The following is a 115,343-nucleotide window of genomic DNA, read 5'->3' as shown; positions in this document are numbered from 1 at the left end:
TCCATTCGGCAATGCCCAGTGCTCGATCGTTCGCATAACGAGCGGTTATGCTTTGCGCATGGCCGACACCGTTCACCGTGCACTCGACGTAGATTCCCACGCGCTGCGCATCGTGCACCGCATCAACGAGCTCGGCTCGATCACCGCTGCCGCGCGATCCCTCGGCTACAGCCAACCGGCGGTGAGCCAGCACCTCAAACGCCTCGAGGCCCGGCTCGGGCTGCCCCTGGTGGCCAAGTCGGGTCGTGGCGTGCGACTCACCGAGGCCGGCCGCATCCTGGCCCGGCACGCGGCCACGGTGACCCAGGCGCTGGATGCCGCGGCGGGCGAACTCAGCGACCTGGCCGGCCTGCGCAGTGGCCGGGTGACCCTCGCAGCCTTCCCTTCCGCGTCGGCCACGGTCATCCCCACCCTGTTGCGCGGCCTGTCCCAGCGCCACCCCGGCGTGCAGCTGAGCTATCTCGAGGCCGAACCGCCCGAGGCCGTGCGCGCCGTGCGGGACCGCGCCGCCGACCTCGCGATCACCTTCAGCTATACCGGCGACCAGGCCGACCCGCACCGGCAGAGCGCCCAGGGGCTCACCGTGGCACCGCTCTGGCGCGACGAGATGCTCGTAGTGCTTCCTCGCGAGCACCCCCTGGCCGGGCACAGCCGCATCGACCTGGCCCGGCTGGCCGAGGACCAGTGGATCGGCGGCTGCCCCCGCTGCCGGGCGCACCTGCTCGACCTCGCCGCCCGCAGCGGCTTCACGCCGGGTATCTCCTACGAGACCGACAACGTCGTGGCCGTCTTCGGCATGGTCGCCGCCGGCCTCGGCGTGGCCCTGGTCCCAGCCCTCGCGATCGCAGCCTCCCCGCTGCCCACCGGCATCGTGGCCCGGCCCACCACGGCGGGGGACTTCCGCACGATCCACCTCGTCGGCGCCGAGGGGTCGGAGTCGGTTCCGGCCGTGGCCGCCACCATCCGCGCCATCGGGGAGATCGACGCGGCACCGTGGTCGTTGTTCGGCGCCGGGTCGGGGCCACATTCCGCACACGCCGGTGCGGGCCACCCTCGGTAGGATGAATGCCGTATGTCTACTACAACAGCGCACCCGTTCTCGACCGCAACCGGCACTGATGTGCGTGTGCGGTTCTGCCCCTCGCCCACCGGCACGCCGCACGTCGGCCTGATCCGCACGGCCCTGTTCAACTGGGCCTATGCCCGGCACACGGGAGGTAAGTTCATCTTCCGCGTGGAGGACACCGACGCCGCCCGCGACAGCGAGGAGAGCTTCACCCAGCTTCTCGAGGCCATGCGCTGGCTGCGCCTGGACTGGGACGAGGGCGTGGAGACCGGGGGACCGAACGAGCCGTACCGGCAGTCCCAGCGCTACGACATCTACCGCGACGTGATCGCGAAGCTTGTCGAGTCCGGCCACATCTACGAGAGCTTCGCCACCGGCGAGGAGATCGCCGAGCGCAACATCAAGCTCGGCCGCGACCCCAAGCTCGGCTACGACAACTACGAGCGCGACCTCACCGACGAGGAGAAGGACGCGTTCCGCGCCGAGGGCCGCCAGCCAGCGCTCCGCCTCAAGGTGCCCGACACCGAGCTCTCCTTCGACGACCTGGTGCGCGGCGAGATCACCTTCCCGGCCGGTTCGTTCAGCGACTTCGTCGTGGTGCGGCCCAATGGGCACCCGCTCTACCCGTTCGTGAACCCGGTCGACGACGCGCTCATGGGTGTCACCCACGTGCTGCGCGGCGAGGACCTGCTCTCCTCCACCCCGCGCCAGATCGCGCTGTACCACGCGCTGATCGACATCGGACTTACCACCTTCGTGCCCCGCTTCGGCCACTTGCCTTACGTCATGGGCGACAAGAACAAGAAGCTCTCCAAGCGCGACCCCGAATCGAACCTCTTCCTCCACCGCGAACGCGGCTTCATCCCCGAGGGTCTGGTCAACTACCTGTCCCTCCTGGGCTGGTCGCTCACGCACGACCGCGACGTGTTCTCCATCGAGGAGATGATCGCCGCGTTCGACGTCGTCGACGTGAACCCCAACCCGGCACGCTTCGACCTCAAGAAGGCCGAGTCGCTCAACGGCGACCACATCCGCCTGCTCGAGCCGGCCGACTTCGCCCAGCGAGTGGTGCCGTACCTCGCAGCCGCAGGCGTGCTATCCGAGCCGCTCAGCGAGAACCAGAAGGCCATCCTCACCGCCGCGGCCCCCCTCGTGCAGGAGCGTATCGCCCTGCTCGGTGAGACCCCGGCCATGCTCGGGTTCCTCTTCCAGCCGGCCGACAAGCTCGAGCACCAGGCGGATGCCCTCGCCTCACTCCCGCAGAACGCCGGCGAGATCCTCACGGCCGCCACTTTGGCCCTTCGGGACATTCCCGAAGCGGAATGGACCCACGAGCGTGTGCACACCACCCTCACCGAGACCCTGATCGACGGCCTCGGGCTCAAGCCCCGCGTGGCGTTCGGCCCATTGCGCGTCGCTGTCTCCGGACGCAAGATCTCGCCGCCCCTGTTCGAGTCGATGGAGATCCTCGGCAAGGCCGACTCGCTCGCCCGCCTGGATCGGCTCTCGGCGACCCTGGTGTCATGACGACCGACCGTACCGTTCCGGCCGGCTCCGGTAGCGACACCGCTGCCGGCGCCGGTGAGGCGCCCTACGACGTCGTCATCATCGGCGCCGGCCCCGCCGGCCTGGCCGCCGGGCTCAGCCTTGTGCGCGCCCGGCGCCGCACGCTGATGATCGACAGTAACCGGCCCCGGCACTCGGCCACCCTGCGCTCGCACGGGTTCATCACCCGCGACGGTGTGCCGCCGCTGGAGCTGCGTCGTATCGGCCGTGAGGAGTACGAGGCGTACCCGGCCGCCGAGTTCCACATGGGGCTCGTGCGTGCGATCGCGCAGCTGGACGCTCCGACTTCCGGCTCCGAGCTCGCTCCCGTGCGCTTCACAGTCTCCACCAAGGGCATGCGTGGCGAGAAGAACCGCACCGTCACGGCGCGCACGGTTCTGATTGCCTCGGGCCTGGCCGAGACCCTGCCGGCGCTGCCGAGCATCCGCGCCTGGTACGGCACCAATCTGCACAGCTGCATCGCTTGCGACGGCTATGAAGAGGCTGACCGTGCCCTCGCCCTGATCGGCGAGACCGACGACCTCGCCGAACACGCACTGCTCATCTCGCAGTGGACCGACGACCTGGTCGTCTTCACCAACGGCATCGGGCAGGTCACCGACGCCGACGAGTCGGCTTTGGCCGCCCGCGGCATCCGAGTCGATCGACGCGCCCTCACGGACGTTGTGGGGGAGCGCGGTGCCATGACCGGTATCCAGGTCGCCGACGGCGAGTTCGTGCCCCGGGCGGGCGGTTTTGTGCGTCCCAAGTATGAAGCGGCGGCCACCTTCGCGGGTGCACTGAACCCCGCCACGGATGCGTCCGGCCTGATCGTTGTCGACCCGCAGGGGCGCACGTCGGTGCCCGGACTCTTCGCCGCTGGCGACACCACCCCACCCGGACCGGAGCAGCTCCTGGTCTCCGCCGGCGAGGGTGCGCGCGCCGCCGTGGCCATCAACCGGGAGCTTCTGGGCCCGCTCACGACACACCCTCCGCTCAATTTGTCTGGTCGCACCGAAGTGGGCTAGAGTTACTTTTCGGCGCGGTTCTCGGACTTCGCCATTGGGGTATGGTGTAATTGGCAACACGGATGATTCTGGTTCATTTGTTCTTGGTTCGAGTCCAGGTACCCCAGCAGTAACTAAACCCCCGGTCATGCGGGGGTTTTTTTGTTTCGACTCTACTGTCGATTCATGTCCGAAAACCGCTGAAGCGCGACGCCGATTTAGCTTGCTCCTCATTTTTTATGCCGGTCAGTGGCTAATTCGTCATTATGATCCTATGAGAAGCGTTGCATTGCCCGGGTAGCGTTGAGCATTGGTTTGGCCCGCCCACGATTCCCGGTCTTCCCGGAGTCTGCGTGACCAGAAACGCACCACAATCAACTTCAGTTGCTGGTGTCACTCTCGGTGGCGGCTGTTGGCGCTTCGGGGTGCGTGTTCTGTGGTTATTGTTCGGCGCATCAGGCGAATTGCCTGCTGCGAACTGGTGGTTACCGCCAGTACATTCGCCACCCACTTGTGGATGTGTGCGCGTAGAATATGTTCCAGGAGTCATATTGGAAGGGAAGGTGACTACCGTGGCAGCGTCATCCACCCTCGTTAGGGCCGCCCGTCGGAGCCGTCGTATCACGCAGGCGAGACTTGCAGAGTTGACCGGCATCGATCAGGCCAGTGTCTCTCATCACGAACGGGGCAGAGACGCCGCCTACAGCACAGTTGATCGGCTCCTCGCTGGCACCGGACACCGCCTGTACGCCGCTCCCACACGACGGGACGACGCTGCGAGTTCGGCAGAGGCGATTCGTGAACATCTGCGTGCTCGTGACACAGACCGGGCCCTGCGGGCGCTCCTCCAATTGAATGACAACCTCACCGCCGAACACGGACTCGTCCGAGGAGTCCTGGGGCTGACGGAGCCGGAACGTACCGGGGATCGGGTGTGGGATGCGGCGATTGCGGCTCTTGTGGCGTGGAGGCTCAACCAGGAAGACATCCCGCTCCCTGGATGGGTCAACCACCCCGATCGCGCACTGACGGTACCCGTCGTCTTCCGGGTCGACCCAGCAGACCCGGCGCCCGAGCGTGAAGACGTGCCGGAAGAGTTCGCCGAACGCGGTGTCCTCGCTTGGGCGGATACCTTTGCGAGCGTTTGATGACCGGCACTCCGCTTGATCGTGGCGCGATCATCCTCGGCCTTCGAGATCTCGTCGCCGAGCTTCGCGATGCGGGCGAGGTCGCTGGCATCCGGCTCGTGGGCGGCGCGGCACTCGCTCTGCGCTACTTCGACCGAGGGACGACGCAGGACCTGGATGTCCTTCACGTCAACCCCGGCTCAGATGAGTCCGTCGCGGCCGCTGCCGAGAGGATCGCCTATCGGCGCGGGTGGGACGCGAAATGGCTGAACTTCGAGGTCACGAAGGTCGACGCCATTCCCACTCTCGGTCGTGCCGTTGAGTGGGAGACCATCCATGATGAGGATGGCATCGTCATTGAAGTGGCCTCCAAAGAGGCGATGCTGGTGATGAAGCTCCGAGCGAATCGCCCCGGGCGCGACACCCGCGATATCAGACTCCTCCTCGCTCTGTGCGACGTTCACACAGTCGAAGACGCGGGCGAACTCTATGAGCAGTTCTACCCCGGCGATATGCTCGCGCCACGTGCGGAGAAGATAGTGAACGCCATTCTCGATGGTGAGCCCACGGCGACGCCGGATTCGCCCGGGCCGATCAATATCTGATCCGTGCCAAATGCGACGTCGCCGAGGGGTCTCGACGTGAGCCGGCCGAAAGGGAGGCGCTACGTAGCCCTGGTCTCGGCCAAAGTTGCCCCGCCGGACAGCCAGAGTGCCGGCGGGAACCAATACTCGGATGTTCGTTGCGGGCGCGCCCCACTCTGCAGCTGCATCGTGGACACGACACATCAGATCGCCTTCTCGGGGCCTCGGATCAGGCCGTACACGCCGATCGTCATGAGGCCGGATTCCTGAACTGCGGGATCGTCAGTGTGACGTGGCAGGAGGGCACGTACTGGCCAGCACGGTCCACGCGTCCTGCGCACCCGCGGCCGGGGACATGTAACAACCCCGTATTCCGTCTGGAACCATAACGAAACACACGTCGCTTTGACTTAGGTCTACGGAAGCTCCACCGGTTTTCGAAGCCTACATCGCACAGGAGTCAACATGTCAGAACTCGACCAGCAGATCGCCGAAAACATCCAGAAGTCCCTGGGCGAAATCCCGCACCCGTCGTTGCCCAAGGGCAGCAACATCTACGGTTCCACCAAGATCTTCCCCGATTACAAGGCCGAGAACGGGGAGTCCTACTTCACCCTCGTGCACGGTATCGCCCACGAATCCTCAGTCAGCTTCGTCGCCATTCTGCAGGCCACGCGTGCGCTGCGTAAGGGCTTCGAATCTGCCATCTATTTCTACGGCCCCGGTGCGATCAACGCCGTCGCCAACCGCGGCTTTCCTACCACCGGAGATAGCGCCTTCCCCGGTGAGCAGAACATCAACGACGCCCTCGAGACTTTCATCAAGGAGGGCGGCACCGTCTTCGTCTGCCGCTTTGGCCTGTCGCTGCACGGCATCCGCGAAGAAGACCTCATCGCCGGCACCATCCCCGCGCACCCGCTTGACGTACAGGATGCGCTCATCCACTACGCCCGCAAGGGCGCCATCATCAACTCCACGTACAACTTCTAGGCGGCGACCATGAGCCTGACCACGAGAGTCGACATTGCCATTCGTGGCATCCGCGTCTCGGCTCCTGTGCACCGTGAAGCAGGTGCCGGACCGAGCGACGACGGCCACCTGCTCATCAACGGTGTGGGCTCCGCCATTCCCATCAACCCGAACAGCCCGTACCTGGTCAAGAACGGCAAACTGCTGCTTGACGGTGCGGACCTGGGACTGGACGTGAGCCCGGTCAACCGGCCCCGCTTCTACGACCTCAGCACGGCGGACGGTGTCTCCTACGAGAAGATCGCCCGCCTGCACGGCAAGGACGTTCTCGCCACCACCGCAGTGCAGACCTGTATGCGCTACGAGGAATCGCAGCGCTGCCGATTCTGCGCCATTGAGGCATCCCTCGAAGCCGGCGCCACCATCGCCGTCAAGACTCCGGCCCAGCTGGCCGAGGTCGCTGAGGCGGCCGTGCGGCTGGACGGTGTGAAGCAGATGGTGATGACTACCGGCACCTCCAAGGGTAAGGACCGCGGCGCTCGGCACCTCGAACGTTGCGTGCGCGCGATCAAGGCCGTCGTGCCCGACCTGCCCATCCAAGTGCAGATCGAACCGCCGGCCGACCTCGCCGTGCTCACCGACCTCTATAACGCGGGCGTCAGCTCCATCGGCATTCACATTGAGTCGATGGATGACAAGGTTCGCCAGCAGTGGACACCCGGCAAGGCTTCCGTATCAACCGACGAATACCGGGCGGCCTGGCGCGAAGCGGTACGCGTGTTCGGGCGCAACCAGGTCTCCACCTACCTGATCGTGGGAATGGGGGAGGACCCCGACGAGTTCGTCGAGTCCACCAAAGAACTCATCGAGATGGGCGTCTACCCCTTCGTCGTACCTTTCCGACCTCTCCGCGGCACCCTGGCCACGGATGTCGACAAGGTGCTGCCGCCCAGCGGCATCCTGCTCGAGAACCTGTCCCGCCGGGTCGCGGACCTGCTGATCGGCGCCAATATGCTCGCCTCCGGCCAAACCGCCGGATGCGCCGCCTGTGGAGCCTGCAGCGTGCTCAAGACCGCGGGAGCCTGACATGCAGGTCCCCGTGCTCGAGGGCGCACCGATCGGTACCGCGGCACCGCGTGGCCTCCTCATCGAAATAGCCCAGGCGGAGGCACTCGCGGCGTACCGCGCCCTGCGCACCGACGTCTTCGTGCAGGAACAGGGCCTGTTCCCCGGCTCCGATCTGGACGACATCGATGACGACCCGCGCACCGTAGTGCTCGTTGCCCGAAACGACGAAGGCTCGATCGTGGGCGGGGTCCGGATCGCACCCGCGGTGCCCGGTCGGGACCTCGGCTGGTGGACCGGTAGCCGACTAGCCGTGGCCCGCGGCGCCCGCGGCGTGGCCGGTATCGGCGGTGCGCTGATCCGCGCCGCCTGCGCCGAGGTGGAGAGCCGCGGCGTGCTGCGATTCGAAGCAACAGTGCAGAGCCAGAACGAAGTGCTCTTCCGCCGGCTCGGCTGGATCGCCCTGAGGCGCACCGAGCTGCTCGGGAAGGAACACACCGTGATGCGCTGGCCGATCACCCGGCTGGAACGGGCGGCGCAGGGAGCCAAAGCGCACCTTGCCACGCTGCTGCAGCCGTTCGGCGCTACCGCTGCTGGGCTGGGTGGGGCAGGCTTCGTCGGCGACGACGGCAGCCCGGTTCCGGGCAGCGACCTCATCGCCGTGTGCGACGCGATCGTGCCGTCCCTGGTGGAACGCGACCCGGAATGGGCTGGCTGGTGCGCAGTGCTCGTGAACGTGAACGACCTGACCGCCATGGGCGCCAACGCCGTCGGCATGCTCGACGCTGTCGCCGCCCGCGATGCCTCGTTCGCAGCCCGCATCCTGCGCGGACTGCAGAGCGGCGCTGAGGCGTGGGGGATACCCGTGCTCGGCGGCCATACCCAGCTGGGCGTGTCTGCGGCGCTCAGCGTCACGGCTCTCGGCCGCACGGATACACCGGTGCCCGGCGGTGGCGCCCGACCCGACCAGGCGCTCAGTCTCACTGTCGACATCAGTGGCGGCTGGCGTCCCGGCTACAGCGGCCTGCAGTGGGACTCGTCCTCCCACCGCACCGGCGCCGAACTGCGTGACCTCGCGCAGACGGTGGCGAGGGCCCGCCCCGCCGCGGCCAAGGACGTGAGTATGGCCGGGCTCGTCGGTACCGTCGGCATGCTCGCCGAGGCCAGCGGCGTCGGTGCCATCGTCGACGTGGCCGCCATTCCGCGGCCCCACGAGGCCACCATAGGCGACTGGCTCACCTGCTTCCCCGGCTTTGGCATGCTCACCGTCGACGACCGCGGCGGTGGGCGGATGGCCTCCGCCCACGCGGTCACCGCCGAAATCGGCGAGACCACGACGATCGGCGGCGTGCACCTGCGTTGGCCAGATGGCGAGATCACCCGAGCGATAGCCAGCGGCGTGACCGGCCTCGGCCCATCCGCCTGAACGCGCTCGACCCACACCTTCTCCTAACTCCACTCAGCTTCAGCATCCCCTTAAGGACACAAGATGACATTGACCGTTGCGGCCGTTGCCGCCAACTTCGGGCGGGACCTCGAAGAGAACTACGCCCAGATCGCCGACCTGGTCGCCCAGGCCCGCGCCCTGGGGGTGCGGCTCCTCGCCCTGCCGGAGGCCGCCATCGGCGGCTACCTGTCGTCGCTCGGCAGCCACGGCGACACGCTGAAGAACACCACCCGCTCGCTCCCGCCGGCGATCCGCCTCGACGGCCCTGAACTCAAACGCGTTGGCGAGATCGCCGGCGACATGGTCGTGGTCGTGGGGTTCTGCGAGCTCGCCGACGACGGCATCACCCGCTATAACGCATCCGCGGCGCTGGACAGCACCCAGATCTACGGCTCCTACCGCAAGGTGCACCAGCCGCTGGGCGAGAACATGTCGTACTCGGCCGGCGACCACTACGAAGCCTTCGACACCCCGGTCGGTCGCCTGGGCCTGCAGATCTGCTACGACAAGGCCTTCCCTGAGGCAGCCCGGTCGCTCGCCCTCGATGGCGCTGAGATCATCATCAGCATCTCAGCCTGGCCCGCCGCGCGCACCGCAACCGCAGAAGACCTGCAGCAGGATCGCTGGACCTACCGGCACAACCTCTTTGACATGTCCCGCGCCCTGGACAACCAGGTTTTCTGGTTGGCGTCCAACCAGGCCGGCACCTTCGGTTCGCTGCGCTACGTCGCCAACGCCAAGGTCGTCGACCCGGGTGGCAATGTCCTGGCCACCACCGGGCTGGATGCGGGCCTCGCGATCGCCGAGATCGACGTTGCCGAAACCTTCCGGGCCATGCGCGGCGGCATGTTCCACCTGCGCGACCGCCGTCCGGATGCGTACAGCATCGGTGTCGGGGAGCCCGCGCATGCCTGAGATGACCTTCACGGTGGCCTGGCCCGACGGCAGCGTCACTGACTGCTATTCGCCCAGCCTGGTCATGCACGACTACCTGAGGGCCAACGCCGACTACCCGTTGGCCGAGTTCGTTGAGCGCACGACCGCGGCCCTCGACCTGGCCAGCGACCGGGTGCGCGCCAAGTACGGATTCGCGTGCACGTCAGCGATGGCGCAGCGTGACGAGATCACGGCCACGGCGGAGGCTTTCCCCGCCACCACCAGCGTGCGCGTCCTGCGGATGCACCCACCACTTCCCTGACCCGACGAGAGCAGCAGATCATGACCACCACATCCCACGAACCCGAGCAGTTCTCTGTCGTCATCGTCGGCGCCGGCCAGGCCGGCCTGTCAGTGAGCTGGCACCTCACCCAGGCCGGCATCGACCACGTTCTCTTGGAACAGGCCGGAGTCGCCCACGAATGGCGCACCGGTCGCTGGGACAACTTCACCCTGGTGACGCCGAACTGGCAGTGCCGGCTGCCCGGCTACGACTACGCAGGGCCGGACCCGGATGGCTTCATGACCCGGGCCGAAGTGCAGGACTTCGTCAGCGGCTATGCAGCCTCCTTCAACGCCCCGGTGCGCTCCGGAGTAGAGGTCACCCGCCTCGCCGAGCGTGGTGACGGCGGCTACGACGTCACCACCTCCGCCGGCCACTTCATCGCCGAGCAGGTCGTCATCGCCACCGGGGGCTATCACGACCCGGTGCTGCCCGCCTTCGCCGCGGCGCTGCCGGCGTCGATCACGCAGCTGCACTCGTCGGAATACCGCAACGCAGGCGACCTGCCCGCAGGCGGCGTCTTCGTCGTGGGCACCGGCCAATCCGGAACCCAGATCGCCGAAGACCTCTTCCTCGAGGGCCGCGACGTGCACCTCGCCGTCGGCGGCGCACCGCGGGTGGCCCGGTTCTACCGGGGCCGCGACTGTGTCGCCTGGCTCAGCGACATGGGTGTCTATGACGTTCCGGTGCAGCAGCAGGCCGGTGGGCTATCGAAGCGCGAATCCACCAACCACTACGTCACCGGACGTGACGGCGGTCGCGACCTCGACCTGCGCGCCTTCGCCCGTGACGGCATGCATCTCTACGGCCGCGCCCACAGCCTCACCGGCGGGTCGGTGCTCTTCGATCCCACCCTGGGCGACTCGCTGGACTACGCCGACTCGGTCGCCGAGTCGATCAAGGACGACATCGACCGGTACATCGCCCGGGAGGGAATCGACGTCCCCACAGAGGACCGCTACACGCCCGTCTGGCAACCCACCGCGGAACCCACGGACCTCGACCTCGAGGCCGCCGGTATCTCCACCGTCATCTGGTCGATCGGCTACCGGGCCAACTACCGCTGGGTGAAGGTCGGCGTCTTCGACGGCGCTGGACACCCCACCCACCACCGCGGGGTGACCGACTCCAAAGGCCTCTACTTCGTGGGCCTGCCCTGGCTGAATTCCTGGGGGTCTGGCCGGTTCGAGGCCATCGCCCGCGACGCCGGCTACCTTGCCGAGCGGCTCATCGAACGCGTCTCCCTTGGACGCGCTCACGACGAGAGCAGGCACGGTCAGCTAGCCAGCTAGTCTCGTAATCACATCATCATCACCAGCAGATCGGTACGGTACGCCACATGGCTTCCATCAGAATGGCCGCAGCAGCGGCGCATTTCGGGCGGGACATCCAGCGCACCCTGGCCAAGCTCCCCGGGCTGATCGAACAGGCCCGGGAGCGGGAGATCCAACTATTGGTGCTGCCCGATGCCACCCTCGGCGGCTACCTGCTCGACATGAACCATCCCGAGAGCTCACCGCCGCCCAGCGTGGAGCTCGACGGACCGGAAGTCGCGGCGATCATCGAGATGGCCGGTGACATGGTCGTGGCGTTCGGCCTCACCGAACGCGTCGTCGAGGATGGCATCGAAAACCGGTACAACTCTGCCGTGTGCGTCGCCGAAGGGCAGATAATCGGTGTTCACCGCAAGGTGCACCTGCCCCTTGGCGAGGCCAACACGTACCGGGCCGGCCACGATTTTGTGCCGTTCGACACCCCGGTGGGCCGCCTCGGCATGCTCATCGACTTCGACAAGACCTTCCCGGAGTCCGCCCGCACCCTCGCGCTCGACGGCGCCACGATCCTGGCCTGCCTGTCGGCATGGCCGGCCAGCGTCACCGACCGGTCCGACCGGATGCGCAACGACCGGCAGGCGCACCTCTTCGACCTGTACGACTGTGCTCGTGCGGCCGAGAACCAGGTCTTTCTGGTGTCGTCCAACCAGACCGGGGTGCTCGGCGGGCTGCGGTTCCTGGGCCAGGCCAAAGTCGTCGACCCTGCGGGTGAGATCGTGTCAAAGACCTGGGCGAAGGGCGGCCTCGCCGTGGCCGACGCCGACGTCTCGGCCGTCGTCACCCGGGCCAGGCGGTCCCTGTTCCACCTGCAACAGCGCACGCCCGGCGCCTACCGGCTGGACCAGGCCGGGGCGCACGCGTAACCTCCCACCCGGCGTTTCGGCGCGAAAGGACTGCAATGCGCGTCGCCCTGATTACCTACTCCACCAAGCCGCGCGGCGGGGTGGTGCACACCCTCGCCCTCGCCGAAGCTCTCGCCGCGATCGGAGTGGACGTGAGCGTGTGGACTCTCGGCCGCGGCGGCGACCGGGCGTTCTTCCGCGACGTCGACCCGGCGGTCACCCTTGAGGTGGTGCCGTTCCATCCTCGCGACGGCGAGAGCGTGGGCGAACGGATCCTGCGCTCGATCGACACCATGGCGGCGGCATTCCGGCCCGCCGACTACGACGTCGTGCACGCGCAGGACTGCATCTCGGCGAACGCAGTGCCCGGCGGCATCCGCACCGTGCACCACCTGGACGCATTCACCACCCCCGAGCTGATTGCCTGCCATGACCGGGCGATCGCACAACCCGTTGCGCTGATCTGTGTGTCGGCAGCGGTCGCGGCCGAGGTGCGCACCGGCTGGGCCCGCACGCCCACCGTGATTCCCAACGGGGTGGATGCCGCCCGCTTCGTCCGCGCCGCCGGACCCGACGGCAGCGCCGACCGGGAATACTGGACCACGCGGTTGGGCGACTACATCCTCGCCCTTGGCGGCATCGAACCCCGCAAGGGCAGCATTGACCTGCTCGAGGCCTACGCGCTGCTGCGACGGGCCGGCGAGCACGACGGCGTGCGGTTGGTGTTCGGGGGAGGGGAGACCCTGTTCGACTACCGGCCCTACCGGGACGCCTTCGACGCCCGGGCCCGCGAGCTGGCCATTGAGCCGGTGTTCCTGGGCACCATCGACGACCCCCGTGTGCCCGGGCTCGTGGCCGGGAGCCGCGCCCTCGGCTTCGTCTCCACCAAGGAGGGCTTCGGCCTGGCGGCCATGGAAGCCCTCGCCGCCGGGGTCCCGGTCGTGGCCCGCGACCTGCCCGTGCTGCGGGAGGTCTTCGGCGAGGCGGTGCGATATGCCGACACGCCGCCGGCCATCGCCGCGCAGCTTGCGGCCGTGCTCAGCGGCGACGCGCCTGATCCGCACCGGGGGAGCGACCTGGCCGTCTCGCACAGTTGGCACACGGCCGCCCTCAGTCACCTCGAGCTGTACCGCTCGGTGCTGGCCGCGGAACCCGCATGAGCCGGGTCTCTTTTGCTCAGGTCTTCGCCGACCTCGCCCAGGTATCGCCGGACCGAGTTCTGGTCACCGCCGACGAGGGAACCCTCACCGCGGGGCAGCTCCACCGCGGCAGCAACCGGTGGGCCCGCGACCTTGCCGCGCACGGCGTCGGTCGAAACGACCTCGTCAGTGTGGCGCTTCCTAACGGTCTGCTCTTCATCGAGGTGTGCGTCGCGATCTGGAAGCTCGGTGCCACCCCGCAGCCGCTGTCGCCAAAGCTGCCGGCCGAGACCCGCTCCGCGATCATCGAGGTGGCCGGTTCAGTTCTGCTGGTCGACGCCGACTACCGCCCGGACCTGTCGTTCGGCGACGACGACCTGCCGGATGCCTGGGCCGACAGCTGGAAGGCCCCCACCTCATCGGGGAGCACCGGCACACCCAAGATCGTGCGGGCCGCAGCACCCGCGCTCATCGACCCGAGTCAACCCGTCGCCGCGTTCATTCCGCAGCAGGCAGTGCAACTGGTCAGCGGGCCGCTGTTCCACTCGGCCACGTTCACCTACGCCTTCCGCGGGTTGATGACCGGCCACACCCTGGTCGTTCTGCCGCGCTTCGACGAGCGCCGGGTGCTCGAGGCGATCACTGAGCACCGGGTCAGCTGGCTGTTGTTGGTGCCCACGATGATGCACCGCATCCGCCGACTCCCCGCGGTGGACCGTGACCGCGCCGACCTGAGATCGATCGAGACACTGCTGCACCTCGGCGCGCCGTGCGCGCCCGACCTCAAACGTTTCTTCTGCGACTGGCTGGGCGCCGAGAGGATCATCGAGGTCTACGCGGGCACCGAATCGAGCGGGCTCACGATGATCCGCGGCGACGAGTGGCTGGACCACCCGGGCAGTGTGGGCCGGCCGATCGGCGGCTCGCGGTTCGAGGTGCGCGACGTCGATGGTGCACCCTGTCCGCCTGACGTGGTCGGCGAGGTGTGGATGACCCGCTCTGGTGGACCCAGCTATCAGTACCTCGGAGCACCGGACCGTCGCGTGGATGGTTGGGATTCCCTTGGCGATCTCGGCTACCTGGACGCGGACGGCTATCTGTATGTGCTCGACCGCCGGGACGACCTGATCATCACCGGCGGCGAGAACGTGTACCCGGCGGAGGTGGAGCGTGTATTGGAACAGCATCCGCTGGTGCGCAGCGCCGTGGCCTACGGGGTGCCCGACGACGACCTCGGCCAGCGGGTCGAGGCCGTCGTCGACATCGGCGGGGCGACATTCAGTACAGCTCATGACGCCTCCACCGGCACTGAGCAGCTTGCGTCGGAGATGCTCGGCTGGTGCCGCGAACGGCTCGAGCCCACCAAGCGGCCCCGGGCCATTCGTGTCGCGACCGAGCCGCTCCGCAATGACGCCGGCAAGGCTAACCGATCCACCTTCGGTCCCTAAGCAGCCGGATTCCGCTCGGGCCTAGGGTGGGGCCGCGCTCTCGCAGCCCGGGGATCCAGCGTCGGCGCGGTCAGAGCAGCGCAGCACCAGCACGGCACCCGCCGCAAGGCGGCTGGGTGTGAACACCGGTGCACCGGTCGACACGATCCAGGCAGGTACCGGCAGTACCCGGCACAGCCGGCCCTGCCAGCCGCGCCAGAACGATGGTGGCATGGGTGTCAGGAAGGATATCCATGACCCCGACACCCTCAGCCGTCCGTCACAAGGGCGCAATTTTGACGATCATTCTTGTCAGCTACTTCATGATCCTGCTCGACAATTCAGTGATCTTCACCGCCCTGCCCAGTCTCGAATCGGACCTCGGCTTGTCCTCAGCGGAACTGGCTTGGGTGCAAGATGCCTACACGCTGGTGTTCGGCGGATTCCTGCTCCTCGGCGCTCGGGCTGGTGACATTCTCGGCCGGAGACGGGTGTTCGTCGTCGGGCTGGTCGTTTTCGCCGTGGCATCCCTTTTGATCTCGGTAGCCCCGACGGGATGGTGGGTGATTGCAGCGCGTGCTCTGCAGGGCATCGGTGCGGCCGTCGTAGCGCCGTCAGCGTTGTCGCTGCTGACGGCGAGCTTCGAGGGGCGCGAGCGCTCCCGCGCGGTTGCCTGGTACGCGGCCACGGCCGGAATCGGCGCCAGCGCCGGGATGCTGATCGGCGGTGCCGCGGCATCCTGGTTCTCCTGGCGAGCGGGATTCATCATCAACGTGCCGATCGGTCTCGCCATGATTCTCCTGGCCCCCCGGTTCCTCCCGGAAACCCCGAAGGCACCCGGAAGATTCGACGTCACAGGCGCAGTAACCTCGACCCTCGGCGTCGGTGCGCTCGTGTTCGCTCTTCTGCACGGTGCTGAAGCCGGCTGGGCCGCTGCCCTGACCATCGTCTCCGGCCTGCTCGCCGTCGTGCTGCTCGTGACCTTCGTGATCGCGGAATCACGCGCCGCCCAGCCGATCATGCCTTTGCGGCTGTTCCGCAGCTGGGAACGCAGCGGAGCCTACCTGGTTCGGCTGCTCTATCTCGGTGCCATGATCGGATTCTTCTTCTTCACCACCCAGTACCTGCAAGGCGTGCTCGGCTTCACTCCGCTGCAGGCCGGCATGGCGTTCCTGCCCATGACGCTGGTGAACTTCGCCGTCGCGTTGGCGATTCCGCGGCTCGTTGACCGGCTCGGCAACGTCTGGCCCCTTCTGGCGGGTCTGCTGCTCACCCTGGGCGGGATGATCTGGCTCGCCCAGTTGGGTCCGGCCACCGCGTACGTCAGCGGGATCGCATTCCCGATGGTGTTGATCGGCGCTGGGCAAGGACTGGCGTTCGCGCCGATGACCTCGATGGGAATCGCCGGGGCCGCTCCGTCGGATGCCGGCGCAGCATCCGGGATCGTCAACACTTTCCACCAGGTCGGCATGTCACTGGGACTGGGCATCCTCGTCGCGGTTGCCACCAGAGCTGGCACTACCGGTTCGGGTGAGGCCAGCGATCCTCTGGAACAGCAGGTCTCCGCCGCCCTCACGGCCGGAAGTGCGCTGCTCGCCCTCGCCGTGCTCGTGGCGGTCGTCGCCAGTGTGGCCGACCACAGGTCAGCCCATTGCGGGGCATCCGCAGCACCGCCGCGGGCCGCTGTCGCCCTGGACTCCAACGAAATCCCCGCGCTTGCAAACGAGCACTAGAGAAAGAGAAAGGTACGACCTATGCCCAGCACGCCACACACACCTCTAGATGTCGTCGAAGAAATCACCCGCGACTTCCTGGCTCAGCGTGAGGCGATGGTCGATGCGGATGTCAGCAGGCTCGGCTCGCTGCTGACCGAGGACTTCACCCTCACGCACATGACCGGTTACCAGCAGAGCAGGGCCGAATGGCTCGACGACATTGCCACCGGGCAGATGACGTACCACTCGATCCGCAATGTCGACATCACCCCTGTCGTCACGGCGGCGTCGGTGACGCTGACCGCGCGCTGTCACACCCACGCCACGATCTGGGGGACCGAAGGAACCTGGCCGCTTCAATTGCGCATCGACTTCGTGCGCACCTCCGTGGGATGGGCCGCCAAACGTACTGTCGCAAGCACCTGGTGAATCGCACCCTGTTCACGTGTGCCCCGCGATAAGGGGGTGCTGACAGGCCCTCCCAGCGCGAACGGCCTGCGGATACGGTCGAAATATGACCACTAACCACTCCGTCATCCCGACGTCTGTGCGTCCGGAGCGCATCGCAGAGAACTTCGCCGTCTGTGACTTCGAGCTCACCGACAAGGAAATGAGCGCCATCGGCGCCCTCGACACCGGAGTGCGCGGAGGCCCCGCCCCAGAGGCCACCACGCTCGAGGCCTTCGGACGAGAGATTCCGGAAGCATGAGCGGCACCGTACTCATCATCGGAGCGACCGGGAGCGTCGGCCGGCACGTCGTCGCCGAAGCGGTTCGCCAGGGCTATAACGTCCGGGCCCTCGTGCGCGACGCATCTCGGGCCGGCCGACTCGACCCCGCCGCCAGCATCGTGGTCGGCGAACTATCCCGGCCCGACACCCTCACGAACGCCGTTGCCGGTATCGACGCCGTTGTCTTCACCCACGGAAGCGCCTACGGTGATGCGGCAGCGGCCGAAGCCGTGGATTACGGCGCCGTGAAGAACGTGCTGCAGGCCCTCGGCGAGCGGCCGGTGCGGATCGCGCTGATGACGGCGATCGGTGTGACCCGGCGGGGAAAGACCCACGACTGGAAGCGGCGCAGCGAACGCTTGGTGCGCGCAAGCGGCCACGCGTACACGATCGTGCGGCCCGGCTGGTTCGACTACAACAACGAGGACCAGCTCGAGATCACGCTGCTCCAGGGAGACACCCGCCATGCCGGTAGCGCCGCAGACGGCGTCATCGCGCGCCACCAGATCGCCCGCGTTCTCGTCGCCAGCCTCTCCTCCGCTGCCGCCGACCACCTCACCTTCGAACTCGTGGCCGAACACGGACCCGCCCCAGCCTCCCTTGAACCGATCTTCCAGGCGCTGGACAAGGACCCCGACGGTTCCCTGGACGGGGTGAGGGACCAACCGAACCAGCCCCTCGACGCGGAGCCGGCCACAGTGCGCCGGGACCTGAGCGCGCCGGAATCCTGACCGAAGGTCACCGAGAGACAACCATGATCCCGCGGGAGGTGCTCCAGGCACCGGCTCGAGCCTCGGGGTCAGGCCCCGTCGCTCATTATCGCGTCTTGCGGTGTGGCACCTTGGATCTGGGTGGCATCCCAGCTGCTGAGCATGCTGAGGGCATCGTGGCTGGCTGAACCGGGCTCGGTACCGTAGACGATGAGGGCCAGGCCCGGGTCGGCGGGCAAATCCATCGACTCGAAGGTCAGTTGCAGGTCGCCCACGACCGGGTGGTGAATGCCCTTGGTGCCGCTGACGTGGTGGCGCACGTTGTGCTTGGCCCACAGGGTGCTGAACTCCTGACTGCGGGTGGACAGCTCGCCGATCAGGTCGGATAGTCCGCGGTCGTGTGGGTCCTTGCCGACTTCGCTGCGGAGGCTCGCGACCATGTCGGTCGCCGCGCCGGGCCAGTCCAGGAAGAATGTCTGTGCTCGCGGGTTGAGGAACAGGAACCGGGCGGTGTTCACCGGCTGCGCCCCGTCGGCGTAGACCTCGGAGTAGACGGCGAAGCCGAGCCGGTTAGCCGCCAAGAGGTCGCGCCGGTTGTTGCGCACGAAGGCCGGCACATCCGTCATGGCGTCGAGGATGCGCTGCACGGTGGGCCGCACCCGCTGCTGAGCGGGGCGCCGGCGGGCCGGTCGCAGGGAGAGATTGGCGCGGGCGAGGTCGAACAGGTGCTCGCGTTCGGCGTCGTCGAGTTGGAGCGCACGGGCGATGGCAGCGAGAACGCTCTCGGAGACGCCGCCGAAGTTGCCGCGTTCCAGCCGCGTGTAATAGTCCACGCTCACGCCGGCGAGCATGGCGACCTCTTCGCGGCGGAGGCCGCTGACCCGTCGGTTGTTGCCGCCGTAGGCCGGTAGCCCCGCCTGCTCCGGGGTGATCTTCGCGCGCCGACTGGCCAGAAATTCACGGATCTCATCCTGGTTGCTCACCTTCACCAACTTACGCGCAGGCCGGCACGCGATGAGAGGCTCTGCCAGGGCCTCCCTCCCTGCTCCGGGAGCAACCAGAGGCGCCCATGGACTTACGGACGCCCGGGAAATCCGCGCCAGGGATTCACGGGCGCTTGATTGCGCCGTGCTGGGCGGTCCGCAAGAGACGATGGCCTTCTCAACGCAGGGTGGACGTTTCCTGTTTTTAGGCCCGTGCGGCAGCGAGCTCCTCACGAATGATGTCCGCACCCGCAGCCAGCGCGCTCATCTTCTCGACTGCGACCTTCCTGGGCAGTGGCGCCATGCCGCAGTTCGTGCTCGGGAGGAGCTTGTCCGGATCGACGAAGGTGAGTGCCTTCCGGAGGGTGTCGGCGACCTCCTGGGGGGTCTCGATCGTCTCGCTCGCCACGTCGATGGCCCCGAGCATGACCTTCTTGCCACGGATGAGCTCGATGAGGTCCATCGGCACGCGGGAGTGATGGCACTCCAGCGAAACGATGTCGATGGTGGATTGTTGCAAGAGCGGGAACGATTTTTCATACTGGCGCCATTCCGGCCCGAGCGTCGCCTTCCAGTCGGTGTTGGCCTTGATCCCATAGCCGTAACAGATGTGCACCGCTGTTTCCGCGCGCAGGCCTTCCGTCGCCCTTTCCAGCGTGGCTACCCCCCAGTCCTGAACCTCGTCGTGGAAGACGTTGAATGCGGGCTCGTCGAACTGGATGATGTCGACCCCCGCCGCCTCGAGTTCCTTCGCCTCCTGGTTGAGGATCTTCGCGAACTCCCAGGCCAACTTCTCTCGGCTCTTGTAGTGGCGGTCGTAGAGCGTATCGATCATCGTCATCGGGCCGGGGAGCGCCCACTTGATCGGCTGATCGGTCTGCCGGCGGAGGAACTTGGCGTCCTCCACGAATACGGGCCTTTCGCGGCTCACGGCACCCACGACGGTCGGCACGCTCGCGTCATATCGATTGCGGATTCGAACGGTCTCGCGCTGCTCGAAATCAACCCCGGTGAGATGCTCGATGAACGTTGTGACAAAGTGCTGGCGGGACTGCTCTCCGTCGCTGACGATGTCCATGCCGTGTTGGCGCTGCTCCTGGACTGCGATGCGCAGGGCATCCTGCTTGCCCTCGACCAGCGCAGCACCCTGCATTTTCCACGGAGACCAGAGGGTTTCCGGCTCGGCGAGCCAGGACGGCTTCGGCAGGCTGCCGACGATTGAGGTGGGGAGGACAGCGTTCACGATCATCGATTCTCCGCCGGTCATCGGACCGGAGTGGGGTGGTTGGCGGCCCAGTGTTCCAGCACTGCCCTGTGCGGCGTCACGAAGTGTTCCTCCGTGTACTTTCCCTGCTTGAGCGCGAGCTCATTGCGCTCGACGCGATCGTAGGCGATCTGTGTCCGCGAATAGTCCTGGTGCTCCAGGCTCGGTCGGTAGACGCTCGCGGCGGCCGAGTTCGCGTTGTAGAGCTCCGGTCGATAGATCTTCTGGAACGTCTCCATCGTGCTGATCGTGCCGATCAGTTGCAGGTTGGAGTAGTCATTGAGCAGGTCGCCGCGGAAGTAGAACGCGAGCGGCGCGACAGCGCCGATCGGCATGAAGTATCGGACCGTCAATCCCATCCGTCCGAAGTACTCGTCGGTCAGCGAGAACTCCTCCTGCCGATACTCGACGCCGAGGACCGGGTGGAAGTTCTCGGTGCGACGATAGGTCTTGGTCGTCGACACACTGACGCAGATCACGGGCGCCGCCGGGAAACGTTCCTGGTACGCGGCGGAGTCGAGGAAATGTTGGAAGAGCAGGCCGTGCAGATTGCCGAAATCGTCGGGGACAGTGAATGTCGTCGCGTCCTTGTTGACCGCCGGGAGCAGCACGCTGAAGTCGAAGTCACGTAGATAGGACGAGAAGTTGTTCCCCGCAATACCGTGGCGACGTTCGGCGGTGCGCAGGTCGACAACCTGGATGTCGAGGATCTCAAGCAGCGGGAAGCGCTGATCCTCTCCTGCCGCGGCGAACTGCACCTCGACGGAGACGATGTCGAGTTCGACGGTATAGCGGTCCCGTGTCGGGTTGTCCCAATGCGCGAGGTCGTTGAACCGGCGGTCGATCATGGTCAGGGCGTTCCGCAGGTTCTGCTGACGGTGCTCGCCCCGGGCCAGATTGGCGAAGTTCGTGGTGGCTCGGGAACTGCTCGACGGCGCGTAGTCCTCGTCAAAGCGGGTGGTGGTGATGCTGAACGTGAATTCGTTCGCCATGAGCGGCCAATCCGGTAGCTGATCGGCCTGGATGGCCTTGCGGAAGTCAGTGCATCCATCGTGCGGGTGCCATTGGGTCATAGAGTAATTCGCGGCCACTATGAGTTTCTATAGACTCTCGCTATGACCAGGCGTTCGAGCGGCATTACGCTGCAGCAGCTCCACTACTTCATCGAGGTCGCCGCGGAGGGGTCGATCACCGCGGCAGCCGACATGCTCTATGTCGCCCAGCCGACCATGTCCGTAGCGATGAAAGACCTCGAGACCCGGGTGGGCCGCGCCCTCCTTGTCCGCTCCGCTCGCGGGATCACGCTCACCACCGATGGTGCGGAGTTCCTCGGGTACGCCAGGCAGGTCGTCGAGCAGGTAGCGCTGCTCGAACAGCGCTACCTCGGCCGGCCGCCGTCGCGGCGTCTGCTCGGTGTGTCGACGCAGCACTACTCGTTCGCGGTCGATGCGTTCGTCCGGATGGTCAAAGGCACCGAGGGGGCCGAATACGAGTTCTCGCTGCGTGAGACTCGCACGTGGGACATCATCGAGGATGTGCGCACGCTCCGCAGCGAGCTGGGCATCCTCTACCGCAACGACTTCAACCGGAACGTCATCGACAAACTGCTCCGGGACTCCGGGCTCGCATTCCGCCCGCTCTTCGTCGCCGAGCCGCACATCTTCATCTCCCGGAAGAACCCACTCGCGTCCCGAGGCCGCGTGACCCTCGCTGATCTCGCCGACCTGCCGAGGCTCACCTTCGACCAGGGGGCCAACAACTCGTTCTACCTCGCCGAGGAAATCCTTTCCACGTTGTCGAGCAAGCGGGAGATCCGCGTCTCCGACCGGGCGACGATCTTCAACCTCATGATCGGGCTCGACGGCTACACGATCTCGACGGGCATCATCAGCGACGACCTCGACCCGGAGATTGTCTCCGTCCCACTCGACGTTGACGAACGCATCGAGATCGGCTGGATCGGCCATTCCGCGATTCCCCTCACCGAACAAGCACAGCGATACCTCGCTGAGGTGCGGGCTGTGGTCGCCGGTTTCGGCGTGGCGCTACTGGGCTAGGGATGCGGCCCCCCGGGGCGTCGTGGCGGCACGGTGAGGCAGCTAGCCACCCGGAATCTGTGACGTTCTGTGACTGGGCAGAGCCGTGCTCGAGTGCGCTGGAGTTACCGTAAGACCGTGCCGGCGCCGTCGACAGCACAATCGCCGAATGCGCTGATTCATTGCGCCGTTCGGGATTGAGACGACGGTATCTGGCGCATCACAAGCCGCCTGCACCGGGCGGATGCACACAGCGATCGAAATGCGGAGAACCTCACGTGAAGAAGAACACACTCAGAAAATCCTTTTTGGCCACGCTGGCCGTGGGCGCAAGCCTGACGCTGCTCGCCGGTTGCGCCGGTAGTGCTGGTAGCGCCACTGACGACGGCGATGCCGCTGACGCGACCGTGAAGATCGGTGTCGTCGGCGCGAGTGATCCGTACTGGGCCGACTACACGGAGGCCGCAGCCGCCGAGGGCATCACTGTGGAGGTCGTGGACTTCGCCGAGTACAACCAGCCCAACCCGGCGCTGACCAACGGCGACATCGACATCAACCAGTTCCAGCACCTGGTCTATCTGGCCGACTACAACGTCTCGAGTGGCGAAGACCTCACGCCCATCGGCGCGACGGCGATCTACCCGCTCGGCCTCTACTCCACCAAGGTGACTAGCATCGATGACCTGAAGAAGGGTGACACCGTCGCGATCCCAAATGATGCGAGCAACTTGGCCCGCGCGTTGCTGGTGCTCGAGAGCGCCGACCTGGTCGTGCTCAAGGACGGCGGCTCTATCTTCACCACCCTGGACGACATAGACACCGAGAAGTCGAAGGTCACCGTCACGGCACTCGAGGCTTCTCTCACCCCGACGTCGCTACCGGACGTGGCCGCGGCGATCATCAACAACGACTTCGTCGAGAAGGCCGGGCTCAAGTTCGAGGATGCCCTCACCAAGGATGACCCCTCGGACGAATCCGCCTTGCCGTACGTGAACGTGTTCGCGGTGCGGGCCGAGGACAAGGACAACAAGACCTACGCCAAGCTCGTCGAGATCTTCCAGAACACGAAGGCCGTCACTGACGGAGTCCTCGAGGTCTCCGGCGGATCCGCAGAGCTTGCGACGACCTCGCCGGCCGACCTCCAGTCCACACTGGCCACGGTCGAGAAGGACACGGCCGCGCAGAAGTAGCCGCAATCGCAGGCCGGTCGGTATGCCCTCGGGCGTTCCGACCGGCTTTGGCGTTGGCTAGACACCCAGCGCAGCGTCGAGGTCAGCGATGAGGTCGTTGACGTCCTCGATGCCCACGGAGATTCGGATAAGCCCCGGGGTGATTCCGAGCCTGTCGCGCAGGTCTTGGGAGAACGACGTGTGGGTGGACGTCGCAGGGTGCAGCGCCATCGACCGGGTGTCGCCGATGTTCGTCATGTGGCTGATCACCCGCAGCCGGTCGAGGAACCTCCCGGCACCCGCCTCGCCGCCCCGCACCGTGAAGGAGAACACGGATCCGCTGCGCCCGACGTAGAGCGTTTGAGCGAGTTCGTAGGCGGGGTTGCCGGGCAGGCCCGCATAATCCACGCTCTCTACGCGCGCATGACCGGCGAGCCACCCGGCGATGGTCAGTGAGTTCGACAGGTGCCGCTCCATTCGCAGGGACAGCGTTTCGATGCCTTGGTGCAGCAGGAATGAGTTGAACGGTGACAGGGCCGGGCCGATGTCGTTGACGACGGCCTCCCGGGTGGCCCGCGCGTACGCCGTCTGACCGAACTTCTCAGCGATTGACGGCAGGCCGCCGGTCGACTGGGTGATCAGCGGGTACGGCCGGTCGGCGGCCGCCCAGTCGAAGCTGCCGCCGTCCACGATGGTTCCAGAAATCGCGGCGCCATGGCCGCTGAGGAACTTGGTCGACGAGTGCACGACCACATCCGCGCCATGTTCGAACGGCCGGATCAGGAACGGTGACGCAATCGTGTTGTCCACCACGAACGGGATGCCGTGCCGCTTGGCGACTGCGGCCACCCGGCCGATGTCGACGATGTCGTTCTTGGGGTTGGGGATCGTCTCGCTGAAGATGGCCTTGGTGTTCGGTTGGATGACGCGGTCCCATTCGTCATCATCGAATTCGTCCCAGACGTAGTCGACGGTGACCCCGAACCTGGCGAAGCTGCGGCCGAAGAGGATCCGGGTGCCGCTGTAGATGCTTGCTGTGGAGACTATGTGGTCGCCGTGCTGGGCGATGGAGAGAAGGGCTGCCGTGATGGCTGCCTGGCCCGAGGCGACCACAATGGCCTCGGTGCCGCCTTCGAGGGACGCGATCCGGCGCTCGGCCACGTTGCCGGAGGGGTTTCGCTGCCGGGAATAGATGAGGCCGTCGGCCTCGCCGGCGAAGCGGGCGCGGGCATCCTGGAAGGAGTTGAATCGGTAGCCGGCGGTCATATTGATGGGGGGAATGCGCGCTCCGCTGGTGCGGTCGTCGTATTCTCCGGCGTGGACCTGTCGGGTGTCGAAGGCGTAGCCGGCCCAGTCGTATTCGGGACCGAGGGCGTCAGGGGTAACGGCCGGGTTTTCGGAGAGAGGTGGACAGGTGTCGGTCATGAGGGCATGGTCGCTTTCAGTCGGTGCACGGCCGCTGCCATCTGCAGCACTGCCTGTGTGAGGATCGGGCGCGGCATGGCGAAGATCAGCCTGGCGTGTCCGGCGTAGCCTCGCCCACAGAGCGATCCGTCGGTCAGGGTCACTCCCGCTTCGGTGCGGAAGAAATCGGCAATGGAACCCTCAATGCCGAGCCTGGAACAGTCCAGCCAAGCAATGTAGGTGGCGTCCGGCGCCGTGTATCCCACCTCGGGCAGGTGCTCGGCCAGCAGGTCGCCGAGCAGCGCGCGGGTGCCGTCGAGGTAGTGGATGACCTCGGCCAGCCATCGGTCGCTCTCTGCGTAGGCCGCGGTCGCTGCAATAACCCCCAAGGTGGAGGCGCCGTGCACAACCGAGAAACCATAGACCTGATAGATCTCCTCGTCGGCCTGGTTGGTGGTGATGAACTGGGCGGTCTTCAGCCCCGGCAGGTTCCAGGCCTTCGACGCGGACGTTGCCGTGATGGTGTGCCGGGCGGTCTCCGGCGAGATCGACGCATAGGGGATGTGCCGCGTGTCGCCGTAGCGCAGGGGCGAGTGGATCTCGTCCGCGAAGACGCGTCCGTTGTGGCGTTCCACGATCTCGGCGATGTCTTCGAGCTCCGACCGGTTGAGGGCCGTTCCGGTGGGATTGTGCGGGTTGCAGAGCACGAGCGTGCGTGCGCCGGCGTGGAAGGCCGCGTCGATGCCGGCAAGGTCGTGACGCCACCGACCGTCCACTGTGATGCCCGGCACCTCGTGGATTTCCCGACCGAGGGTGGGCGTGAAGCTGAGGAAGGGCATATACGAGGGAGTGGGGATGATGACCCCGCTGCCGTCCGGCGAGAACCTGCGCACCGTCACGTCGAAGGCCGCCATGACATCGGACACCGGGTGGATGTTCTGCCACGGAACCTCCCAGCCGGAGTCTCGGCGGAGCCATTCGGCCGTTGCCTCCGCCATCAGCCGGGTGGTGGTGGGGGCGAGGTAGCCGAGGTCACCGGCAGCCACCGCCTGGCGGAGCGCAGCGGTGATGGCTGGAGACGTACCGAAGTCCATCTCCGCCACCCAGGCGCCGATGGTGCCGGGGTGCAGGCTCCATTTTCTACTGCTCGAGCGCGAGAGCGACTCAAGCGTGATCTCGTCGAAACGTGAGGTGGTCATCTGGGTTCTCCCGTGCTGGTGGGGGCTGGCCGCTTTCCAAGACCCTAGTTAGGCCGAGTGAAGTGGGCGAAACCCAGACGACGCACAGCGACATTTTTCGGCCGTCCGACTGCGCTCACGCATGCCCATCAGGTCTTTCTTTACGTTGTGTGTCACCGGGAGGCAGATTGTTGCGCATCGGCTGGGAACGGTCGGCAGTCCCGCTTACCGTCAAGGCATGAAGACTCGGACATCCCTCAACGCACCCGAGCACAGTGACCACCTTGTCCTCAGCGCCATGGTGCGCACTCTCGGTGCCTTTCCGTCCGGCTGGCGGTATCCAGGCGCGCACAAGGATCCGGCCAAGGACGCCGAGGCTCTCAAACGGGTGGCCAAGGCCGCCGAGAAGTCAGGATTTGACTTCCTTTTTCTGGGCGACTGGCTCTCCGCCGACATCGACTTGGAATTCTCCGACCCGCACCTGCTGTCTCGAGCGGACTCACTCAGCACTGCGTCCTATCTAGCCGCGTCGACTCGGCGGATCGGGATAGTGGGCACTGTGAACGTCGCGCATTCCGAGCCATATGCCACAGCCAGGTCTGCAGCCTCCATCGACCGGCTCAGCCACGGCAGGTTCGGGCTGAACCTCACTGTGGGCACGGATGCGCGTGGTGCGGCCAACTTCGGCAAGGCCGGCTATTCGCCGGAGTTCGACCGTTTTGAAGTAGCGGATGAATACGTGCAGGTCCTGCGCGGGCTGTGGGACGGATGGGACGACAGCGCGTTTGTGCACGACACCGAATCCGGGGCGTTGATCGACCGGTCACGGGTCACGGCACTCGACCATGTCGGCCGATCCTATGCCGTGGCGGGGCCTCTCAACGTGCAGCGACCGGTTCAGGGCCATGTGCCCCTGATGCACGCGGGCACCTCTCGCCGGGCGCTGGAGTTCGCGGCGGAGTTCGCCGACATCTACCTCGCCGCTTCCGCCACGCTCGACGAAGCCAGAAACCTGTACGCGGAGACCAAACTGCGCGTCGGAGCGTTAGGTCGTCCGTCCGAATCGTTGTCGATCATCGCCCCACTTCTGCCCGTGGTGGGGGAGACCCGGGCCGAGGCGTACGAGGTGTACGACACGCTGGTGGAACTCTTTCAGGTCGACGACGGCAGTGACAGGGCCGCGAAGCTGGACCTACCGGCGAACAGGAGTGCGCAGAGCCTGCGTCAGCTCGTGGGCCTGCCGCTGGCCGACCGCAGCATCGACGACGTGGTGACGGCGCCGACCGCCGCACGATTCAACAACACCGGGCACCGCCTCCTCGACGTGGTCGCCGACCGGTCCGGACGCCGTGTCGGTGGGGACCGGCCGGTCACGTATCGGCACCTGCTTGTGGCGCACCTCGTGCGATCGCCACTCGTGGTGGGGTCGCCGGCGGACATCGCCGATCATATGGAACGCTGGTTCCGGGCCGGCGCTGTGGACGGATTCGGCATCCTCAGCGCGTTTCTGCACGAGCAATTCGAATCGTTCACGCGGTTGGTCGTGCCCGAGCTTGCCCGCCGTGGCCTGGTGCGAGGGAACTACGCGGCCAGCACGCTACGCGGCCACCTCGGGGCCTCACTTCCCGGGCGCCGCTGATGTCGACGCCCAACCATCACTACCTCGACGCCTCGGCCGCCGAGACGAAGCGCAAGGCCGCCCTCGCCCTCCCCATCCGGTCAGCGCACGCCGGCGCACCCGCCGATGTGTCCACGACGATACGCGCCACACTCGCACAGCTGGGGCCCGAACTTGTGGCGTTGTCCCGGAGCATCTTCGATCATGCGGAGGAAGCCTTCCGGGAGACGGAGAGCGTCGCCGACATCCGTCGTCTGCTGAGCGCGCACGGCATCGAATCCCGAGGCGGCGCCTACGGGCTACCCACCGCGTTCGAAGCCGAGATCGGGGACCCAGCGGGGCCCACGGTGGCGATCCTCGCCGAGTACGACGCTCTGCCGGGCATCGGCCACGGCTGTGGACACAACATCATCGCCGCCGCGGCGGTCGGCGCCTTCTTGGCGTTGGCGACGGTGGCCGATCAGTTGCCCGGCCGGGTGGTGCTGCTCGGCACCCCGGCCGAGGAGGGCGGCAACGGCAAGGAACTGCTCGCCAGGGCTGGTGCGTTCGACCTGGTGGATGCGGCGATCATGGTGCACCCCTTCGGGTACGACGCTGCAGACCACCCGTTCATCGGCCGTCGGATCGTGCGAGTGCGTTACACCGGGGTGGCCGCGCACGCCTCGGCGAGTCCGTTCATGGGCCGCAATGCTCTCGACGCGGTGGCCCTGAATTACCAGGCCGTCGGGTTCTTGCGCCAGCACCTTCCCCCGGGGGATCGTATCCACGGGGTGGTGCTGGCAGGTGGGGACCGGCCCAACATCGTGCCTGCGTTCGCCGAGCTCGAGTACTACCTGCGCTCGCCGGCGGTGGAGACCCTCAAAGATCTCAGCGAACGGGTGGAGGACATCGCCCGGGGCAGCGCCCTGTCCACCGGTACCACCGTCGAGGTGCTCTGGGATCCGTCGCCATACTCGCTGCCGATCCGGTTCAACCAGCCGTTGACCGCGCGCTGGGCGGTGCGCCAGGCCGAGCTCGGTCGCACCGTGCTCACCACGGCCGTCGTGCCCAGCGAGCTCGCCGCATCCACCGACTTCGGCAATGTCTCCGCGCGGGTGCCCGCCATCCATCCGGTCATCCGGGTGAGCCCGCCGAGAATTTCACTGCACACGCTGGAGTTCGCCGACTACGCCCAGGGGCCCGACGGCGACCTGGCCGTGCGAGACGGTGCCGACGGTTTGGCGCTCACCGCGGCCGATTTCCTGTTCGACGAAGACCTGCGCAGGGCGGTCGCGGCCGACTTCGCCGCTGCCGGAGGAGTGCTCGATGTGGAAGGCTATTTCTCATGAGTCCGCGTGAATTCCCGATGATCCATGTCCTGCACGAGAACCCGGACTGGTTCGGTCCGTTCCAGGCAGCGTTCGAGGCGGCCGGGGTGCCGTATCGGGAATGGCTGCTCGTGGACGGGGTGCTCGACCTGGACGAGGCACCGCCGGCGGGGATCTTCTGGTCGCGTATCAGCGCATCCGCCCACACCCGCGGGCACGGCCTGTCGAAGGACTACACCCGCAGCGTGCTCAACTGGCTGGACGCTTACGGCGCCCGCACCGTGAACGGCCGGCGCACCATCGAGCTCGAGATGAGCAAGGTCGACCAGCTCACCCGGCTGCGCGCGCAGGGCTTCGACGTGCCGCGCACCCGTGTGGTTGTCGGCACCCACCTGCTCGTCGAGGCCGCGCAGGACTTCGCGACCCCGTTCATCACCAAGCACAATCAGGGCGGCAAGGGCCTGGGCGTGCAGAAGTTCGACAGCGCCGCCGAGCTGGCCGCGGCCATCGACGCCGGCCTGTACGAGGAGCCGGAGGACGGTATCTCGCTGTTGCAGGAGTTCGTGGTGGCGGCGACGCCCCAGGTGACCCGGGTGGAGATCGTGGGCGACGAGTTCGTCTACGCGATCACCGCCGATACCGCCCGCGGCGGCTACCAGCTCTGCCCTGCGGATGCCTGCGCCATCGACCCGAGCACCGGCGCGCTGCTGATGCCGCCCGGCGCCACCATCCTGCCCGAGGCCGGGCAGCAGATCTTCGCCCTGCGCGAGGGCTTTGAGAAGCACCCGATCATCGACCGGTACCGGGCGTTCCTCCGCGCGGAGGGCATCGAGATCGCCGGAATCGAGTTCATCGAAACCGCCGACGGCCGCCTGGTGACCTACGACGTGAACACCAACACCAACTACAACGCACAGATCGAGGCGGCTGCCCCGGAGAGCGGACCCGGCGCGATCGTGGCCTACCTGGCGGGTCTGCTCGCCGAGGCATACCCGGCGGTACCCGCCGTCGCCGGCGCATGAGCGGGCCGGTCGTGGGGGCAGTGCTCGTGCGAGCGGCCGCTCCACATGAGTTCGACCGGGTGGCCGACCTCGTCGAACTCGGCTTCCGCAACGGTCCGTACGGGCATTTCCCGGTTTCGGCGGCCCGCACCGCACTGGTGCGGGACTCCGCCGGCCGGGCGGCGGCGGGAGCCCTGCTGGTGGCTGTCGACGAGGGCAGTTCCGACGTAGGCAGTCCCGATCAGCGCGGTGCCGACGTCCCCGGGGTGTCGCTGCTCGGTACCGCCAGCCTGCTGCGCGCCGGCGAGGCCGGTAGCCGGCTGGCGCAAGCCGGCGAGGCCGAGTTGCGACTGATTGCCGTAGACCCAGGAGCCCGGGGACGCGGCATCGGCGAGACCCTCGTTCGCGCCGCCCTGGATGAGGCCACCCGGTGGGGCGTCGATGCCGTGGTTCTGGACACCGGCTCGCTGAACCTCCCGGCCCAGCGGCTCTACGAACGGGTCGGATTCCAGCGTCACTACGACCGCACTCCCGATGGTCTCGGCGGCCCGGGGACACCCGATGAGATTGCGCCCTTTGTGTACAGTTTCGCGCTGCACCCGCTGCCTACCGTGTAGCCAGAACGCAAGCATCGTTACGGTGTGTTGCGTGTGTGACGCTGAAGGGCACATCCGCAGCTGTCTGTGTTTGTGCCGACCGTAGCGTGCTGTCATGAGCACAGAGACGACACGCAACCCCAGGATCACGCCAGCGACGGATTCCGCGGCCACCGACCGGGCCGCCTTCGGCAGCGACTGGGAGGCCTGGCACGCCGGGCACGAGAAACAGCGCGCATCCGAGCACGGCTTCCTGGCCATCACCGGACTGCACTTCCTCACGGAGGAGCCGCAGCGATTCGAGGATGCGCCCGGCGCCTGGTCGGCCACCGCTGCCGGGCCTGTCGTCGACCTGGCAGAGGGAGAGGAGCTCGGTCTCGACGCCGGGCCGCTCACCGGACGCCACGCCTTCGGGCCGATCGCCGAACGAGCGGGCTTGAACGCCATCGCCGGTAACGCCGTGATCGAAGTCGCCAAGCGCGGTGGCCACATCGTGGTGCGTCCCAGGCATCCCGACACCGCCTTCCGGGCGGCGTACCAGGGCACTCCTACCTACCTGCCGAACCCGCGCTGGGTCGTTGACGCGCGATACCTGCCGTTCGAGACGCCGCGTGAGGTGACCGTGGGAGCCTCCGTCGAGGGCCTTCAGCACGTGTATGAGGCGCCCGGCGAGATCGAGTTCGAGTTGCGCGGTGAGACTTTCCGGCTCACGGTTTTCAACGGCTACGTGCCGGGCAGCTTCCTGGTGCTGTTCACCGACGCCACGAGCGGCATCACCACCTACGCAGCCAACCGCACGGTGTCCGTCGCTGCGCCGGACGCATCCGGCGTCACCAGCATCGACTTCAACCGGGCCGTGAACCTGCCCTGTGCCTACACCGACTACGCCACCTGCCCGCTACCGCCGGCAGAAAACCGGTTGCCGATCGGCATCGAGGCGGGCGAGAAGACGCCGCTGGACCGCATCACCGTGGAGCTCTGATCCGGCCGTGAAGTTCCAGGTCCTCGACATCATTCCGTACCTCACCAACCCGGTTACCGGACGGATCGTGTCGCCCAGCGACCGGTTCGCGCAGACCATCCAGGTGGCCCGCCGGGCCGAGGAACTCGGCTTCGACGCCTACTCGGTGGGGGAGCGGCACGCCGGCCGGTTCCTATCGTCCGCGCCGACGGTGCTGCTCGGCGCGATCGCGGCCACGACCTCACGCATCCGACTGCAGTCGGGCGTGACGGTGCTCTCGCTGCTCGACCCGATCCGGGTGGCCGAAGACTACGCCACCATCGACCAGATCTCCCGCGGACGGTTGGAGCTAACCATCGGCAAGGGCAACGAGGCCAAGCACTTCCCGCTCTTCGGTCTGCACGTGGAAGACCAGTGGGAACTCGTGGCTGAGAAGTACGAGCTGCTGCACCGGCTGTGGCGGGAGACTGGGGTGACCTGGTCGGGTGAGTTCCGGCCGCCCGTGAACGACATCACCACCCTGCCCCGCCCGTACGCCGGCGCCCCGCGGGTGTGGCACGGTTCGGCGACCACGCTGGCCTCCGCGGCGCTCGCCGCCAAGTGGGGCGACCCGCTCTTCACCGCCAACGCCATCCAGCCCCGGCAGAACTACTCGGTGCTGATCGAGCACTACCGCGACGAGTACGCACGGCACGGGCACGACCTTCGGTTCGCCTACGTGGGCTCCGGGTCCGGCAGTACCTTCATCGCCGATACCACCCAGCAGGCCAAGGAGCAGTACGGCCCGGTCTATGAGGCCATCGTCGCCGCGACGCATGTTCCGGGGAACAACACCCCGTTCCGCGATATCGACCACGCCGTCGCGGAGGGACCTGCGCTGGTGGGCAGTCCGCAGCAGGTGATCGACAAGATCCTCTCGTACCACCAGCTGTTCCGGCACGACCTCCAGTCGATCAGCCTGCCCACCACGGTGCCGTTCGAACAGCAGCTGGAGATCCTCGAACGGTTCGCCACCGAAGTGATCCCCACGGTGCGCCGTGAGGCTCCCACCACACTGTGGGGCGAGGACGACCCCTACGGCGCCCGGCCGGCCTTCGCCGGCGCCCAGGTGACGGATGCGGCGGGAGCGGTTTCGGCGACCTCGCGTCCCCGGCTGCACGCGGGCACCCCCGCCTGACCCTCGCCGGCCGGTCGGCTCGCCCGGTCGAGGGCCCGCGCGAGGTTCGCGCGTGCTGCGCCGTTTCGCGGGTGGCGTGCTACCCGCGAAACGGCGCGTTGCCCGCTCTTGGCGGAAGAGTCGCCATGGAGCCGGCTAACGTGGCGCCCGTGGCCGGTGGGTCGGCTCCAGCCAGAGCCGGCTCACGATGGTGGCCACGATGAGCAAGCTCAGACATACCAGCAGACCGGAGCGCAGGCCCACCTCTGTTGGCCGCGCGCCGGCCGTGCCCAGGAGGAGCCCGGTCGCCAGGGCCACGCAGAACGTGGCCGAGAGACGCTGGGTGAGCTGCAGGAATGAGGCGGCGACGCCCCGGACCGCATGCGCTGCGAAGCCCAGGGTGATCGCGCGCAGCGGCGGTTCCACCAGGCCGGCGGTGAGCCCGGCGGCGATCTCTGTCACCACGATCACCGTCAACAGTGTCGGGCCGGAGAGCCAGACCGTGGCCAGGCAGAGCACCGCAAGGGCCACCACCTGCACGGCCAGACCGATCGTCACGCTCGCCGGTCCGAGCCGGGCGAACAACCGGGAGCTGAAGGCGGAGGCGGCCAGTCGCGCGACCGCGCTCGGCACCAGTACCGCGGCGACGAGCAGCGGCGAGAGGCTCTGGCCCTGCAGTAGGAAGATCGTGACGATGCCGATGTGCGCGACGACGGCACCGAACCAGAGCAACGCGACGATGTTGCCGGCGACGAAACCGTTGGAACGCATCAGGGCGGGCACGAACAGCGGTGTCTTGCCGGTGCCGGCGTAGCGGCGTTCCCACAGCACAAGCGTGGCCAGGAGGAGCAGTACCGCGGCCACAACGGCGACGAGGACGCCGCCCGTGACTCCCGGGTCGATCACGGGCAGCGTGACGAGCACCACGATGGCCGCCAGCAGGGCGATGCCGGGCAGGTCCAGGTCGGGCCGGCGAGCCCTGCTCTGCTCCGCGGGCCGCAGGAACACCGCCAGGATGACGGTGACCAGAACCGGTGGAACGCTCAGCAGCACGACGGCCCTCCAGGCCAGAGCGTCCGGCAGTGCGGTCAGCACGATTCCGCTGGCCACTGGCCCGAGGATCGCCGCGGCGGCCCCGGCCATCGAGTACAGCGCCAGGGCCCGTACCCGGCCGGTCCCGGCGAACTCGTCCTGGATGATGCCGAGAACCTGGGCGCTGATCAGGCCCGCGCCGACGCCCTGCACCAGCTGGCCGGCGACGGCGATCCAGATCGTCGGTGCGAAGCCTGAGGCGACGGCGCCGAGCACGAACACGGCCAAGCCCAGCAGGAACAGGCCCCGGCGCCCGTAGGCGTCGCCGAGCCGTCCGCCGGGCACGAGCCCCAGCCCGAAGCTCAGCGAGTACGCGGCCAGGAACCACTGCACCCCGTTGGTCTCGGCCTGCAGCTCTGAGCCCAGGTAGGGCACCGTGTACGTGATCACGGAGGCATCCACCAGGGTGCCGAAGCCGGCGCCGAGGCAGCACAGCAGGGCGAGCCGCCGCCGTCGTTGGTTGCGGGTGTGGGTATCCGTCGTCATGGACTCTCCGTTCGTGATGGCGAGAATGGCAACGCAAAAGCGGCCGTATGGCTGCCTCGGCTGGGCCGAGGCCACCACACGGCCGCTCTTGCTAGGGGCGGGGTGCTAGCTGGCGCTCTTCCAGGCTCCAGTGAGCTGCTCGAGGCGGGAGTCCGCGCCCAGCGTCACACCGTTCACCGTGGGCTGGGTGCCCAGGATCGAGGTGAGCTCGTGCACCGGGATCTGGTAGTACTGCGAGGCGATCCGCTCCTGCGCATCGGCGAGCACGGTGGCGCGCGCGGACTGATCGCCGGTAGCCAGCTGCTCCTGCAGCAGAGCCTCAAGGGTGGGGTCGTCGACACGCAGGGTGTTGGCCGCCGCGCTGGAGAAGGTGGTGCGCAGCACGTCGCCGTCGGCGCGGGAGAGGTTCTGCCAGGAGATGTCGAAGTCCCCGCTGGTCTGCTTCTCGAGGAATGACGGTACGTCACCGCCCTGCAGGGTGAGCTTGATGCCCACGTCCTTGAGCTGCTGTTGCAGCAGCTCGAGCGAGGTCTGGTTCGGTCCGAAGTTGGTGATCCAGTTCACCACCAGGGAGAGTCGGGTGCCATCCTTTTCCCGGATGCCATCGGCACCGAGTTCCCAGCCGGCACCGTCGAGCAACTTGGCTGATTCGTCGGGGTCGAACTCGAAGTACGACGATTCGTCGGCGTACCCGGGCGTGGTGGCAGCGAGGATGCTGGTGCCCACGTTGAACTCGTCGTTCAGCGAGGTGTCGCGGATCTCGGCGGCGTTGGTGGCTCGGGCGATGGCCTCGCGCACGGCGATGTCGGAGACGATCGGCCGGGACAGGTTGAAGTACTCGCCGAAGCTGACGCCGGGATTGCCGCGGCTGACCAAGGGAAAGCTGCTCGCGGTGAGGGTGTCCACATCGACCGGCTGCACGCCGCCGATCACATCGACCTGCCCGGAGGTGAGGCTGCCGGTACGCACGGCGGGTTCCGGCACCACCTGGAAGGTGACGCTGTCGAGGTAGGCCTCACCGTCGAGCCCGCGGGAGGCAGGACTCCACGCGTAGCCGTCGCGGCGCTCGAGCACGGTCTCCACGTCTTTGGTGTAGTTGCCGAGTAGGAACGGCCCGGTGCCGACAACGGCGTCACCGGAGGCCCTGTCGTCGTAGGGCACGGCGAGGGTGGCGGCGCCGACGATGCCGAGCGGTACCGACGAGGTGGAGTTGGGGAAGGCGGCATTCGGGCTGCTGAAGGACACCTCGACGGTATGCTCGTCGATCACGGTGGTGGCCTGGTATCCCACGAAGGAGCTCACGGCCTGACTCTTGGGGCCTGCGGCGATGATGTCGTCGAAGGTGGCTTTCACGTCGGCGGCGGTGAACGGGGTGCCGTCGGAGAAGGTGACGTCGTCGCGGAGTGTGAAGGTGAAGACGGTGGCGTCGGCGTTGGCCTCCCAGCTGGTGGCGAGCCACGGCTCAAGTTCGTTGGTGTCGGGGTTCTGATACAGCAGTGAGTCGACCAGCTGGCGGGTGACGTACCAGGTGTCGTTGCCCGCTCCAGTGCCGGAGGGGTTGAGCGAGATGGGGTCGTTGGCGATGGCGAAGGTGAGGTCGCCGCCCACCACCGGGTCGGCATCCGTGCCCGCGGCGGGGTCGGATGCTGTGCTGGACGCCGAGCAGGCGCTGAGGACGATGGTGAGGGCGAACGCTGTGCCGAGAAGGGCGGTTCGCCCCCAGTTTTTGCTGGTCATGGAAGTACTCCTGGGTTGGGTTGGGTGTGGGTGCTGTGGAACGTTGGGTCGGACAGGTTAGGAGGTGGCCAGCGGCGTACGCCGGCCAGGGATCGCGTCGAGCAGTGCACGGGTGTACTCGTGCCGCGGAGACCGGAATACCTGTGCCACATCGCCGACCTCGACGAGTTCGCCGAGACGCATGACGCCGACTCGGTGGGCGATCTGGCGCACCACGGCGAGGTCGTGGGAGATAAAGAGGTAGCTCAGGCCCAACGACTGCTGCAGACTCGCGAGCAAGCCGAGGATCTGGGCCTGGATGGAGACGTCGAGCGCCGAGACCGGTTCGTCGAGCACCAGCAGTTCCGGGTTCACGGCCAGGGCCCGGGCGATCGCCACCCGTTGGCGCTGCCCGCCGGAGAGCTCCGCTGGGCGGCGGCCCAGTACCGTGGCCGGCAGTGCGACGACGTCCACGAGCTCGGCGGCGCGGGTCCGGCGTTCGGCCCCGCTGCCCAACCCGTGTGCGGTCAGCGGGTCGGTGATGATCTGGCCGATGGTCAGGCGCGGATTCAGTGATGCGTACGGGTTCTGGTGCACCAGCTGGATGCGCCGGCGCAGTTCGCGCAGGTCCCGGCCGCGGGAGGTGGTGATGTCGCGGCCGTCGAAGAGCACCTGACCGCTGGTGGCGTCGTCGAGGCGCAGGGCCAGGCGCGCGGTGGTGGTCTTACCCGACCCGGACTCGCCGACCAGGGCAAAGGTCTGCCCGCGGGGCACTGTGAAGCTCACCCGGTCCACCGCACGGTTGGCGGCTGCCCCGCGGGGACCAGGGAAGTCCTTGACCAGGTCGTTCAGGACGAGCACGTCGCCGGCGTGCTCGTCGAAACCGCTGGCCGCTGCGGGCCGGTCGCGCACCGTGAACGGGTCGCCGGGCGCGCCGCCGAAGACGCGGGCCCGGATGTCCTCGGCGAGCGGCTGGAGCTCACGGTCCACGTCGCCGGCCGCGTTCAGGCTGGGCGCCGCGGCGATCAATGCCTGCGTATACGGGTGACGGGGTGCACCGAGAACCTCGGCCGGGGTGCCCTGTTCCACCACGACACCCTCGCTCATCACCACGATGCGGTCGGCCCGGTCGGCGGCAATGCCGAGGTCGTGCGTGATCAGCAGCACACTCATGCCGGTCTCGGCGGCGAGCTCGTCGATGTGGTCGAGGATCTGACGCTGAACGGTCACGTCGAGGGCGCTGGTGGGTTCGTCGGCGATGATCAGGTCCGGGCCGCCGATGATCGCGATCGCGATCAGCACCCGCTGACGCATGCCGCCAGAGAGCTCGTGCGGGTACTGGGCCGCGCGCAGTTCGGGTTCGGGCAGGCCGGCCCGGCGGAGCGCTTCGACGGCGGCCGTCTCGGCGGTCTTGCGGTCGGCGAGGCCGTGGATGATCAGTACCTCGGCCACCTGGGTGCCGATTCGCTTCACCGGGTTCAGTGACACCGTCGGGTCCTGCGGCACCAGGCCGATACGGTGCCCACGCACGGCGCGCAGGTCCTTCTGGTCGGCACCGACCAGTTCCGTTCCGTTGAACCGGATGCTGCCGCGCACGATCTGCGCCTGCCGTGCGAGCAGCTGAACGATCGCGTGAGCCGTGGTGGACTTTCCCGAGCCTGACTCGCCGACGATCGCGACGCGCTCGCCGCGTTCGATGCGGAGACTCACGTCTCGCACGGCATCGACGGTGCCGGCAGCGGTGCGGTACTGAACGGCGAGGCTCTCGATGTCGAGCACCGGGACTTCCGGATGGGGAGAGGGAAGGGAGTGGCTCATCTGCTGCGCCTTTCGTCGGAGTCGAGCGCCCGGGAGATCGCGTTGGCGGCCAGCACGGTGAGGGCGATCACGATGCCGGGCAGGGTGGTGAGCCACCAGGCGGTGGTGAGGAAGTTGCGGCCGGTCGAAACCAACGAGCCCCACTCCGGCGCGGGAGGTTGGGCACCGTAGCCGAGGAAGCTCAGCGCCGAGATCGCAAGGATCGCCGTGCCGAACTCCAATGCGGCGAGCACCATCACCGGACCGGCCGAGTTCGGCAGCACATGCCGGAACAGCACCCGCGTCCAGCGGTTACCCGAGGCGAGGGCCGCCTCCACGTACACCGCGTTTCGCACCCGGATCACCTCGGAGCGCATGATGCGCGATACCGCCGCCACGCTGCCGAGGCCAACGGCGATGGCGACGTTCACGGTGCCGAAACCGAGCACCGTGATCAGTGCCAGCGAGAGCAGCAGGGCGGGAATCGAGAGCAGCACGTCGCTGATGCGCATGATCACGTCATCCACCCACCGGCCGATGAATCCGGCCAGCAGTCCGAGCAGCGAGCCGAGGAGCAGGCCGATACCAACCGCGATGAGCGCAGCCTGCAGGGTGAGGGCACTGCCGTAGACCACGCGAGTGAAAAGGTCGCGGCCGAGTTGGTCGGTGCCAAACCAGTGGTCGGTCGACGGACCGGTGAGCTTCTCGGCCGGTACTCCGTCGATCGGATCCTGGCCGGTGAACAGGCCCGGCGCCACGGTGGAAATCAGCACCAGGGCAAGCCAGACGACGGCGAGCACGGTGCCGGGGTGGCGGCGGATTCGCCGGAGCAGCCGGCCCAGGCGGCCGGCAGTGCCGCGGGCGGAGCCGCCGGGCGCGCGCCGACGGCTGGCGACGGCATCCGCGAACCTGTTGCCGGCCGTGGCGACGAAAGTGTCGGTGGTGGTGGCGTCGGCGCGGGTCATGCGGGCACTCCGGTCTGCACGCGGGCCACCCGCGGGCGGCCGATCACGATTCGGGGGTCGAGGATCGGGTAGATGAGGTCGACGAGCAGGTTGGTGACCACGAAGACCGCGGCGGCGAAAAGCACGATGCCCTGTACCAACGGGATGTCCTGCTGGGCGACAGCGGTCGCCGTCACGCGGCCGAGGCCTGGTCGGGAGAACACGGTCTCGGCCACGACGGTGCCCGAGAGGAGCTGGCCCACGATGAGGCCGGTCACGGTGAGAGCGGGGAGGGCCGCATTCCGCAATGCATGCCGGAAGTGCACCCGGGCGGGCCCGGCACCCTTGGCTCGCACGGTGTCGATATACGGCTCCCGGAGCGTATTGGCGAGGCTTTTAGAGAGCAGTTGTGCGATGGTCGCGCCGGTCGGCAGGGCCAGGGTGATGGCCGGCAACACGGTAGAGGCGAAGCCGACGTTACCCACGGCCGGGAACAACGGGAGGCCGAAGGAGAACCACTGGATGAGCAGCAGGGCGAACCAGAACCCCGGAATCGCCACGCCCAGCGGGGGCAGCGCCAGCAGCAGGCGGCTGAGCGCCCGGTTGCGGCTGAAAGTGGCGAGAATTGCGAGTCCGGCGCCGAAGACGATCGCGAGCAACAAGCCGAGAGCAGCGATTTGGATCGTGGACGGCAGTGCCTCGCCGATCAGCTCGGAGACCGGGCGGCCGGTGGGCAGCGACTGGCCCAGCTCGCCGCGCACCAGGCTCAGCAGCCGGTCGAAGTACTGCACGATCAGCGGCTTGTCGAGACCGAACTCGGCGCGCAGGGCATCCAATTGGGCCGGGGTGATGTCGGTGGCGTCGGGTCCGGCGATCAGCTTGGCCGGGTCGCCCGGCAGGGCGTAGAGCACGAGGAACGAGACGGTGTAGGCCGCCCACAGCACCCCGACTGCCTGAGCCAGGCGGCGTGTGATGTATCGGGTCAAGGTCGGCAACTTTCTCGTGAAGGAGCGGAAGGTGGGCTGGACACAGGCTAGGCAGCGAGGTCAATCCGGAGTCGGCATTGTTACCCGGCATTGCGCTCGTGACCTCGTGTTACCTGGCGGCAGCGGCCCGGCCCCGCGGCGTGCCTAGCGTGGGAAGCCCAAGCGCCCTAAGCACTCGAAAGGACAGCATCATGACCGCACGGTTCCACCTCGGCATCGCCCTCGACGGGGCAGGCTGGCACCCGGCCGCCTGGCGCGAACCGGATGCGCGCCCCGACGAGCTCTTTGACCTTGCCTACTGGGTGGACCTGGTGCAGATCGCCGAGTCAGCCGGCATCGACCTGGTGACCTTCGAGGACGCCTTCGGGCTGCAGAGCGCCGGATTCGGCGGCGTGGACGATCGCCGCGACGAGGTACGCGGCCGCCTTGACGCCCTGCTGCTGGCCACCGCGATCGCCCCGCACACCACGCGCATCGGCCTGGTGCCCACCGTGACGACCACGCACACCGAACCGTTCCATGTGGGAACGGCCACCGCGACCCTGGACTACGTGAGCGAGGGCTGGGGCGGCTGGCGCGTGCAGGTGTCCGGCCGGGCGCACGAGGCCGCGCACGTCGGTCGTCGTAGTTTTCTTGCGCTCGACCCCGCCGCGGTCGTTGCCGGCACCGACCCGGCTCAGACAGCGCTGATCGAGGAGCTCTTCGGAGAGGCCGCCGACACCGTGGAGGTGGCCCGACGGCTCTGGGACAGCTGGGAAGACCACGCCGTGATCCGAGACGTGCCGACCGGCCGGTTCCTCGACCGGGACAAGGTGCACTACATCGACTTCGCCGGCGACAGCTTCACTGTGAAGGGGCCGTCCATCACGCCGCGCCCGCCGCAGGGCCAGCCGGTGGTCTTCGCCCTCGCGCACCAGAAGGTGCCGTATGAGCTGGCCACCGCGGCTGCTGACATCGTGGGCATCACGCCAAAGGACGATGCGCACCTGGGCCGAATACTCGGTGAACTAGCGGATGCAGCGAAAGTCGTCATCCGCACCGCCCCCGAACCGCTGCGGGTCTGGTCGGAGGCCGTGGTCCTCATCGAAGACAGCCGGGAGGAGGCCCAGGCGGTGCTCGCCCGCCTCGATGCCGTGCACAAGGCGACGTACACCTCGGACACCGTGATCCTCGCCGACACCGCAGCGAATGTCGCGGCGCAACTGCTTGCCTGGCAGGCCGCAGGCCTCGACGGGGTGCGACTGCGGCCGGCCAGGCTGCCCGCCGACCTGGTGCGGATCAGCACGGAGGTGGTGCCCCTGCTCGCCGCCGCCGGGGTGCTTGACCGGCCCGCCGACGCCGCGACGTTACGCGCCCGGCTCGGCCTCGGCGTGCCGGAGAACAGATACGCCACACCGCAACCCACTGCAAACGACCTGATCGGAAGCGCGCGCTCATGACCCTCACCTCCGCGACCACCGCACCCACCCGCACCGAGCGCCCGATCAAGCAGGTTCACCTCGCCGCACACTTTCCCGGCGTCAACAACACCACGGTCTGGCGCGACAGCAACCAAGCCAGTCAGATCGCCTTCTCTTCGTTCCGGCACTTCGCCCAGAACGCCGAGCGCGGCAAGTTCGACTTCCTCTTCCTCGCAGAGGGCCTTCGGCTGCGCGAGCACAAGGGACTCATCCACGACCTCGACGTGGTGGGCCGTCCGAACACCCTCGCGGTGCTGGCCGGTATCGCCGCGGTCACCGAGCACATCGGCCTGGTCGGCACCTTGAGCACCACGTTCAACGAGCCCTACGAGCTCGCCCGGCAGCTGGCCAGTCTCGACCAGATCAGCCTGGGCCGGGCCGGCTGGAACATCGTGACCACCTCCGACGCCTTCCACGGCGAGAACTTCCGCCGGGGCGCCTACCTCGACCGGGGCGACCGGTACACCAGGGCCGAGGAGTTCGTTGAGGTCGCCCGTCGACTTTGGGATGCGTGGGCCCCGGATGCGATCACCGCCGACAAGGCTACCGGCGAGTTCCTCGCCGCCGACGCGCTCGGCCACGTCGACCACCACGGCCCGCAGTTCGACGTGACCGGGTTCGCCACGCTTCCGCGGTCCCCGCAGGGCAGCCCGGTGATCGTGCAGGCCGGCGACTCCGCCGATGGCCGTGACTTCGCCTCGCGCACCGCCGAGGTGATCTTCTCGTTGCACTCGGGGTTCGAAGACGGCCAGGCGTTCTACAGCGATGTGAAGGGCCGCCTGGCGGCCGTCGGGCGCCACCGGGATTCGCTCAAGATCCTGCCGGCGGCCACCTTCATCCTCGGCGACACCGAAGCGGATGCCAGGGAACGGTCCCGCGAGACTGCGCTGCTGCAGGTGAGCCCGCAGACCGCGATCGCATTCCTCGAACAGGTCTGGGGTACCGACCTGGGCGGCTACGATCCGGACGGTCCGCTCCCGGACATCGACCCGGTCACCAGCGACGAGGGCGTCACCCGCGGCCGGGTGAGACACGGCGCCGACCCGGCCGTCATCGCGAAGGGCTGGCGTGAGTTGGCCGAGGCCGAGGGTCTCAGCATCCGCGATCTGGTCATCCGCTTCGCTGCGAAGCACACCTTCGTGGGCACTCCAGTGCAGGTCGCGGAGACCATCAACCGCTACGTGCAGGAGGACGCCTCCGACGGCTTCGTGATCGTGGGCAGCACCAATCCCACCGGGCTCGACGAGTTCGTCGACCACGTGATCCCCGAGCTGCAGGAACGTGGCGTTTACCGCACCGACTACGAGCCCGGTGCGACCCTGCGCCAAACCCTCGGCCTGCCCGTCTGACCCGCAGCCACCCGCCGATACCCGCCTCACCCCGACCAAACCTGGAGAACCCGCATGACCGACATCACCAACACCACCACTGACACGACCGAGCCGAAGCTCGTGACCGCCGCGGAGGGAGCCGACTGGGTGCGGGACGGCGCCGTACTCATCGATGTGCGCAGCCAACCCACCCGAGAACGGGTCGGCGGAATCGCAGGCGCGATCGTGGTGGACCGGGAACGCCTGCCGGAGTTGTTCGGGGCGGACTCGCCCGAACGGCTCGCGCAGGTGCACTCCGAGGAAGACCCCATCGTGGTGGTCTGCGGCAGTGTGGTCGGCTCACAGCCCGTCGCTGATTGGCTGGTCGAGCACGGTCACACCGCTGTTGCCCACGTGGACGGCGGCTTCGACGCCTGGAAGGCCGCCGGGCAGACCGTGACGCCGGGAACCGAGTCGTAACCCACCGAAGTCAGGCATACGAAAAGCCCGACCGGAGCGCACGCTCCGGTCGGGCTCTTGTCGTGAGGTGGTGGCTCGACCTCAGCGCACCGCACCGGCGGCCGTGGCCGCCGGGACCTCGACGAGTCGCCCGGTCGCCACGTCGTAGATGAAGCCGTACACCGGGATGCCGGCCGGAACGAGCGGGTGTGCCTTGATGCGCTCGACGTCCTCGAGCACGCTCAAGGCCTGATCGGCGATCGTCAACCACGCGATGTTCTTCGCCTCTGCGGAGCCGGGGCCGGACCCGACTTCGTAGAACCCGTCTTCGCCCAGCGCTGCGGTCTCCAGGCTGTTGGCCAGGAGACCACGGATCACCTCGTCGGTGAAGAACTCCATGCCGCAGTTGGTGTGGTGGATGACGAACCACTCTTTGGTGCCCAACAGCTTGTAAGAGATGACCAACGAGCGAATAGCGTCGTCCGAGGCGCGCCCGCCGGCATTGCGAATAACGTGGGCATCGCCTTCGCTCAGCCCGGCATATTTGGCCGGGTCGAGTCGCGCGTCCATGCAAGTGAGGATCGCGAAGCCCCGGGCCGGCGGGAGTGCAAGTTCGGACTTGGCACCGAACGTGTCGGCGTAGGCGCCGTTGGCGGAGAGAACTTCTTCAAGCACTGTCATGGGGACGTCCTTCACAATCGGGTTATCCAGCCGGGGGTGGCGGGTTTGTGGTCAGGTGGTGATGGTTGAGTGCTCGCCCAGGTGGTGCCAGCTGCGATTGTGGTAGACGAGCGGGGCGGATGCCGCGGCATCTTCGGTGATCTCGGCGTCCAGGGCGTGTACGGCGACCACAGTAGAACTGCCGGCGGACATCCGGTTGATCACCCGCCCCCGGATCCACGCGTGAGCGCCCGGGAAATACGGTTCGCCCGTGTCCAGCCGGTCCCAGAGCGTCGTGTCAGCGAAGCGATCGATGCCGCTCGTGGCGCAGAGCTGGGCGATCCTCAGCTGATCGGAACCGAGCAGGTGCACCACGACGGTGTCCGCACGGTTGATGGTGGGCGCACTCGATGACAGGTCGGAAAGCGAGAAGACCAACAGGGGTGGTTCCGCGCTCACCGAGAAGACCGAGGTCGCGGTGAGGCCAACGGGACCGTCGCCGGCGTCGGCAGTGATGACCGCAACGCCGGCGGGGTGGTTTCGGAATGCGAGTTTGAAGTCGGCGGCGCTGAGGCCGCCGAACGGCTCGACGGCCGGGCTCACCTCGGTGTCTGTCGTGCTGTCAGGGAAAGCGAGTTTCTGAGTGCTCACGGGGTCCGTTCGGTTTCTGGATCGGGATTCCATCGTCTCGCCACACCACGATTGTGGTCGGGAGAGTTGCGGAATGTGACAGTGATTGCGGAATGTGACGGTGGGGGAATACCGGCGGGATGACGGGAAGGCCGGGGCGGGAGTGTCCCCGACCCGGCCTTCGCCGTTCTCACCAGCTGCGACGCCGGGAGCTATTCGCGCGGCAGGCCGGGCGGGTTGACCTCTGCCTTGGTCACGGCTTCGCTGGTCAAACCCCACCGGGCCAGGACCTCGCCGTACTCGCCGCCGTCGATCGCGGCGTTGAGCACCAGGTTGACGCCCTCGATCAGGCCGTTGCCCTTGAGGGTGCCGGCAGCGATGTTCGCGTGAGCCGGGTAACCGCCATTGAACGTGCCGACGAGCTTTGTCTCACCGGTCTGGGCGGCGGCGTATGCGGCGGTCGCGTTCGGTCCGAAGTTCGCGTCGGCCCGTCCGGACTGCAGCGCCAGGTTCGCCGCTGCAGTGTCGTCGAAGTACTGGTACTCCACAGGGTCGAGTCCGGCGGCGATGTTTTCCGCATCCCACGCCTGCAAGATCTTCTCCTGGTTGGTGCCGGAGCCCACGATGATCTTGAGGCCCGCGACATCCTCCGCTTCCTCGATGGAGTCGATCTCGGAGTCCGACTTCACGTAGAAACCGAGCAGGTCCTCGCGATAGCTGGCAAAGTCGTAGAGGTCCTTGCGCTCCTCGGTGACGGTGACGTTCGAGGTGATGAGGTCATACTTGCCCGACTGGATACCCAGCGGCCAGTCGGCCCACGCGGCCGGCTGCAGGTTGAGCTCGAGGCCCAGGCCATCGGCGATGAGCTGGGCGATATCGGTCTCGTTGCCGATCAGGGTGGTGTCGTCGTCGGCGTAGAGGCCGAGCGGGGCGACGTAGGGGCTCACCACGACGGTGAGCTTGCCGGTCTCGATGGGCTCGAACCCGCTGGCCTTGATGGCGGCGACGGCCTCGGGCACCTCGTCGAGACGGATGCGGTCCTGGTCAGGGCCGAGGTTGAATTCGACGGTGTCGCCGGCGCCGGCCGCCGCGGTGCTTTCCGACGTGCTGTCGGCGGGGGTGGCTTCCGCAGCGCTGTTGCCGCTCAGGACGGCCGCGGTGATTCCACCGGCGATGAGCGCGACGGCCGCGACTCCGCCGATCAGGACAGCTGTCTTCTTCTTGATTGCCATGGTGATGAACCTCTTTCGGGTGCTGTGGGTGTCGCTGTGTGGGATGAACGTTCGCCGGGGTGGCGAGCGTTGCGTTCTGCCCGGCGAGGTATCGTCGGGCAAGCTGTGGCCGGGAGGTCAGAGGACCTTGCCCAGGAATTCCTTGGTGCGCGGGTGGGTCGGCGAACCGAAGACCTGCGCGGGTGTACCGGTTTCGAGCACCTGCCCGCCGTCGATGAAGACGATGCGGTCGGCGACCTCGCGGGCGAATCCGATCTCGTGGGTAACGATGATGAGGGTCGTGCCGAGGGTGGCGAGGTCACGGATGACGTCGAGCACTTCGCCGACCAGCTCGGGGTCGAGCGCCGAGGTGGGTTCGTCGAACAGGAGCACCTTGGGGGCCAGGGCCAGCGCCCTGGCGATCGCGACCCGCTGCTGCTGCCCGCCGGAGAGCTGACGCGGGTACGCGTCGGCCTTGTCGCCGAGGCCTACCCTGGCCAGCAGCCCGAGGGCCAGTTCCCGACCGTCGGACTTGCTGACCCGTTTGAGGGCGACCGGGGCTTCGGCGATGTTCTCCGCGGCCGTGAGGTGCGGGAAGAGGTTGAAGTTCTGGAATACGACGCCCACCTGGGTGCGGCGTTTGAGGATCTCTTTTTCCTTCAACTCGAAGAGCCGCTCGCCGCGTTGTTCGTAACCGATGAGCTGCCCGTCGACCGTGACCCAGCCACGGTCGACGCTCTCGAGGTGGTTGATGGTGCGCAGCAGAGTGGACTTGCCCGAACCGGATGGGCCCAGGATCGCCACAACTTCGCCCGGCTGCACCGTGAGGTTCACGTCGTGCAGCACCTCGTGGCCGGAGTAGCTCTTGGAGACGCCCCGGATCTCGACCAGGCCCCGGGTGCTGGCATCCGGCGTCGTGCCGGTGGCTGCGGTGCCGGTGGCTGCGGTCTGGGTGGATGCGCTCATAGTCGGAAGCTCTCGGATTTGGCGTCGATACCGGTACCGACGGACGGTGTGGGGGCGGTGGGGGTGTCGTTGTCGTCGAGCCGGGCCCACTGGTCGGCCACCCAGCGCTTGGCCTTCTGGACCGGGGTGGGCGGCAGCACCCGTTCGGCTCCGCGGGCGAAGTGCCGCTCCACGTAGAACTGGCCGATGCTGAGCACCGTGGTGAGCACGATGTACCAGATCACGGCAACGAGCAGCAGCGGGATGACCTGCTGGTTGCGGTTGTAGATCACCTGGGCCACGTAGAACAGCTCGCCCAGCGCGATGACCGACACGATCGAGGTGCCCTTGAGTAGCCCGATGATCTCGTTGAAGGCGTTGGGCAGGATCGACCGGGCCGCCTGGGGCAGGATGATGCGCAGCACCCTGGTGTGCCGGGGGAGTCCCAGCGCTGCGGCGGCTTCGAGCTGGCCCTGGTCGACGGAGAGGATGCCGCCGCGGATGATCTCAGCGGAGTACGCCGCCTGGTGGAGCGACAGCCCGAGCACGGCGGCCGCGAATTGGCTGATCAAGGTGATGGTGTCAAAGCCGAGCAGGTAGGTGTCGGTGAACGGGATGCCCAGGCCCAGCTGGGGGTAGAGGTAGCCCAGGTTGTACCAGATGAGTACCTGCACGAGCAGTGGCACCGACCTGAAGAACCAGATGAACGACCAAGAGACCGAGTTAAGGATGGGCGACTTCGACAGTCGAGCCAGGGCCAGCAGGGTGCCGAGGAGGAACCCGATCGAGCCGGCCACGGCGGTCAGCGCCAGGGTCAGGCCCAGGCCGCGGAGGATGGCCGGTGCGAAGAAGTACTTCGCCACGATGTCCCAGCCGTAGCGGTCGTTCGTCGCCAGGCTCCAGAGGAACTGCAGCACGACGAACAGCACGAGGGCGCCGAAGATCCAGCGCACGTAGTGCCGGGTGTGCACGACCTTGAGGGCGCTGTAGTCGATGTCGGCGCGGTGGCTGCCACGGTTGACCACGGCGGGAGGTGCCTGTTGCACGGTGTCGGTCATGGTTTCAGTCGCTTTCGATCGGGGAGACTGTGGGGATCGCGAATCCGGGGTCGGCGGCCCGGTGTTCGGCCAACGCCGCCTCGTGGGCGGCCGTGATGCCGGGTACGTCGAGCGGAGAGGACTCCAGGCTCTTCGCGAACGCGTGGATGATGACCTCCTCCGGGCTTTTGGACGGATCGAACAACGGTGTGTAGCCCGTGCGCAGGTAGAGCTCCTTGGCCTCGGGCTGTCGCGGCCCGGTGGTGAGAAATACCCGGTCGTAGCCGCGGCGGCGGGATTCATCCTCTAGTTCGGCGACCACCCGCCGGGCCAGGCCCTGGCGGCGGTGCTCAGCCGAGGTCCAGATCCGCTTGAGCTCTGAGGTGCGCTCATCGAACCGTTTGAACGCACCGCCGGCGATCGGCACGCCATCTCTGAGCAGCACGACGAAGGCGCCGGATGGTGCGGCGAAGAGCTCGGCCGGGTACCGGTGGATCTCTACAGAGGCGCTCTCGCCGAAGAAGCTGCCATAGCGCTCGTCGTACTCCCGGGCCAGTTCGGTGAGCACGGGCTGGGCGAGAGGATCGTTCGCGCCGACGTAGACGAATGTGTCGTCGGTGGTGGCGGTATCGCCCCGGTCAAGCAGCGTCACGGGGGGCCTCCTTGGTAGCGGCAGCGGCAGCCGCGTCGCGCTTGGCGACCTCGGCGCGCACCAGCGGGATGACATAGCGGCCGAAGTCGATGGTGTCGTCGACGTAGTCGTAGCCGCGCGCCGAGATGATGTCCACGCCGAGATCGATGTAGTCCAGCAGCGCTTCGGCGACCTGCTCGGGTGTGCCGACGAGGGCGTTGGAGTTGCCCCGGCCGCCGGCGGCCTTGCCGGCCTTGGTCCAGAGCGCCTTGTCGAACCGGTCACCCTGCTCGGCGATCCGAAGCAGCCGCTGCGAGCCGGCGTTCTCCGGCGAAGCCAGGGCCAGGGCCTCGGCGGGGGTAGCCGTCGAGGCGACTCTTTGTTCGATCCTGCCCAGGATGTCCTCGGCCTTCTGCCAGGCGAGGGCCTCGGTGGCGGCGATGATGGGACGGAACGCCACCTGGATGCGAGGACGCTCGGTGCGGCCGGACGCGAGGGCGGCATCCGTGATGGTCTGAATCTGCTCGGCGGTGTCGGCCAGCGGTTCACCCCAGAGTGCGAAAATGTCGGCTTCGGCGGCGCCGATGCCATAGGCGGCGGGGGAGGAACCGCCGAAGGAGACCTGCGGGCGGGGACTCTGCGCGGGGAAGATGTCGCTGACGAAATCCTCGAACCGGTAATGGCTGCCGGCGAAGCTGAATCTTTCGGTGCTTGTCCACGCCTGCTTGAGAATGCGGATGTACTCGCCGGTGCGGGCGTAGCGTTCGTCCTTGCTGAGGTGGTCGCCTTCGGCGGCCTGGTCGGCGGTGGACCCGCCGGTGATGACGTGCAGGTTGACCCGGCCGGCACTGATCTGGTCGAGGGTGGCGACCACCTTCGCGGCGTAGGTGGGGTAGGAGACGTTGGGACGGTGCGCCAGGAGAATCTTGAGGGTGTCGAGCCGGGCGGCGACGAGCGCCGCGACCGACGCGGGGTCGGGGGAGCCGGAGTGATAGGCGAAGAGCACCCGGTCCCAGCCGTTGTCTTCGTGCGCTCGGGCCAGGCGCAGCGTGTAGTCCAGATCGAAACTGGAACCGCTGCGCGGTTGGCTCTCACTGCCGTTGTTGAGTGCTGCGATGCCGAGGAATTCGATGGGCATGGTGTGCGTCCTTTCTCTGCGGGGTCTCTCCGGTGCCGGTCTGGCGCTTCAGCCGAACGTAGGTGGCTCTGCCGGGGACCGGCAATCGATTCGCTTCACAATTCGTCACGGCGTCATGGCGGGTCATATTCGGCCCCGTTTGTGGGCGAACCGGGGAATGTTGTGTCATGAGCAGCGCGCAGACCGCCCCAGATTCCGCCGAAACACCCCTGTCAATCGCCGTGATCGGCGCCGGGCCCCGCGGTGCCGGCGTGCTCGAACGCCTGGCTGCCAATCTCGGCACCGAATGGCCCACCGACCGGTCACTCCTTCTCCATTTCATCGACCCGTTCCCCGCCGGCCCCGGAAGGATCTGGCGGTTCGACCAGTCACCGCTGCTCAAGCTCAACTCGATGGCTGCCGACGTGACCATGTACACCGACGAGACCTCGGTGATCGACGGCCCAGTGCGGCCGGGCCCATCGCTGATCGACTGGGTCGACCAGGTGCGTGCCGGCACCATCGAGCTCGCCCCAGTGGACGCGGCGCTCGCCGCGGAGATCGCTGTGCTGACCGGATCCAGCTTTCCCACCCGTCGGCTTCAGAGCCTCTACCTGGACTGGTTCTTCCGCACCGCCGTCGACGACCTGGCCGACTCCGTGACGGTTCAGGTGCACCCCGCCCGCGCGGCCCGGGTGGACGACCTCCCCGGCGGTGACCAGCTGGTGCTTCTCGACGACGGCAGCTCGATCGTGGCACACCTCGTGCTCTTTTCCCTCGGCCACAACGGCTCCCAGCCCGCACCCGAACACTCGGCGCTGGCCGGCTTCGCCGACCGAAACGAGCTGGTCTACCTGCCGCCGACGTTCACCGCGGATGCCAACCTGTCGGCCATCACGCCCGGTGAGAAGGTGATCGTGCGTGGTTTCGGCCTCGCCGCCGTCGACCTCACCGTGCTGCTGACCGAGGGTCGCGGCGGCCGGTTCGACCGCGACGACACCGGTCGGCTGGTCTACCTGCCCAGCGGCAGCGAGCCGCGCCTGTTCCTCGGCTCCCGCCGCGGGGTGCCGTACCGGTCAAAGATCAGCTCCACCCTGGTGGGCGACCGACCGGTGCCACGGTTCTTCACCACGGCCGCCGCGGCCCGGTTGGAAAACGAGAGCGAGAGCTTGGACTTCACCGCCCAGGTCTGGCCGCTGATCGCCCAGGAAAGCCTGTGGGGGTACTACCGGGAGCTGTTCACCGGCCACCCCGAGCGGGTGAGCCTGCCCTGGGCCGAATTCGCCGACCGGTTCGCCGCGATCGACCCGCGCGCCCTGCCAATCGCGGCCGGCAGCCATGTGTCGGCCGATGCGCGCCGGTCCAGCCATCCGCTGGTCGACTTCGGCGCGGATGCGCCCGATATCGAGCTAGACATCACCCGTTTTCGCGCCCTGGTCGCCGAGGCGGTGCCTGATCCCGTGGACCGGCTGTTTTTGCCCGAGTTCGACCGGCCGCTGCACGGCCTGCGCTTCGGTTCGGCCGAGGAGCTGCAGCAGGCGCTGCGGCAGCACATCCGCGCCGACCTCGACGTGCGCACCCTGCCGGAGCACTCCGCCACCCTGGGCCTGTTCGTGGCGCTGCTGACCAGCCTGTTCACGCTGTCGGACATCATCGACTCGCCCAAGTGGAGCGCCAGGTCCCGGGTGAGGGACATCCACGGCTGGTGGTTGGGCTACTTCAGCTTCATCGCCAGCGGGCCTCCCGGGCACCGGCTGGAGGAGTTGATCGCGCTGTCAGAGGCCGGAGTGGTCGAGTTTCTCGGCGGCGATCTCTGGGTGACGGCCGATGAAACGACCGGGCTCTTCCGCGCCGGAAGCGCCAACGTGGACCGGGTAGTAACCGCCGCGGCACTCGTGGATGCGCGGCTGCCCGACACCAGCGTCTCCCGCAGCGACAACGAGCTGTTGCGCGCCCTGATCGCCTCCGGCGGCGGGCTGGAGCACGTGGTGGCCGACGGCGACTACGTCGGAAGCACCGGCCGGTTGCTGGTGCGCCAGCAAGACACCCGGGTGGTGGATGCCGGCGGCGGCCTGCACGAGCGCCGCTTCGCGATCGGCCCGTACACGAATTCCCCGTTCGTCGGGGCGTTCTCCCGCCCGCGCACCAACGCGATCTCGTTCCGCGAAAACGACAAGGTGGCCCGCGCGCTATTGCGTGCACTCGCCGCCCTGAACGCTCCGGCTAGAGTCGACGCGTGACCGTGTCGCCGTCGCAGGACCCCATTGATCGAACACCGGAAGGCAGCACCGCCATGAGTACGACCATCCCGTTCCGCCTCGGATTCTTGGCCTTCGTTGAACACGGCGCCGTGGGGCAGGGGCCTCGCGGTCCGTTCTCGCAGGGACTCAACGATGGTCTGGAGTTGTTCGAGCTGGCCGACGAACTCGGTTACGACACCGGATGGGTGCGGCACCGGCACCTGCAGAACTACCTGTCGTCCCCGCTCCCGTTCCTCACGGCCGCCGGGGCGCGCACGAAGAATATCCACCTCGGCACCGCCGTGATCCCCTTGCGCTTCGAGAACGCCGCCCGACTCGCCGAGGACGCCGCGACCGTGGACCTGCTCACCAACGGGCGTCTCGAGCTGGGGCTCAGCTCCGGTTACGCCGGGCAGGACTCGATCTATAGCGGGGTTTACGGTCCGATCGACGGTGACCTGCAGAGCGTCGTGGACACCGAATTGACGAAGTTCTTCCGAGCGGTCGAGGGGGAGACCATCGCGATCGCCGACGCGGAGTTCCAGATCGCACCCGAAGGCACACCGCTGACCGTGTTGCCGCACAGCCCCACCCTGCGGGACCGCGTGTATTACGGCTCCGGCAGTAGGTCCAGCGCCATTCGCACCGGCTCGCGCGGACTGCGGTTGCAGCTCTCAACATTGCAGACCGAAAGCGGCGAGGGGCTGAGCTTCGAGGAGGCTCAGCGGGACGCCATCAGGGGTTATCGCGAAGCCCACGCCGCCGTCACGGACCGGCCCTCATACGCCGCGGTCAGCCGCCAGGTGCTGCCGATCACCCGCGACCGGGACCGTGAAGACTACGGCTGGCTCATCGCCAGGGACGAGGAACGCCAAGCCGCTCAGGAGACGACCGGGGCGGTGTCCTTGGGTAACCTTCGCGCACAGTTCGGCCGAGTCCCGGCAGGATCCCCCGAAGAGATCGTGCGGTTCCTGGCGGCGGATGTAGCCCTGGCCGAGTCCGACGAGCTCATCATCGCGTTGCCGTTCGACCATCCGTTCGAGGTGGTCAAGCACATCCTCACGGTGGTCGCCACCGAGATCGCACCCGCCCTCGGCTGGAAGCCCGTGAGTCGCCAGTAACGGCTGAGGCCGCCTTCTTGGAATGCTCTCTGCCCACGGGATAATCGGGGCGCGATTGCGATCGTGCCGCGGTCGCCTGTCCGGACCGGACGACACAGTTCGTTATCTTTCGTCAGGGCCTGACACGTAAGCACCAGATGGGTACGGCCGCGGCTAGCGTGGAAGACATCGCGGCGTACCCAAGCGGCCGAAGGGACCGGTTTCATATTCCGGTATTCGCAGGTTCGAATCCTGCCGTCGCGTCGACTATCGCGGCACGTCTCATGGAGACTGCGACGGCCCGACTGCACCTAGGCTGCTGGGATGACCACCCCCAAACGGCTGATCCTCAACCTTTTTGAAATGAACACGGTGAGCCACATCACCCACGGGCTGTGGCGCCTACCCGACAACAACCGGCACCGGTTCAACGACATCGACTACTGGACCGAACTCGCCACGATGCTGGAGGCGGGAGGTTTCGACGCCGTCTTCCTGGCCGATGTGATCGGCGCATACGACGTCTTCCGCAGTGGCACGGAAACGGCACTGCGTGAGGGGCTGCAGATTCCCAGCAACGATCCACTGCTTGTCATCCCCGCCATGGCCGCCGTGACGAAGCACCTCGGCTTCGGAGTGACATTCTCCACCAGCTACGAGCCTCCCTTCGCGTTTGCCCGGCGTATGAGCACCTTGGACCACCTCACCAAGGGCAGGGTCGGCTGGAACATCGTCACCTCCTACCTGCCCAACGCGGCCCGCAACTTCGGGCTGGACGGGGAGATTCCACACGACCTGCGTTACGAGATCGCCGATGAATACCTCGACGTGCTCTACAAGCTGTGGGAAGGTTCCTGGGACGACGACGCGGTCATCCGGGACGCCGAGAACAACGTCTATTCAGATCCCACGAAGGTGCGCTACATCAACCACGTGGGGGCGCACTTCACCGTGGCCGGACCGCACCTGTCCGAGCCCTCACGACAGAGGACTCCGGTGTTGTTCCAGGCCACGGCGTCACAGGCCGGAATCGACTTCGCCGGCAGGCATGCTGAAGTCGTCTTCACGGGAGGTCCCACCTACGACAAGGTGCTTACCGGTATTCAGGCGATGCGGGATGCCGTCGTTGCGAACGGTCGGTCCGCGGACGATATCAAGTTCATAGTGCAGGCCGGCATCGTTGTGGGCCGCACCGAAGAAGAGGCCGCAGATAAACTGCGGGCCTATCGGGATCTGGCGAGTGTAGAAGGCCGGCTCGCCCACGCGAGCCTGCCATTCGACCCCACCGCGCACCCACGAGAAACCACGGTGCGCGAGGCCTTGCTGGCCGAGGGCAAACAGGATGCGCCCGGCGCGGCCTACCTGCCGCTCGATCAGACCGTCGGTGATTTCCTAGCCAACATCAAAGAGTCCTGGGACGAGCTGTTCTTCGTCTCCGGCACCCCGGCGGCAGTGGCGGACGCCATCGAGTCCTGGCTCGACGAGGTCGGCATCGATGGCATCAACCTGCGCCAGTACCATTCCTTCGGAACGGCCCAAGACTTCATCGAACTCGTCGTACCTGAGCTCCGCCGCCGTGGGCGCCTCCGTGAGGCGTACGTTGAGGGGGAGACCCTGCGCGAGCGCCTCTTTGGGGGCCCTGGCCGTCTCGAGCATCCGCATCCCGCCACACGCTACCGCGGTGGTGCGAATCTGGCTGCGACACGCAATCCCGATGGCGCGTGATTGACCTTCCTGATGTGACCAGAAACGCACCAAATACTCCAAGCCGTGACCAGAATCAGCCCGTACTACTCCGTGCCAGCGCGTACACTTAATCCCATGAAGACCGCGGAAATCCGCGGGATTCCGCCCCAGTTGCGGGGGAGTGACTCGGCCGAGATCGCTATCATTTGTTCTTGGTTCGAGTCCAGGTACCCCAGCAGTAGAAACCCCCGGTAAAGCGGGGGTTTTCTTGTTTGCGTAATGACATTTTCGGCAGAGTATCTCGTCACGGCGTTGTTGTAGACAACAAATTCCTTCACACTCAATATCCGCCGAAGCCCCGATGAGAAGCATTTTGACTCTGAGTCGTGGCGTCGAAGCTCGCGTAGCTTCTCGTGATGTACGGATTGGGGACGGTTTGGTATCCCTGGACGCCAGAGGCCAGGGAAACGAGAGCGAAAGACGGTCGGTGAAATGACCTTCAGGTCGTGCTTGTGGCGGTCCCTGAGACACGCCGCCGGACCGGCGGGGTACCACCCGGTGCGGAGAAAGCGCATACTGGCCAGATGCCCCGCGCCGCCACGAGCTACAGAACGCTCGCCTCCATCAGCAGGATCACCCTGCTCTGGCACCTTCAGCGCCGCGGCACCATGACCGTGACCGACCTCGCCGAGGCCGCCGGGCTGCACCCGAACACCGCCAGGGAGCACCTGCAACGACTGGTCGATGACGGCTTCATCACCTGCCAGCCCGAAAACCGCGACACCAAGGGTCGGCCCCGAACGCTGTACAGCGCGGCCGCCCGCGCCATCGAGCCCGGTTCTGTGCGGGCCGCCAAGGCGGAAGCCGCACACCGCCGGGGCGAGCTGGTGCGCAAGCTCCTGCCCCTCGAGGCCGTTACCAGCACGCCTCGTCAGAACCAGATCGACGCGCTCGACGACCATCTCGACCAGAGCGGCTTCGACTCCGACCACGACCCTGACGGCACCCACGTGCATCTCCACGACTGCCCATACAGCGAGATGGTGAAGCTTCACCCCGAGGTCTGTGCGGTGCACTACGGTCTGATCCAGACACTCCTCGAACAGACGGACGGCCCGCTCGAGGCCGAGCGGATGCATCCGTTGGTCGGCCCGGACACCTGCACCCTTGACTTGCTCGTTCGGGTGCTGGAGCCGGCGAGAGCCCCGGTCCTGGGCCCGCAGCCGATTATTCACGGTGTTTCGCGGTTGTAGCGATTTTCGGCAACGGTCAGGCTTGCCCCCGAGGGTGTCACTGACCGTGGTGACTCCCGCAGCGCAAGGGGATCACCGTGAAATCACTGAAGAACTCCATCTTCGCGAGGTCTGGTCAGGCCAGCGCTCGGGCCGTCAAGCCCGGCACCGACGGCCCCCTTACCGACACGATCCTCAACTTCGGTCGGTTCCTTCGCCGTGGTGAGACCTCGCCAGACCTTCGTTCGGTCTTTCTCGAGGGCGGCCGCGACGCCGACTCGTTCTACCGTGACCGCTGGACCCACGACAAGGAAGTCCGCTCCACCCACGGCGTGAACTGCACGGGTTCCTGCTCCTGGAAGGTGTACGTCAAGGACGGCATCATCACCTGGGAGACCCAGCAGACCGACTATCCCTCGGTGGGCCCGGACTCGCCCGAGTACGAGCCGCGCGGCTGCCCGCGCGGCGCCGCGTTCAGCTGGTACACGTACTCGCCCACACGGGTGCGCTACCCGTACGTGCGCGGAGTGCTGCTCGAGCTGTACCGCGCGGCCAAGGCCCGCACCGGTGACCCGGTGCTCGCCTGGGCCGAGGTCACCGACAACCCCGAGAGCGCCAAGGCATACAAGAGCGCCCGTGGCCAGGGCGGCCTCGTGCGCGCCAGCTGGGATGAAGCATCCGAGATCGTCGCCGCCGCGCACGTGCACACCATCAAGAAGTATGGACCGGACCGCATCGCCGGCTTCTCGCCGATCCCGGCCATGTCGATCGTCTCGCAGGGTGTCGGCAACCGGTTCATCTCCATGCTCGGCGGCACCATGCTCTCGTTCTACGACTGGTACGCCGACCTGCCCGTCGCCAGCCCGCAGGTCTTCGGCGACCAGACGGATGTGCCCGAATCGGCCGACTGGTGGAACTCCAGCTATCTGATCATGTGGGGCTCGAACGTGCCCGTCACCCGTACTCCCGATGCGCACTTCATGGTCGAGGCCCGCTACAAGGGCCAAAAGGTCATCACCGTCTCGCCCGACTACGCCGACAACTCCAAGTTCGCGGACGAATGGCTCGCCGTACACCCCGGCACCGACGGCGCCCTCGCCATCGCGATGGGCCACGTCGTGCTCAAGGAATTCCTGGTCGACCGCCGCACCACCCGCTTTGTCGACTACATGAAGCGCTACAGCGACTCCGCGTACCTGATCAGCCTCACCCCGCGCGGCGACGCCTACGTGGCCGGCAAATTCCTCACCGCGGATGCCCTGCCCGGCCTGGCCACGACAGTTGCCAGCGCTGCTTTCAAGACAGTGATGCTCGACCAGAACGGCCAGGCAGTGGTGCCCAACGGCTCCATCGGTCATCGATTCAGCGAAACCGATGCCGGCAAGTGGAACCTCGACCTTGAGGACGTCGACCCGCTGCTCTCGATCGCGGATGCACCCGACTACGACCGGGCATCCGTCGCCATCGACATGCCCCGCTTCGACGTGGCTCCGGAGACCGACGAAATCGGTGAACAGCACGCCGGCGGCGCCGGCATCGTGCGCCGCGGCGTGCCCGTACGAATGGTGGCCGGCCAGCTGGTCACCACCGTGTTCGACCTGCTGCTCGCCCAGTACGGGGTGAGCCGGGACGAACTGAACCTGCCCGGCTACTGGCCCACCGGCTACGACGACGCCACCTCGCCCGGCACCCCCGCCTGGCAGGAGAGCATCACCTCGGTGCCACGCCAGGCCGCCGAACGCATCGGCCGCGAGTTCGCGCAGAACGCCGAGGACTCCGACGGTCGCTCGATGATTCTGATGGGAGCCGGCACCAACCACTGGTTCCACTCCGACACCATCTACCGCGCCTTTCTGGCGCTGACCACCATGACCGGTTGCCAGGGGGTCAACGGCGGCGGTTGGGCTCACTACGTGGGCCAGGAGAAGGTGCGCCCGCTCACCGGCTACGGCCAGTACGCATTCGGCCTGGACTGGGTGCGGCCCCCGCGTCAAATGATCGGCACCGGATTCTTCTACCTCGCCACCGACCAGTGGCGCTACGACGGCCTGTCCGCCGACACCCTTTCCAGCCCGCTCGGCTCCGGCGTCTTCAAGGACCGCACCACGGCCGACTGCCTGGTCGAATCCACCAAGCGCGGCTGGATGCCCGGCTACCCGACCTTCAACCGCAACTCACTCGACCTCGTCGACGACGCCGCGGCGGCCGGAGTCGAACCAGCCCAGTACGTCGTCGACTCCCTGGGCGACGGCAGCCTCGAGTACGCCATCGAAGACCCGGATGCGCCGGAGAACTTCCCGCGCGTCATGGTCGTCTGGCGGGCCAATATCATCGGCTCCTCGGGCAAGGGCAACGAGTACTTCCTCAAGCACCTGCTCGGTACCAAGAGTGCGGTGCGGGCGCCGGAGTCGCCGCCGGAGAAGCGCCCGAAGACCATGAAATGGCACGAGTCCGCCCCAGAGGGCAAGCTCGACCTGATGGTCACCAGCGACTTCCGCATGACGTCGACCACAATCTACAGCGACGTCGTGCTGCCGCCGGCAACCTGGTACGAGAAGAACGACCTGTCCACCACCGACATGCACCCGTTCATCCACTCGTTCAACCCGGCCATCGACCCGCCGTTCCAGTCCAAGACCGACTTCGACATCTTCCACATCCTGGCGGAGAAGATCTCCCAGATGTCGGTGGAGCACCTCGGCGTTCGCAAAGACCTCGTCGCAATCCCGCTGCTGCACGACACACCGGATGCGATGTCGAGCCCGCACGGCATCGTCGAAGACAACCTGCCGTTGGTGCCCGGTGTCACCATGCCCAAGCTCGTGGTGGTCGAACGTGACTACCCGGCCTTCTACGAGAGGCTCGGCTCGCTGGGTCCGCTCACGGAGAAGCTCGGTATGGTCACCAAGGGCGTCAAGTTCAATCCCGACGTGGAGGTGGCCTACCTCGGCCAGAAGAACGGCCTCATCGCCAGCGGCCCCACCGCGGGCCGGCCGCAGCTGAAAACGGCCATTCAGGCCTGTGAAATGGTGCTGGCCCTCTCGGGAACCACAAACGGGCGGCTCGGTACCCAGGGCTTCCGCGACATGGAGAAGCGCACCGGTGTGAAGCTGGCGCACCTGGCCAGCGACAACGAGGGTCGTCGGTTCTCCTACCCGGACGTGCAGGGCGCGCCGGTGCCGGTGCTCACCTCCCCGGAGTGGTCGGGTAGTGAGCACGGCGGCCGCCGCTACAGTGCCTTCACGATCAACGTTGAACACCTCAAACCGTGGCACACCCTCACCGGGCGGCAACACTTCTACCTCGACCACGACTGGATGGTGGAGCTCGGCGAGCAGTTGCCGATCTACCGGCCGCCGCTGGACATGCACCGCCTGTTCGAGGACTCCATCGTCGGCTCCACCGCCGCCACCGGAGCCCCCGGCTCCAAAGGTCGCGCCGAGGTGGCCGTGCGATACCTCACGCCGCACTCCAAGTGGTCGATCCACTCCGAGTACCAGGACAACCTGCTGATGCTCTCGCTGTCCCGCGGCGGTCCCACCATCTGGATGTCCCCGCAGGATGCCGACAAGATCGGCGTTCGCGACAACGAGTGGATCGAGTCCTACAACCGCAACGGTGTGGTCGTGGCCCGCGCTATCGTCTCGCACCGGATGCCGGAGGGCACGGTGTACATGTATCACGCGAAGGACCGCACCATCAACGTGCCCGTCGCCGAGACCAGCGGAATGCGCGGTGGCACCAACAACTCGCTCACCCGCATCCTGCTCAAACCTTCTCACCTGATCGGCGGCTACGCCCAGCTGTCGTTCGCTTTCAACTACCTCGGCCCGACCGGGAACCAACGCGACGAGGTCACCGTGATTCGTCGACGCAGCCAGGAGGTTGAGTACTAAATGCGCGTAATGGCTCAAATGTCGATGATCATGAATCTCGACAAATGCATCGGGTGTCACACCTGTTCAGTCACCTGCAAGCAGGTCTGGACCAACCGCACCGGCGTCGAGTACGCCTGGTTCAACAACGTGGAGACCAAGCCCGGCGTGGGCTACCCGCGCCAGTACGAAGACCAGGAGAAGTGGAAGGGCGGCTGGGTGCGCAACAAGCGCGGCCGGCTGAAACTGCGTGCCGGCGGTCGGCTGAGCAAGCTCCTGCACATCTTCGACAACCCCGACCTGCCCGTGATCGACGACTACTACGAGCCGTGGACCTACGACTACGACATGCTCACCACCGCTCCGGCCGGCACGCAGAGCCCGGTCGCCCGGCCCAAGTCCTTGCTGACCGGCAAGAACATGGACATCAAGTGGTCGGGCAACTGGGATGACAACCTCGGTGGCTCGCAGGAGACCGCCGCTGACGACCCCATCCTCGCCACTATGAGCGAGCACGTGAAGATGGAGTTCGAGAACACCTTCATGTTCTACCTGCCGCGCATCTGCGAGCACTGCCTCAACCCCGCCTGTGTCGCGGCCTGCCCCTCCGGCGCTATGTACAAGCGCGAGGAAGACGGCATCGTGCTCGTCGACGAGGACGGCTGCCGCGGCTGGCGCATGTGCGTCTCGGCGTGCCCCTACAAGAAGGTGTACTTCAATCACAAGACCGGCAAGGCCGAGAAGTGCACGCTCTGCTACCCCCTGATCGAACAGGGCAAGCCCACCATCTGCTCCGAAACCTGCGTGGGCCGTCTGCGCTACCTCGGTCTGATGCTCTATGACGCCGATGCCGTGCTTGCGCAGGCCTCGGTCGAGAACGAGCACGACCTCCTCGACGCCCAGCGCGCCTGCTTCCTCGACCCGTTCGACCCCGAGGTCATCGCGGCGGCCAAGGCCGAGGGCATGGAGGACGACTGGATTCTCGCCGCGCAGAACAGCCCGATCTACAAGATGATCTCCGAGTACAAGATCGCGCTGCCGCTGCACCCCGAATACCGCACCATGCCCATGGTCTGGTACATCCCGCCGCTCTCGCCGGTCGTCGACGTGGTTTCCACCACCCAGGCCGACAGCGAGGATGCCCGCACTCTTTTCGCCGCGATCGACCGCCTGCGCATCCCGGTCGAGTACCTGGCCGGGCTGTTCTCGGCCGGCGACGTGCGCCCCGTGGAGGCGTCGCTGAAGAAGCTCGCCGCCATGCGCTCCTACATGCGCGACATCAACCTCGGCAAGCCAGCAGACGAGCGTATTCCGAAGGCCGTGGGCATGACGGGAGAAACGATGGAAGCCATGTACCGGCTCCTCGCGATCGCCAAGTACGAGGACCGCTACGTCATTCCCAAGGCTCACGTGGAAACCGCCCGCGAACTCGACGAGCTCGCCTGCTCGCTCGATACCGACGGTGGCCCCGGCATGGGCGGTCCTGGCCAGAATACTGGACCGTTCGGCCAGGAGCCGGGCATGCCGCTGGCCGGAACCGTCTCGAACTACAACGAGATGACCGGCCGCGGCGGTGAGAAGACCAAGCCCACCACGCCGGGTCGGGTCAACTTGCTCAACTGGACCGGCGGCGCCGTGCCTCAGGGAATGTTCCCGCCCAAGAAGAACCCAGAGGCCACAGCGTGAGAATGCCCAAGCTCGCGCCCCGGCGGGTGACGGCGCTCACTCTCGGCGACGGCGACCGCCGCATCGCGCACATGGCGGCATCCTTGCTGATGGACTACCCCGACGAGGCGCGCCGCGGCCGGTTCTCGGCCGTGGCCACGTCGGTCGAGAAGCTCCCGGATGGCCTGCGGGCCGCCTTCGGCGCCTTCCTCGACGCCGCGGGGGAGATGAACCAGCAGGAGCTGGAGGTGCACTTCACCGCTACCTTTGACCTCAAACGCAAGTGCTGTCCGTACCTGAGCTACTACGCCGCCGGCGACACACGTCGCCGTGGAATGGCCCTGGTGCGCTTCGTCGAGGCCTACCGGGCTGCCGGCTGGGAGGTCGCGGCCGACGAACTGCCCGACTACCTGCCGATGGTGCTCGAGTTTTCGGCCCTCTCGGATTCGCCTATCGCCGGCGAGCTGCTCTCGGCGCACCGGGACGGCATCGAGGTGCTGCGTGCGGCTCTCGAAAAGGTCAACAGCCCCTACATGCATCTCGTCGAGGCCGTCTGCCTGTCGCTGCCGCCGATCGACGATGCCACCCGCCAGCGTTACCTCGACCTCGTCAACGAAGGTCCCCCCACCGAGACCGTCGGCATGACGTTCCTCGGCAATCTCAAACCATTCTCCGCCGACGGCGGATCCAGTGAGGACGTAAGGGTATGACCCCGCTCGACTATCTGCTGTGGGTGGCGTTCCCCTACATCGCCGCCGCCACTTTCGTGGTCGGCCACATCCTGCGCTACCGGTTCGACCAGTTCGGTTGGACCTCCCGTTCCAGCCAGACGTACGAGAACCGGCTCCTGCGCTGGGGGTCGCCGATGTTCCACTACGGCATGCTCATGGTGATCGGTGGCCACGTGGTGGGCCTGTTCATCCCCAAGCCCTGGCTGGAATTCTTCGGCGTCACCGAGCACATCTACCACCTCGGTGCAACGTGGATGGGCAGTATCGCGGCGGTACTGACCATCGCCGGTCTGATCATCCTGATCATTCGCCGGCGTCTGGTCACCCGGGTACACCTGGCCACCACGGTCATGGACAAGGTGATGTACATCTTCCTCGGCGGCACCATCCTGTTCGGCACCACCGCCACCGTTCTGCACCAGGTGCTCGGCGCCGGCTACGACTACCGCGGTTCGATCTCACCCTGGATCCGTAGCCTCTGGGGCTTCCAGCCGCAGCCGGAGCTGATGAGCGATGTGCCGTTCTTCTTCCAGCTGCACGTCCTCACCGCCACCGCGCTGTTCCTGCTCTGGCCGTTCACCCGGCTGGTACACGTGTTCTCGGCGCCGATCGGCTACATCTGGCGCCCCTATGTGATCTACCGCTCCCGCGACACCCACAAGGGCTCCGGCGCCCGCACAGTCAAGCGCGGCTGGGAAAAGGCCGAGCTGCCCAATGTGCGCGTCTCTCCACGCGCCGATGAGCCCGCCCGGCCGTCCCGTTCCCGCACGAACATCCGCCGCTAGCCGCCCGGCGCGGAGCTGGTCGAGCTTCTCAGCCGGCCAGCTCCGACGCCTCATACAGGAGGTCGGACGCGTCGGCATCGCCGCGAGCGGCCAGGGCGACGACCTCGCCGATCACCACGACGGCGGGGGAGCGCACGCCGGCACCGGTCGCGAGCGCGGTTATGGTGTCGAGTCGGCCGAAGGTCGAGCGCTGGTCGTGCGCGAAGCCGCGCTCCACGATGGCCACGGGCATGTCGGCCCGCATGCCGAGCCGGTTCAGCCCGGCGATCATCTGCAACAGGGTACCGATGCCCATCAGGACCACGATTGTGCCGTCCAGGCCGATGAGATGCGTCAGTTCCGTGTCGGTGATCGGGGCATGTCCGGAGATCACGGTGAAGGACCGGCTGACCTCGCGATGCGTCACCGGGATACCGGCGGCCCCGGGCACGGCGATGGCGCTCGTCACTCCAGAGATCACGCTCACCGGCACGCCGGCGGCACGGCAGGCGAGCACTTCTTCGCCGCCCCGGCCGAACACGAACGGGTCACCGCCCTTGAGCCGCACAACGGTGCGCCCGGCAAGGGCGGCGGACACCATCATCCGTTCGGCGTCACGTTGCGGGATCGCGTGGTGCCCCGGTGCTTTGCCGACGTCGACGAGTTCTGCCCCCGGAGCCCACCGGGCGAGCCGGTCGGTGGGACCAAGCCGGTCATAGAAGACAACGTCGGCGGTGTGCAGAGCGGTCATGGCGCCGACCGTGAGCAGGCTCTCGAGGCCGGGGCCGCCGCCGACGAGAGTGACCGACCCGACCGGTGCGGTCGACGCGGCGGCCTCCCGGGTGAGCCAGGTGCGGTGCCGGGCGCATGCCGCGACGATGTGGGCATCGATGTCCGGCGAGGCCTGCACGACGGCTACCAGGTCAACGGCGGCGATGAGCGCGTTCCACGCACCCGTGGACCGGGGAAAAGCGGGGGTGCTGACCCCGGATACGGGGCGCCCCACCAACACGGGGCCGGGCCCGGTCAGGTGGTAGACGTGTGCGCCCGAGGCCAGGTAGCGCGCGAGAACGCGCCGGGCCGCCTGGGCGCCGCCCACCACGAGCACTCGCTTGCCCGTGTAATCGAGACCGAGGTCCACGGGCTACTCCGCGCCGGTCGACGGAATGCGGGAAAGGTCGACGCCGTCGATGCTCACCGGAATACGGCGGCCGGTGCGCCGGATCGACCCGGCAATGGTCGCGTGGTCACGCTCGTCCGGCCGGGCCGGGCGCGGCTGGTCGCGCTCGATGACCTGCAGGAGAGACGGGTCGGGTGCATCGGAGTTGACGAACGGACGGAAACGGCGCAGCCGCTCCGGGTCGGCCAGCGTGGCCGCCCACTCGTCTTCGTACACGTCGACGTGGGCGGCCATGGCTGCCTCGAGGTCGGCGGCGATGCCCAGGGAGTCGTTCACGACCACGTCGTGCACGTGATCGATGCCGCCCTCGAGGTCTTCCTGCCAGCGAGCGGTGCGCTGCACACGGTCGGCGGTGCGGATGTAGTACATCAGGTAGCGGTCGATGTATTGCACCAGGGTGGCCTCGTCGAGGTCCTTGGCCAGCAGCACGGCGTGCACCGGCTGGAAGCCGCCGTTGCCGCCGACGTAGAGGTTCCAGCCGAGTTCGGTGGCGATCACGCCGATGTCCTTGCCGCGGGCTTCGGCGCACTCGCGGGCGCAGCCGGAGACACCGATCTTGAACTTGTGCGGCGAGCGCAGCCCGCGGTAGCGGTTCTCCAGCATGATGGCCAGGGCCACGGAGTCCTGCACGCCGAAGCGGCACCAGGTCGACCCGATGCACGACTTCGCGGTGCGCAGGCTCTTGCCGTAGGCCTGCCCGGATTCGAAGCCGGCGTCCACGAGGGCGCGCCAGATGTCGGGCAGTTGGTCGAGCCGGGCACCGAAGAGGCCGATGCGCTGGGCGCCGGTGATCTTGGTGTACAGGTTGAATTCGGCGGCGACCTGGCCGATCACGATGAGCTTTTCCGGGGTGATCTCACCGGCGGGGATGCGGGGCACCACCGAGTAGCTGCCGTCCTTCTGCATGTTGCCGAGGGCCCGGTCGTTGGTGTCCTGCAGCCCGCCCCGGCCGGCATCCAGGATGTAGGCGGAGGACTGCGACGCCAGGATGGAGGCGATGGTGGGCTTGCAGACGTCGCAGCCGAGGCCGGTGCCGAAGCGTTCCATGATCTGGTCGAACGAGCTCAGCTGTAGCACTCGCACCGACTCGAACAGTTCGCTGCGGCTGATCGAGATGTGCTCGCAGAGTGCCTTCGAGATCTCGAGGCCCGCGGCGAGCAGCTCGGTTTCGAGCACCTTCTTGAGCAGCGGCACGCACGAGCCGCACTGGGTGCCGGCCCGGGTGCAGGCCTTGAGGGCGCCGAGCTCGGTGACGGGGTCGCCGTGGTCACCGCGGATGGCGGCGCGCACGGTTCCGAAGGAGACGTCGTTGCAGGAACAGAGCTGGGCGTCATCGGGCATGTCCGAGCTGGAGGGGAGTTCGGCGCCGGACGCGGAGAGGTACGCGCCGGGTTCGGTGGGCAGTTCCCGACCGAGCAGCGGGCGCAGTGACAGATACGGTGACGCGTCACCGACGAAGATGCCGCCGAGCAGCGTCTTGGCATCGTGGGAGACGACGACCTTTTGGTACAGGCCGCGGGCGGGGTCGGCGTAGACCACCTCGAGGGCGCGCTCACCGGTGCCGAAGGCGTCACCGAAGCTGGCCACCTCCACTCCGGAGAGCTTGAGTTTGGTGGCGTCGTCGATGCCGGGGAACACGGCTTCGCCGCCGTTCAGGCGGTCGGCGACGACCTCGGCCATGGCGTTGGCCGGTGCGACCAGGCCGATGCAGCGCCCATCGACGCTGGCGACCTCGCCGATCGCCCAGATGCCGGGCACCGAGCTGGCGCAGTCGTCACCGATCACGATGCCGCCGCGCGGGCCGATTTCCAGGCCTGCCGCGCGGGCCAGTTCGTCGCGGGCACGGATGCCGATGGACCAGACGATCAGGTCGGCGTTGATCTGGCGATCGTCGTCGAGGGTGAGGCCGAGAACCTGCCCGGTCTCGGCGACGAGGATCTCGGTCGGGCGGTGGCCCAGTTCCAGCTGGATGCCCTGCGCGTCGATGAGACGGCCGAGGGCCATTCCGGCACCCTGGTCCAGCTGCGTGGGCATCAGCCAGGTGGCGCCGTCCACGATGGTGGTGTTCGCGCCGAGACGCTGCACGCCGCCGGCGGCCTCGAGGCCGAGCAGCCCACCGCCGATCACGGTGACGTTAGCGGGTCGGCCGAACTTCGCCTTCAGGCGGGCGGTCTCACTGACCAGGAAGTCCACGTCTTCGATGGTGCGATATACCACACCGCTGTCGGCGCCGGGCACCGGCGGCACGAACGCGCTGGACCCGGTGGCGAAGACCAGGTCGTCGTAGCCGAGCACGTCGCCGGCGTCGAGGGTCACGGTCTGGGCCGCGGGGTCGACGGCGGTGACGCGGCTGCCGCCACGGTAGTGCACGTGCTCGGACTGCCAGAAGGCCGGCTCGCCCAGCGTGAGGTCTTCGGGGCCGCCGAGTCGGTGTGAGAGGGAGACCCGGTCGTAGGGGAGGTGCACCTCTTCGCCGATGACGGTGACGTCGATCGGGCGAACGCCGTCGCCGGCGGCGCGGGCGCGGGCATCCATCGCCTCGGCGAACCGGTGGGCGGCGGGGCCGCCGCCGATCACGAGCACGCGGCGGGATTGCTGGGGGGTGTTCAGTGTCATCGCGGCACCTCTCGGAGTGGATCAGGCCGCGGAACCCCGATGGCGTAAACCCGCCACCAGGCCGACCTCATGGCGTCTCTCCAGTAAGTCATACGCGCGCGCGCCATATAAGGGTCGTAGGTCCCGAGCCAGGCGCCTGGTGCGTGGGTAACCTGAAGGGGCGCCGCACGCATCCACCGGCCCGGCGCCGGAATCGAAGGGCATCATGTTCACCACACACGACACGACCACGCTGAGCACCGAGGCCGGCGCCGGCTGGGTAGAGGTCTGCGCGCTCTCTCAGCTCGAACCGCTGTGGGCAGAAGCCGCGATCGTCGACGGCGAGCAGCTCGCCCTGGTGCGGATGCCCGACGGAACCGTGTACGCCGTCTCCAACGAGGACCCCGCCACGGGCTCGTACGTGATGTGCCGGGGCATCGTCGGGTCGCGCGGCGATCGGGTGACGCTGACCTCACCGCTGCACAAGCAGGTGTACGACCTCGCTACCGGGGAATGCCTCAACTCGCCCGACCTGAGCCTGCGCACGTTCGAGACCAGTGTCGAGGCTGGCTCCGTGCGGGTGCGGGTGCGTCTCGTTTCGGAAGCGCCGGCGCACGCCGCAGCCTGATGGCTGCCGAATCGGCTGTGCGGGTCACCCCGCTCCTTCTGCTCGCCTCGCACGGCTCCCGAGACCCCGTCGCTCAGCGCGCCGTGCTCCAGCTGGTTTCCGCGGCGACTCGCGAACTGGCCGCCGCGAGACCCGAGACCCTGGTGGTGGGCGGATTCGTTGACGTGCAGCAGCCGGATGTGCCGCAGTGCCTCGCCGAAGCCGAGCCCGGGCGAGACACGGTCATCGTGCCGCTCCTGATCTCCGCCGGCTACCACGTGCGATTCGACCTCGCGAACGCCGTGGCAGACGCCGCGCCGCGCCGGGTCACCGTGACGGCCGCCCTCGGACCCGATACCCGGATCACGGCTATTGTGGCCCGCCGCCTCGCCGAATGCGGTCTCCGCGACGGGGACAGGGTGATTCTCGCCGCAGCCGGGTCCAGCGACGCGAACGCCGTGGCGGATTGCCACGCCGCGGGTGCGCAGCTCTCGGCGCTGCTGGATCGTGCGGTCACGGTCGCCTTCATCACCGCTGCGGAACCCCGCCTACCGGAGGCTGTCGCCGATTCCCGCTCCGAATTTCCCGGGGCGCGTGTGGTTGTCGCCAACTACCTCCTCGCCCCTGGCACTTTCGCGGCCATGGCCCGACGGGCGGGCGCCGACATCGTCAGCGAGCCCCTCCTCGTAGATGGTGAGGAACCTCCCGCCAATCTCGTGGGCGTCGTCCTCGACCGCTACATCAGCGCCGCCGCCGGGTGACTCCGCCACCCGCGGGGGAGCGGGTGGCACCACGGTACGGGCCGACCGTCGTTGCGCTAGCCGGGGTAGGGGGCGTTGGGACGCGCGTAGTAGACCCACGCCAACACCGTGCAGAAGACGCAGAACACGGCGCAACCGATGAAGAACGCCGTGGGGCTGATCGCCGTGAGCGCGATGCCCACGATGAACGGACCGAACGCCGCGATCGCCGAGGTCCAGGCGATGGCGCCGCCGGCCTGACGCTTGGGGAAGATCATCGGCATCTGCTTGAAAGTGCCACCGTTGGCCAGGCCGGCGAAGAAGAAGATGATCAGCATGCCGGTGAGGAAGCCCCAGAACTCGCCGACAGTGGACGGGGTGAGGAAGAAGGACGTGAGGATGGTGCCCACCACCATGCCGGCGCCGCCGACGAAGGTGAAGATTGCCCCACCGAATTTGTCGCAGAACGGGCCGCACGCGGCGCGCACGGCGGCGCCCACCACGGGGCCGATGAATGCGAACGCCAGCGGGTTGGGTGCATCCGGGAAGTCACCGTAGACGTTGAGGATGATCAGGCCCATCTGGGCAGCCAGGCCGCTGTAGGCGCCGAAGCTCATCAGGTAGATGGCGGTCATGATCCAGGTGTGCTTGACCCGGAAGATGTCGATCTGCTGGGCGAAATTGGCCGTGATCGGCACCCGGCGCAGGTACAGAATCGAGAGCACCATGGCGAGCACGGCCCAGGGGATGAGCACCAGCCCACCGTTGTGCAGCCATACGAGTTCCCCGTTGGCACTCGACTGCGGGGTCAGCGCGGCCGTGCCGAGCAGGCCGAAGCCCACCACCCAGGGCAGCAGCAGTTGGATCAATCCGATACCGAAGTTGCCCAGGCCCGCCTGCAGGCCGAGCGCCGTGCCGGCGAGGCGCTTGGGAAAGAAGTAGCTGGTGGACGCCATCAGGCCGGAGAACGCGCCGCCGCCGATGCCGGCCGAAAATGACAGGCAGAGAAGAATCCAGAACGGGGTCGACGTGTCGCGCACGGCGAGGGTCCAACCGAGCATCGGCAGGATCAGCAGCCCGGACGACATCGCCACCAGATTGCGGGTTCCCATGATGGGCGGAAGGAACATGAACACCAGGCGCAGGAGTCCGGCTGCCAGGCCGGGCAGCGCCACCAGCCAGTACAGCTGGCTCGATGAGAGCGAATAGCCGATGTCGTTGAGCCGAGGCGCGATCGCGCTCACCAGGTACCAGGAGGCGAACGCGAGGGTGAGGCTGAATGTGGTGATCCACAGTGTTCGCCAGGCGAGCTTGGAATCCCAGGTCTCTTCGTTCTCCGGGTCCCAGTTGGACAGGTCCGGTTCGAGACGGCTGCTGGCGGCGGTGGAAGCGACTGACATGCGAGCTCCTGGTTTCCGTTGGATGTGAAAGCGCGCCCAGATGGTGTGCCCACGGTCAGCCTGACCGCCGCCGGAGAACCCGACAACGAGCGAACACCGTGAAAAATGATTGACGACCGATACGCCCGGCCTGCGAAGCGGTGGGAGTGGCCGTAGGGGCGAGCCCGAACAGTTCGGGGTTAGGGTCGGTGTATGTCCGGCGCTCTGATCCCCGTGCACTCCATCGAGCCTCTGGCCGATGCTGTGCCGGTCGGACCTGCCCCGACGTGGGAGGCCCGGCTCGTCGACACCCTCAACCGGCCGCTGCACGATCTCCGGCTCTCGGTGACCGACCGGTGCAACTTCCGCTGCGTGTACTGCATGCCCAAGGAGGTCTTCGGCAAGGACTTCGCGTTCATGCCGCGCGACGAGATGCTCTCCTTCGAGGAGATGACCCGTCTGGCCCGCATCTCGGTGGCGCACGGGGTGGAGAAGATCCGGCTCACCGGGGGCGAACCGCTGCTGCGCAAGGGCCTCGAAGAACTCATCGCGATGCTCGCTGAACTACGCACCCCTGCCGGACGCCCGGTCGACATCGCCCTCACCACCAACGGTTCGGCCCTGGCGATGAAGGCGCAGGCGCTCAAGGACGCCGGCCTCAAGCGGGTGACGGTCTCGCTTGACTCGCTCGACGACACCACCTTCCGCGCCATGAACGACGTCAACTTCCCGGTCGCGCGCATCCTGGCCGGCCTCGACGCCGCGCACGCCGTGGGCCTCGGCCCGATCAAGATCAACATGGTGGTCAAGCGCGGCCAGAACGACCACGACATCGTCAACATGGCCCGGCATTTCAAGGGCACGCCCTACATTCTGCGCTTCATCGAGTTCATGGACGTGGGCACGAGCAACGGCTGGAACATGAATGCCGTGCTGCCGTCCAGCGAGGTGCTGGGCCGCATCCACGCCGAACTGCCACTGGAGGAAGTCGCGCCCAACTACACCGGCGAGACCAGCCGGCGGTGGCGTTACGTCGACGGCGAGGGCGAGATCGGCCTGATCTCCAGCGTCACCCAGTCGTTCTGCCATACCTGCTCGCGCGCGCGGGTCTCCACCGACGGCAAGCTGTTCACCTGCCTGTTCGCCAGCGAGGGCCACGACCTGCGAGCCCTGCTGCGGGATGGGAGCACGGATGAGCAGCTCTCCGATGCGATGGCATCCATCTGGCGGCGGCGCACCGACCAGGCCTCGGCGCTGCGGAGCGCCCAGACCGGAGCGGTGCGCTCCTCGGGCGCCAAGAAGATCGAGATGTCCTACATCGGCGGCTAACCCCGACTGGCGCCGGTTTAACCGCACGCTGCTACTGTAAAAACATGGTTACGACCACGCAGATCGATGCCCGGCATACCGCCCTGGCCAGTGAGCCGCGCCGTCGAGCGCTCGCCCTGATCACAGAGTCCGCCGAACCGTTGGGCGTGGGCGCCGTTGCCGAGGCCCTCGGCTTGCACATCACCACCGCCCGTTTTCACCTGGAACAGCTCGAGGCCGCCGGGCTCGTGGAGCGCCAGGTAGCCCGGGCCGGCCAGCGCGGTCGACCCCAGGTGCTGTTCAGCGCGGTAGCGGCACCGCTGCCGCTTGAAGCGGCCCAACAGCAGCTCGCCCAGGCCCTCGCCGCCGTCATTGGCGAAGACGAGGACGGTGGCCGAGCCCGGTCGGTGCGTGCCGGCGAGCGCTGGTCGGCGCAGTACGCGGCCGTGGCCGATGCCGTGGCGCCTGACGCCCCCGACACCACCGACGCACCGGTCGTCAACGTCGTGCCCCCGCTGCTACGCGTGCTGACCGAGATCGGCTTCGAGCCTGAGTTGCGGCCCGACGAGACCACGATCGCACTCACCGCGTGCCCATTCCGGGTCGAAGCGCGAGCGAATCCCGACGTGGTCTGTTCGGTACACCTCGGTCTCATCAAGGGGCTGGCGAGTTCCCTCGGGCACGACGCCGAGGGCATCCATCTGGAGCCCTTCGTGCAGCCGACACTCTGCCTCGTGCACCTGCCCGCCACGGATTAGCCCACGTAGGAGGAGACGTCCACCTGGGTGGTCACGTCGACGTAGACGTCGCCGTCGATGATGGTGAGGGGGTAGACGGGGACGGGTTCGGAGGCCGGCAGGGTGCGGGCGCGTCCAGTGGAGAGTTCGAATCGGCCGCCGTGTGCCCAACACGCCAGGTCGTCGCCCTCGACGAAGCCGTCTGAGAGGGAGATGTCGGCGTGTGAACACATGTCACCCAGGGCGAAGCAGTTGCCGGCGCTGTCCTTCACCAGAGCCACTGCCACGCCGTCAACCATCACCTTGATCGCTTCACCGAGCTCCAGCTCGGATTCTGCGCACACCCTGGTTGCCACCTGCTCCTCATTTCCGCCGAAACTAACCGGCCGAGATTCATGGGACGAACGTCCCGATTAAAAGGATACCGATCATCTAAAGTGGCCCTCTAGGGTCATTCGACCCGGCCGAAGGAGAAAACCATGACCGCCGAACCGATCACCCTGTCCTCCAGCCGCCCCGGCGCTGTCGATGCCGAGGCCACCGCTGGGGCTCCCGCAGCGCACGCCTGCGCCTGCGGTCACGAAGACGAAGAGAAGATCGTCCTGGATTCCCGCACCATCCCGCACGCCATTCGTCACGCCACCATCTTCGGGGCCCTCGGCGCCATCAAGCCCGGCTTCGCCCTCGACCTGATCGCCTCGCACAACCCGCTGCCGCTGCTCGGCCAGCTTGAAAGCAGTCGCCCCGGCGAGTTCCTCATCTCCTACCTCGAGAACGGACCCGAAACCTGGACCATCCGCCTCACCCGCGAGAACTGATCCCACCGCCAGCCTGACCTGACCTCGAGACCTGCCAGCCGCCGCCAATGACCACGCCCAGCCCGTATCGCCGTACCGGCAGTGCCGCTCGCGGCACCGGTCCGACGGTGCGGCCCAACGTCACCGGTCGGCTGGCCTTCCTGCTCTTGGGCGGCATCGCCCTGCTCGCTGGACTCAACGGCGCCCTACTCCTGCTCGGCGTCTGGGCGCCCATCACCAGCACCCGGCTGCCCGAGGTGCACGGGCCGTTGATGGTGTTCGGGTTCGTCGGCACCGTCGTGGTTCTCGAGCGGGCCGTGGCCGTGCGCCGCGGCTGGGCTTATCTCTCGCCCGGTTTGCTCGGGGCCGGTGGTATCGCGCTCATCTCTCCGCTTCCGGTGATCGTGGGCCAGGCCGCGCTGGTCGCCGGCAGTGCCGTGCTGCTGGTCATCTACGCCGAGATCTGGCGCAAGCAGGCCGCGGTCTCCACCGGTGTGCAGGTGCTCGGTGCTGTGGCCGGTCTGATGGCCACGATTTTCTGGTTGCGTGGCATCGGCATTCCACAGCTGGCTCCGCTGCTCATCCTGTACCTGGTTCTCACCATTGCCGGTGAGCGGCTCGAGCTCTCCCGTATCTCACCCACGGTCGACCAGCGGGCCGAATCGTGGATGCTCGGCATCAGCCTGGCCCTCTGCTTCGGCGCCGTCGTGGCCCTGGTCTGGCCGGTCGCCGGCTATCCGCTGCTGGGTATCGGCATGCTCGCGCTGGTGGTCTGGTTGTTCCGGCACGACGTGGCCACCCGCCTGGTGCGCTCTACCGGGTTGCCCCGCTACATGGCCTGCTGCCTGCTGGCCGGCTACGGCTGGTTGGTTGTGGTTGGCGGCATCTGGCTACTGCAGGGTGCGGTGTACTCCGGCCCCGGCTACGACGCGATGATGCACGCCGTGTTCCTCGGCTTCGTGGTGTCGATGATCATGGCCCACGCACCCACGATCCTGCCGGCCGTGCTGCGCCGGCCGCTGCCCTATCGGCCGATCATGTACCTGCCGGCGGCGCTGCTGCACCTCTCACTGCTGGCCCGGGTGCTGCTCGGCGACGCCTACGGTTGGCCGGTGCTGGTGCAGTGGGGCGGGATCGTCAACATTATCGCGGTGCTCCTGTTCGTGGGTGTCGCCGTGGTCTCGGTGCTCTGGGGCGCCGGTGTGCCGGCCCGCACGGCCCCGCGGGTGGCCCGAACGCCGGTCGCTGCCGAGGCTGCCGCTGCCGTGCTGCCCGCCCCGAGCGCCGTGCCGTCCCCAGGACCGGGCCGGGGGTCGCTGCTATGAAAGACAAGCTCTGGCACATCGTCTCGGGCAGCCTGGTGCCCGCCTGGCTGGCCGCCGCGGTGATCTTCACCCTGCTGCACCGGATGGTTCCCGAGTCGGGCTGGCTGCTCGTGCACCTTCTGCTGCTCGGCGCGGTGAGCACCGCCATTCTGATCTGGAGTCAGCACTTCGCCGACACCCTGCTGCGGCGCAAGGCCCTCGGTCATCGTCTCTCGCTCGGGCTGCGGCTGAGCACACACACGGTGGGCTCGGTGCTGGTGATGACGGGCATGGTCATCGACGGATACCCACTCGTGCTGGTCGGCGGCATCCTGGTGGGGCTCACGGCGTTGGCCCACGCCGCGGTTTTTATCACACAGACCCGGGGTGCGATGCCGGGCCGGTTCGCCCCGCTGATTCGCTACTACGTGGCCAGCGCAGTGATGCTCGCCGCGGGCGTGACCCTGGGCATCCTGATGGCGCGCCTGGGCGGCGGGGGCGAGGACTACGAGCGTCTGTTCATCGGGCACCTGGCCCTCAACCTGCTCGGTTGGGTGGGTCTCACCGTGATCGGCACCATCGCGCTGCTCTGGCCCACCGTGCTGCACACCCGCATCGAGGGCGGCACTGTGGCGGCCGGCCACACCCTCACGGTGCTAGTGGGCGGCCTCGGCCTCGTCGCGCTCGGCTGCCTCGCCGACCTGCGCATGGTCGTGGCGCTCGGCATCCTGGTCTACCTGGCAGCGCTCGGCCGGGTGCTCTGGGAAGGAGCCGGCCACCTGCGCCGGGCGCCCGCCGTCAACTTCGCGGCCTGGAGCCTCGGCGCCGCACAGGTCTGGTTTGCCCTCTGCACCCTCGGGTTCGGGCTGCAGATCGCGCTGGCCCCCAGCTGGACGGCCGCGGCCGCCGGCGTGGAAACCCTGGTGCCCTACTTCGCGCTCGGCTTCGCCGCCCAGATCCTGCTCGGTGCCCTCAGCCACCTGGTGCCCGTCGTGCTCGGCGGTGGCCCGGCCGCACTCAAGGCCACCGTGGCCGAGCTCGACCGCGGCGGCCTGTTCCGGGTGATCGTCGTCAACGGCGGCCTGGCCCTGTCGCTGCTCCCGATCTCCAGCACCCTCACGGTGGCGCTGTCGATGCTGATCGTGGCCACCCTGGCCAGCTTCCTGGTGCTGTTCACCCGGGCCCTCCGTGCCAACCGGCGGGTGCGCACCCTGCCGCTCGTGCGCGTGGCGCCCGGCGAACGACCGGTGAAGACCGAGCGACCTCGCATCACCGGGAGGATGCTCGCGGCCGCGACCGCACTGCTGCTCACGGTGACGGTGGGCATCGTCATCGACCCCGCCTCGGTGGGCCTCTCGACGGTGGCGTCCCCGGTCGCCGGGTCGTCGGCATCCGCTGCCGCGACCGGGCACACCACCACGGTAGCCGTGGACATGATCGACACCCGATTCGTGCCCGACCGCATCGAGGTGCCGGTCGGCGACGAACTCGTGATCACGCTCACCAACAGCGACGACATGGTGCACAACCTGGTGCTCGAATCCGGCCTGGTGTCCGGTTTGCTCGACCCCGGCGCCTCCGAGACCGTGCGGGTGGGCGTGATCGGCGCGAGCGTAGACGGCTGGTGCTCGATCGCCGGCCACCGGCTGCTCGGCATGGAGATCAGCATCGTCGCCGTGGGCGAATCCGCCAGCGGTGACGCTGAGGCCGGCACGACCATTGACGGCATGGGCGCCGACGGCTCGCACGCCGGCCACGGCACCGCCACGACCGGGGCCTCCGCCGCCGACGACATCGACCCGATGGCCGAACCCAACGCCGGCTTCGAGGCGAGGGATGCGTCGTTGCCGCCCGCCGCATCCGCCACCGTGCATCGCCAGACCCTCACCGTGCAGAACGTGCCGACAGAGGTGGCGCCGGGGGTGACCCAAATGCTGTGGACCTTCAACGGCACCGCCCCCGGTCCCACCCTGCGCGGAAAAGTGGGTGATGTGTTCGAGATCACCCTGGTGAACGAGGGCACGATGGGTCACTCCATCGACTTCCACGCGGGCACGGTGGCGCCGGATGAGAACATGCGCACCATCCAACCCGGCGAGAGCCTGGTCTACACGTTCACCGCCACCCGGTCGGGCATCTGGCTCTATCACTGCTCCACCATGCCGATGTCGGTGCACATCGCCAATGGCATGTTCGGTGCCGTCATCATCGATCCGCCCGGCCTGGCCGAGGTCGACCGCGAGTACCTCGTGGTGCAGTCCGAGCTCTACCTTGGCGCGCAGGGCGGTGAGGTGGACGACGTGAAGGTGGAGGCGCAGACCCCCGACCTGATGGTCTTCAACGGGTACGCCAACCAGTACGCCGCGCGGCCCCTGCAGGCGCGGGTCGGCGAGACCGTGCGGGTGTGGGTGCTAGATGCCGGCCCGAACGTGGGCAGCGCTTTCCACGTCGTCGGCGGCCAGTTCCACACCGTCTACAAAGAGGGCGACTATTCGCTCAAAGACGGCGGCAGCACCGGTACCGGTGGCGCCCAGGCGCTCGACCTCGCCGCCGCGCAGGGCGGATTCGTGGAGATCACCTTCTCCGAGGCGGGGCATTACCCTTTCGTGAGCCACATCATGTCGGATGCCGAAAAGGGCGCCCGCGGCATCCTCGAGGTGTTGCCGTGAGCGAGCAGGGCCTGTCCCCGAGCGCGCTGCCGCTGCGTGCGGTGCCGCTCCGCAGCACCTGTGGACGGCCGCATCGGTGCCCGCCCGCCATGCAGCGACGAATACTCGAACAGATCGTCCTGTTCCAGGGGCTGTCCGGCGACGAGCTGGCGTCGATCGGCACACGGATAACGTCGCTGGCCTGGTCCGCGGGTGAGGCCCTGTTCAGTGCGGGGGAGCCGGGCGAGCATGTGTACTTCCTCGCAGCGGGTCAGGCGAAGGCCTTCCGCACCACCGCAACCGGGCAGCGCACCAGCCTGGACTTCTTCGGCCCCGGCGACGTGCTCGGCGGCCTCACCTGGGCCGGTGGCAGCGGCTACACCGAGACGGCCCTCGCCCTGGTCACCACCTGCGCCCTGCAGATTGACGCCGGCGCCTTTCGCGAAGTGATGCTGGCGTACCCGTCGGTAGCGCTCGAGGCTGACGGAGCCGGAACGCACCGGGGATCGGGTGTGGGATGCGGGGATTGCGGCTCTCGTGGCGTGGAGGCTCAATCAGGAAGACATCCCGCTCCCTGGATGGGTCAACAACCCCGATCGCGCACTGACTGTACTGTCGTCTTCCGGGTCGCCCCAGCCGACCCGGCGCCCGAGCGTGAGGACGTGCCGGAAGAGTTCGCCGAACGCGGCGTCCTTGCTTGGGCAGATACCTTCGCGAGCGTGTGATGACCGGCACTGCGCTTGATCGTGGCGCGATCATCCTCGGCCTTCGAGATCTCGTCGCCGAGCTTCGCGATGCGGGCGAGGTCGCTGGCATCCGGCTCGCGGGCGGTGCGGCACTCGCCCTGCGATACTGCGACCGGGGGACGACGCAGGACCTGGATGTCCTTCACGTCAACCCCGGCTCAGATGAGTCCCTCGCCGCCACCGGATTCGCCCGGTCCGATCGACATCTGATCCGCGCCGATGTTCCGAGCGAGCGTCTGCGTGCCCCGACAGCGCGAGCGACGAAAAGTGCACGTCAGCCCAGGTACCTCAGCAGTGTCGGTCCTCTCGCTCAGGCGTACTCAGGGCGGCCGCCCACGCGGTAGGTGAGCGCTACGATGCCGGTGCCGAACACCACCGAATCCTCCAAGTGCAATCCGAAGTCCAAGCCGTTCTGCGGGAACAGCCGCTCGCCCTCCCCGACGATCACCGGGAACTGGACGAGGTTCAACTCATCCACAAGTTCGTTCTCAAGGAGCCAGCGGGCGAGTGCCGCACTCCCGACCACGAGGAGCTCGCCAGCCGGCTGGGCCTTGAGCTGGCTAATCTCGGCGGCGACGTCACCCGAGATCACCGTCGTGTGCTCCCAGGCCGGATTGGTCAGGGTATTCGAGACCACGTACTTCGGCTTCGAGCTGATCGCCTCCCCGAACCCACCATCGTTGCTTCGGGTGCCCCAGTACGTCTCGAACAGGCCGAATGTCTTTCGGCCAAGCAGGAACGCATCCGGGCGCCGCCAGGTATCGAGGATGTATTGCGCGGCATCCTTGTCGACGAACGCTCGCGCCCAGCCGCCGCGCGTGAATCCGGGGTCCATCTCCTCGTTGTTGCCGCCGTTCGCCTGAGCGACGCCATCCAGGGTGACCTGCAGGCTGATGGTGAGTTTCATGGTGCTACTCCCTTCGCGCCACCCCTGGTAGGCGGCCTCGCTACTGCAATGAATGCGTCCGATCCAATTCGACAGTTTTGCTTGGAATTCTCCGGAAGTACCAATCTTGATGGGAAGCGTCGGCTCCGCCTCGCTCCAGGTGAATGTACTCGAAGAGCTCGAGGGGAGCGCGCCGACGCTGTGTCAGAAGGGAACCCTCGCGAGCGTGTGTGATGACAGCCACTGCTCTCGATCGAGGCGCGATCATGATCGGCCTGCGAGGTTTTCAATCGCCCTGCGGTACCTCGACCGGGGGACGACGCGGGACCTGGACGTCCTTCACATTCACCCCGGCTCAGACGAGTCCGTCGCCGCCGCCGAGCGCGTCGACTATCGTTGCGGATCAGATGTCGATCGGACCCGGCAGATCCGGTGCCCAGTAGTAGTAAAACCCCCGTTCATGAAGGTTTTCTTTGTCTTGGCGGGCTCGCTGGTTCCTGGCGGTAGAGGATGTTTCCATTCGGGCGTCCTCGACATTGGTCAGACAGCGGCGCGTGTGCAAGCCCCACCGAGCAGACGGTGTCGATTGGCTATGCGCTGGCGGGAGGGATGAAAATGCCTAGGGAGCCCGAGGTCTATCGGAATGTCGTCAGTGGGCGGGCGAGTAGACGCCGACCGCGCCTGTCGCGGTCAGGGCGACGGCGGTTCCCACCGCGTACCCATCCGGTTGGGCGGTCATCAGGTCGAAGGTGAGCACCGAGTCGGCGGCTACGCCCGGTTCGGTCAGTCGAAGGTCGAGTCGCACGGTCGACCCGCTGAACGACGAGCGGACGATCACAGCGTTGGTGCGCACCGGGTTCAGGTCGAGACTCAGTTGGGTGGGGCGCAGTAGGGCGCGGGCCCCGGTGCCGCCGCCGCGGTGGTCGTAGGCGACGGTCAGACGCCCGAGCGCGCTATCGGCAACGGTGCCCTGCACGTGGCATGGAACAAAAATGGCGTCGCCGAGGAAGACCGCGGTCTCTGACGTCGACGGGTTCTGGAACACCTGGATAGGTGAGCCGGCCTGGTCGATCCGGCCCCCGGAAATGACCGCGATCTGCTGGCCGAAAGACAGCGCCTCCGCTTGGTCGTGCGTGACGAGGACCGTCGTGGTGCCGGTGTGCTCCAGCGCCTCCACCACCGCGTGCCTGGTCTGGCTGCGCAACCCTGCGTCCAACGCGCTGAACGGTTCGTCGAGCAGCAGGATACGTGGTTCGGGAGCCAGCGCACGAGCCAGCGCCACGCGCTGTTGCTGCCCTCCCGACAGCTCATGGGGGTAGCGCTGCAAGAGCTGCTTGTCGAGGCCGACGAGCTCGGCGGCGGCCTCCGCCTCGTGACGCCGCCGCTGAGTGCCACGCAGGCCGAAGTGGATGTTCTGTGCCACCGTGAGGTGGGGAAAAAGGGCCCCGTCCTGGGCGACGTATCCGATGCCGCGGCGATGGGCGGGCACGAACACGGAATCATCGGAGACCAGCGAATGGTCGATGCGCACACTGCCGGCATCCGGTCGATCGAAGCCCGCGATCAGCCGGAGCAGCGTGCTCTTGCCGCTCCCGGAGGCGCCCACCACGGCCAGGCGGCTGCCCGCCTCCAACGACAGTGAGACGTCGCGCAGTACGGGCACGCCGCCGAGGTCCTTGGAGATTCCTGAGATGGTGAGGGACGTCATCCGCGCTCCCGCTTTCTGGACTGGGTGAAGAGAATCGCAACCGCAGGTGCGGCGAGCAGGATCAGCAGTACGGCGTAGGGTGCCGCGTTCGCGTAGGCCACCGACGAGCTCGCCGACCAGAATTGTGTGGCCAAAGTCCTGGTGCCATTGGGCGCCAGGAGAAGGGTTGCGGTGAGCTCGTTGGCGGCTCCGAGCCCGACCAAAGCGGCGCCGGCGCCGATGGACGGCAGGATCAGTGGAAGCGTCACGTGGATCCGGGCGGCAAGCGGCGACCGGCCGAGCGCCCGTGCGGCCTCCTCGAGAGCGAGCGGCGCCTGTGCGAGGCCCGACCGCAGGCTGACCAGGGCGCGCGGCATGAAGATGACGACGTACGCGAACATGACAGTCCACGTCGTTTGGTACAGCGCCGGTACCGTCCGCAGGGTCACCGTGACCAGCGCCAGCGCGACGATGATCGCCGGCAGACTGCTGGACACATAGGTGGCGCCCTCGAGGGCCCGGGCCATCCGTCCTGGGTGACGCACCGCGAGCCACGCCACCGGCAGCGCCACGGCTATCGCGGCTGCAGCGCCGCCGCCGGCCAGGAACATCGTCTGCAGTACGGCGGTGCCCAGCTCCGGTTGGGCCCAGGAAGCCGCTCCGCCGGCGACCAGCCACCGGGTGAGGCTTGCGAGGGGGACACCGAGGGACAGTGCCACCAGCACGCCGAGGGCGGCCACGGCGAGGGGCGCGAAGGCGCCCAGCGGCACGCGCTCTCCCGGACGGCCGCTGCCGGAGCCGACCTTGGCATACCGGGCGTGACCTCGGGTCGATGCCTCGAGAACCAGGAGCACCAGACAGATCATCGCCAGCACGACGCCGAGCGCGCTGGCCGCGGGTCCGGCGAACGTTGACTGGTACTGAACGACTATGGCGGTGGTGAACGTGTCGAAGCGGATGAGGGCGAAGGCGCCGTACTCGGACAAGAGATGCAGCGCGACCACGAGCCCGCCGCCCCAGATCGCCAGTTTCAGCTGGGGGAGGACCACGGTGAAGAACACTTTCCAGGTACCGTGCCCCAGGCTGCGTGCCGTCTCTTCGAGTGCCGGGTCGAGCCGGCGGATGGTCGCGGCTGCGGGCAGGTAGACCAGGGGGAAATACGCCAGTGTCGCCACCAGCAGGCCCCCGCCGAGGCCCCCGATCGACGGAACGGCGCTCACCCAGCCGTAGCTGCTGACGAAGGCCGGCACGGCGAGTGGCGCGGCGAGGAGGACCGCCCACAGACGCCGGGCCGGAAGGCGCGTGCGTTCCACCAGCCAGGCCCCTCCGACGCCGATGGAGACGCAGAGGGGAACACCGATGGCAACCAGAAGTACCGAGTTGACCAGAAGCTCACCGACCTTGGGCCGGAAGATCAGTGGCGCCAAGGTGGGCCAGCCCACCTGGGCCACAACGGACACGACAAAGCCGACGGGGACCAGCACCGTGAGGGCGATCGCGCACACGAGAGCGAGCAGCAGGGGAGAGGGTCTCGAGCCGGGGCTCGCGATCCGCCTCCGCTGCCCGCGCAGCGCCGTCGACGTGGTCACGTTGTCCATCCTCTCGCCCCGACGAGGCTACCTGATGCCGGTTAGAGGATCCCGGCTTCGGTCATCAGGTCGGTCACCTTGGTGCTGTTCAGCGTGGCCGGGTCCACCAGGGGGGCGTCCAGGGTGTCCAGCGCGGGCAACGCCGGGTTCGGCGTCACGTCGCTGGCAACCGGGTACTCGAAACTCGTGCCGGTCTGCAGAATGCCCTGGCCGGTCTTTCCTGTGATGAACTTCAGAAAGGCCTGCGCCGCTGCCTGGTTCTTGCTCGACGCGAGAACGCCGCCGCCGGACACGCTGACGAACGCTCCCGGGTCCTCGTTCTTGAAGTAGTGCAGCGCCGTGTTCGCGCTGTTCTCCTTCGTTCCGGCCTGGTCGATGTACCAGTAGTAGTGGTAGATCACGCCCAGCGGGATCTCGCCTGCGTTGACCGCCTTCATCACCGTGCTGTTGCCCTTGTACTCCACCGAGTTCGCCTTCATCGCCGTGAGCCACTCCGACGTGGCGTCGGCGCCCTTCAACTCGAGCATCGCCGACACGATGGCCTGGAAGTCGGCACCGCTGGGCGACGCGGCCCATCGACCCTTCCACGCCGGGTCGGCAAGGTCCTCCAGCGATGCCGGCAACTCCGCTTCGGTGATCAGCGCCGGATTGTACACCACGACGGTCGAGCGTGCGGCGATCCCGGTCCATGTTCCGGTGGAGGGCTTGTAGGCATCCGGCACCTGGTCGAGCACGTCGGCGTCCAGATCGGTGAACAGGCCGGCATTGTCGACGAGCGACATCGCGGGCGAGTTCTCGGTGAGGAACACATCGGCCGGGGACGCTGCGCCCTCGGCGATGATCTGGTTGCCGAGCTCGGAGTCCGAACCGTTCCGGAGAGTGATGGTGACCCCGGTCTCGGCGCCGAATTCGTCGGCCCATTCCTGGGTCAATTCCTCGTGCTGAGCGTTATAGACCGTCAGGCTCGAGCCGGCCAGCGAATCGCCGGCGGCCGACGTCGAGGGCGTGGTTCCGGCGGATGTGGCGCATCCGGACAAGGCCACAAGAACTGAGGTGGCTGCGGCGACGGCGACGATCGTGGAAGGCTGAATTCTCATGGGTCCCTAGCTGGAAGAGCGAAAAACGAACAGTAGGGAAGCCTACCCTAACTCGCTCCACGCCCGGACTCCCGGTGGCATCAGTCCGCCGACGAGAGCGTTCCCACGGTTCAGCCGTATTCGGCGAACGCCGATGCCTCCGAGTACGTCAGATCACGGGGAGCCGCCAGCGTGCGCATGCGACCACGCAGGTAGGCGACGGTCTTGACGGTGTCCGGTTCTCCCGCCACGGATTCTTCCGGCACGCTGATCAGCTCGCTACGGGGTCCCACCACGACCCGTACGACCATCTCGTCACCGGCACTGTTGACCGCCGGCAGATCGAGCAGCTCCGAGTCGTGGTCGGTCGGGAAGGTGACGACCAGCTCAAGGAGCGCATCCGCGGCCCCATCCGTGGTCAGGAACGAATCTCCGCAATACGAAATTCTCTTCATGGTCGTACCGGTTCCCTGCCTTGTCGACACGAACCCGCCGAGGATGACGGCAACCTGACGCGGACGCCTCGACCGAAGCGGAGCGTCAGGAGGTGTTTCATCGGTCACAACCGTCAGGAACGGAGGTCTTCCTCTCTTGAGGGACCGACTGTCGATGCGTCACGGTACCAGGGGAGGGGCTGCCACCGCTGTCGGCGCAAAAGGGGACCTCGTTGCACGGGCGCCACCTCGAGCGACTAGCGGTCGGCCGGGGACGGGGTGATCATGGCCGGATGGTGCACTTCACTGATCGAGTGCAAGCCGGCCGACTGTTGGCCCGGCAGCTGCTCTCCCTGCGCGACCAGGACGTCGTCGTTCTCGGCATTCCGCGCGGGGGAGTGCCGGTGGCGTTCGCGGTCGCCTCGGCCCTGGATGCCCCGCTGGACGTGATCGTGGTGCGCAAGCTCGGCGTGCCTTTCCAGCCCGAGTTCGCGATGGGCGCCATCGGCGAGGGCGGCGAGGAACTCGTCGACGAATCGATCGTGGCGCTCACCGGCGTCACCGACGCCGAGGTTGAGGCCGTCGAGGCCCGCGAGCGCACCGAGCTCGACGCTCGGGTGGCGCGGTTCAGGCCCGGCCGTGACCGGATCGACCTGCGGGGGCGCACCGTGGTGATCGTCGACGACGGGGTCGCCACCGGCGCCACCGCCCAGGTGGCCTGCGACGTCGCGCGGCGGCTGGGTGCCGAGCGCGTGATCCTCGCCGCCCCCGTGATCGCCGCCAGCACGCTGCCGAATCTGACGGGGGCCGACGACATCGTCTACGTGGACGCGCCGGAGTCGTTCTGGGCGGTCGGACAGTTCTACTCCGACTTCTCGGCCACCGAGGATGACGATGTCACCCGGCTGCTGGAGGAGGCGGACCGGCGGATGGCCGGCGAGTCCGGCCGTGACGCCTTGCTCGGCACCGACACGGATGCCGACCTGGATATCCCGCTGTCCGACGTGACGCTGCGCGGCCACCTGCACCTGCCCGCCTCCCCGAGCGCTGTGGTGCTTTTCGCCCACGGCAGTGGCAGCAGCCGGCACAGCCCGCGCAATCAGTACGTGGCCGAGGTGCTGTACAGGGCCGGGCTCGGCACGCTCCTCTTCGACCTGCTCACCCCGGCCGAGGAACTCGACCGCGCCAACGTGTTCGACATCGAGATGCTCGGCCGGCGACTGGCCGCGGTCACCCGATGGCTGACCGACCGTGCCGATGCCTCGGGATTCCGCGTCGGTTACTTCGGCGCCAGTACCGGGGCCGCCGCGGCGCTGTGGGCGGCCGGCGAGCCGGATCTCGAGATCGGCGCGGTGGTGTCCCGCGGGGGCCGACCTGACCTGGCCGGCGACCGGCTGCCGCAGGTCACGGCGCCGACCCTGCTCATCGTCGGCGGCGCCGACCTCACGGTGCTCGAGCTCAACCGGGACGCCCAGCGACTCCTCCGTTGCGAGACCCGGCTGGCCGTCGTGCCCGGGGCCACACATCTCTTCCAGGAACCGGGCACCCTGGGCGCGGCCGCCGACCTGGCCGCGGAGTGGTTCGCCCGCCAGCTGCTGTCATGACCCTCTTCGCCGATCGAGCGGATGCCGGCCAGCAACTGGCCCGGCTCCTCCAGAGCCTCCAGGGCCTCCGGGGCCGCGACATCGTGGTGCTCGGCCTGCCCCGCGGGGGAGTGCCCGTGGCCGCCGAGGTCGCCCGGGCGTTGCACGTACCCCTGGACGTGATCGTCGTGCGCAAGCTCGGTCTGCCCCTCGACCCCGAAGTCGCGATGGGGGCCATCGGAGAAGAGGGAGTGCGGGTGCTCAACCCGCGCGTGCTGGCCCTCGCCGAGGTCACCGAGGCCCAGATCCGCACTGTCGAACGTCGCGAACGCGCGGTGCTCGATGCGCGCGTCGCCGAGCTGCGTCGCGGTCGGCCCCGGCTGGACCTGACCGGCCGCACCGCCCTGATCGTCGACGACGGCGTCGCCACGGGGTCCACCGCCCGCGCGGCGTGCCGGGTGGCGCGCCACCTGGGCGCTGAGCGCGTGATTCTGGCCGTTCCCGTCATCGCCGCCCAGGCGGAGGGAGAACTTCAGAGACCCGCAGGTGAGGCGGCCGACGAGGTCATCGCCGTTGCGGCGCCGTTCGGGTTCGCCGCCGTCGGACAGTACTACCGCCGTTTCGACCCCACCGAAGACGCCGAGGTGACGGCGCTGCTCGCGCGGGCGGCGGACGGCCGCGCCGACACCGACTGAGCAGGGGTTCAGTATCCGGTTCAGTGCTCGCGCCAGCGTCCCTCCCGGAACGACACCGCGGCCTGGCGCACCTCGACCACGGCGTAGAGGGCCGCCGGGCACTTCTCGGCCCAGGCCAGCGCGGCGGCCCGATTCGGTACGTCGATCACGAAGCAGCCCGAGAGTGTCTCGACCGCGTCGAGGTAGGGGCCGTCCTGCACCTGGCGGCTGCCGCCGCGGAGGGTCACCGTGGTGGACTCCGCGGCGGGCCGGAAGATGTCCGCCGCAATCAGCGCACCGGACTCCTGCAGCGACGCGGCGTAGGCGTCGAACAGCTCGCGGAACGGCGGCAGCTCCTCCTCGGAGACGTCACCCTCCCCGCTCTCGGCCTTGATGATGAGCAACGAGAAGCGCATGAGATCTCCTTCGATCCTTACGGCGGTCAGGCGGTGCGTGGTGAGAGTGCGTGTTGCGGGTGGAGCTGTTACAGGTCGAGCGATTCGTGCGGTTCGAGCGGGAAGAAGGTGCCGCCGTTCTGCTCGGTGGCCGCCTTGATCCGGGAGTTGGCCAGGTCCTTGCCGCTTCGCGACAAGCCCATCTCATGGGTGGGGAAGCTCCGCAGCGGCTTGACCGCCAGCACGTAGTCGATGACCTCGGCGATCTTCAACCACGGCGCACCGGCCGGAACGGCCAGCGTCTTGACCTTCACATCCTCCGGAATCGTGAACGAGTCACCCGGGTAGAACAGCTCATCGTTGACGAGCACGCCCACATTGTCGATCACCGGAATCGACGAGTGGATGACGGCGTGCTTCTCACCGAAGAATCGGAGCGTGAACGGACCTGCCTCGATGGTGTCGCCGGCGGAGACGACCGTCACGGCGATATCACCGGCGGCGGCGGCCACGCCGGCCGGGCCGTAGATGGGAACGCCCGGGTTCATGGCGATCACCCGGTTCAACTGCTCGGGCGTCCAATGATCGGCGTGCTCGTGCGTGATCACGACGGCCGCCGCATTGGCCGTTTCGGTCAGCGCTGTGGTGAACGAGCCCGGATCGATGAACAGCTTCTGCCCGGAGGCTTCGAGGACGAGTGCGGCGTGCTCCAGTTTGGTCAACTTCATGTTCCGAGCTAATACCCAAACGGGGGTGCGGACAACGCGCGACACGCGCTTCCTGTGAGCACCCGCAGTCCCATGCAGCACTCTGACAGGCCCCGCGGATGCTCCGCACGTGCGCGGCGCGACGCGCGGACACGGCACTCGATTTGAACTGAGTATCCAGGCTGTGGCATACTCGTGAAGTTGCAAAAACGGCCCCATCGTTTAGCGGCCTAGGACACCGCCCTCTCACGGCGGTAACACCGGTTCGAATCCGGTTGGGGTCACAAACGCCCGGTCTCCTTCTTCGAAGGAGGCCGGGCCTTTTTTGTATCCGGAAGCGGGACGTTCGACCCTGTCGTTGCTGAAAAATGGCTGGGAGTCTAGAACTCACAGTCCAGTGTCAGACGGCACCGGCATCCCGATACAACTCGAAGGACACCATCCCATGGCCAGCACGACCACCCGCGGGGCCGCGGTTACCGCCCCCGCCGCGACGACCGGCACCACCCTGCTCCAGCGTCGTACCCTCGCGGTGCTGCGTCTGGCCACGGGATTCATCTTCCTGTGGGCCTTCCTCGACAAGACCTTCGGCCTGGGCTTCTCCACCCCGTCGGAGCGCGCCTGGCTGAACGGTGGAACCCCGGCCCAGGGCTTCCTCAACAGCCCCGGTGTCACCGGACCGCTCCAGCCGTTCTTCGTGGGCATTGCCAGCCCGCTGGTGGACTTCCTCTTCATGCTCGGCATGATCGCGGTGGGCCTTGCCGTCATGCTCGGCGTGGGCCTGCGCATCAGCGCGGTAGCCGGCAGCCTCATCATGGTCTTCATGTACCTGGCCGAATGGCCCTTCACCGCCGGCGCCGCCTCCACCAACCCGCTCGTCGACTACCACATCATCTACGCGCTGGCCCTGATCGTGGTCGCGGTCTTCGCCGCCGGCGACACCTGGGGCTTCGGCAAGACCTGGAAGTCCCTGCCGATCGTGCAGAAGTACACCTGGCTCGTCTAGGGACCAGCACTCCAGCGACACAGCATCCAGCACCACAGCAGTATCGGCCGGCCGCCCCACGGGGTGGCCGGTTCTGTCGTGTGGGCGGGCGGTCAGTTCCCCCCGCCGCGCGGGTTCGAGCGGGTGATTCGGGCCACCTCGTTGTCGATGTCCTCTTCCGTGATGAATCTCCGGTTGGGGCCGTAGGCGTCCAAGCCGATGAAAAAAGCGGCGATACCCATACCGCCGATCGGGAAGATAGGCCAGAAGTAGGCGCCAGGGGTGGCTAGAAGCCAGATGGCGACGACGATGATCGAGACGCCCAGCCATACGCCGCAATAGTTCCAGAAGTCGCGGCGCGCCTTGAGCCTCCTGGTTGCGAATTGCCGTAATTCGTCACTGTTCATGCCCAGACACTAGCGCCGGTCCCAGAGCCCGGCCATCCCTCGACCGGTTGACCGGCGGGACGAGCCGCTGCGGGTCCACGCGAGTAAGATCGGAGGGTCGAAGGGGAGTATCCCTGTGGGCTCCCTTCGGGCGGGCCCTATGCCGTGGTCGTCAACACGGACCGCTCTGAGGCGGTCCCGGCCGCGGTGGTACCGGGCATCCGGTACGGGAGAGACTTTCGGGTTATCGCTGACTCCAGCACCCGCCGCGTTCTGAAAGGCCCCTTTTTCGTGAATCTTGAGCTGCCCATTGTGTTCGAGGTGGCCTCGCTGGTCATCCTGACGCTGATCCTCGTCGCCGACCTGCTGATCGTCTACAAGCGCCCGCATGTCCCATCGGTTCGGGAAGCGACCCTCTGGGTGGTGTTCTACGTGGGCCTGGCGCTGGTCTTCGCCCTGTTGATGCTGATCTTCGGCGGCGGCGAACATGCCGGGCAGTTCCTGGCCGGCTGGCTCACCGAGTACAGCCTGTCGATCGACAACCTGTTCGTCTTCGTCATCATCATGGCGAGGTTCTCCGTGCCGCGGAAATACCAGCAGGAAGTGCTGATGGTGGGCATCATCATCGCCCTCGTACTGCGCGGTATCTTCATCCTGCTCGGCGCCCAGCTGATCGAGAACTTCAGCTGGATCTTCTACATCTTCGGTGCTTTCCTGCTCTACACGGCCATCCACCAGGCCTTCGCCAAGGAAGGCGGCGACGACGACGCCGAGAACGGCCTGGTGCGCTACCTGCGCCGCCACATCCGCATCTCGCCCAGCTTCGACGGCTCGAAGATCCGCACCACGATCGACGGCCGCAAGCTCTTCACCCCCATGCTGATCGTGCTGATCGCCATCGGCACCACCGACCTGATCTTCGCCCTCGACTCGATCCCGGCGATCTTCGGTATCACCCAGAGCCCGTTCATCGTCTTCACGGCCAACGTCTTCGCCCTGATGGGCCTGCGTCAGCTGTACTTCCTGCTCGGCGGCCTGCTCGAACGCCTCGAATACCTCAAGTACGGCATCGCCTTCATCCTGTTCTTCATCGGCGTCAAGCTCGTCTTCCACGCCCTGCACACCAACGAGGTCCCCTTCCTCAACGGCGGCGAGGGCTTCGAGTGGGCGCCCGAGATCGACACCTGGACCTCACTTGCCGTGATCATCGTGTCGATGGCCGTGGCCACCGTCGCCAGTCTCGTCAAGACCCGGCGGGACGCGCGCCGAGCCGGCGCGAGTGTCAGCCAAGAGCTCGGCGGGCCGACCGGCGAGTGACCGCGCGGCCCAGGCGCCACGGCCGGGAATCTCCCGGTCAGCGTGCGTCTGATCCGACCGATGGTATTGGTACGGTGGTAGCTCCACTTCCCCCGGACGGGGTGGAGCGCTCGCTCGGAGCAAGGACGCGATTCGTGGAGTGCACATGGCGGTGAATGGCGAGAGTGCGATCACTCTCGGGGACTCGAGTGTGCAGTTCAGCTTCAGCGCCGGCAGCGATGTCGGCCGGGTGCGCAAGGTGAACGAGGACAGCTACCTGGCCCAGTCGCCGGTCTTCTTCGTCGCAGACGGCATGGGCGGCCACGCCCACGGAGACGCCGCCAGCCAAACCGTCATCCGGGTCTTCGTCGAACACATCGAACAAGACATCCCCTCCACCCCCGAACGCATCCTGGATGCCATCCACTCCTCGAACGACGCCGTTCGTGACCTCAGCTCGGCCGATGACTTCGGCACCGCCGTCAGCGGCACGACCCTGGCCGGAGTGGCTTTCGTGGACGCCGGCGACGACGTCGGCTTCCACTGGATGGCGTTCAACATCGGCGACTCCCGCATCTACACCTGGGACGGCCGCACACTCGAGCAGCTCAGCGTGGACCACTCGGCCGTGCAGGAGATGGTCGACGCCGGCCTGATCAAGGCGACGGATGCCGAGAAACATCCGGACCGTAACGTCATCACCCGTGCCATCGGCGCCGACGAGTTCGTCGACGCGGATGTCTGGCTGCTGCCCGCGACGGGACGCCACAGCTTCCTGATCTGCTCCGACGGCCTGACCAAGGAACTGAGCGTGGGCGAGATCGCCGCGCTCCTGGCCTCGCACACCGTACCCGAAGACCTCGGCTCGTTGGCCGACGTTCTCGTCGCGGCGGCCCTGGCCAAGGGCGGCAGGGACAACGTCACCGTGGTGATCGTGGAATCCACCTGGGGTGACCCCGGTCAGGACTCCGGGGTGACCCGGGAGCGCTCGAGCGGCTTGCACGAGCACCTCGAAGACACGCGCCCGCGCGACGCGAATCCGCAGTAGGCAGGGACGGGAAAGGCAATGGGGGGATCTGTGCTTTCGTACGACGATGATAATTCGGGCGGCTGGCTGGCCGCGGCGACGGGGGATCGGGTGGTGCTGCTGCCGGCCGACGTGCCTGCCGCCCTGCGCATCTGGGCCGGTCTCACCGCGGAGGTCTCGGCCGACGCCGGCGCACGCACGGTGCTCGACGAGCTCACCTCCGGCGGACTGTCCCGCACCCCGCCGTTCGCGCTTCTCTCGTGGGAGAAGACGATGCCGGCCACGGTGCGTGTGTTCGTGCGCGGCGACGTCGTCGTGGTGCTGCAGACCCCGGACGGGGACGTGTCGATCGGCGGACTGGGCATTTCAACCTGGGTGGAACGATCCGTCGCCCACGTGACCGGAGCGTCGGTCACGGCGTCTCCGCTGACCGAGACAGGCAGCGACCCGGACGCCGACGACCAGGCCCCCCTGTCGATCGACGCGGGGCTTCCGCTGGTGGCGGGCCTGGTGCGCACCCGGCGTCTGCGCCTGGCCGTCGACGCGGTCGCCGCCGCGGGTGCCGCGTCGGCTCCCGTGCCGCCGCCCGCCCGCATCGTGCCGCCACCCGCGGTCCTCGGTGCCGCGCCCACGTCCCCGGTGGGCCCGACCGAATCGGCCGCCCCGGCCGTCGCCCCGGTCACGGCTCCCGCGCCCCTGCCGGTGCCGCAGGAGGACATCGCCGAACCCGCCAGTGAACAGACCATCACCGACATCGTGCCCGCCGACTCCGGTGCCGCCGACGCCGTTCCCACCGACGCCGTTCCCGCTCCAGGTCGCCCCGGCGGCGCGCCCGACTCCGATGCTGCCGCCGACCTGGGTGGATATGACCACCTGTTCGGGGCCACAGTCATGCGCGGTGTCGAACAGGCCGCCGTCCGACCCGACAGTGAAGCCGACGACGACGCTCATCCCGCGGCCGAGCCGGCCGCCGCTCCGTCGGCCGCGCAGCCCGACGCGCAGGAGGAGCTTGCCGGCGACCACGACGGCCACACCGTCATGAGCGGCGACCTGCAGAAACTCCGCGCGTCCCGGCGCCGCCCGGAGGCCGCCCCCGCGGCCGCGGAGGCGCCACGCCTCTACCTGCTGCTGCCCAGCGGTGTTCGCGAACCGCTCAGCCAGCCGATCCGCATCGGCCGGGCGCCCAGCGTCAGCCAGATGTCCGGCGGGCTGGTGCCCCGCCTGGTCAGCCTGGGCGGCGCCGACCAGGATGTCTCCCGCAACCACGTGCACTTCACGGTCGAGGGCGACACCGTTGTGGTCACCGACCTGCACTCCCGCAACGGCACCCTCGTGGCGCTGCCCGGAAAACCACCACAGAAGCTCCGGCAGGGCGAACCCACCGCAGTCATCGTGGGAACCGTCGTCGACCTCGGTAGCGGCATCACCATCACGGTCGGGCAGGAGTGATGCGCCGCGCACCCTCCGTCGCCCCCGAACTGCCCGGCTACGAGTTCGTCTCCATTCTCGGCTCCGGCGGATTCTCCGACGTCTTCCTCTACCAACAACGCCTGCCGCGACGCCGGGTCGCGGTGAAGGTCCTCCTCACCGAACAGCTCAACCCCTCCACACAGGCCCAGTTCGTCGACGAGGCGAACCTGATGGCGCAGCTGTCGACGCATCCGTACATCGTCACGATCTACCACGCCGACGTCGCCGGGGATGGCCGGCCGTACTTCGTCATGGAGCACTGCTCGGGTCCGAGCATGGCCGAGCGGTACAAGCGGGAACGGTTCGCCGTCGACGACGCCCTGCGCACGGGCGTGCGCCTGGCCGGCGCCGTGGCCACCGCGCACGCGGCTGGTATTCTGCACCGCGACATCAAACCGGCCAATGTGCTCACCAACGACTTCGGCTGGCCCGCGCTGACCGACTTCGGCATCTCGTCGAGCCTGGACGACGAACTGCCCGTGCACACCGTCACCGGCGGCAACCTCCCGGGCGGCGCCGAGGCCACCGGAACCGGGGAAAGCCAGTCGGTGGGCATGAGCGTGCCGTGGTCGCCGCCGGAGATGTTCGAGGACGACCCCCGGCCCGACGTGCGCAGCGACGTGTTCTCGCTGGCCGCGACCATCCACACCCTGCTGGCCGGGCAGACACCCTTCGAGATCCGCGGCCGGTCCAACGGCACACTCGACCTGATCGGCCGGATCGAACGCGGCGCCATCACGCCCATCGGCCGGGACGACGTGCCCAGCTCGCTGGTCGCCGTGCTGGCCAAGGCCATGGCCAGCCGCCGGGACGACAGGTTCGCCACCGCCGTAGACTTCGCCCGGGCCCTGCAGCGGGTGGAACTCGAGCTCGGCTACGCGCCCACCGGCATCGACATCCCCACCATCGCCGGCCCCCAGCACTCCCGGCCGGATGCGCCGGCCGGCGACGACGAGACCCGGGCCCGGTCGGTCGTGTCCATCTCCGCGCAGGCACCGGCAGCCCCGCCCGAACGCCCCGTGACCCCACCTGCCCCGCTCATCGAGTCTCCGGCGGCCGGCGAACCGGACCGGGCCGACGCCACCCGCCTCCGCGGCGCCCGGGTCATCGAACCGGTTCGCGAGCGCACGGTCGTTCGCCCACGCGGGTCCCGGCCGGCGCCCGCCCCCGTGACCACTCCCGCCGAACCCGTCGAGGAAGCCACCCGGCCGCCCGTCGACCCCCCGGCCCGGCGGCGACCGCTCATGCTGATCGGATCCATCGTCCTCGGCGTCCTCCTGATCGGAGGCGTGGCCACGGCCGTCACCCTCACCGGCGCCAACGGTTCCGCGCTGACCCCCACCCAGTCCGCGGCGCCCGCGAAACCCGCCGGCATCAACGCCGTCGTGGGTGTCCCCGCCCCGGTCCTCGACGGCACCGCCACCTCGGAGGACGGCACCCAGGTGACCTTCACGGTGAGCAACCCCAGCCCGCAGGAAGGCGACGTGTTCCGGTGGGCCCGCGCCGAAAACCCGGACCAGCCCACCCTGAGCAAGACCGCGGACATCACCGTCGAGGGCATCGTGCCCGGCTCGACTGTGTGCCTGGACATCTACCTGCAGCGGGCCGACGGCAAGATCTCGGAGGCGAACCGTGCCTGCAACCGGTGAGACCATCATGGTGAAGCCGCTGCGCGTGGAATTCTGCGGCGAGTGGTATTCCGTCGACTCCGGTGCACCGTTCTCCATCGGCCGGGAATCCGATCTCACCATCGACGACAACCCCTATCTGCACCGCACCTTCCTCCGGCTCTACGAGGACTTCGGCCTGTGGTGGATCGCCAACGTAGGAAACCTGCTCTCGGCCACCGTCTCCGACAGCACCGGGACCGTGCAGGCGTGGCTGGCGCCGGGCGCCAAACTGCCCATCGTGTTCCAGACCATGCACGTCATGTTCAGCGCCGGGTCCTCCACGTACGACTTCACCATCCACGCCGAGGACGACTTCTACAACACGTCGCTGTCGGCCTCCCACGAGGGTGGAACCACCACGATCCTGCCGGTGACCCTCACCACCAGCCAACGGCTGCTCATCGTGGCGCTGTCCGAGAGCATCCTCACCCAGGCCGTTCCCGGCCGGGGTGCTATTCCCAGCTCGGCCGAGGCCGCCGCCAGGCTCGGCTGGAGCATGACGACCTTCAACCGCAAGCTCGACAACGTGTGCAGCAAGCTCGACAAGCTCGGCGTGGCCGGCCTGCGCGGCGGTGCCGGCCACCTCGCCACCAACCGGCGCGCGCGCCTGGTCGAGTACGCGGTCGCGACCCGGCTGGTGAGCCTGGACGACGTGATGCTCCTCGACCGTGCAGCCGAGGAATCCCGGCTGTCGGCCTCCGGCGCACCGGCCGGCAACACTGCGGACAGCACCGATGCGGTCGGTGCCGTCGATGGGGAGCAGTCCCCATAGGAGTGGCACTCTTTCGCGTGCTAGCGTGAATCCGGTCAGGAGCCTGTGCTGAACGTCCCGCGGTAGCGGATGACGCGCACGGGTCCTGCGGCCGCGTTACGTCACTGACGCACCGGCAACACACGAGGGGGACACGGGTGGGGACCCTCAGTTCGTGGTTGCGTGGTCGGCGGATGTCGGCATCCGTGGTGGCGTTGTCGGTGTTGGCGGGTGTGCCGTTGACGTTTGCGGTGCTGCACGAGGGTTTCCCGGTGACGGATGTGGACCTTGCGGCCCGGGATGTCTGGGTGACGAACGGTAAGCAGTTGCTGGCGGGCCGGTTGAACCGGCAGATCGAGGAGCTGAACGGGTCGGTCAATGCTGCGTCGAGTGCGTTCGATGTGTTGCAGGACGGTGACGACGTTTTTCTCATCGACGAGAGTGTGGGGTCGATCGAGCGGATCGATCCGGCGTTCACGACGCTGGGTGAACGCGTGGATGTGGCTCCGGGGTCCGAGGTGGTCTACGGCGGTGATTCGATCGCGGTGATGGCTCAGACCGGTGATGTGTGGGTGATCAACGCCGCGGGGGAGTTGAGCTTCGACCCGAAGACCACCGACCCGGTGTTCAGCGTGGGCAAGGGCGGCCACATCGCCGTGTCACCCGACGGCGTCGTCTTCGGCGCCTCCGCCGCCGAGAAGACCCTGTCCCGTTACGATCCCATTTCAGAGGACGGGTCAGAACCCACCACGAGCGAGCTGCCCGAACTCGGCGACTTCCAGATCGCCACCGTCGGCGAGACTCCCGTCATCCTGGAGCCGGGGGAGGACCGCATCCTCGTCGACGGCAAGACCCTGACGGTGCCCGCGGGAACCATGAAACTGCAACGGTCCGGCGCCGACAACAACCGCGCCATCGTCGCCACCGGCACCGGGCTGCTGGAAATCCCGCTCGACGGTGCCGAAGACGGCTCGGATGTCGTGACCATCGACGCCTCCATCGACACCGCCGTGACCGACCCCGCCGGGATCTCCGCACCCGTGTGGTTGAACGGCTGCGCGCATGGCGCGTGGGGCGGAGCTCAGCGTTACCTGGCCGCGTGCGACGGTGCTGAGGTGCTGCGGGAGACGATCGAGCAGCCGACGGTGGGCAGTGTGTTGGAGTTCCGGGTGAACCGGGATGTCATCGCGTTGAACAACCTGTCGAACGGGAATGTGTGGTTGGTTGATTCGAATATGCGCCTGGTGGAGAACTGGGAAGAGGTGACTCCTCCGGAGGAGGAAGAGGCTGAGGACGGTACGGAGAAGGCGGCGCAGCAGTCGTTTGAGGACACTCTGGCGGAGCGGACGAATGTGAACCGGGCGCCTCTGGCTCGTGATGATGAGTATGGGGTGCGGCCGGGTAAGACGACGGTGTTGCCGGTGTTGGAGAACGACACGGATCCTGATGGTGATGTGTTGACGGTGACGAATGTGAGTGGTTTTTCGGAGTCGCAGGGTCGCCTGGATTTCATTGATGGTGGGCGGGCGTTGCAGTTCACGCCGGCGGAGTCGGTGGCGGGGACGGTGTCGTTCCGGTACACGGTGGCCGATGGTCGGGGTGCGGTGGCTGAGGCGCAGGTGAATGTGTCGATGCGTCCGTTGGATCAGAATGTGGCTCCGGTGTCGAACCGGGTGGGTGCGATCAGTGTGGAGCAGGGTCAGCTGGTCAGTTACAACGTGTTGTCGGATTGGATTGATCCGGACGGCGATGACATTTATCTGGTGTCGGCGTCGCCGACGACGGGTGATGGGGTGCGGTTCGGTCCGGAGGGGTTTGTCACGTTCGAGTCGAAGACGGCTGAGTTGGGGGTGAAGGAGGTGCAGTTCGTGGTGTCGGACGGCACTCTCACCGCGACGGGTGTGTTGACGGTGGATGTGAAGGCTGCGGGGTCGTTGAACCCGGTGGGGACTCCGGATTTCACGACGGTGTTCGTGGGGGAGACGGCGTTGATCGAGCCGTTGAAGAATGATGTGACGCCGTCGGGGGCGCCTCTGGCGTTGATCGGGGTGAATGAGGTTCCCAACGATTTGTCCGCGGTGGCGAACCTGGAGCGCGGTACGGTCGCGGTGTCCTCGGGTAAGGCGGCCAGTTACGTTTTCACGTACAGTCTCGGTGCCGGGGCCACGTCGAGTGTGGGCCTGATCCGGGTGGACGTGGTGGAGAACCCGGCGGACGTGTTGCCGCCGATCGCGGTGAAGGACACGGCGTATCTGCGGGCGGCGGAGCCGGTGACGATTCCGGTGCTGGACAACGATGTGTCGCCCAGTGGCCGGGTCCTCGCGGTGCAGTCGGTGGACCTGAGCACCACGGATGATCTCGTCACGGTGGAGATCCTCACGAACACGGTGCTGCGCGTCACGGCATCCGCTGCGTTGACGCAACAGGTGCAGTTCACGTACACGATCAGTGACGGTGAGAACAGTTCCACGGCCGGTGTCACGGTCGTGCCGGTGCCTCCGTTGATCAAGCATCAGCCCCCGGTCGCGGTCGACGACACCGTGTCCGTCCGCGCGGGGGACATCGTCACCGTCCCCGTGCTCGACAACGACTACCACCCCGACTCCGCCACCCTCACGGTTCTTCCGGAACTGGCCGACACCGCCAACGCCGGCGGGCTGGCTTTCGTCACGGGCAATCAAGTGCGGTTCCAGGCCCCGACCGAGCCCGGCGCCTACAGCGTCGTCTACACGATCACGGATGCCTTCCAGGAGACCGCGACCGCCACAGTGCGCTTCACCGTGATCGGCCCCGACGACGCGGGGAACCAGGCGCCCACGCCGTTGCCGCTGACCATGCGCACCTTCGCGGACTCCACCATCAAGGTGCAGGTGCCGCTGGACGGCATCGACCCCGACGGCGACTCCGTGTACCTCACGGCCGTGACAAGCGCCCCCACCCTGGGCCGCATCGTGGACCAGGGCAGCGACTACTTCATCTACGAGGCCTACCCGGGCACCGCGGGAACCGACGCGTTCACCTACCAGGTCGCCGACACCCTCGGCGCGACAGCCGAGGGCACCGTGCGCATCGGCGTCATCGCACGGCCGGTCGAGCTCCTACCGCCGAACGCCGTGGACGACGCCATCGAGATCAAGCCCGGCCGCACCGGGTCGATCCCCGTGGTCCTGAACGACTCCGATCCGAACGGGTACAAGCTCACTCTGACCAAGAAACTGCCCGAAGTAGATCCCGGCCTCACGGCCAAGGTCGACGGCAGTCGCGTCATCGTTGAAGCCCCAGCCGAAGAAGGCACCTACACGCTGCGGTACGAGATCACCAACGGGCACGGCGGCGCCGACACCGCGTTCGTGCAGGTCAAGGTCACCGAGGACGCCAAACCCCAGTACCCCATCGCGATCGACCACTTCGTCGAACCCGAAGAGGTCCTGGCCGGCACGCCCGTCAACGTGCCCGTGCTCGACGGCGCGGAGAACCCCAGCGGCCTCATCGAAGACCTCGTCATCAGCCTCGAAGGCCCCAACGCCGGGTCGGGCACCATCCAGCCCGATGGCACGGTTCGCGTCAAGCCGTCGGATGACCGCCAAGCCATCGCCTACCGGCTCACGAACGAGATCGACCAGCTCAGCGCCACCGCGTTCATCATCGTTCCCCCCACACCCCAGTCCGAACCGGCCCAACCGTCGAATCAGCCCTCCACCGAGCCGACACCCGAGGAAGAGCAGTTCCCGCCGCCCTTCCTCCGCGACATCGGCCCGCAGGTCGTCAAGATGAACGGCTCCAAGTCCTGGAGCCTCGCCGACATCGTCGAGGTGCCCTCCGGCCAGCCGGCCCTGCTGCTCAGCGCCACCGCCACCAACAGCGACGGCTCGAACGCCATGACAGGGTCCGCGTCGCTGAGCTTCGTGGCCGCGCGCGACTACCGCGGACCGGCATCCGTCACCTTCGTCGTCACCGACGGAACCGGCGCCGACGACCCCAAGGGCCGGCAAGCCACGCTCACCATCCCGATCACGGTCGGGGACCCCAACTTCGAAGACGTCGCGCCCACCTTCACCCCGCCCAAGGTGACCGTCGAGGCCGGTGAGGCCGCCCAGGTCGTGAACCTGCGCTCCTCCAGCGGCCACCCCAACCCCGACATCATCGAGAGGCTCAGCTACGGCTCGCTGGCCGGTGCCACGGCAGATGTCGCGGCGAACCTCGACGGCGGCTCCCTCTCGGTCTCGGCTCCGCTCGGCACCCAACCGGGCACCAAGGTCACGCTGACGTTCGCCGTGACCTACAAGGAGTTCACGGTGCCGGGCTCCGTCACCGTCACGGTCGTCTCCTCCAGCCGGGCCCTGGCCCAGGCCGTCGACGACGCCGGACCCAACGGCGCGGGCATCGAGACGACGCCGAGCTCGACCGTGCAGGTGGCGGTCCTCGACAACGACTACAACCCGTTCGCCCAGGACGGCAAACCGCTCACCGTGGTTTCCGCCGCCCTCGAGCAGGACGTCAGCGGTGGAAAGGCATCCGTCGCCTTCACCGCCAGCGGCGTCACCATCACCACCGGGCCCGGCGCCACCGGAACCCTCACCGCGGTGTACCGCATCCAGGACGCCACCCGGGACCCGGCCCGCGCCACCCAGGGTCGCATCACCCTGGTCATCCGCGACCGCCCGGATGCGCCCAACGCTCCGGCCGCCGCCGAGGGCGACGCCATGGCCACCGTGAGCTTCACCGCCCCGTCGTCGAACAACTCGCAGATCACCGGCTACACGATCACCTGGAGCGGGGGCGGCAGCAAGGACGTGACGAGCGCGGGTAGCTACGACATCACCGGACTGACCAACGGCTCCAATTACGCCTTCCAGGTGGTCGCCCACAACGCCAAGGGCACGTCGTCGGCGTCCGCCCCCAGCAGCACCGTCACACCGTACGGCGTGCCGGGGGCCCCCGCCAGCGCCAAACTCACGGCCTCCAACACCGGCAGCGGCGCGCTCGGACTCAGTTGGGCAGCCCCCGGCAGTACCGGCGGCCGCGGTGTGACGAGCTACGAATACCAGTGGCTGGAGGGCGGCGGAGTCAACGGCGGGTCGACGTCCGCGCGTACGGCATCCGCCACCGGCAACGCGAACGATCAGTACCGTTTCCAGGTCAAGGCCTGCAACCCGCGCGGCTGCGGCGCCTGGACCGCGTCGAACGCCGCCACGCCGACCACCCCGCCGCCCCCGCCGCCGCCGTGGGCGCCGACAAGTAACGCCGCCACCGTGACCAGGACCACCTGCCCGGAAAACCAGGAGTCCTACGACACCAACGTCACCAACGCGTCGAGGGGATGCACCATGAATCCCAGCGGATACGTGCCGGCGGGCACAGTCATCGATGCGGTGTGCCACTCGGTTCGACGCGGCGTGCACTACTTCTATTTCCTCACGGAAGACGGAAGCTACAACGGCTGGTTCATACCGTCGGCCGACACGTCGCGTCCGGACTGGCAGAACATCGGGAACTGCTGACCCGGGCTGGTTCGCTGCGTCATCGCTCGCCGATTCCGAACTGCTGATGAACACACCCGCATGGGGAGCGCTCCCCATGCGGGTGGCACTCATTTGCGTGCTAGCGTAAAAGCCGGTCAGGGGGCAGTGCCAATAGTCCCGGCGTTGGCGAGTTCGGCAACGCACGAGTGGGCACCGCAGCAGTTCAGCAGCACAGCACACCAGCAGCACAGCGATTCAGCAATACAGCGATTCAGCACAGGCAACAGCTACGAGGGGGACACGGGTGGGGACCCTCAGTTCGTGGTTGCGTGGTCGGCGGATGTCGGCATCCGTGGTGGCGTTGTCGGTGTTGGCGGGTGTGCCGTTGACGTTTGCGGTGCTGCACGAGGGTTTCCCGGTGACGGATGTGGACCTTGCGGCCCGGGATGTCTGGGTGACGAACGGTAAGCAGTTGCTGGCGGGCCGGTTGAACCGGCAGATCGAGGAGCTGAACGGGTCGGTCAATGCTGCGTCGAGTGCGTTCGATGTGTTGCAGGACGGTGACGACGTTTTTCTCATCGACGAGAGTGTGGGGTCGATCGAGCGGATCGATCCGGCGTTCACGACGCTGGGTGAACGCGTGGATGTGGCTCCGGGGTCCGAGGTGGTCTACGGCGGTGATTCGATCGCGGTGATGGCTCAGACCGGTGATGTGTGGGTGATCAACGCCGCGGGGGAGTTGAGCTTCGACCCGAAGACCACCGACCCGGTGTTCAGCGTGGGCAAGGGCGGCCACATCGCCGTGTCACCCGACGGCGTCGTCTTCGGCGCCTCGAAGAAAGATAAAACCCTCACCAGCTACGACCCCACCGCCGAGGAACCCGAACCCACGACCAGCGAGCTACCCGAACTCGGCGACTTCCAGATCGCCGCCGTCGGCGAAAAACCGGTCCTGCTCGACACCGAGAACGGCACCGTGATCGTCGACGGCTCCGCCACCGAGCTGCCGGCCGGTGCGGTCAAACTGCAACAGTCCGGCGCCGAACACGACGCAGTCCTCGTGGCCACGGGCCAGTCCCTGCTCCAGGTTCCCCTGGACGGCGCCGCCGACGGCAGCGACATCGTGGCGGTCGACGCAGACCTCCCCACCGCGGTCACCGACCCCGCCGGAGTTTCTTCCCCGGTCTGGTTGGACGGCTGCGCGCATGGCGCGTGGGGCGGAGCTCAGCGTTACCTGGCCGCGTGCGACGGTGCTGAGGTGCTGCGGGAGACGATCGAGCAGCCGACGGTGGGCAGTGTGTTGGAGTTCCGGGTGAACCGGGATGTCATCGCGTTGAACAACCTGTCGAACGGGAATGTGTGGTTGGTTGATTCGAATATGCGCCTGGTGGAGAACTGGGAAGAGGTGACTCCTCCGGAGGAGGAAGAGGCTGAGGACGGTACGGAGAAGGCGGCGCAGCAGTCGTTTGAGGACACTCTGGCGGAGCGGACGAATGTGAACCGGGCGCCTCTGGCTCGTGATGATGAGTATGGGGTGCGGCCGGGTAAGACGACGGTGTTGCCGGTGTTGGAGAACGATACGGATCCTGATGGTGATGTGTTGACGGTGACGAATGTGAGTGGTTTTTCGGAGTCGCAGGGTCGCCTGGATTTCATTGATGGTGGGCGGGCGTTGCAGTTCACGCCGGCGGAGTCGGTGGCGGGGACGGTGTCGTTCCGGTACACGGTGGCCGATGGTCGGGGTGCGGTGGCTGAGGCGCAGGTGAATGTGTCGATGCGTCCGTTGGATCAGAATGTGGCTCCGGTGTCGAACCGGGTGGGTGCGATCAGTGTGGAGCAGGGTCAGCTGGTCAGTTACAACGTGTTGTCGGATTGGATTGATCCGGACGGCGATGACATTTATCTGGTGTCGGCGTCGCCGACGACGGGTGATGGGGTGCGGTTCGGTCCGGAGGGGTTTGTCACGTTCGAGTCGAAGACGGCTGAGTTGGGGGTGAAGGAGGTGCAGTTCGTGGTGTCGGACGGCACTCTCACCGCGACGGGTGTGTTGACGGTGGATGTGAAGGCTGCGGGGTCGTTGAATCCGGTGGGGACTCCGGATTTCACGACGGTGTTCGTGGGGGAGACGGCGTTGATCGAGCCGTTGAAGAATGATGTGACGCCGTCGGGGGCGCCTCTGGCGTTGATCGGGGTGAATGAGGTTCCCAACGATTTGTCCGCGGTGGCGAACCTGGAGCGCGGTACGGTCGCGGTGTCCTCGGGTAAGGCGGCCAGTTACGTTTTCACGTACAGTCTCGGTGCCGGGGCGACGTCGAGTGTGGGCCTGATCCGGGTGGACGTGGTGGAGAACCCGGCGGACGTGTTGCCGCCGATCGCGGTGAAGGACACGGCGTATCTGCGGGCGGCGGAGCCGGTGACGATTCCGGTGTTGGACAACGATGTGTCGCCCAGTGGCCGGGTCCTGGCGGTGCAGTCGGTGGACCTGAGCACCACGGATGATCTCGTCACGGTGGAGATCCTCACGAACACGGTGCTGCGCGTCACGGCATCCGCTGCGTTGACGCAGCAGGTGCAGTTCACGTACACGATCAGTGACGGTGAGAACAGTTCCACGGCCGGTGTCACGGTCGTGCCGGTGCCTCCGTTGATCAAGCATCAGCCCCCGGTCGCGGTCGATGACACCGTGTCCGTCCGCGCGGGGGACATCGTCACCGTCCCGGTGCTCGACAACGACTACCACCCCGACTCCGCCACGATGACCGTGGACCCCGACCTCACCGACACCGAGAACGTAGGCGGCCTGGCCTTCGTGTCCGGCAACAGCGTGCGCTTCCAGGCGCCCGCGCAACCCGGCTCCTACAGCGTCAGCTACCGCATCAGCGACGCCTTCGCCGAAACGGCCACGGCTGCCGTGCGCTTCACCGTCATCGGCCCCGACGACGCCGGCAACCGCGCGCCGACGCCGTTGCCGCTCACCATGCGCACCTTCGCCGAGTCCACCATCAAGGTGCAGGTGCCGCTGGACGGCATCGACCCCGACGGGGACTCCGTCTATCTCACCGCGGTCACCTCGGCACCCGAGCTCGGTCGCATCGTCGACCAGGGCAGCGATTTCTTCGTCTACGAGGCCTTCCCCGGCACCGCGGGAACCGACTCCTTCACCTACCAGGTGGCCGACACCCTCGGCGCGACCGCCGAGGGCACCGTGCGCATCGGCGTGATTCCCCGCCCCATGGAGCTGTTGCCGCCGAACGCCGTCGATGATGCCATCGAGATCAAGCCGGGCCGCACCGGGTCGATCCCCGTGGTCCTGAACGACTCCGACCCCAACGGCTACAAGCTCACCCTGACCAAGAAACTGCCCGAAGTAGATCCCGGTCTCACGGCCAACGTCGACGGCAGCCGGGTCATCGTCGAAGCCCCCGCCGAAGAAGGCACCTACACGCTGCGGTACGAGATCACCAACGGGCACGGCGGCGCCGACACCGCGTTCGTGCAGGTCAAGGTCACCGAGGACGCCAAGGCGCAGTACCCGGTCGCGATCGACCACTTCGTCGAACCCGAAGAGGTCCTGGCCGGCACGCCCATCAACGTGCCCGTGCTCGACGGCGCGGAGAACCCCAGCGGCCTCATCGAGGACCTCGTCATCAGCCTCGAAGGCCCCAACGCGGCCAACGCCGAACTGCAAACGGACGGCACCGTACGCGTCGAGCCTTCCACCCAGCGCCAGGCCATCGCGTACCGGCTCACGAACGAGATCGACCAGCTCAGCGCCACCGCGTTCATCATCGTGCCGCCGACGCCCAAGGCGGAACCCGTTGAGCCGGAGAACCAGCCGTCCACCGCACCGACCCCCGAGGAAGAGCAGTTCCCGCCGCCGTTCCTGCGGGACATCGGCCCCCAGGTCGTCAAGATGAACGGCTCCAAGTCCTGGAGCATCGGCGACATCGTCGAGGTACCCTCCGGCCAACCCGCCCTGCTGCTCAGCGCCACCGCCACCAACAGCGACGGCTCCAACCCCGTGAGCGGCAACACCCTCACGTTCGTGGCGGCACGCGACTACCGCGGACCGGCATCCCTCACCTTTGTCGTCACCGACGGCACCAGCGCCGGCGACCCGAAGGGCCGCCAGGCCACCCTGACGATCCCGATCACGGTCGGTGACCCCAACTTCGAAGACGTCGCGCCCACCTTCACGCCGCCCAAGGTCACCGTTCAGGCCGGAGAAGCGGCGACGATCGTCAACCTGCGCTCCTCCAGCGGGCACCCGAACCCCGCCATTATCGAGAAGCTCAGCTACGGCGCCCTGGCCGGCACCACGGCGGATGTCGCGGCGACCCTCGACGGCGCCAACCTGGTCGTCTCGTCCCCGCTCGGCACCCAACCGGGCACCAAGGTGCGGGTGACCTTCACGGTCACCTACAAGGAGTTCACGATCCCCGGCTCGGTGGACGTGAGCGTGGTCTCCTCGACCCGGCCGCTGCCGCAGGCCGTCGACGACGCCGGACCCAACGGTGCCGGCATCGAGACCCGCCCGAGCACCTCCATCACGGTGCCCGTGCTCGACAACGACTACAACCCGTTCGCGCAGGACGGCAAGCCGCTCACGGTGCTCTCCGCCGTCATCGAGCAGCAGGTGGGCACCGCCACGGTGAGCAACACCGCCACCGGGGTGACCGTGAACACCGGCTCGGGCGCCACGGGGACGCTCACCGTGGTCTACCGCATCCAGGACGCCACCCGGGATCCCGCCCGCCAGACCCAGGCACGCATCACCTTCGTGATCCGCAACAATCCTGACGCCCCCAACCGGCCGCAAGCCGTGGAGGGCGACGGGAGCGCCACCGTGAGCTTCACGGCCCCCTCGTCGAACAACTCGCGCATCACCGAGTACGTCATCAGCTGGAACGGCGACTCTCAGACTGTTGCCAGCGCGGGCACGCACTCGATCACCGGTCTCAAGAACGGCACCAACTATGCCTTCACGGTGACCGCGCGCAACGCGATCGGCGATTCCACTCCCTCGGCGGCGAGCAACACGGTCACCCCGTACGGGCTTCCCGGAGCCCCGGCCTCTGCCACCCTCAAGGCGCCCGGGCAGGGTACCGGTGACCTCAGCCTGAGCTGGGCCGCGCCCGGCAGCGACGGCGGCCGCGGAGTGTCGAGCTACAAGTACGAGTGGATCAAGGGCAGCGCCTCCAATGGCTCCACCAGCGGAGCCCGCACGGCATCGGCCAAGGGGAACGTCAACGAGCAGTACCAGTACCGGGTGCAGGCCTGCAACCCGCGCGGCTGCGGCGCCTGGACCTCCTCTGACACCGCCACCCCGCAGCCGAGCCCGCCGCCGCCGCCGCCGAGCGCCACGATCCAGAAGGGGCGTGGCTCCTCCGTGACCGGCTGCTCCGACGCATCCATCTGTCACCGCGTGAACGTCGTCTACGCCAATTTCGAGCCTGGCGACTACCTGATCACCACCGAGCTCTCCGGTGGCTCGGTGTCTGAGAGCCGGTATTCCCTCGGCCGCAGCGGTACCGAGGAGACCACCAACACGCTCGGCATCCGCCCGGCCGACGACAGCATCCGGGTGCGGCTGACCCGGGTGAGCGACGGAACCGTCTTCTACAGCAACACGATCAGCGGGGCGCAATGGAACTCGATGTGATGCCCTCCCGCCGGATCGACCCGACCACGACCAACAGAACGGACACCATCGAATGAGCGTCACACAGGAACAGGCAGACTGGTTCGCCGAGGCGTTCGGCAAGCTGGTCGGAAACGTCGAACAGGCCATTCTGGGCAAGGAGCACGTGATCCGCCTGGTGGTCGCCGCCATGCTCACCAACGGCCACGTGCTGCTGGAGGACTTCCCCGGAACGGGCAAGACCGTGCTCGCCAAGGCCCTGGCGAACACCCTGGACGGCACCCACTCGCGCATCCAGTTCACCCCCGACCTGCTGCCCTCCGACGTCACCGGTGTCACCATCTACGACCAGGGCAAGGGCATCTTCGAGTTCCACAAGGGACCGATCTTCGCCTCGATCGTGCTCGCCGACGAGATCAACCGGGCCAGCCCCAAGACCCAGTCCGCGCTGCTGGAGGTCATGGAGGAGGGCCGGGTCACCGTCGACGGCGTCAGCCACGAGGTGGGCAGCCCGTTCATGGTCATCGCCACCCAGAACCCCGTCGAGCAGGCCGGTACCTACACTCTGCCTGAAGCCCAGCTCGACCGGTTCCTGTTCAAGACCTCGCTCGGCTACCCCGACCACGACACCGCGGTCACCCTGCTGCTCGACTCCTCGAACCGCGCCCGGGATGCCGGCATCACGCCCATCATCGCGTCCAGCTCCGTCGTGACCATGGCCCAACTCGCCTCCGAGGTCTTCGTCGACGCCGCCGTGCTCGGCTATCTCAACGAGATCGTCACGGCCACCCGCACCGACGTCTCCTCCACCCTGGGCGTCAGCATGCGCGGCGCCCTGGCCCTCGCCCGCGCCGCCAAGACCTGGGCGCTGTCCCAGGGACGTACATTCGTCACCCCCGACGACATCCGCGACCTCGCCGTGCCCGTGCTGGCCCACCGCATCATGGTCGACCCCGAGGCCGACTTCGCCGGCGTCACGGCCGAAGAGATCGTCAACCGCATTCTGGTCGAGGTCGCTCCTCCCGCCTTCCGCGCCGCATGACGCTCCGCACCGAGCGTTCCCCCCAGCGAACCTCTCCGGCCGTCCACGCCCTGAGGTCGTTGGGGCGCGCGCTCGGGGCGGCCGCCGGCAATGCCTGGCGTCTGGCCCGGCAGCTGGCCGCACTCGTGCTGCAGCGCATCCGCCCGGTCACCGACGTGGTCGCACCGGCCGGACGCCTGGTGTTCCTGGTCGCCGTGCTCGCCTTTGCCGTGAGCGCCCTGTTCGGCTGGGTGGAATTCACCTACCTGGCCAGCACGCTCCTGGCGGCGCTCCTCGTCGCGGTGCCCTTCATCGTCGGTCGGGCCACCTACACCGTCGACCTGCAGCTCAACCCGCACCGTGTGGTGGCGGGGGAGCGGGCCCTGGGCCAGATGACGGTCACCAACTCCGGTGAACGCGCCCTGCTGCCCGCGCGGATGGAACTGCCCGTCGGCAGCGGCATCGCGGAGTTCGTGATCCCCGGCCTGGCGCCGGCCGCCGAACACGACGAACTCTTCGCGGTGCCGACGCACCGTCGGGCCGTCATCGTGGCCGGTCCCGCCATCTCGGTCCGCGGCGACCAGCTCGGCCTGCTGCGCCGCACCGTGCGCTGGACCGAAGCCGTCGAACTGTTCGTGCACCCGGTGACCACCCGGATCGCCTCGTCGGCCGCCGGCCTGATGCGGGACCTCGAGGGCGAGATCACCAAGAAGATCACCAGCGACGACATCTCCTTCCACGCCCTGCGCGCCTACGAGCCCGGCGACGCCCTGCGCAATGTGCACTGGCGCACCTCCGCGCGCACCGGCCAGCTCATGGTGCGGCAGTTCGAAGAGACCCGGCGCACCCAGCTCACCCTCGTGCACAGCGCCGAGAACCGGTATTACGCCTCGGAGGACGAGTTCGAGCTGGCCGTGTCCGTCACGGCCTCGTTGGCGTTGCGCGTGATCCGCGACGGCACCGGCCTGAGTGTCGTGAGCGAGAAGTTGGCCCTCCGCACCGCCACTCCGGTGGCCATGCTCGACGACTCGTCCCGCATCGAACCGGTGAGCGACCTCTTCCCGGGCCTCCGCGAGTTCGCCCGCGCCGCCACCCGCCGGCTCCCGCCGCCCAGCGTCGTGATGATCGTCGCCGGCTCCACCATCGACCTCGCGGAGTTCCGTGCCGCACAGACCCTGTTCGGCAAGGACGCGACCACCCTCGCGTTCCGGATCGAGCCGGGCGCGCAGTCCCGGCTGTCCACCGTGTCCGGCCTCACCGTCGTCACCATCGGCGACCTGGCCGATCTGCCCAAACTTCTCCGACGGGTACACCGATGAGCCGCTCAGACCCCACCCCGCGCACCGCGATGCCGCAAAGCCCGGCCACACCGGCCTCTCCAGGTCCGGTCCGGGCCCGTCTGGCCGCCCTGCGTCCGTTCCCGTCCGCCGCCTGGGCGGATGTCGCTGTGCTCAGCCTGCTCTCGCTCCTCGGAGTCCTGGGACTCGAGACCTCCTTCGGCGACTACAACTTCCTCGTGGCGGGGCTCGGCGGCCTGATCGTGGGCACCGGCGCCGCCGTGCTCGGTTACGCCCTGCGGCTGGGCGTCGTCACCAACGTCCTCCTGGCGATCCTGGTCTACTTCCTCCTCGGCACGCCGTTCACCATGCCCGGCGAGGCCCTGCTGGGCGTGCTGCCCAGCGTCTCGTCCACGGCCGGTCTCGCGCTCGGCGCGGTCTTCGGCTGGGCCGATATCGTCACCCTCGGCACCCCCGTCGAGGCTCCGTACTACATGCCGGTGCTGCCGTACTTCGCAGCCTGGCTGGTCGCGCTGGTCGCCACCATGCTCGCCAGCCGCTGGCTGCCCCGGCACCGCCGCACGGTGTGGCGCACGGGCCTGCTGCTCGTCGGCCCGGTGCTGCTCTACCTCACCGGCATCCTGATGGGCACCGACCAGACCTACTTCGCGGGCCTGCGCGGTGTGGCCTTCGCCGTCGTCGCCATCGTCTGGATCGGCTGGCGACGCAGCAACCAGGGCTCGGCCGGCCGCTCGGGCGCCGCCCTCTCCGGCGCTGATGCGGCCGGCACCCGCCGGCTCTTCCGCCGCAAGCTCCTCGGCACGGCCACCGTTATGCTCGGTGCGGTGCTCATCGGCGCCCTCGTCGGCGGCGTCCTCGCCCCGAACCCGAAGGACCGGTTCGTGCTGCGCGAGGAGATCCAGCCGCCGTTCGACCCGTTGGAGTTCTCCAGCCCGCTTGCGGGTTTCCGCCAGTACACCAAGACGCTGGCCGACACCCCGCTGTTCACCGTGACGGGCCTGCAGCCCGGCGAAGTGCTGCGGCTGGCCAGCATGGACGCCTACGACGGCAAGCTGTGGAACGTGGCCGCGCCCGACACCCTCGTCGGCGGGTCCGGCAGCTTCCGGCTCGTGGGGCGCACCATCCCTGCGCCTGCCCTGGCCACCAGCATCCAGAACAGCACGGTCACCATCGACGTCGTGGGATATGAGGATGTCTGGCTGCCCGGTGTGGGCTACCCGACCACGGTGGACTTCGACGACGCCGGCAGCCAGGCCGAGTCCGAGAGCCTGCGCTACAACAGCGACAGCGGCACCGCCGTGCTCACGAGCGGGGTGGAACCCGGCTACGAGTACACCGTGAGCGCCCAGTTGCAGCAGACCTACCGCGACGAAGACCTCCAGAACATTCCCGTCGCCGATGTCACCCTGCCGGCCGTGCAGAACATCCCGGATGTCGTCGTGGCCAAGGCCATCGAATTCTCCGGCGGCGCCGACACCCCCATCGACAGCCTGCGCGCCATCGAACAGTCCCTGAAGACCAAGGGGTTCCTCAGCCACGGCCTGGCCTCCGACGGCATCCCGTCCCGGGCCGGCCACGGCGCCGACCGGCTGAACGAGCTCTTCACCCGCACCCAGATGGTGGGCGACGAGGAGCAGTACGCCGCGGCCATGGCCCTGATGGCGCGCAGCCTGAACTACCCGGCCCGTGTGGTCATGGGCTTCGCACCCGAGGTGGCCGAGGACGCCACGAGCGTGGAGGTCACCGGTACCGATGTGACCGCCTGGGTGGAAGTCGCGTTCGAAGGGATCGGCTGGGTGCCCTTCTACCCGACCCCCGATCAGACGGATGTGCCTCAGGACCAGACCCCGAAGCCCAAGACCGAGCCGCAGCCGCAGGTGCGCCAGCCCCCGCGCATGGACAACGAGGCCGACGACCTGCTCACTGCCGTGGAGATCGACGACACCAAGAACGAGACCAAGGACAAGGACTTCGTCCTGCCCGTCTGGGCGTGGATCGCCATCGGCGTCGTCGGCATCCCGCTGCTGCTCCTGGGCCTTCCATTGCTCATCGTGGCGCTGCTCAAGTCCCGGCGCCGGCGCCGGCGCAAGACTCGGGGAACGGGCGATCAGCGCGCCGCCGGGGCCTGGTCGGAACTGACCGACGGTTTCGCCGAGCTCGGCTACGACGTGCCCCGCGACTCCACCCGTCGCCAGGTCGCCGCGAGCCTGGACAGCCAGCTCATCGCTCAGCTCGCCACCCGGCCCGAGGCGGCCGGTGCCGAGCTGACGAGTGCCGAGCTGACGAGCGCCGAGCCGGCAGACGTCGACCCGGCACGTCTGGAGCCGGCGGGCGTTGACCCGGCGGACGAGGCACCCTCAGACGCGCCGGCGACCGACGCGCGGCTCTCTGACGCGCCGCCCGCTGACGCGCCGGCCGTTGCTGAGCCGGCGGTGGCCCGGCCGAAGCCGACCCGGTCTGCTCCGGCCCGGTCGGTGGACCTCATCGACGCGGCCGAGGTCGTGGCGGCCCACCGGCTGGTGCCCGTGGCCGACACCGTCGACAGCGCGGTCTTCGGCGGTCGCGAGATCGACGACGAGGCCGTTGACGAGACCTGGGCCCAGGCGCTGGCGTCCCTCGCCACGGCGAGTGCGTCGGCGGGCCGGTTGCGCCGCCTGTTCGCCCGGTTCCGGCTGCGCTCCAAGCGCGACTGGAGCCAGGTCAATCTCCGCGGGTCCCGCGAGGGTTCCCGGGGCTCCACACGAGGCCGAGGGTAGGGTTGAACGGTGGACACACCAGTGGATAAGCCGGGTTTCATCGTGCCCCCTCCGGGCCTGTTCCCGGTCGACGACGACCGGTCGGACGCCCGCGACAGCGGCTCCCCGGCGTCAGCCCGAGCCGCCGCGGCGCCTCCCGCGGTGACCCCGATGCCGGGAGAGCTCCCGCCCGTCGAGGCCACCCGGAACGCGGCGGCCTTCCCCGCAGTTGATACCCGCATCGCACCCCCGGCCGGCGCTGCGACGCCCGCACCCGCCGGAGGCCCGACCGGAACGCCGGCCGCCGCTCCGCCGTCCATGATGACCATCCCGGCGTTCCTACCCGCGCCGCTCGGCACCATCCCGGTGCCGCCCCGCGCCGCGCCGGCCGCCCCGATCACCCCGCCCGCGGCGATCACCCCGCCCGCACCGTCGCCGGCAGCATCGGGAGCATCGCCGGCATCGGCCGCGGCGCCGCCGACGGCCCCCCAGGCCATCACCCCGGCGATGCCACCGGTCGGCCCGCCCGCCGAGGCGGCGTCCGGGTGGACCCTCCGGCTCGCGGACGGGCAGGCCGTTGCCGTGACGGGGTCTCTCGTGCTCGGCCGCGACCCGGCACCGGTCACCCGGCGCGCGGCCACCATGGTCAGCGTGCAGGATCCAGCGCTCTCGGTCTCCAAGTCGCATGCACTGGTGGAACTCTCCGCCTCGGGGGAGCTCACGGTCACCGACCTGCACTCCACCAACGGTGTCAGCCTGTCCGATGCCGCGGGGCAGCGAGTGCCGCTGGAGCCGGGCATCCGCACGGTCCTCGGCGACGGAGCCCGTCTGCTCCTCGGCGAGTTCGCCGTCGTGGCCAGCCGGGCCTGAGTGGTTCCACAGCGGACATCTGCGCCCGGTGTGCCGGACCCAGAAGTTCGCACGGGAACCAGATGCTGCTACGCCGCGGTGTCCTCCTCGTCGCCGTTCTGCGGTGGCGACATCCCGGCAGGCGTCGGGGCGCTCGACAGCGGCGGTGTCCTCGGCAGCCGCAGGGCGGCACCGAAACCGAGCAGACCGGCCAGCGCCAGTCCGGCATAGACCACGGTCAGCGAGGTCTGCCTGGCCTGGGCGTTGATCTGGATCATCGCGTCCTGCTGCTCGGCCGGGTACCCCGAGATCGCAGTGCTGAGTTGGCCGTCGCTGATGATCTGGGCCTTCTCGGTCACGGCGGTATCCAGCTGTGCCTGCTCCGACGAGGTGAACACCGTGCTGTCGTCGATGAGGCTCGTGGCGGTCAGCACGAATACCGACAGGATCAGCGCCCCGGCCAGTGCCGTGCCGAGGGACGCCCCGATGTTCTGCGAGGTGTTGATCACTCCGGACGCTTCATTGGACCGCTGCGGTTGCACCGACGACATGATGAGGTTCTGGTTCTGGGAGGCTATCGTGCCCGCACCGAACCCGACCAGCGCCAGCCCCACGATGAAATCGGTACCGCTCGTGGCATCCCGCGCCAACAGGCCCATCATTGCGGCACCGAGCACGATGATGGCGAACCCGGCCAGGATGACCGAGCGCGGGGCGAACCGGCGGCTGAACACCCGCCCGCTGACCGCGGCCGAGAGCAGCACGGCCAGGGACAGGGGCAACAGGGTCAGCCCGCTCTGGATGGCCGAGTAGTTCAGTTCCATCTGCACGTAGAGGGACAACGCGAAGATCGACCCGGTCAGCACGAGGTACTGCAGCAGCTGCACGGACGTTCCCGCAGAGACCGCCCGGAGGCTGAACAGAGTCAGGTCGAGGAGAGTGTCGTGGTGATGCCGGTCGCGGCTCCGTTCCACCAGGATGAAGACGATGAGGAAGAGTAACCCGATCGATACGAGGATCACGGTGGGCGAGATCTGGCCGGCGGTGAGGACGACCTGTCCGAGCACCTCGACGTCGACACGGCTGACGACGAGCCCGTAGGCCGAGGCCAGCACGATGCCCAGGACCACGGTGATCAGTCCGGCGGAGCTGAGGATGAAGCCCGCCCAGTCGAAGCGCGGTTTCCGGCCGAGGAACGGCGCATCCTTGATGATCTTCAGCTGGGTGAAGATGTACAACGCCACGAGGAGTTCGCTGGCGAAGGCCAACCGCCACGACAGGTAGGAGGTGAACAGGCCCCCGATGATCGGCCCGATCCCCGCCGCGATTCCCGCGATCGCCGCGAAACCGGCGTACGCCTTGGCACGGGCGGGACCGGCGGCGAAGTTCGAGACGATCAGCGACATCATGGCCGGGAGCATCATGGCCGCGCCGAGACCTTCGAGGATCGACCAGCCCAGGATGAAGACACCCAGGGTGGGGGAGAGCGCGGTAATCGTCGTCCCGGCGGAGTAGACGGTGAGACCGAGAACGAACGCGCGTTTGCGGCCGATGATGTCGCCCACCTTGGCGCCGGCGATCATGAACGCGGCCATCACCAGGGTGTACAGCGTGATGGCGTTCTGGATGCCGGTGACCGTGGTGTCGAAATCCGCCACCAGGGTCGACAACGACACGTTCATGAAGGTCGAGTCGACCACGATGATGAACTGGGCGAGCAGGATCACGACCAGCACTCGGCCGGTCTTCGCTGGAGCGGCTGTCTCCGTCATGCGCACACCATACGTCGACCCGGCGCGAACCGTGGGCACAGCACTGGAATCCGCGAATCGGAGCGGCTCAGGTCACAGATCGCGACGGGTGCGGGGTGCAGTGTTAGCCTATGGTGTGCTGTTTAGTCGACTTCTTCTTCTGTGCCGCGACGAGTCCCGTTCCTAAAGGCCTCACTCGTCGCGGAGTCTGTCGTTGGCTGACCACCGTTCCCGAGGAAGACGCACAAACATGACTACTGCAGTGATCACCGACGCGGCGATCGAAAGTTCCCGTCCGCGCACCCTGGCCGAGAAGGTCTGGGACAAGCACCTGGTTGCCAAGGGCGAGAACGGCACGCCCGACCTCATCTACATCGATCTGCACCTCGTGCACGAGGTCACCAGCCCGCAGGCCTTCGACGGTCTCCGGCTGGCCGGGCGCCCGGTGCGCCGGCCCGACCTGACGATCGCGACGGAGGACCACAACACGCCCACACTGGCGATCGACCGGCCCATCGCCGATCTCACCAGCCGCACCCAGATCGAGACGCTCCGCAAGAACTGCGCCGAGTTCGGTATCCGCCTGCACTCGCTGGGCGACATCGAACAGGGCATCGTGCACGTGGTCGGCCCGCAGCTGGGTCTCACCCAGCCCGGCATCACCGTCGTCTGCGGCGACTCGCACACCTCCACCCACGGGGCCTTCGGCGCCATGGCCCTGGGCATCGGCACCAGCGAGGTGGAGCACGTCATGGCCACCCAGACGCTGCCGCTCAAGCCCTTCAAGACCATGGCCATCACGGTCGACGGCACGCTGCGCCCCGGCGTGACGGCCAAAGACATCATCCTCGCCGTCATCGCCAAGATCGGCACCGGCGGCGGCCAGGGTTACGTGCTCGAGTACCGTGGCAGCGCCATCCGCGCTCTCTCCATGGAGGGCCGCATGACCATCTGCAACATGTCGATCGAGGCCGGCGCCCGCGCCGGCATGGTCGCCCCGGATGCCACCACGTACGCCTACCTCGAAGGCCGCGCGCACGCGCCGCAGGGCGCCGACTGGGACGCCGCCGTCGAGTACTGGGACACCCTGGCCACCGACGAGGGCGCGACCTTCGACGCCGAGGTCATCCTCGACGCCGACACCCTCGAGCCCTTCGTGACCTGGGGCACCAACCCCGGCCAGGGCGTGTCGCTCAGCGACACCGTGCCCAACCCCGCCGAGATCGACGACGCCAACGAACGCAGCGCCGCCGAACGCGCCCTCGAGTACATGGATCTGGCAGCGGGAACCGCGATGAAGGACATCCACGTCGACACCGTGTTCCTCGGCTCCTGCACCAACAGCCGGGTCGAAGACCTGCGCGCCGCCGCCGAGATCATCAAGGGCAAGACCATCGCCGACGGCGTGCGGATGCTCGTTGTGCCCGGCTCCGCCCGCGTGCGGATCGAAGCGGAGGCCGAAGGCCTCGACAAGATCTTCCTCGCCTTCGGCGCCGAATGGCGTTTCGCCGGCTGCTCGATGTGCCTGGGCATGAACCCCGACCAGCTCGCCCCGGGGGAGCGCTGCGCGTCCACCAGCAACCGCAACTTCGAGGGCCGGCAGGGCAAGGGCGGACGCACCCACCTGGTCTCCCCGCTCGTCGCGGCGGCCACGGCCATCCGCGGCACCCTGTCCAGCCCGTGGGACCTCGTGCAAGACGGCACGGTCCCCGCCGGCCTCGTCCCGGCAAGCCTGTAGGAGACCCGACATGCAGAAATTCACCACCGTCACCGGCGTCGCCGTGCCCCTGCGGCGCTCGAACGTCGACACCGACCAGATCATCCCCGCGGTGTTCCTCAAACGCGTCACCAAGACCGGATTCGAGGACGCCCTGTTCTACGGTTGGCGTCAGGATCCTGAGTTCATTCTCAACCAGGAGGCCTACCAGAGCCCCCGCGTGCTGGTGGCCGGAGCCGATTTCGGCACCGGATCCTCCCGGGAACACGCCGTGTGGGCGCTGCGCGATTTCGGCTTCGACGTGGTGCTCAGCCCCCGGTTCGGCGACATCTTCCGGGGCAACTCGGGCAAGCAGGGCCTGCTCGCCGGCCAGATCAGCGAGGCCGACGCGGAGACCCTCTGGGCCGTTCTCGAGGCCGACCCCGGAATAGAATTGACGGTCGATCTGGTTGCCTGTACTGCCAGTGTCGGTGACCTCACAGTCTCATTCGAGGTCGACGAATACACTAGATGGCGACTGCTGGAAGGCCTCGACGACATCGGCCTGACTTTGCGCGACGAAGCGCGGATCGCAGAATTCGAATCCCACCGGGAGCCTTGGCGCCCCCGCACTCTCCCCGCAAGGCAGGTAAATTTGTGATCATCGTCGGCGAAACCAACCAGGTCCGCGAGAACGTCAACGACCTCTCAGAACGCGGAAACGCGCAAAGTCACGGAGCCAATGTGGGCCTGATCGGCGACAAGATCACCATCCGCGGCGGCCGCCCCCTGGTGGGCCGCATCGAGGTCAAGGGCGCCAAGAACCTGGTCACCAAGGCCATGGTCGCCGCGCTCCTCGGTGAGACGCCCAGCATCCTGCGCGACGTGCCGAACATCAGCGACGTGCGCATCGTGCGCGGCCTGCTCGAGGCGCACGGCGTCAAGGTCACCGAGGGCGACGAGCCCGGCAGCCTGCAGCTGGACCCGGTGGACGTGGAGAGCGCGCACTACGCCGACATCGACGCCCACGCCGGCTCCTCCCGCATCCCGATCCTCTTCTGCGGCCCGCTGCTGCACCGCCTCGGCGAAGCCTTCATCCCCGAGCTCGGCGGCTGCCGCATCGGCGACCGCCCCATCGACTACCACCTCGAGGTGCTGCGCAAGTTCGGCGCCGTCGTCGAGAAGCAGCCGGACGGCATCCGCATGTCGGCGCCGAACGGCCTCAAGGGCACCAAGGTCGAGCTGCCGTACCCGAGTGTCGGAGCCACCGAGCAGGTTCTGCTGACCGCCGTGCGGGCCGAGGGCATCACCGAGCTCAAGAACGCGGCCATCGAGCCCGAGATCATGGATCTCATCAACATCCTGCAGAAGATGGGCGCCATCATCACGGTCGACACCGACCGGGTCATCCGCATCGAGGGCGTCGAGAGCCTTCAGGGCTACCAGCACCGTGCCCTGTTCGACCGCAACGAGGCCGCCAGCTGGGCCGCGGCCGCGCTGGCCACCGACGGCGACATCTTCGTCGGCGGCGCCAAGCAGGCCGAGATGCTCACCTTCCTCAACGTCTTCCGCAAGGTCGGCGGCGCGTTCGACATCCACGACGACGGCATCCGGTTCTACCACCCGGGCGGCGACCTCAAGCCCGTCATCATCGAGACGGATGTGCACCCCGGGTTCATGACCGACTGGCAGCAGCCGCTCGTGATCGCCCTCACGCACGCCCACGGTGTCTCGATCGTGCACGAGACCGTCTACGAGCAGCGCTTCGGCTTCGTAGACGCGCTCGTGGAAATGGGCGCGACCATCCAGATCCACCGCGAATGCCTCGGCGGACACCCGTGCCGCTTCGGCCAGCGCAAC

92 protein-coding genes and 3 tRNA genes (1 of these 95 only partly in view) are annotated in these 115,343 nt (G+C 67.6%); 65 read left to right on the top strand and 30 right to left on the bottom strand.

Going from position 1 to position 115,343, the window contains the following annotated elements:
* Window positions 1–58 precede the first annotated feature (58 nt).
* The 19 genes from PA27867_RS11300 (at window position 59) to PA27867_RS11210 (ending at window position 17,947) form a co-directional block, all read left to right on the top strand.
* Window positions 59–1,060 carry a LysR family transcriptional regulator gene (locus tag PA27867_RS11300; protein ID WP_066596403.1) on the top strand — a complete coding sequence of 334 codons (1,002 nt, stop codon included), beginning with the start codon at window positions 59–61 and terminating at the stop codon, window positions 1,058–1,060.
* Between the two features lie 12 nt (window positions 1,061–1,072).
* The gene (gltX, locus tag PA27867_RS11295; protein ID WP_066596401.1) at window positions 1,073–2,593 is read left to right on the top strand and encodes a glutamate--tRNA ligase; all 1,521 of its coding nucleotides are present in this window, start codon (window positions 1,073–1,075) and stop codon (window positions 2,591–2,593) included.
* The gene (locus PA27867_RS11290) at window positions 2,590–3,639 is read left to right on the top strand and encodes an NAD(P)/FAD-dependent oxidoreductase (RefSeq protein ID WP_066596400.1); all 1,050 of its coding nucleotides are present in this window, start codon (window positions 2,590–2,592) and stop codon (window positions 3,637–3,639) included. The genes gltX and PA27867_RS11290 overlap by 4 nt, the downstream gene beginning before the upstream one ends.
* A gap of 35 nt (window positions 3,640–3,674) precedes the next feature.
* A tRNA-Gln gene (locus tag PA27867_RS11285) sits at window positions 3,675–3,746 on the top strand.
* Between the two features lie 225 nt (window positions 3,747–3,971).
* Window positions 3,972–4,766 carry a helix-turn-helix domain-containing protein gene (locus PA27867_RS21355; RefSeq protein ID WP_335582755.1) on the top strand — a complete coding sequence of 265 codons (795 nt, stop codon included), beginning with the start codon at window positions 3,972–3,974 and terminating at the stop codon, window positions 4,764–4,766.
* Window positions 4,766–5,350 carry a hypothetical protein gene (locus tag PA27867_RS11275; protein ID WP_066596396.1) on the top strand — a complete coding sequence of 195 codons (585 nt, stop codon included), beginning with the start codon at window positions 4,766–4,768 and terminating at the stop codon, window positions 5,348–5,350. Before PA27867_RS21355 ends, PA27867_RS11275 begins: the two co-directional genes overlap by 1 nt.
* Before the next feature lie 444 nt (window positions 5,351–5,794).
* Complete coding sequence (locus PA27867_RS11270; protein ID WP_066596391.1) at window positions 5,795–6,319, top strand: MSMEG_0572/Sll0783 family nitrogen starvation response protein; 525 nt, start codon at window positions 5,795–5,797, stop codon at window positions 6,317–6,319.
* A 9-nt stretch (window positions 6,320–6,328) separates the two neighbouring features.
* Window positions 6,329–7,384, top strand: a complete 1,056-nt coding sequence (locus PA27867_RS11265; protein ID WP_066596390.1) for an MSMEG_0568 family radical SAM protein — start codon at window positions 6,329–6,331, stop codon at window positions 7,382–7,384.
* A gap of 1 nt (window position 7,385) precedes the next feature.
* Window positions 7,386–8,789 (top strand): MSMEG_0567/sll0787 family protein, encoded by a 1,404-nt coding sequence (locus tag PA27867_RS11260; RefSeq protein WP_066596389.1) that lies wholly within the window; start codon window positions 7,386–7,388, stop codon window positions 8,787–8,789.
* Between the two features lie 63 nt (window positions 8,790–8,852).
* Window positions 8,853–9,725: a carbon-nitrogen hydrolase family protein gene (locus PA27867_RS11255; protein WP_066596387.1), complete on the top strand. Its 873-nt coding sequence runs from the start codon at window positions 8,853–8,855 to the stop codon at window positions 9,723–9,725.
* Complete coding sequence (locus PA27867_RS11250) at window positions 9,718–10,008, top strand: MSMEG_0570 family nitrogen starvation response protein (protein WP_066596385.1); 291 nt, start codon at window positions 9,718–9,720, stop codon at window positions 10,006–10,008. Before PA27867_RS11255 ends, PA27867_RS11250 begins: the two co-directional genes overlap by 8 nt.
* 20 nt (window positions 10,009–10,028) lie before the next feature.
* A complete protein-coding gene (locus tag PA27867_RS11245; RefSeq protein ID WP_066596383.1) occupies window positions 10,029–11,321 on the top strand; it encodes an MSMEG_0569 family flavin-dependent oxidoreductase in 1,293 nt (430 codons plus the stop codon).
* Between the two features lie 47 nt (window positions 11,322–11,368).
* Complete coding sequence (locus PA27867_RS11240) at window positions 11,369–12,226, top strand: carbon-nitrogen hydrolase family protein (protein ID WP_066596382.1); 858 nt, start codon at window positions 11,369–11,371, stop codon at window positions 12,224–12,226.
* 35 nt (window positions 12,227–12,261) lie between these two features.
* Complete coding sequence (locus PA27867_RS11235) at window positions 12,262–13,365, top strand: MSMEG_0565 family glycosyltransferase (RefSeq protein ID WP_066596379.1); 1,104 nt, start codon at window positions 12,262–12,264, stop codon at window positions 13,363–13,365.
* Window positions 13,362–14,792, top strand: a complete 1,431-nt coding sequence (locus PA27867_RS11230) for an AMP-binding protein (protein ID WP_066596378.1) — start codon at window positions 13,362–13,364, stop codon at window positions 14,790–14,792. The genes PA27867_RS11235 and PA27867_RS11230 overlap by 4 nt, the downstream gene beginning before the upstream one ends.
* Window positions 14,793–15,025: 233 nt before the next feature.
* Complete coding sequence (locus PA27867_RS11225; protein WP_066596377.1) at window positions 15,026–16,504, top strand: MFS transporter; 1,479 nt, start codon at window positions 15,026–15,028, stop codon at window positions 16,502–16,504.
* Between the two features lie 21 nt (window positions 16,505–16,525).
* A complete protein-coding gene (locus PA27867_RS11220) occupies window positions 16,526–16,915 on the top strand; it encodes a nuclear transport factor 2 family protein (RefSeq protein ID WP_066596375.1) in 390 nt (129 codons plus the stop codon).
* An 85-nt stretch (window positions 16,916–17,000) separates the two neighbouring features.
* Window positions 17,001–17,195: a hypothetical protein gene (locus PA27867_RS11215; RefSeq protein WP_066596373.1), complete on the top strand. Its 195-nt coding sequence runs from the start codon at window positions 17,001–17,003 to the stop codon at window positions 17,193–17,195.
* Window positions 17,192–17,947 (top strand): SDR family oxidoreductase, encoded by a 756-nt coding sequence (locus PA27867_RS11210; RefSeq protein WP_066596370.1) that lies wholly within the window; start codon window positions 17,192–17,194, stop codon window positions 17,945–17,947. The genes PA27867_RS11215 and PA27867_RS11210 overlap by 4 nt, the downstream gene beginning before the upstream one ends.
* A gap of 68 nt (window positions 17,948–18,015) precedes the next feature.
* Here PA27867_RS11210 and PA27867_RS11205 read toward each other — a convergent pair whose 3' ends face one another.
* The 3 genes from PA27867_RS11205 to PA27867_RS11195 all read right to left on the bottom strand — a co-directional run bounded on the left by PA27867_RS11205 (window position 18,016) and on the right by PA27867_RS11195 (window position 21,165).
* The gene (locus tag PA27867_RS11205) at window positions 18,016–18,909 is read right to left on the bottom strand and encodes a helix-turn-helix transcriptional regulator (RefSeq protein ID WP_066599735.1); all 894 of its coding nucleotides are present in this window, start codon (window positions 18,907–18,909) and stop codon (window positions 18,016–18,018) included.
* Between the two features lie 205 nt (window positions 18,910–19,114).
* Window positions 19,115–20,152, bottom strand: coding sequence for a methionine synthase (locus tag PA27867_RS11200; protein WP_066599732.1), 1,038 nt, complete (start codon window positions 20,150–20,152; stop codon window positions 19,115–19,117).
* A gap of 20 nt (window positions 20,153–20,172) precedes the next feature.
* Window positions 20,173–21,165: a DUF1852 domain-containing protein gene (locus PA27867_RS11195; protein ID WP_066599729.1), complete on the bottom strand. Its 993-nt coding sequence runs from the start codon at window positions 21,163–21,165 to the stop codon at window positions 20,173–20,175.
* A gap of 123 nt (window positions 21,166–21,288) precedes the next feature.
* Here PA27867_RS11195 and PA27867_RS11190 point away from each other — a divergent pair, with 123 nt between their 5' ends.
* Together PA27867_RS11190 and PA27867_RS11185 are read left to right on the top strand one after the other, a co-directional pair.
* On the top strand, window positions 21,289–22,230 hold the full coding sequence (locus PA27867_RS11190; protein ID WP_066596368.1) for a LysR family transcriptional regulator: 942 nt from the start codon (window positions 21,289–21,291) through the stop codon (window positions 22,228–22,230).
* 257 nt (window positions 22,231–22,487) lie between these two features.
* Window positions 22,488–23,399 carry a MetQ/NlpA family ABC transporter substrate-binding protein gene (locus PA27867_RS11185; protein WP_084021029.1) on the top strand — a complete coding sequence of 304 codons (912 nt, stop codon included), beginning with the start codon at window positions 22,488–22,490 and terminating at the stop codon, window positions 23,397–23,399.
* Window positions 23,400–23,456: 57 nt separating this feature from the next.
* Here the strand turns inward: PA27867_RS11185 and PA27867_RS11180 are convergent, their stop codons facing one another.
* Together PA27867_RS11180 and PA27867_RS11175 are read right to left on the bottom strand one after the other, a co-directional pair.
* Window positions 23,457–24,803 (bottom strand): O-acetylhomoserine aminocarboxypropyltransferase/cysteine synthase family protein, encoded by a 1,347-nt coding sequence (locus tag PA27867_RS11180; RefSeq protein WP_066596363.1) that lies wholly within the window; start codon window positions 24,801–24,803, stop codon window positions 23,457–23,459.
* Complete coding sequence (locus tag PA27867_RS11175; RefSeq protein ID WP_066596362.1) at window positions 24,800–25,981, bottom strand: MalY/PatB family protein; 1,182 nt, start codon at window positions 25,979–25,981, stop codon at window positions 24,800–24,802. Before PA27867_RS11175 ends, PA27867_RS11180 begins: the two co-directional genes overlap by 4 nt.
* A 217-nt stretch (window positions 25,982–26,198) precedes the next feature.
* Between PA27867_RS11175 and PA27867_RS11170 the strand changes: the two genes are divergently transcribed.
* From PA27867_RS11170 to PA27867_RS11145, 6 genes are all read left to right on the top strand, one after another.
* Window positions 26,199–27,599: an NtaA/DmoA family FMN-dependent monooxygenase gene (locus PA27867_RS11170; RefSeq protein WP_066596361.1), complete on the top strand. Its 1,401-nt coding sequence runs from the start codon at window positions 26,199–26,201 to the stop codon at window positions 27,597–27,599.
* Entirely contained in the window at window positions 27,599–28,906 is a 1,308-nt protein-coding gene (locus PA27867_RS11165) for a M20 family metallopeptidase (RefSeq protein WP_066596359.1), read from the top strand. Before PA27867_RS11170 ends, PA27867_RS11165 begins: the two co-directional genes overlap by 1 nt.
* Window positions 28,903–29,907, top strand: coding sequence for an ATP-grasp domain-containing protein (locus PA27867_RS11160; RefSeq protein WP_066596357.1), 1,005 nt, complete (start codon window positions 28,903–28,905; stop codon window positions 29,905–29,907). Before PA27867_RS11165 ends, PA27867_RS11160 begins: the two co-directional genes overlap by 4 nt.
* Window positions 29,904–30,503 carry a GNAT family N-acetyltransferase gene (locus PA27867_RS11155; protein ID WP_066596355.1) on the top strand — a complete coding sequence of 200 codons (600 nt, stop codon included), beginning with the start codon at window positions 29,904–29,906 and terminating at the stop codon, window positions 30,501–30,503. The genes PA27867_RS11160 and PA27867_RS11155 overlap by 4 nt, the downstream gene beginning before the upstream one ends.
* Before the next feature lie 94 nt (window positions 30,504–30,597).
* Complete coding sequence (locus tag PA27867_RS11150; RefSeq protein WP_066596353.1) at window positions 30,598–31,464, top strand: DUF1684 domain-containing protein; 867 nt, start codon at window positions 30,598–30,600, stop codon at window positions 31,462–31,464.
* Between the two features lie 7 nt (window positions 31,465–31,471).
* Window positions 31,472–32,620: an LLM class flavin-dependent oxidoreductase gene (locus tag PA27867_RS11145; RefSeq protein ID WP_066596352.1), complete on the top strand. Its 1,149-nt coding sequence runs from the start codon at window positions 31,472–31,474 to the stop codon at window positions 32,618–32,620.
* Between the two features lie 135 nt (window positions 32,621–32,755).
* On the opposite strand, the gene PA27867_RS11140 is transcribed toward PA27867_RS11145, so the two are convergent.
* The 5 genes from PA27867_RS11140 to PA27867_RS11120 all read right to left on the bottom strand — a co-directional run bounded on the left by PA27867_RS11140 (window position 32,756) and on the right by PA27867_RS11120 (window position 39,620).
* Window positions 32,756–34,177: an MFS transporter gene (locus tag PA27867_RS11140; protein ID WP_084021025.1), complete on the bottom strand. Its 1,422-nt coding sequence runs from the start codon at window positions 34,175–34,177 to the stop codon at window positions 32,756–32,758.
* A gap of 105 nt (window positions 34,178–34,282) precedes the next feature.
* Window positions 34,283–35,914 carry an ABC transporter substrate-binding protein gene (locus PA27867_RS11135; RefSeq protein ID WP_066596351.1) on the bottom strand — a complete coding sequence of 544 codons (1,632 nt, stop codon included), beginning with the start codon at window positions 35,912–35,914 and terminating at the stop codon, window positions 34,283–34,285.
* A 57-nt stretch (window positions 35,915–35,971) separates the two neighbouring features.
* On the bottom strand, window positions 35,972–37,711 hold the full coding sequence (locus PA27867_RS11130; RefSeq protein ID WP_066596350.1) for a dipeptide ABC transporter ATP-binding protein: 1,740 nt from the start codon (window positions 37,709–37,711) through the stop codon (window positions 35,972–35,974).
* Entirely contained in the window at window positions 37,708–38,655 is a 948-nt protein-coding gene (locus PA27867_RS11125; RefSeq protein ID WP_084021023.1) for an ABC transporter permease, read from the bottom strand. Before PA27867_RS11125 ends, PA27867_RS11130 begins: the two co-directional genes overlap by 4 nt.
* On the bottom strand, window positions 38,652–39,620 hold the full coding sequence (locus tag PA27867_RS11120; RefSeq protein WP_066596347.1) for an ABC transporter permease: 969 nt from the start codon (window positions 39,618–39,620) through the stop codon (window positions 38,652–38,654). Before PA27867_RS11120 ends, PA27867_RS11125 begins: the two co-directional genes overlap by 4 nt.
* A 191-nt stretch (window positions 39,621–39,811) precedes the next feature.
* Here PA27867_RS11120 and PA27867_RS11115 point away from each other — a divergent pair, with 191 nt between their 5' ends.
* The 3 genes from PA27867_RS11115 to PA27867_RS11105 are packed head-to-tail and all read left to right on the top strand — an operon-like array spanning window position 39,812 to window position 42,870.
* Window positions 39,812–41,059, top strand: a complete 1,248-nt coding sequence (locus PA27867_RS11115) for an LLM class flavin-dependent oxidoreductase (RefSeq protein ID WP_066596345.1) — start codon at window positions 39,812–39,814, stop codon at window positions 41,057–41,059.
* Window positions 41,056–42,429: an NtaA/DmoA family FMN-dependent monooxygenase gene (locus tag PA27867_RS11110; protein WP_066596343.1), complete on the top strand. Its 1,374-nt coding sequence runs from the start codon at window positions 41,056–41,058 to the stop codon at window positions 42,427–42,429. The genes PA27867_RS11115 and PA27867_RS11110 overlap by 4 nt, the downstream gene beginning before the upstream one ends.
* Window positions 42,430–42,483: 54 nt before the next feature.
* Window positions 42,484–42,870 (top strand): rhodanese-like domain-containing protein, encoded by a 387-nt coding sequence (locus tag PA27867_RS11105; protein ID WP_066596340.1) that lies wholly within the window; start codon window positions 42,484–42,486, stop codon window positions 42,868–42,870.
* An 81-nt stretch (window positions 42,871–42,951) separates the two neighbouring features.
* On the opposite strand, the gene PA27867_RS11100 is transcribed toward PA27867_RS11105, so the two are convergent.
* The 7 genes from PA27867_RS11100 to PA27867_RS11070 all read right to left on the bottom strand — a co-directional run bounded on the left by PA27867_RS11100 (window position 42,952) and on the right by PA27867_RS11070 (window position 49,101).
* On the bottom strand, window positions 42,952–43,545 hold the full coding sequence (locus tag PA27867_RS11100; protein WP_236900689.1) for a carbonic anhydrase: 594 nt from the start codon (window positions 43,543–43,545) through the stop codon (window positions 42,952–42,954).
* A 36-nt stretch (window positions 43,546–43,581) separates the two neighbouring features.
* Window positions 43,582–44,160: a flavin reductase family protein gene (locus PA27867_RS11095; RefSeq protein ID WP_335582754.1), complete on the bottom strand. Its 579-nt coding sequence runs from the start codon at window positions 44,158–44,160 to the stop codon at window positions 43,582–43,584.
* Window positions 44,161–44,351: 191 nt separating this feature from the next.
* On the bottom strand, window positions 44,352–45,371 hold the full coding sequence (locus PA27867_RS11090) for an ABC transporter substrate-binding protein (protein ID WP_066596337.1): 1,020 nt from the start codon (window positions 45,369–45,371) through the stop codon (window positions 44,352–44,354).
* Between the two features lie 117 nt (window positions 45,372–45,488).
* Window positions 45,489–46,316, bottom strand: coding sequence for an amino acid ABC transporter ATP-binding protein (locus tag PA27867_RS11085; RefSeq protein ID WP_084021019.1), 828 nt, complete (start codon window positions 46,314–46,316; stop codon window positions 45,489–45,491).
* Entirely contained in the window at window positions 46,313–47,353 is a 1,041-nt protein-coding gene (locus PA27867_RS11080) for an amino acid ABC transporter permease (protein ID WP_066596336.1), read from the bottom strand. Before PA27867_RS11080 ends, PA27867_RS11085 begins: the two co-directional genes overlap by 4 nt.
* Window positions 47,354–47,357: 4 nt before the next feature.
* Window positions 47,358–47,984, bottom strand: coding sequence for a GNAT family N-acetyltransferase (locus tag PA27867_RS11075; RefSeq protein ID WP_236900688.1), 627 nt, complete (start codon window positions 47,982–47,984; stop codon window positions 47,358–47,360).
* On the bottom strand, window positions 47,971–49,101 hold the full coding sequence (locus PA27867_RS11070; protein WP_066596333.1) for an LLM class flavin-dependent oxidoreductase: 1,131 nt from the start codon (window positions 49,099–49,101) through the stop codon (window positions 47,971–47,973). Before PA27867_RS11070 ends, PA27867_RS11075 begins: the two co-directional genes overlap by 14 nt.
* 167 nt (window positions 49,102–49,268) lie before the next feature.
* Here PA27867_RS11070 and PA27867_RS11065 point away from each other — a divergent pair, with 167 nt between their 5' ends.
* The 9 genes from PA27867_RS11065 to narI all read left to right on the top strand — a co-directional run bounded on the left by PA27867_RS11065 (window position 49,269) and on the right by narI (window position 62,394).
* Complete coding sequence (locus PA27867_RS11065) at window positions 49,269–51,320, top strand: FAD/NAD(P)-binding protein (RefSeq protein ID WP_066596332.1); 2,052 nt, start codon at window positions 49,269–49,271, stop codon at window positions 51,318–51,320.
* 53 nt (window positions 51,321–51,373) lie between these two features.
* Window positions 51,374–52,441, top strand: a complete 1,068-nt coding sequence (locus tag PA27867_RS11060; protein WP_066596330.1) for an LLM class flavin-dependent oxidoreductase — start codon at window positions 51,374–51,376, stop codon at window positions 52,439–52,441.
* Window positions 52,442–52,610: 169 nt separating this feature from the next.
* Window positions 52,611–52,684: transfer RNA gene (locus PA27867_RS11055), tRNA-Met, on the top strand.
* Between the two features lie 60 nt (window positions 52,685–52,744).
* Window positions 52,745–54,145: an NtaA/DmoA family FMN-dependent monooxygenase gene (locus PA27867_RS11050; protein WP_066596329.1), complete on the top strand. Its 1,401-nt coding sequence runs from the start codon at window positions 52,745–52,747 to the stop codon at window positions 54,143–54,145.
* A 545-nt stretch (window positions 54,146–54,690) separates the two neighbouring features.
* On the top strand, window positions 54,691–55,359 hold the full coding sequence (locus PA27867_RS11045; protein ID WP_066596328.1) for a helix-turn-helix transcriptional regulator: 669 nt from the start codon (window positions 54,691–54,693) through the stop codon (window positions 55,357–55,359).
* A gap of 86 nt (window positions 55,360–55,445) precedes the next feature.
* Entirely contained in the window at window positions 55,446–59,234 is a 3,789-nt protein-coding gene (locus PA27867_RS11040) for a nitrate reductase subunit alpha (RefSeq protein WP_236900915.1), read from the top strand.
* Complete coding sequence (narH, locus tag PA27867_RS11035; protein WP_066596327.1) at window positions 59,235–60,899, top strand: nitrate reductase subunit beta; 1,665 nt, start codon at window positions 59,235–59,237, stop codon at window positions 60,897–60,899.
* Between the two features lie 2 nt (window positions 60,900–60,901).
* Entirely contained in the window at window positions 60,902–61,588 is a 687-nt protein-coding gene (gene narJ / locus PA27867_RS11030; RefSeq protein ID WP_066596325.1) for a nitrate reductase molybdenum cofactor assembly chaperone, read from the top strand.
* Window positions 61,585–62,394 (top strand): respiratory nitrate reductase subunit gamma, encoded by an 810-nt coding sequence (gene narI / locus PA27867_RS11025; protein WP_066596322.1) that lies wholly within the window; start codon window positions 61,585–61,587, stop codon window positions 62,392–62,394. Before narJ ends, narI begins: the two co-directional genes overlap by 4 nt.
* A gap of 28 nt (window positions 62,395–62,422) precedes the next feature.
* Here the strand turns inward: narI and cobA are convergent, their stop codons facing one another.
* Together cobA and nirB are read right to left on the bottom strand one after the other, a co-directional pair.
* Window positions 62,423–63,514, bottom strand: coding sequence for a uroporphyrinogen-III C-methyltransferase (gene cobA / locus PA27867_RS11020; RefSeq protein WP_066596320.1), 1,092 nt, complete (start codon window positions 63,512–63,514; stop codon window positions 62,423–62,425).
* A gap of 3 nt (window positions 63,515–63,517) precedes the next feature.
* Window positions 63,518–66,169 carry a nitrite reductase large subunit NirB gene (gene nirB / locus PA27867_RS11015; RefSeq protein WP_066596318.1) on the bottom strand — a complete coding sequence of 884 codons (2,652 nt, stop codon included), beginning with the start codon at window positions 66,167–66,169 and terminating at the stop codon, window positions 63,518–63,520.
* 205 nt (window positions 66,170–66,374) lie between these two features.
* Here nirB and nirD point away from each other — a divergent pair, with 205 nt between their 5' ends.
* Together nirD and PA27867_RS11005 are read left to right on the top strand one after the other, a co-directional pair.
* Entirely contained in the window at window positions 66,375–66,776 is a 402-nt protein-coding gene (nirD, locus tag PA27867_RS11010) for a nitrite reductase small subunit NirD (RefSeq protein ID WP_066596315.1), read from the top strand.
* Window positions 66,776–67,516: a sirohydrochlorin chelatase gene (locus tag PA27867_RS11005; protein WP_066596313.1), complete on the top strand. Its 741-nt coding sequence runs from the start codon at window positions 66,776–66,778 to the stop codon at window positions 67,514–67,516. The genes nirD and PA27867_RS11005 overlap by 1 nt, the downstream gene beginning before the upstream one ends.
* Window positions 67,517–67,572: 56 nt before the next feature.
* On the opposite strand, the gene PA27867_RS11000 is transcribed toward PA27867_RS11005, so the two are convergent.
* The gene (locus PA27867_RS11000; protein ID WP_066596311.1) at window positions 67,573–68,895 is read right to left on the bottom strand and encodes an MFS transporter; all 1,323 of its coding nucleotides are present in this window, start codon (window positions 68,893–68,895) and stop codon (window positions 67,573–67,575) included.
* A gap of 192 nt (window positions 68,896–69,087) precedes the next feature.
* Here PA27867_RS11000 and moaA point away from each other — a divergent pair, with 192 nt between their 5' ends.
* Window positions 69,088–70,203, top strand: a complete 1,116-nt coding sequence (moaA, locus tag PA27867_RS10995) for a GTP 3',8-cyclase MoaA (RefSeq protein ID WP_066596309.1) — start codon at window positions 69,088–69,090, stop codon at window positions 70,201–70,203.
* A 44-nt stretch (window positions 70,204–70,247) separates the two neighbouring features.
* Window positions 70,248–70,940 carry a helix-turn-helix transcriptional regulator gene (locus PA27867_RS10990; RefSeq protein WP_066596308.1) on the top strand — a complete coding sequence of 231 codons (693 nt, stop codon included), beginning with the start codon at window positions 70,248–70,250 and terminating at the stop codon, window positions 70,938–70,940.
* Here PA27867_RS10990 and PA27867_RS10985 read toward each other — a convergent pair.
* Window positions 70,937–71,275 (bottom strand): non-heme iron oxygenase ferredoxin subunit, encoded by a 339-nt coding sequence (locus tag PA27867_RS10985; RefSeq protein WP_084021015.1) that lies wholly within the window; start codon window positions 71,273–71,275, stop codon window positions 70,937–70,939. The genes PA27867_RS10990 and PA27867_RS10985 overlap by 4 nt on opposite strands.
* Before the next feature lie 123 nt (window positions 71,276–71,398).
* Between PA27867_RS10985 and PA27867_RS10980 the strand changes: the two genes are divergently transcribed.
* Genes PA27867_RS10980 through PA27867_RS10965 form a run of 4 tightly spaced genes read left to right on the top strand, consistent with a single transcriptional unit; the run spans window position 71,399 to window position 76,393 of the window.
* A complete protein-coding gene (locus PA27867_RS10980; protein WP_084021013.1) occupies window positions 71,399–71,737 on the top strand; it encodes a DUF2249 domain-containing protein in 339 nt (112 codons plus the stop codon).
* 47 nt (window positions 71,738–71,784) lie between these two features.
* Window positions 71,785–73,041 carry a hypothetical protein gene (locus tag PA27867_RS10975; protein WP_208857253.1) on the top strand — a complete coding sequence of 419 codons (1,257 nt, stop codon included), beginning with the start codon at window positions 71,785–71,787 and terminating at the stop codon, window positions 73,039–73,041.
* Entirely contained in the window at window positions 73,038–75,689 is a 2,652-nt protein-coding gene (locus PA27867_RS10970) for a multicopper oxidase domain-containing protein (RefSeq protein WP_066596305.1), read from the top strand. Before PA27867_RS10975 ends, PA27867_RS10970 begins: the two co-directional genes overlap by 4 nt.
* Entirely contained in the window at window positions 75,686–76,393 is a 708-nt protein-coding gene (locus PA27867_RS10965; RefSeq protein ID WP_157109202.1) for a Crp/Fnr family transcriptional regulator, read from the top strand. The genes PA27867_RS10970 and PA27867_RS10965 overlap by 4 nt, the downstream gene beginning before the upstream one ends.
* A 331-nt stretch (window positions 76,394–76,724) precedes the next feature.
* Here PA27867_RS10965 and PA27867_RS10955 read toward each other — a convergent pair whose 3' ends face one another.
* The 5 genes from PA27867_RS10955 to PA27867_RS10935 all read right to left on the bottom strand — a co-directional run bounded on the left by PA27867_RS10955 (window position 76,725) and on the right by PA27867_RS10935 (window position 82,107).
* Window positions 76,725–77,321: a dihydrofolate reductase family protein gene (locus tag PA27867_RS10955; protein WP_066596297.1), complete on the bottom strand. Its 597-nt coding sequence runs from the start codon at window positions 77,319–77,321 to the stop codon at window positions 76,725–76,727.
* 628 nt (window positions 77,322–77,949) lie between these two features.
* On the bottom strand, window positions 77,950–79,008 hold the full coding sequence (locus PA27867_RS10950) for an ABC transporter ATP-binding protein (RefSeq protein WP_066596296.1): 1,059 nt from the start codon (window positions 79,006–79,008) through the stop codon (window positions 77,950–77,952).
* Window positions 79,005–80,585: an ABC transporter permease gene (locus PA27867_RS10945; protein ID WP_066596294.1), complete on the bottom strand. Its 1,581-nt coding sequence runs from the start codon at window positions 80,583–80,585 to the stop codon at window positions 79,005–79,007. Before PA27867_RS10945 ends, PA27867_RS10950 begins: the two co-directional genes overlap by 4 nt.
* 32 nt (window positions 80,586–80,617) lie before the next feature.
* On the bottom strand, window positions 80,618–81,673 hold the full coding sequence (locus PA27867_RS10940) for an iron ABC transporter substrate-binding protein (protein WP_066596292.1): 1,056 nt from the start codon (window positions 81,671–81,673) through the stop codon (window positions 80,618–80,620).
* Window positions 81,674–81,783: 110 nt separating this feature from the next.
* Window positions 81,784–82,107 carry a hypothetical protein gene (locus PA27867_RS10935; RefSeq protein WP_066596290.1) on the bottom strand — a complete coding sequence of 108 codons (324 nt, stop codon included), beginning with the start codon at window positions 82,105–82,107 and terminating at the stop codon, window positions 81,784–81,786.
* Window positions 82,108–82,379: 272 nt separating this feature from the next.
* Between PA27867_RS10935 and PA27867_RS10930 the strand changes: the two genes are divergently transcribed.
* The gene (locus PA27867_RS10930) at window positions 82,380–83,690 is read left to right on the top strand and encodes a phosphoribosyltransferase family protein (RefSeq protein WP_066596288.1); all 1,311 of its coding nucleotides are present in this window, start codon (window positions 82,380–82,382) and stop codon (window positions 83,688–83,690) included.
* Window positions 83,687–84,364, top strand: a complete 678-nt coding sequence (locus PA27867_RS10925; RefSeq protein WP_066596287.1) for a phosphoribosyltransferase — start codon at window positions 83,687–83,689, stop codon at window positions 84,362–84,364. Before PA27867_RS10930 ends, PA27867_RS10925 begins: the two co-directional genes overlap by 4 nt.
* A 20-nt stretch (window positions 84,365–84,384) precedes the next feature.
* Here the strand turns inward: PA27867_RS10925 and PA27867_RS10920 are convergent, their stop codons facing one another.
* Together PA27867_RS10920 and PA27867_RS10915 are read right to left on the bottom strand one after the other, a co-directional pair.
* Entirely contained in the window at window positions 84,385–84,759 is a 375-nt protein-coding gene (locus PA27867_RS10920) for a YciI family protein (protein WP_066596281.1), read from the bottom strand.
* 68 nt (window positions 84,760–84,827) lie between these two features.
* Window positions 84,828–85,466 (bottom strand): MBL fold metallo-hydrolase, encoded by a 639-nt coding sequence (locus tag PA27867_RS10915; protein WP_066596279.1) that lies wholly within the window; start codon window positions 85,464–85,466, stop codon window positions 84,828–84,830.
* A 190-nt stretch (window positions 85,467–85,656) separates the two neighbouring features.
* Between PA27867_RS10915 and PA27867_RS10910 the strand changes: the two genes are divergently transcribed.
* Window positions 85,657–85,729 (top strand) — tRNA-Glu (locus PA27867_RS10910).
* Window positions 85,730–85,890: 161 nt separating this feature from the next.
* A complete protein-coding gene (locus PA27867_RS10905; protein WP_066596273.1) occupies window positions 85,891–86,451 on the top strand; it encodes a DoxX family protein in 561 nt (186 codons plus the stop codon).
* 92 nt (window positions 86,452–86,543) lie between these two features.
* Here the strand turns inward: PA27867_RS10905 and PA27867_RS10900 are convergent, their stop codons facing one another.
* Window positions 86,544–86,837 carry a 2TM domain-containing protein gene (locus tag PA27867_RS10900; RefSeq protein ID WP_066596271.1) on the bottom strand — a complete coding sequence of 98 codons (294 nt, stop codon included), beginning with the start codon at window positions 86,835–86,837 and terminating at the stop codon, window positions 86,544–86,546.
* A gap of 270 nt (window positions 86,838–87,107) precedes the next feature.
* Between PA27867_RS10900 and PA27867_RS10895 the strand changes: the two genes are divergently transcribed.
* The 11 genes from PA27867_RS10895 to PA27867_RS20265 all read left to right on the top strand — a co-directional run bounded on the left by PA27867_RS10895 (window position 87,108) and on the right by PA27867_RS20265 (window position 110,057).
* On the top strand, window positions 87,108–88,133 hold the full coding sequence (locus PA27867_RS10895; RefSeq protein ID WP_066596269.1) for a TerC family protein: 1,026 nt from the start codon (window positions 87,108–87,110) through the stop codon (window positions 88,131–88,133).
* 145 nt (window positions 88,134–88,278) lie between these two features.
* Complete coding sequence (locus tag PA27867_RS10890) at window positions 88,279–89,160, top strand: PP2C family protein-serine/threonine phosphatase (protein ID WP_084021010.1); 882 nt, start codon at window positions 88,279–88,281, stop codon at window positions 89,158–89,160.
* A 30-nt stretch (window positions 89,161–89,190) separates the two neighbouring features.
* Entirely contained in the window at window positions 89,191–90,588 is a 1,398-nt protein-coding gene (locus PA27867_RS10885; RefSeq protein WP_066596268.1) for an FHA domain-containing protein, read from the top strand.
* Window positions 90,588–92,258, top strand: a complete 1,671-nt coding sequence (locus PA27867_RS10880) for a serine/threonine protein kinase (RefSeq protein ID WP_066596266.1) — start codon at window positions 90,588–90,590, stop codon at window positions 92,256–92,258. The genes PA27867_RS10885 and PA27867_RS10880 overlap by 1 nt, the downstream gene beginning before the upstream one ends.
* A 7-nt stretch (window positions 92,259–92,265) precedes the next feature.
* Window positions 92,266–93,051 carry a hypothetical protein gene (locus tag PA27867_RS10875; RefSeq protein ID WP_167550880.1) on the top strand — a complete coding sequence of 262 codons (786 nt, stop codon included), beginning with the start codon at window positions 92,266–92,268 and terminating at the stop codon, window positions 93,049–93,051.
* 137 nt (window positions 93,052–93,188) lie between these two features.
* Window positions 93,189–98,531 (top strand): Ig-like domain-containing protein, encoded by a 5,343-nt coding sequence (locus PA27867_RS10870; RefSeq protein ID WP_157109200.1) that lies wholly within the window; start codon window positions 93,189–93,191, stop codon window positions 98,529–98,531.
* A gap of 265 nt (window positions 98,532–98,796) precedes the next feature.
* Window positions 98,797–104,154, top strand: a complete 5,358-nt coding sequence (locus PA27867_RS10865) for an Ig-like domain-containing protein (protein WP_157109199.1) — start codon at window positions 98,797–98,799, stop codon at window positions 104,152–104,154.
* A gap of 52 nt (window positions 104,155–104,206) precedes the next feature.
* On the top strand, window positions 104,207–105,175 hold the full coding sequence (locus PA27867_RS10860) for an AAA family ATPase (protein ID WP_066596260.1): 969 nt from the start codon (window positions 104,207–104,209) through the stop codon (window positions 105,173–105,175).
* Window positions 105,172–106,473, top strand: coding sequence for a DUF58 domain-containing protein (locus PA27867_RS10855; protein ID WP_157109198.1), 1,302 nt, complete (start codon window positions 105,172–105,174; stop codon window positions 106,471–106,473). The genes PA27867_RS10860 and PA27867_RS10855 overlap by 4 nt, the downstream gene beginning before the upstream one ends.
* The gene (locus PA27867_RS10850) at window positions 106,470–109,208 is read left to right on the top strand and encodes a transglutaminase domain-containing protein (protein ID WP_157109197.1); all 2,739 of its coding nucleotides are present in this window, start codon (window positions 106,470–106,472) and stop codon (window positions 109,206–109,208) included. Before PA27867_RS10855 ends, PA27867_RS10850 begins: the two co-directional genes overlap by 4 nt.
* Window positions 109,209–109,217: 9 nt before the next feature.
* Complete coding sequence (locus PA27867_RS20265; RefSeq protein WP_157109196.1) at window positions 109,218–110,057, top strand: FHA domain-containing protein; 840 nt, start codon at window positions 109,218–109,220, stop codon at window positions 110,055–110,057.
* A gap of 68 nt (window positions 110,058–110,125) precedes the next feature.
* On the opposite strand, the gene PA27867_RS10840 is transcribed toward PA27867_RS20265, so the two are convergent.
* A complete protein-coding gene (locus PA27867_RS10840) occupies window positions 110,126–111,808 on the bottom strand; it encodes an MFS transporter (RefSeq protein WP_084021005.1) in 1,683 nt (560 codons plus the stop codon).
* A gap of 229 nt (window positions 111,809–112,037) precedes the next feature.
* On the opposite strand from PA27867_RS10840, the gene leuC reads away from it, so the two are divergent.
* The 3 genes from leuC to murA form a co-directional block, all read left to right on the top strand.
* Window positions 112,038–113,525: a 3-isopropylmalate dehydratase large subunit gene (leuC, locus tag PA27867_RS10835; protein ID WP_066596255.1), complete on the top strand. Its 1,488-nt coding sequence runs from the start codon at window positions 112,038–112,040 to the stop codon at window positions 113,523–113,525.
* Between the two features lie 10 nt (window positions 113,526–113,535).
* On the top strand, window positions 113,536–114,144 hold the full coding sequence (gene leuD / locus PA27867_RS10830) for a 3-isopropylmalate dehydratase small subunit (RefSeq protein ID WP_066596254.1): 609 nt from the start codon (window positions 113,536–113,538) through the stop codon (window positions 114,142–114,144).
* A gap of 83 nt (window positions 114,145–114,227) precedes the next feature.
* Window positions 114,228–115,343, top strand: partial view of a UDP-N-acetylglucosamine 1-carboxyvinyltransferase gene (murA, locus tag PA27867_RS10825; RefSeq protein WP_066599690.1) — the 5' portion only. Its footprint extends 213 nt past the window's final position; only the first 1,116 of its 1,329 coding nucleotides appear in the window; it begins with the start codon at window positions 114,228–114,230; its stop codon lies off the right edge, out of view.

It is taken from the genome of Cryobacterium arcticum (assembly GCF_001679725.1).
In the GTDB taxonomy this organism is placed as follows: Bacteria; Actinomycetota; Actinomycetes; order Actinomycetales; family Microbacteriaceae; genus Cryobacterium; species Cryobacterium arcticum_A.
Note: the sequence above shows the minus strand (reverse complement) of the source record. Positions and strands in the feature narration are given on the sequence as shown.

Excerpts from the sequence above, each read along its gene's own strand:
- PA27867_RS11300 (WP_066596403.1), top strand. The coding sequence starts at position 59 with ATGGCCGACACCGTTCACCGTGCACTCGACGTAGATTCCCACGCGCTG.
- gltX (WP_066596401.1), top strand. The coding sequence starts at position 1,073 with ATGTCTACTACAACAGCGCACCCGTTCTCGACCGCAACCGGCACTGAT.
- PA27867_RS11290 (WP_066596400.1), top strand. The coding sequence starts at position 2,590 with ATGACGACCGACCGTACCGTTCCGGCCGGCTCCGGTAGCGACACCGCT.
- PA27867_RS11275 (WP_066596396.1), top strand. The coding sequence starts at position 4,766 with ATGACCGGCACTCCGCTTGATCGTGGCGCGATCATCCTCGGCCTTCGA.
- PA27867_RS11270 (WP_066596391.1), top strand. The coding sequence starts at position 5,795 with ATGTCAGAACTCGACCAGCAGATCGCCGAAAACATCCAGAAGTCCCTG.
- PA27867_RS11265 (WP_066596390.1), top strand. The coding sequence starts at position 6,329 with ATGAGCCTGACCACGAGAGTCGACATTGCCATTCGTGGCATCCGCGTC.
- PA27867_RS11260 (WP_066596389.1), top strand. The coding sequence starts at position 7,386 with ATGCAGGTCCCCGTGCTCGAGGGCGCACCGATCGGTACCGCGGCACCG.
- PA27867_RS11255 (WP_066596387.1), top strand. The coding sequence starts at position 8,853 with ATGACATTGACCGTTGCGGCCGTTGCCGCCAACTTCGGGCGGGACCTC.
- PA27867_RS11250 (WP_066596385.1), top strand. The coding sequence starts at position 9,718 with ATGCCTGAGATGACCTTCACGGTGGCCTGGCCCGACGGCAGCGTCACT.
- PA27867_RS11245 (WP_066596383.1), top strand. The coding sequence starts at position 10,029 with ATGACCACCACATCCCACGAACCCGAGCAGTTCTCTGTCGTCATCGTC.
- PA27867_RS11240 (WP_066596382.1), top strand. The coding sequence starts at position 11,369 with ATGGCTTCCATCAGAATGGCCGCAGCAGCGGCGCATTTCGGGCGGGAC.
- PA27867_RS11235 (WP_066596379.1), top strand. The coding sequence starts at position 12,262 with ATGCGCGTCGCCCTGATTACCTACTCCACCAAGCCGCGCGGCGGGGTG.
- PA27867_RS11230 (WP_066596378.1), top strand. The coding sequence starts at position 13,362 with ATGAGCCGGGTCTCTTTTGCTCAGGTCTTCGCCGACCTCGCCCAGGTA.
- PA27867_RS11225 (WP_066596377.1), top strand. The coding sequence starts at position 15,026 with ATGACCCCGACACCCTCAGCCGTCCGTCACAAGGGCGCAATTTTGACG.
- PA27867_RS11220 (WP_066596375.1), top strand. The coding sequence starts at position 16,526 with ATGCCCAGCACGCCACACACACCTCTAGATGTCGTCGAAGAAATCACC.
- PA27867_RS11215 (WP_066596373.1), top strand. The coding sequence starts at position 17,001 with ATGACCACTAACCACTCCGTCATCCCGACGTCTGTGCGTCCGGAGCGC.
- PA27867_RS11210 (WP_066596370.1), top strand. The coding sequence starts at position 17,192 with ATGAGCGGCACCGTACTCATCATCGGAGCGACCGGGAGCGTCGGCCGG.
- PA27867_RS11195 (WP_066599729.1), bottom strand. The coding sequence starts at position 21,165 with ATGGCGAACGAATTCACGTTCAGCATCACCACCACCCGCTTTGACGAG.
- PA27867_RS11190 (WP_066596368.1), top strand. The coding sequence starts at position 21,289 with ATGACCAGGCGTTCGAGCGGCATTACGCTGCAGCAGCTCCACTACTTC.
- PA27867_RS11180 (WP_066596363.1), bottom strand. The coding sequence starts at position 24,803 with ATGACCGACACCTGTCCACCTCTCTCCGAAAACCCGGCCGTTACCCCT.
- PA27867_RS11175 (WP_066596362.1), bottom strand. The coding sequence starts at position 25,981 with ATGACCACCTCACGTTTCGACGAGATCACGCTTGAGTCGCTCTCGCGC.
- PA27867_RS11170 (WP_066596361.1), top strand. The coding sequence starts at position 26,199 with ATGAAGACTCGGACATCCCTCAACGCACCCGAGCACAGTGACCACCTT.
- PA27867_RS11165 (WP_066596359.1), top strand. The coding sequence starts at position 27,599 with ATGTCGACGCCCAACCATCACTACCTCGACGCCTCGGCCGCCGAGACG.
- PA27867_RS11160 (WP_066596357.1), top strand. The coding sequence starts at position 28,903 with ATGAGTCCGCGTGAATTCCCGATGATCCATGTCCTGCACGAGAACCCG.
- PA27867_RS11155 (WP_066596355.1), top strand. The coding sequence starts at position 29,904 with ATGAGCGGGCCGGTCGTGGGGGCAGTGCTCGTGCGAGCGGCCGCTCCA.
- PA27867_RS11150 (WP_066596353.1), top strand. The coding sequence starts at position 30,598 with ATGAGCACAGAGACGACACGCAACCCCAGGATCACGCCAGCGACGGAT.
- PA27867_RS11140 (WP_084021025.1), bottom strand. The coding sequence starts at position 34,177 with ATGACGACGGATACCCACACCCGCAACCAACGACGGCGGCGGCTCGCC.
- PA27867_RS11135 (WP_066596351.1), bottom strand. The coding sequence starts at position 35,914 with ATGACCAGCAAAAACTGGGGGCGAACCGCCCTTCTCGGCACAGCGTTC.
- PA27867_RS11130 (WP_066596350.1), bottom strand. The coding sequence starts at position 37,711 with ATGAGCCACTCCCTTCCCTCTCCCCATCCGGAAGTCCCGGTGCTCGAC.
- PA27867_RS11125 (WP_084021023.1), bottom strand. The coding sequence starts at position 38,655 with ATGACCCGCGCCGACGCCACCACCACCGACACTTTCGTCGCCACGGCC.
- PA27867_RS11115 (WP_066596345.1), top strand. The coding sequence starts at position 39,812 with ATGACCGCACGGTTCCACCTCGGCATCGCCCTCGACGGGGCAGGCTGG.
- PA27867_RS11110 (WP_066596343.1), top strand. The coding sequence starts at position 41,056 with ATGACCCTCACCTCCGCGACCACCGCACCCACCCGCACCGAGCGCCCG.
- PA27867_RS11105 (WP_066596340.1), top strand. The coding sequence starts at position 42,484 with ATGACCGACATCACCAACACCACCACTGACACGACCGAGCCGAAGCTC.
- PA27867_RS11090 (WP_066596337.1), bottom strand. The coding sequence starts at position 45,371 with ATGGCAATCAAGAAGAAGACAGCTGTCCTGATCGGCGGAGTCGCGGCC.
- PA27867_RS11085 (WP_084021019.1), bottom strand. The coding sequence starts at position 46,316 with ATGAGCGCATCCACCCAGACCGCAGCCACCGGCACCGCAGCCACCGGC.
- PA27867_RS11080 (WP_066596336.1), bottom strand. The coding sequence starts at position 47,353 with ATGACCGACACCGTGCAACAGGCACCTCCCGCCGTGGTCAACCGTGGC.
- PA27867_RS11070 (WP_066596333.1), bottom strand. The coding sequence starts at position 49,101 with ATGCCCATCGAATTCCTCGGCATCGCAGCACTCAACAACGGCAGTGAG.
- PA27867_RS11065 (WP_066596332.1), top strand. The coding sequence starts at position 49,269 with ATGAGCAGCGCGCAGACCGCCCCAGATTCCGCCGAAACACCCCTGTCA.
- PA27867_RS11060 (WP_066596330.1), top strand. The coding sequence starts at position 51,374 with ATGAGTACGACCATCCCGTTCCGCCTCGGATTCTTGGCCTTCGTTGAA.
- PA27867_RS11050 (WP_066596329.1), top strand. The coding sequence starts at position 52,745 with ATGACCACCCCCAAACGGCTGATCCTCAACCTTTTTGAAATGAACACG.
- PA27867_RS11045 (WP_066596328.1), top strand. The coding sequence starts at position 54,691 with ATGCCCCGCGCCGCCACGAGCTACAGAACGCTCGCCTCCATCAGCAGG.
- narH (WP_066596327.1), top strand. The coding sequence starts at position 59,235 with ATGCGCGTAATGGCTCAAATGTCGATGATCATGAATCTCGACAAATGC.
- narJ (WP_066596325.1), top strand. The coding sequence starts at position 60,902 with ATGCCCAAGCTCGCGCCCCGGCGGGTGACGGCGCTCACTCTCGGCGAC.
- narI (WP_066596322.1), top strand. The coding sequence starts at position 61,585 with ATGACCCCGCTCGACTATCTGCTGTGGGTGGCGTTCCCCTACATCGCC.
- nirB (WP_066596318.1), bottom strand. The coding sequence starts at position 66,169 with ATGACACTGAACACCCCCCAGCAATCCCGCCGCGTGCTCGTGATCGGC.
- nirD (WP_066596315.1), top strand. The coding sequence starts at position 66,375 with ATGTTCACCACACACGACACGACCACGCTGAGCACCGAGGCCGGCGCC.
- PA27867_RS11005 (WP_066596313.1), top strand. The coding sequence starts at position 66,776 with ATGGCTGCCGAATCGGCTGTGCGGGTCACCCCGCTCCTTCTGCTCGCC.
- PA27867_RS11000 (WP_066596311.1), bottom strand. The coding sequence starts at position 68,895 with ATGTCAGTCGCTTCCACCGCCGCCAGCAGCCGTCTCGAACCGGACCTG.
- moaA (WP_066596309.1), top strand. The coding sequence starts at position 69,088 with ATGTCCGGCGCTCTGATCCCCGTGCACTCCATCGAGCCTCTGGCCGAT.
- PA27867_RS10990 (WP_066596308.1), top strand. The coding sequence starts at position 70,248 with ATGGTTACGACCACGCAGATCGATGCCCGGCATACCGCCCTGGCCAGT.
- PA27867_RS10980 (WP_084021013.1), top strand. The coding sequence starts at position 71,399 with ATGACCGCCGAACCGATCACCCTGTCCTCCAGCCGCCCCGGCGCTGTC.
- PA27867_RS10975 (WP_208857253.1), top strand. The coding sequence starts at position 71,785 with ATGACCACGCCCAGCCCGTATCGCCGTACCGGCAGTGCCGCTCGCGGC.
- PA27867_RS10970 (WP_066596305.1), top strand. The coding sequence starts at position 73,038 with ATGAAAGACAAGCTCTGGCACATCGTCTCGGGCAGCCTGGTGCCCGCC.
- PA27867_RS10955 (WP_066596297.1), bottom strand. The coding sequence starts at position 77,321 with ATGAAACTCACCATCAGCCTGCAGGTCACCCTGGATGGCGTCGCTCAG.
- PA27867_RS10950 (WP_066596296.1), bottom strand. The coding sequence starts at position 79,008 with ATGACGTCCCTCACCATCTCAGGAATCTCCAAGGACCTCGGCGGCGTG.
- PA27867_RS10945 (WP_066596294.1), bottom strand. The coding sequence starts at position 80,585 with ATGGACAACGTGACCACGTCGACGGCGCTGCGCGGGCAGCGGAGGCGG.
- PA27867_RS10940 (WP_066596292.1), bottom strand. The coding sequence starts at position 81,673 with ATGAGAATTCAGCCTTCCACGATCGTCGCCGTCGCCGCAGCCACCTCA.
- PA27867_RS10935 (WP_066596290.1), bottom strand. The coding sequence starts at position 82,107 with ATGAAGAGAATTTCGTATTGCGGAGATTCGTTCCTGACCACGGATGGG.
- PA27867_RS10930 (WP_066596288.1), top strand. The coding sequence starts at position 82,380 with ATGGTGCACTTCACTGATCGAGTGCAAGCCGGCCGACTGTTGGCCCGG.
- PA27867_RS10925 (WP_066596287.1), top strand. The coding sequence starts at position 83,687 with ATGACCCTCTTCGCCGATCGAGCGGATGCCGGCCAGCAACTGGCCCGG.
- PA27867_RS10920 (WP_066596281.1), bottom strand. The coding sequence starts at position 84,759 with ATGCGCTTCTCGTTGCTCATCATCAAGGCCGAGAGCGGGGAGGGTGAC.
- PA27867_RS10915 (WP_066596279.1), bottom strand. The coding sequence starts at position 85,466 with ATGAAGTTGACCAAACTGGAGCACGCCGCACTCGTCCTCGAAGCCTCC.
- PA27867_RS10905 (WP_066596273.1), top strand. The coding sequence starts at position 85,891 with ATGGCCAGCACGACCACCCGCGGGGCCGCGGTTACCGCCCCCGCCGCG.
- PA27867_RS10900 (WP_066596271.1), bottom strand. The coding sequence starts at position 86,837 with ATGAACAGTGACGAATTACGGCAATTCGCAACCAGGAGGCTCAAGGCG.
- PA27867_RS10890 (WP_084021010.1), top strand. The coding sequence starts at position 88,279 with ATGGCGGTGAATGGCGAGAGTGCGATCACTCTCGGGGACTCGAGTGTG.
- PA27867_RS10880 (WP_066596266.1), top strand. The coding sequence starts at position 90,588 with ATGCGCCGCGCACCCTCCGTCGCCCCCGAACTGCCCGGCTACGAGTTC.
- PA27867_RS10875 (WP_167550880.1), top strand. The coding sequence starts at position 92,266 with ATGGTGAAGCCGCTGCGCGTGGAATTCTGCGGCGAGTGGTATTCCGTC.
- PA27867_RS10860 (WP_066596260.1), top strand. The coding sequence starts at position 104,207 with ATGAGCGTCACACAGGAACAGGCAGACTGGTTCGCCGAGGCGTTCGGC.
- PA27867_RS10855 (WP_157109198.1), top strand. The coding sequence starts at position 105,172 with ATGACGCTCCGCACCGAGCGTTCCCCCCAGCGAACCTCTCCGGCCGTC.
- PA27867_RS10850 (WP_157109197.1), top strand. The coding sequence starts at position 106,470 with ATGAGCCGCTCAGACCCCACCCCGCGCACCGCGATGCCGCAAAGCCCG.
- PA27867_RS10840 (WP_084021005.1), bottom strand. The coding sequence starts at position 111,808 with ATGACGGAGACAGCCGCTCCAGCGAAGACCGGCCGAGTGCTGGTCGTG.
- leuC (WP_066596255.1), top strand. The coding sequence starts at position 112,038 with ATGACTACTGCAGTGATCACCGACGCGGCGATCGAAAGTTCCCGTCCG.
- leuD (WP_066596254.1), top strand. The coding sequence starts at position 113,536 with ATGCAGAAATTCACCACCGTCACCGGCGTCGCCGTGCCCCTGCGGCGC.